109 protein-coding genes, 1 tRNA gene and 2 pseudogenes (1 of these 112 running past the window's edge) are annotated in these 115,343 nt (G+C 39.8%); 60 read left to right on the top strand and 52 right to left on the bottom strand.

All coding sequences use genetic code 11. The annotated features are described in order from the left end of the window. Both purL and E0H89_RS16835 read left to right on the top strand, forming a co-directional pair. Positions 1 to 3,552 carry the 3' portion of a phosphoribosylformylglycinamidine synthase gene (gene purL, locus E0H89_RS04530; protein ID WP_131214870.1) on the top strand. 279 nt of this gene lie to the left of the window's left edge, so the window shows 3,552 of its 3,831 coding nt (coding positions 280-3,831); its start codon lies off the left edge, out of view; its stop codon occupies positions 3,550 to 3,552. A gap of 221 nt (positions 3,553 to 3,773) precedes the next feature. Continuing rightward, positions 3,774 to 3,905, top strand: coding sequence for a KGW motif small protein (locus E0H89_RS16835; RefSeq protein ID WP_284702738.1), 132 nt, complete (start codon positions 3,774 to 3,776; stop codon positions 3,903 to 3,905). A 220-nt stretch (positions 3,906 to 4,125) separates the two neighbouring features. Here the strand turns inward: E0H89_RS16835 and E0H89_RS04525 are convergent, their stop codons facing one another. Continuing rightward, positions 4,126 to 4,800 (bottom strand): hypothetical protein, encoded by a 675-nt coding sequence (locus tag E0H89_RS04525; protein ID WP_131214868.1) that lies wholly within the window; start codon positions 4,798 to 4,800, stop codon positions 4,126 to 4,128. A gap of 188 nt (positions 4,801 to 4,988) precedes the next feature. Beyond that, on the bottom strand, positions 4,989 to 7,448 hold the full coding sequence (locus E0H89_RS04520) for an acyl-CoA dehydrogenase (RefSeq protein ID WP_131214866.1): 2,460 nt from the start codon (positions 7,446 to 7,448) through the stop codon (positions 4,989 to 4,991). A gap of 372 nt (positions 7,449 to 7,820) precedes the next feature. On the opposite strand from E0H89_RS04520, the gene E0H89_RS04515 reads away from it, so the two are divergent. Then, a complete protein-coding gene (locus tag E0H89_RS04515) occupies positions 7,821 to 8,138 on the top strand; it encodes a YqfO family protein (protein ID WP_131214864.1) in 318 nt (105 codons plus the stop codon). A 193-nt stretch (positions 8,139 to 8,331) separates the two neighbouring features. Here the strand turns inward: E0H89_RS04515 and E0H89_RS04510 are convergent, their stop codons facing one another. Both E0H89_RS04510 and E0H89_RS04505 read right to left on the bottom strand, forming a co-directional pair. Further along, on the bottom strand, positions 8,332 to 9,099 hold the full coding sequence (locus E0H89_RS04510; RefSeq protein ID WP_131214862.1) for a nitroreductase family protein: 768 nt from the start codon (positions 9,097 to 9,099) through the stop codon (positions 8,332 to 8,334). Positions 9,100 to 9,204: 105 nt separating this feature from the next. Then, a complete protein-coding gene (locus tag E0H89_RS04505; protein ID WP_131214860.1) occupies positions 9,205 to 10,005 on the bottom strand; it encodes an enoyl-CoA hydratase in 801 nt (266 codons plus the stop codon). A gap of 104 nt (positions 10,006 to 10,109) precedes the next feature. Between E0H89_RS04505 and E0H89_RS04500 the strand changes: the two genes are divergently transcribed. The 3 genes from E0H89_RS04500 (at position 10,110) to E0H89_RS04490 (ending at position 12,284) form a co-directional block, all read left to right on the top strand. Then, the gene (locus tag E0H89_RS04500) at positions 10,110 to 10,685 is read left to right on the top strand and encodes a nicotinate-nicotinamide nucleotide adenylyltransferase (protein WP_131214857.1); all 576 of its coding nucleotides are present in this window, start codon (positions 10,110 to 10,112) and stop codon (positions 10,683 to 10,685) included. Between the two features lie 50 nt (positions 10,686 to 10,735). Continuing rightward, positions 10,736 to 11,305 carry a YceI family protein gene (locus E0H89_RS04495; protein WP_131214856.1) on the top strand — a complete coding sequence of 190 codons (570 nt, stop codon included), beginning with the start codon at positions 10,736 to 10,738 and terminating at the stop codon, positions 11,303 to 11,305. A 415-nt stretch (positions 11,306 to 11,720) separates the two neighbouring features. Continuing rightward, positions 11,721 to 12,284 (top strand): YceI family protein, encoded by a 564-nt coding sequence (locus tag E0H89_RS04490; protein WP_424618905.1) that lies wholly within the window; start codon positions 11,721 to 11,723, stop codon positions 12,282 to 12,284. Between the two features lie 209 nt (positions 12,285 to 12,493). Here E0H89_RS04490 and E0H89_RS04485 read toward each other — a convergent pair whose 3' ends face one another. The 5 genes from E0H89_RS04485 to dapD all read right to left on the bottom strand — a co-directional run bounded on the left by E0H89_RS04485 (position 12,494) and on the right by dapD (position 15,902). Then, a complete protein-coding gene (locus E0H89_RS04485) occupies positions 12,494 to 12,943 on the bottom strand; it encodes a peroxiredoxin (RefSeq protein WP_131214853.1) in 450 nt (149 codons plus the stop codon). Positions 12,944 to 13,096: 153 nt separating this feature from the next. Next, complete coding sequence (locus E0H89_RS04480) at positions 13,097 to 13,510, bottom strand: hypothetical protein (protein WP_131214851.1); 414 nt, start codon at positions 13,508 to 13,510, stop codon at positions 13,097 to 13,099. A 14-nt stretch (positions 13,511 to 13,524) separates the two neighbouring features. Continuing rightward, positions 13,525 to 14,196, bottom strand: coding sequence for a 7-cyano-7-deazaguanine synthase QueC (gene queC, locus E0H89_RS04475; RefSeq protein WP_131214849.1), 672 nt, complete (start codon positions 14,194 to 14,196; stop codon positions 13,525 to 13,527). A gap of 45 nt (positions 14,197 to 14,241) precedes the next feature. Then, entirely contained in the window at positions 14,242 to 14,952 is a 711-nt protein-coding gene (queE, locus tag E0H89_RS04470; RefSeq protein ID WP_131214847.1) for a 7-carboxy-7-deazaguanine synthase QueE, read from the bottom strand. A gap of 128 nt (positions 14,953 to 15,080) precedes the next feature. Then, positions 15,081 to 15,902 (bottom strand): 2,3,4,5-tetrahydropyridine-2,6-dicarboxylate N-succinyltransferase, encoded by an 822-nt coding sequence (dapD, locus tag E0H89_RS04465; protein WP_131214845.1) that lies wholly within the window; start codon positions 15,900 to 15,902, stop codon positions 15,081 to 15,083. 407 nt (positions 15,903 to 16,309) lie between these two features. Here dapD and carO point away from each other — a divergent pair, with 407 nt between their 5' ends. Continuing rightward, entirely contained in the window at positions 16,310 to 17,023 is a 714-nt protein-coding gene (carO, locus tag E0H89_RS04460) for an ornithine uptake porin CarO (protein WP_131214843.1), read from the top strand. A gap of 386 nt (positions 17,024 to 17,409) precedes the next feature. Here carO and E0H89_RS04455 read toward each other — a convergent pair whose 3' ends face one another. From E0H89_RS04455 to E0H89_RS04425, 7 genes are all read right to left on the bottom strand, one after another. After that, positions 17,410 to 18,333, bottom strand: a complete 924-nt coding sequence (locus E0H89_RS04455) for a CysB family HTH-type transcriptional regulator (protein WP_131214841.1) — start codon at positions 18,331 to 18,333, stop codon at positions 17,410 to 17,412. Between the two features lie 54 nt (positions 18,334 to 18,387). Next, positions 18,388 to 19,449 (bottom strand): sulfate/molybdate ABC transporter ATP-binding protein, encoded by a 1,062-nt coding sequence (locus E0H89_RS04450; protein WP_131214839.1) that lies wholly within the window; start codon positions 19,447 to 19,449, stop codon positions 18,388 to 18,390. Between the two features lie 11 nt (positions 19,450 to 19,460). Next, a complete protein-coding gene (cysW, locus tag E0H89_RS04445) occupies positions 19,461 to 20,354 on the bottom strand; it encodes a sulfate ABC transporter permease subunit CysW (RefSeq protein ID WP_131214837.1) in 894 nt (297 codons plus the stop codon). Further along, positions 20,351 to 21,184 carry a sulfate ABC transporter permease subunit CysT gene (gene cysT, locus E0H89_RS04440; RefSeq protein ID WP_131214835.1) on the bottom strand — a complete coding sequence of 278 codons (834 nt, stop codon included), beginning with the start codon at positions 21,182 to 21,184 and terminating at the stop codon, positions 20,351 to 20,353. The genes cysW and cysT overlap by 4 nt, the downstream gene beginning before the upstream one ends. An 84-nt stretch (positions 21,185 to 21,268) precedes the next feature. Then, positions 21,269 to 21,874: an alpha/beta hydrolase gene (locus E0H89_RS04435; RefSeq protein ID WP_131214833.1), complete on the bottom strand. Its 606-nt coding sequence runs from the start codon at positions 21,872 to 21,874 to the stop codon at positions 21,269 to 21,271. A 29-nt stretch (positions 21,875 to 21,903) separates the two neighbouring features. Continuing rightward, positions 21,904 to 22,917, bottom strand: a complete 1,014-nt coding sequence (locus E0H89_RS04430; protein WP_131214831.1) for a sulfate ABC transporter substrate-binding protein — start codon at positions 22,915 to 22,917, stop codon at positions 21,904 to 21,906. Positions 22,918 to 23,094: 177 nt separating this feature from the next. Further along, positions 23,095 to 24,099, bottom strand: a complete 1,005-nt coding sequence (locus E0H89_RS04425) for a sulfate ABC transporter substrate-binding protein (protein WP_131214829.1) — start codon at positions 24,097 to 24,099, stop codon at positions 23,095 to 23,097. 167 nt (positions 24,100 to 24,266) lie between these two features. Here E0H89_RS04425 and pabC point away from each other — a divergent pair, with 167 nt between their 5' ends. The 4 genes from pabC to E0H89_RS04405 all read left to right on the top strand — a co-directional run bounded on the left by pabC (position 24,267) and on the right by E0H89_RS04405 (position 27,243). Next, on the top strand, positions 24,267 to 25,079 hold the full coding sequence (gene pabC, locus E0H89_RS04420; protein WP_131214827.1) for an aminodeoxychorismate lyase: 813 nt from the start codon (positions 24,267 to 24,269) through the stop codon (positions 25,077 to 25,079). A 1-nt stretch (position 25,080) separates the two neighbouring features. Then, positions 25,081 to 26,130: an endolytic transglycosylase MltG gene (mltG, locus tag E0H89_RS04415; RefSeq protein ID WP_131214825.1), complete on the top strand. Its 1,050-nt coding sequence runs from the start codon at positions 25,081 to 25,083 to the stop codon at positions 26,128 to 26,130. Positions 26,131 to 26,133: 3 nt separating this feature from the next. Further along, the gene (tmk, locus tag E0H89_RS04410; RefSeq protein ID WP_131214823.1) at positions 26,134 to 26,733 is read left to right on the top strand and encodes a dTMP kinase; all 600 of its coding nucleotides are present in this window, start codon (positions 26,134 to 26,136) and stop codon (positions 26,731 to 26,733) included. A 93-nt stretch (positions 26,734 to 26,826) separates the two neighbouring features. Next, a complete protein-coding gene (locus tag E0H89_RS04405) occupies positions 26,827 to 27,243 on the top strand; it encodes a PaaI family thioesterase (protein ID WP_131214821.1) in 417 nt (138 codons plus the stop codon). Between the two features lie 73 nt (positions 27,244 to 27,316). Here E0H89_RS04405 and nadB read toward each other — a convergent pair whose 3' ends face one another. Continuing rightward, positions 27,317 to 28,960 carry an L-aspartate oxidase gene (nadB, locus tag E0H89_RS04400; RefSeq protein WP_165494018.1) on the bottom strand — a complete coding sequence of 548 codons (1,644 nt, stop codon included), beginning with the start codon at positions 28,958 to 28,960 and terminating at the stop codon, positions 27,317 to 27,319. Between the two features lie 228 nt (positions 28,961 to 29,188). Between nadB and E0H89_RS04395 the strand changes: the two genes are divergently transcribed. The 11 genes from E0H89_RS04395 (at position 29,189) to E0H89_RS04345 (ending at position 38,551) form a co-directional block, all read left to right on the top strand. Next, positions 29,189 to 30,571, top strand: a complete 1,383-nt coding sequence (locus E0H89_RS04395; RefSeq protein ID WP_131214817.1) for a Do family serine endopeptidase — start codon at positions 29,189 to 29,191, stop codon at positions 30,569 to 30,571. A gap of 137 nt (positions 30,572 to 30,708) precedes the next feature. Continuing rightward, the gene (locus E0H89_RS04390) at positions 30,709 to 31,170 is read left to right on the top strand and encodes an acyl-CoA thioesterase (RefSeq protein ID WP_131214815.1); all 462 of its coding nucleotides are present in this window, start codon (positions 30,709 to 30,711) and stop codon (positions 31,168 to 31,170) included. 252 nt (positions 31,171 to 31,422) lie between these two features. Beyond that, positions 31,423 to 33,240 (top strand): translation elongation factor 4, encoded by a 1,818-nt coding sequence (gene lepA / locus E0H89_RS04385; protein ID WP_131214813.1) that lies wholly within the window; start codon positions 31,423 to 31,425, stop codon positions 33,238 to 33,240. Positions 33,241 to 33,261: 21 nt separating this feature from the next. Continuing rightward, positions 33,262 to 34,089: a signal peptidase I gene (gene lepB, locus E0H89_RS04380; RefSeq protein WP_131214811.1), complete on the top strand. Its 828-nt coding sequence runs from the start codon at positions 33,262 to 33,264 to the stop codon at positions 34,087 to 34,089. Between the two features lie 20 nt (positions 34,090 to 34,109). Beyond that, positions 34,110 to 34,484 carry a DUF4845 domain-containing protein gene (locus tag E0H89_RS04375; protein WP_131214810.1) on the top strand — a complete coding sequence of 125 codons (375 nt, stop codon included), beginning with the start codon at positions 34,110 to 34,112 and terminating at the stop codon, positions 34,482 to 34,484. Next, complete coding sequence (gene rnc, locus E0H89_RS04370; protein WP_131214808.1) at positions 34,456 to 35,148, top strand: ribonuclease III; 693 nt, start codon at positions 34,456 to 34,458, stop codon at positions 35,146 to 35,148. Before E0H89_RS04375 ends, rnc begins: the two co-directional genes overlap by 29 nt. A 5-nt stretch (positions 35,149 to 35,153) precedes the next feature. Continuing rightward, entirely contained in the window at positions 35,154 to 36,182 is a 1,029-nt protein-coding gene (gene era / locus E0H89_RS04365) for a GTPase Era (protein WP_131214806.1), read from the top strand. A 36-nt stretch (positions 36,183 to 36,218) separates the two neighbouring features. Then, positions 36,219 to 36,410 carry an NF038104 family lipoprotein gene (locus E0H89_RS04360; RefSeq protein WP_131214804.1) on the top strand — a complete coding sequence of 64 codons (192 nt, stop codon included), beginning with the start codon at positions 36,219 to 36,221 and terminating at the stop codon, positions 36,408 to 36,410. 12 nt (positions 36,411 to 36,422) lie between these two features. Next, positions 36,423 to 37,133: a DNA repair protein RecO gene (gene recO / locus E0H89_RS04355; RefSeq protein WP_131214802.1), complete on the top strand. Its 711-nt coding sequence runs from the start codon at positions 36,423 to 36,425 to the stop codon at positions 37,131 to 37,133. A gap of 26 nt (positions 37,134 to 37,159) precedes the next feature. Beyond that, positions 37,160 to 37,885, top strand: coding sequence for a pyridoxine 5'-phosphate synthase (gene pdxJ, locus E0H89_RS04350; RefSeq protein WP_131214800.1), 726 nt, complete (start codon positions 37,160 to 37,162; stop codon positions 37,883 to 37,885). Positions 37,886 to 37,897: 12 nt separating this feature from the next. After that, on the top strand, positions 37,898 to 38,551 hold the full coding sequence (locus E0H89_RS04345) for a MiaE family protein (protein WP_131214798.1): 654 nt from the start codon (positions 37,898 to 37,900) through the stop codon (positions 38,549 to 38,551). 151 nt (positions 38,552 to 38,702) lie between these two features. Here the strand turns inward: E0H89_RS04345 and lipA are convergent, their stop codons facing one another. Next, on the bottom strand, positions 38,703 to 39,716 hold the full coding sequence (gene lipA / locus E0H89_RS04340; RefSeq protein WP_131214797.1) for a lipoyl synthase: 1,014 nt from the start codon (positions 39,714 to 39,716) through the stop codon (positions 38,703 to 38,705). 206 nt (positions 39,717 to 39,922) lie between these two features. On the opposite strand from lipA, the gene sthA reads away from it, so the two are divergent. Beyond that, positions 39,923 to 41,338, top strand: a complete 1,416-nt coding sequence (gene sthA, locus E0H89_RS04335) for a Si-specific NAD(P)(+) transhydrogenase (protein ID WP_131214795.1) — start codon at positions 39,923 to 39,925, stop codon at positions 41,336 to 41,338. Between the two features lie 218 nt (positions 41,339 to 41,556). Here the strand turns inward: sthA and E0H89_RS04330 are convergent, their stop codons facing one another. From E0H89_RS04330 to E0H89_RS04315, 5 genes and pseudogenes are all read right to left on the bottom strand, one after another. Then, positions 41,557 to 42,258 carry a DUF1003 domain-containing protein gene (locus tag E0H89_RS04330; protein WP_131214793.1) on the bottom strand — a complete coding sequence of 234 codons (702 nt, stop codon included), beginning with the start codon at positions 42,256 to 42,258 and terminating at the stop codon, positions 41,557 to 41,559. A 538-nt stretch (positions 42,259 to 42,796) separates the two neighbouring features. Next, positions 42,797 to 43,056, bottom strand: a pseudogene (locus E0H89_RS16680) (TauD/TfdA family dioxygenase); the annotation flags it as partial. Between the two features lie 7 nt (positions 43,057 to 43,063). Next, entirely contained in the window at positions 43,064 to 43,198 is a 135-nt protein-coding gene (locus E0H89_RS16830; protein WP_284702737.1) for a hypothetical protein, read from the bottom strand. Next, on the bottom strand, positions 43,191 to 44,405 hold the full coding sequence (locus E0H89_RS04320; RefSeq protein ID WP_131214791.1) for an MFS transporter: 1,215 nt from the start codon (positions 44,403 to 44,405) through the stop codon (positions 43,191 to 43,193). The genes E0H89_RS16830 and E0H89_RS04320 overlap by 8 nt, the downstream gene beginning before the upstream one ends. 157 nt (positions 44,406 to 44,562) lie before the next feature. Further along, positions 44,563 to 45,645 carry an OmpW/AlkL family protein gene (locus E0H89_RS04315; RefSeq protein ID WP_131214789.1) on the bottom strand — a complete coding sequence of 361 codons (1,083 nt, stop codon included), beginning with the start codon at positions 45,643 to 45,645 and terminating at the stop codon, positions 44,563 to 44,565. Positions 45,646 to 46,062: 417 nt separating this feature from the next. Between E0H89_RS04315 and E0H89_RS04310 the strand changes: the two genes are divergently transcribed. After that, a complete protein-coding gene (locus E0H89_RS04310) occupies positions 46,063 to 46,242 on the top strand; it encodes a hypothetical protein (protein ID WP_131214787.1) in 180 nt (59 codons plus the stop codon). A 70-nt stretch (positions 46,243 to 46,312) separates the two neighbouring features. Here E0H89_RS04310 and E0H89_RS04305 read toward each other — a convergent pair whose 3' ends face one another. After that, entirely contained in the window at positions 46,313 to 47,770 is a 1,458-nt protein-coding gene (locus E0H89_RS04305; RefSeq protein ID WP_131214785.1) for a sensor domain-containing diguanylate cyclase, read from the bottom strand. Positions 47,771 to 47,952: 182 nt separating this feature from the next. Next, the gene (locus E0H89_RS04300; RefSeq protein ID WP_131214783.1) at positions 47,953 to 48,741 is read right to left on the bottom strand and encodes an A1S_2505 family phage non-structural protein; all 789 of its coding nucleotides are present in this window, start codon (positions 48,739 to 48,741) and stop codon (positions 47,953 to 47,955) included. Positions 48,742 to 49,067: 326 nt separating this feature from the next. Between E0H89_RS04300 and uvrB the strand changes: the two genes are divergently transcribed. From uvrB to proB, 7 genes are all read left to right on the top strand, one after another. Continuing rightward, positions 49,068 to 51,092 (top strand): excinuclease ABC subunit UvrB, encoded by a 2,025-nt coding sequence (gene uvrB / locus E0H89_RS04295; protein WP_131214781.1) that lies wholly within the window; start codon positions 49,068 to 49,070, stop codon positions 51,090 to 51,092. Between the two features lie 135 nt (positions 51,093 to 51,227). Then, positions 51,228 to 51,815 carry a lipocalin family protein gene (locus E0H89_RS04290; RefSeq protein WP_131214779.1) on the top strand — a complete coding sequence of 196 codons (588 nt, stop codon included), beginning with the start codon at positions 51,228 to 51,230 and terminating at the stop codon, positions 51,813 to 51,815. A gap of 134 nt (positions 51,816 to 51,949) precedes the next feature. Beyond that, positions 51,950 to 52,879 (top strand): EamA family transporter RarD, encoded by a 930-nt coding sequence (gene rarD / locus E0H89_RS04285; RefSeq protein WP_131214777.1) that lies wholly within the window; start codon positions 51,950 to 51,952, stop codon positions 52,877 to 52,879. 259 nt (positions 52,880 to 53,138) lie between these two features. After that, positions 53,139 to 54,596 (top strand): glyceraldehyde-3-phosphate dehydrogenase, encoded by a 1,458-nt coding sequence (locus E0H89_RS04280; RefSeq protein ID WP_131214775.1) that lies wholly within the window; start codon positions 53,139 to 53,141, stop codon positions 54,594 to 54,596. 400 nt (positions 54,597 to 54,996) lie between these two features. Beyond that, entirely contained in the window at positions 54,997 to 55,371 is a 375-nt protein-coding gene (locus tag E0H89_RS04275) for a winged helix-turn-helix transcriptional regulator (RefSeq protein ID WP_131214773.1), read from the top strand. 531 nt (positions 55,372 to 55,902) lie between these two features. Next, positions 55,903 to 57,120, top strand: a complete 1,218-nt coding sequence (cgtA, locus tag E0H89_RS04270; protein WP_131214771.1) for an Obg family GTPase CgtA — start codon at positions 55,903 to 55,905, stop codon at positions 57,118 to 57,120. 28 nt (positions 57,121 to 57,148) lie between these two features. Beyond that, complete coding sequence (gene proB / locus E0H89_RS04265) at positions 57,149 to 58,282, top strand: glutamate 5-kinase (RefSeq protein ID WP_131214769.1); 1,134 nt, start codon at positions 57,149 to 57,151, stop codon at positions 58,280 to 58,282. Positions 58,283 to 58,345: 63 nt separating this feature from the next. Here the strand turns inward: proB and E0H89_RS04260 are convergent, their stop codons facing one another. Next, positions 58,346 to 58,942, bottom strand: a complete 597-nt coding sequence (locus E0H89_RS04260) for a phosphatase PAP2 family protein (RefSeq protein WP_131214767.1) — start codon at positions 58,940 to 58,942, stop codon at positions 58,346 to 58,348. A gap of 159 nt (positions 58,943 to 59,101) precedes the next feature. After that, positions 59,102 to 59,806, bottom strand: a complete 705-nt coding sequence (locus E0H89_RS04255; RefSeq protein ID WP_131214765.1) for an SIMPL domain-containing protein — start codon at positions 59,804 to 59,806, stop codon at positions 59,102 to 59,104. 472 nt (positions 59,807 to 60,278) lie between these two features. Here E0H89_RS04255 and E0H89_RS04250 point away from each other — a divergent pair, with 472 nt between their 5' ends. The 3 genes from E0H89_RS04250 (at position 60,279) to E0H89_RS04240 (ending at position 64,722) form a co-directional block, all read left to right on the top strand. Then, a complete protein-coding gene (locus E0H89_RS04250) occupies positions 60,279 to 61,652 on the top strand; it encodes a diaminobutyrate--2-oxoglutarate transaminase (RefSeq protein ID WP_131214763.1) in 1,374 nt (457 codons plus the stop codon). Between the two features lie 3 nt (positions 61,653 to 61,655). Then, positions 61,656 to 63,188 carry a pyridoxal phosphate-dependent decarboxylase family protein gene (locus E0H89_RS04245; protein ID WP_131214761.1) on the top strand — a complete coding sequence of 511 codons (1,533 nt, stop codon included), beginning with the start codon at positions 61,656 to 61,658 and terminating at the stop codon, positions 63,186 to 63,188. Between the two features lie 163 nt (positions 63,189 to 63,351). Continuing rightward, positions 63,352 to 64,722 carry an MFS transporter gene (locus tag E0H89_RS04240; protein WP_131214759.1) on the top strand — a complete coding sequence of 457 codons (1,371 nt, stop codon included), beginning with the start codon at positions 63,352 to 63,354 and terminating at the stop codon, positions 64,720 to 64,722. Positions 64,723 to 64,800: 78 nt separating this feature from the next. On the opposite strand, the pseudogene E0H89_RS04235 reads toward E0H89_RS04240, so the two are convergent. Next, positions 64,801 to 65,620: pseudogene (locus tag E0H89_RS04235) on the bottom strand (Rieske 2Fe-2S domain-containing protein). 605 nt (positions 65,621 to 66,225) lie between these two features. Here E0H89_RS04235 and E0H89_RS04230 point away from each other — a divergent pair. The 6 genes from E0H89_RS04230 to E0H89_RS16675 all read left to right on the top strand — a co-directional run bounded on the left by E0H89_RS04230 (position 66,226) and on the right by E0H89_RS16675 (position 73,024). Further along, entirely contained in the window at positions 66,226 to 67,251 is a 1,026-nt protein-coding gene (locus E0H89_RS04230; RefSeq protein ID WP_131214757.1) for a substrate-binding domain-containing protein, read from the top strand. Between the two features lie 100 nt (positions 67,252 to 67,351). Beyond that, positions 67,352 to 68,731: a phosphate ABC transporter permease subunit PstC gene (pstC, locus tag E0H89_RS04225; protein ID WP_131214755.1), complete on the top strand. Its 1,380-nt coding sequence runs from the start codon at positions 67,352 to 67,354 to the stop codon at positions 68,729 to 68,731. Then, the gene (gene pstA, locus E0H89_RS04220; protein ID WP_131214753.1) at positions 68,728 to 70,119 is read left to right on the top strand and encodes a phosphate ABC transporter permease PstA; all 1,392 of its coding nucleotides are present in this window, start codon (positions 68,728 to 68,730) and stop codon (positions 70,117 to 70,119) included. The genes pstC and pstA overlap by 4 nt, the downstream gene beginning before the upstream one ends. A gap of 12 nt (positions 70,120 to 70,131) precedes the next feature. Continuing rightward, complete coding sequence (pstB, locus tag E0H89_RS04215; protein WP_131214751.1) at positions 70,132 to 71,058, top strand: phosphate ABC transporter ATP-binding protein PstB; 927 nt, start codon at positions 70,132 to 70,134, stop codon at positions 71,056 to 71,058. A 291-nt stretch (positions 71,059 to 71,349) separates the two neighbouring features. After that, on the top strand, positions 71,350 to 72,312 hold the full coding sequence (gene sohB, locus E0H89_RS04210; protein ID WP_131214749.1) for a protease SohB: 963 nt from the start codon (positions 71,350 to 71,352) through the stop codon (positions 72,310 to 72,312). Between the two features lie 505 nt (positions 72,313 to 72,817). Next, a complete protein-coding gene (locus E0H89_RS16675; RefSeq protein WP_250697837.1) occupies positions 72,818 to 73,024 on the top strand; it encodes a hypothetical protein in 207 nt (68 codons plus the stop codon). On the opposite strand, the gene E0H89_RS04200 is transcribed toward E0H89_RS16675, so the two are convergent. From E0H89_RS04200 to E0H89_RS04180, 5 genes are all read right to left on the bottom strand, one after another. Next, complete coding sequence (locus E0H89_RS04200; RefSeq protein WP_131214747.1) at positions 73,001 to 73,669, bottom strand: DUF2238 domain-containing protein; 669 nt, start codon at positions 73,667 to 73,669, stop codon at positions 73,001 to 73,003. The two genes, E0H89_RS16675 and E0H89_RS04200, sit on opposite strands and share 24 nt — an antisense overlap. Before the next feature lie 81 nt (positions 73,670 to 73,750). Next, the gene (gene purB / locus E0H89_RS04195) at positions 73,751 to 75,139 is read right to left on the bottom strand and encodes an adenylosuccinate lyase (protein WP_131214745.1); all 1,389 of its coding nucleotides are present in this window, start codon (positions 75,137 to 75,139) and stop codon (positions 73,751 to 73,753) included. A gap of 317 nt (positions 75,140 to 75,456) precedes the next feature. Further along, entirely contained in the window at positions 75,457 to 76,188 is a 732-nt protein-coding gene (gene hflD / locus E0H89_RS04190; RefSeq protein ID WP_131214743.1) for a high frequency lysogenization protein HflD, read from the bottom strand. A 15-nt stretch (positions 76,189 to 76,203) separates the two neighbouring features. Then, positions 76,204 to 77,337: a tRNA 2-thiouridine(34) synthase MnmA gene (gene mnmA, locus E0H89_RS04185; protein WP_131214742.1), complete on the bottom strand. Its 1,134-nt coding sequence runs from the start codon at positions 77,335 to 77,337 to the stop codon at positions 76,204 to 76,206. Between the two features lie 4 nt (positions 77,338 to 77,341). Further along, a complete protein-coding gene (locus E0H89_RS04180; RefSeq protein ID WP_131214740.1) occupies positions 77,342 to 77,827 on the bottom strand; it encodes an NUDIX hydrolase in 486 nt (161 codons plus the stop codon). Between the two features lie 377 nt (positions 77,828 to 78,204). On the opposite strand from E0H89_RS04180, the gene E0H89_RS16670 reads away from it, so the two are divergent. Then, the gene (locus E0H89_RS16670; protein ID WP_250697836.1) at positions 78,205 to 78,510 is read left to right on the top strand and encodes an OB-fold protein; all 306 of its coding nucleotides are present in this window, start codon (positions 78,205 to 78,207) and stop codon (positions 78,508 to 78,510) included. A 41-nt stretch (positions 78,511 to 78,551) separates the two neighbouring features. Here E0H89_RS16670 and E0H89_RS16665 read toward each other — a convergent pair whose 3' ends face one another. From E0H89_RS16665 to E0H89_RS04155, 5 genes are all read right to left on the bottom strand, one after another. After that, a complete protein-coding gene (locus E0H89_RS16665; RefSeq protein WP_250697835.1) occupies positions 78,552 to 78,764 on the bottom strand; it encodes a hypothetical protein in 213 nt (70 codons plus the stop codon). A gap of 231 nt (positions 78,765 to 78,995) precedes the next feature. Further along, complete coding sequence (locus E0H89_RS04170) at positions 78,996 to 79,529, bottom strand: gamma carbonic anhydrase family protein (protein ID WP_131214995.1); 534 nt, start codon at positions 79,527 to 79,529, stop codon at positions 78,996 to 78,998. A 95-nt stretch (positions 79,530 to 79,624) separates the two neighbouring features. Continuing rightward, positions 79,625 to 80,773 (bottom strand): D-alanyl-D-alanine carboxypeptidase PBP5/6, encoded by a 1,149-nt coding sequence (dacC, locus tag E0H89_RS04165; protein WP_131214739.1) that lies wholly within the window; start codon positions 80,771 to 80,773, stop codon positions 79,625 to 79,627. A 116-nt stretch (positions 80,774 to 80,889) separates the two neighbouring features. Next, positions 80,890 to 81,279: an MCR_0457 family protein gene (locus E0H89_RS04160; RefSeq protein WP_131214737.1), complete on the bottom strand. Its 390-nt coding sequence runs from the start codon at positions 81,277 to 81,279 to the stop codon at positions 80,890 to 80,892. Between the two features lie 243 nt (positions 81,280 to 81,522). Continuing rightward, positions 81,523 to 81,897, bottom strand: a complete 375-nt coding sequence (locus E0H89_RS04155) for an MCR_0457 family protein (protein ID WP_131214735.1) — start codon at positions 81,895 to 81,897, stop codon at positions 81,523 to 81,525. A gap of 111 nt (positions 81,898 to 82,008) precedes the next feature. Between E0H89_RS04155 and surE the strand changes: the two genes are divergently transcribed. From surE to E0H89_RS04140, 3 genes are all read left to right on the top strand, one after another. Continuing rightward, positions 82,009 to 82,779 (top strand): 5'/3'-nucleotidase SurE, encoded by a 771-nt coding sequence (gene surE, locus E0H89_RS04150; RefSeq protein WP_131214733.1) that lies wholly within the window; start codon positions 82,009 to 82,011, stop codon positions 82,777 to 82,779. A gap of 115 nt (positions 82,780 to 82,894) precedes the next feature. After that, a complete protein-coding gene (locus tag E0H89_RS04145) occupies positions 82,895 to 83,710 on the top strand; it encodes a peptidoglycan DD-metalloendopeptidase family protein (RefSeq protein WP_131214731.1) in 816 nt (271 codons plus the stop codon). A 92-nt stretch (positions 83,711 to 83,802) separates the two neighbouring features. Further along, a complete protein-coding gene (locus tag E0H89_RS04140; RefSeq protein ID WP_131214729.1) occupies positions 83,803 to 84,732 on the top strand; it encodes a LysR family transcriptional regulator in 930 nt (309 codons plus the stop codon). Positions 84,733 to 84,795: 63 nt separating this feature from the next. Here the strand turns inward: E0H89_RS04140 and E0H89_RS04135 are convergent, their stop codons facing one another. Continuing rightward, positions 84,796 to 86,007, bottom strand: a complete 1,212-nt coding sequence (locus tag E0H89_RS04135; RefSeq protein ID WP_131214727.1) for an aspartate aminotransferase family protein — start codon at positions 86,005 to 86,007, stop codon at positions 84,796 to 84,798. 162 nt (positions 86,008 to 86,169) lie between these two features. Between E0H89_RS04135 and grxD the strand changes: the two genes are divergently transcribed. After that, on the top strand, positions 86,170 to 86,511 hold the full coding sequence (gene grxD / locus E0H89_RS04130; RefSeq protein ID WP_067863978.1) for a Grx4 family monothiol glutaredoxin: 342 nt from the start codon (positions 86,170 to 86,172) through the stop codon (positions 86,509 to 86,511). A gap of 95 nt (positions 86,512 to 86,606) precedes the next feature. Here the strand turns inward: grxD and E0H89_RS04125 are convergent, their stop codons facing one another. Next, on the bottom strand, positions 86,607 to 89,219 hold the full coding sequence (locus tag E0H89_RS04125; RefSeq protein WP_424619822.1) for a Lon protease family protein: 2,613 nt from the start codon (positions 89,217 to 89,219) through the stop codon (positions 86,607 to 86,609). A gap of 205 nt (positions 89,220 to 89,424) precedes the next feature. Here E0H89_RS04125 and E0H89_RS04120 point away from each other — a divergent pair, with 205 nt between their 5' ends. The 4 genes from E0H89_RS04120 (at position 89,425) to rpmE (ending at position 93,916) form a co-directional block, all read left to right on the top strand. Continuing rightward, positions 89,425 to 91,572: an AmpG family muropeptide MFS transporter gene (locus tag E0H89_RS04120; protein ID WP_131214723.1), complete on the top strand. Its 2,148-nt coding sequence runs from the start codon at positions 89,425 to 89,427 to the stop codon at positions 91,570 to 91,572. A 283-nt stretch (positions 91,573 to 91,855) separates the two neighbouring features. Next, positions 91,856 to 92,257, top strand: coding sequence for a lactoylglutathione lyase (gloA, locus tag E0H89_RS04115; RefSeq protein ID WP_131214720.1), 402 nt, complete (start codon positions 91,856 to 91,858; stop codon positions 92,255 to 92,257). Between the two features lie 229 nt (positions 92,258 to 92,486). Beyond that, the gene (locus E0H89_RS04110; protein WP_131214718.1) at positions 92,487 to 93,485 is read left to right on the top strand and encodes a bile acid:sodium symporter family protein; all 999 of its coding nucleotides are present in this window, start codon (positions 92,487 to 92,489) and stop codon (positions 93,483 to 93,485) included. Between the two features lie 200 nt (positions 93,486 to 93,685). After that, on the top strand, positions 93,686 to 93,916 hold the full coding sequence (rpmE, locus tag E0H89_RS04105) for a 50S ribosomal protein L31 (RefSeq protein ID WP_131214716.1): 231 nt from the start codon (positions 93,686 to 93,688) through the stop codon (positions 93,914 to 93,916). 88 nt (positions 93,917 to 94,004) lie between these two features. Here rpmE and E0H89_RS04100 read toward each other — a convergent pair whose 3' ends face one another. The 3 genes from E0H89_RS04100 to epmB are packed head-to-tail and all read right to left on the bottom strand — an operon-like array spanning position 94,005 to position 98,880. After that, a complete protein-coding gene (locus E0H89_RS04100) occupies positions 94,005 to 96,122 on the bottom strand; it encodes an EAL domain-containing protein (RefSeq protein ID WP_131214714.1) in 2,118 nt (705 codons plus the stop codon). Continuing rightward, positions 96,104 to 97,849: a cyclic-di-GMP receptor FimW-related protein gene (locus E0H89_RS04095; RefSeq protein WP_131214712.1), complete on the bottom strand. Its 1,746-nt coding sequence runs from the start codon at positions 97,847 to 97,849 to the stop codon at positions 96,104 to 96,106. The genes E0H89_RS04100 and E0H89_RS04095 overlap by 19 nt, the downstream gene beginning before the upstream one ends. Before the next feature lie 14 nt (positions 97,850 to 97,863). Beyond that, complete coding sequence (epmB, locus tag E0H89_RS04090; RefSeq protein WP_131214710.1) at positions 97,864 to 98,880, bottom strand: EF-P beta-lysylation protein EpmB; 1,017 nt, start codon at positions 98,878 to 98,880, stop codon at positions 97,864 to 97,866. Between the two features lie 70 nt (positions 98,881 to 98,950). Between epmB and efp the strand changes: the two genes are divergently transcribed. The 8 genes from efp (at position 98,951) to E0H89_RS04050 (ending at position 107,366) form a co-directional block, all read left to right on the top strand. Beyond that, a complete protein-coding gene (gene efp / locus E0H89_RS04085) occupies positions 98,951 to 99,520 on the top strand; it encodes an elongation factor P (protein ID WP_086194499.1) in 570 nt (189 codons plus the stop codon). A 173-nt stretch (positions 99,521 to 99,693) separates the two neighbouring features. After that, positions 99,694 to 101,799 (top strand): carbon starvation CstA family protein, encoded by a 2,106-nt coding sequence (locus E0H89_RS04080; protein WP_131214709.1) that lies wholly within the window; start codon positions 99,694 to 99,696, stop codon positions 101,797 to 101,799. Next, a complete protein-coding gene (locus E0H89_RS04075) occupies positions 101,796 to 102,098 on the top strand; it encodes a YbdD/YjiX family protein (protein ID WP_131214707.1) in 303 nt (100 codons plus the stop codon). Before E0H89_RS04080 ends, E0H89_RS04075 begins: the two co-directional genes overlap by 4 nt. Before the next feature lie 110 nt (positions 102,099 to 102,208). Continuing rightward, positions 102,209 to 103,159: an AAA family ATPase gene (locus tag E0H89_RS04070; RefSeq protein WP_131214705.1), complete on the top strand. Its 951-nt coding sequence runs from the start codon at positions 102,209 to 102,211 to the stop codon at positions 103,157 to 103,159. A gap of 12 nt (positions 103,160 to 103,171) precedes the next feature. Beyond that, positions 103,172 to 104,077 carry a DUF58 domain-containing protein gene (locus E0H89_RS04065; RefSeq protein ID WP_131214703.1) on the top strand — a complete coding sequence of 302 codons (906 nt, stop codon included), beginning with the start codon at positions 103,172 to 103,174 and terminating at the stop codon, positions 104,075 to 104,077. 3 nt (positions 104,078 to 104,080) lie between these two features. Then, the gene (locus E0H89_RS04060; protein ID WP_131214701.1) at positions 104,081 to 106,093 is read left to right on the top strand and encodes a transglutaminase TgpA family protein; all 2,013 of its coding nucleotides are present in this window, start codon (positions 104,081 to 104,083) and stop codon (positions 106,091 to 106,093) included. Between the two features lie 31 nt (positions 106,094 to 106,124). Further along, positions 106,125 to 106,201: transfer RNA gene (locus E0H89_RS04055), tRNA-Val, on the top strand. A gap of 145 nt (positions 106,202 to 106,346) precedes the next feature. After that, complete coding sequence (locus tag E0H89_RS04050; RefSeq protein ID WP_131214700.1) at positions 106,347 to 107,366, top strand: tyrosine-type recombinase/integrase; 1,020 nt, start codon at positions 106,347 to 106,349, stop codon at positions 107,364 to 107,366. A 28-nt stretch (positions 107,367 to 107,394) separates the two neighbouring features. On the opposite strand, the gene E0H89_RS04045 is transcribed toward E0H89_RS04050, so the two are convergent. From E0H89_RS04045 to E0H89_RS04030, 4 genes are all read right to left on the bottom strand, one after another. Continuing rightward, positions 107,395 to 107,676: a DNA-binding protein gene (locus tag E0H89_RS04045; RefSeq protein ID WP_131214698.1), complete on the bottom strand. Its 282-nt coding sequence runs from the start codon at positions 107,674 to 107,676 to the stop codon at positions 107,395 to 107,397. A gap of 132 nt (positions 107,677 to 107,808) precedes the next feature. Then, the gene (locus E0H89_RS04040) at positions 107,809 to 110,538 is read right to left on the bottom strand and encodes a toprim domain-containing protein (protein WP_131214696.1); all 2,730 of its coding nucleotides are present in this window, start codon (positions 110,536 to 110,538) and stop codon (positions 107,809 to 107,811) included. 235 nt (positions 110,539 to 110,773) lie between these two features. Then, positions 110,774 to 110,941 carry an ogr/Delta-like zinc finger family protein gene (locus E0H89_RS16660; RefSeq protein WP_250697834.1) on the bottom strand — a complete coding sequence of 56 codons (168 nt, stop codon included), beginning with the start codon at positions 110,939 to 110,941 and terminating at the stop codon, positions 110,774 to 110,776. A gap of 137 nt (positions 110,942 to 111,078) precedes the next feature. Then, a complete protein-coding gene (locus E0H89_RS04030) occupies positions 111,079 to 111,255 on the bottom strand; it encodes a toxin-antitoxin system HicB family antitoxin (RefSeq protein WP_131214694.1) in 177 nt (58 codons plus the stop codon). 106 nt (positions 111,256 to 111,361) lie between these two features. Between E0H89_RS04030 and E0H89_RS04025 the strand changes: the two genes are divergently transcribed. Beyond that, positions 111,362 to 111,718, top strand: coding sequence for a helix-turn-helix domain-containing protein (locus E0H89_RS04025; protein ID WP_131214692.1), 357 nt, complete (start codon positions 111,362 to 111,364; stop codon positions 111,716 to 111,718). A 158-nt stretch (positions 111,719 to 111,876) separates the two neighbouring features. Next, positions 111,877 to 112,587, top strand: a complete 711-nt coding sequence (locus E0H89_RS04020; protein ID WP_131214690.1) for a hypothetical protein — start codon at positions 111,877 to 111,879, stop codon at positions 112,585 to 112,587. A gap of 30 nt (positions 112,588 to 112,617) precedes the next feature. Here the strand turns inward: E0H89_RS04020 and E0H89_RS16425 are convergent, their stop codons facing one another. Genes E0H89_RS16425 through E0H89_RS16415 form a run of 5 tightly spaced genes read right to left on the bottom strand, consistent with a single transcriptional unit; the run spans position 112,618 to position 114,105 of the window. Continuing rightward, positions 112,618 to 112,779, bottom strand: a complete 162-nt coding sequence (locus E0H89_RS16425; RefSeq protein ID WP_165494017.1) for a hypothetical protein — start codon at positions 112,777 to 112,779, stop codon at positions 112,618 to 112,620. A gap of 9 nt (positions 112,780 to 112,788) precedes the next feature. Next, positions 112,789 to 113,097, bottom strand: coding sequence for a hypothetical protein (locus tag E0H89_RS04015; RefSeq protein WP_131214688.1), 309 nt, complete (start codon positions 113,095 to 113,097; stop codon positions 112,789 to 112,791). A gap of 3 nt (positions 113,098 to 113,100) precedes the next feature. Beyond that, positions 113,101 to 113,775 carry a hypothetical protein gene (locus tag E0H89_RS04010; RefSeq protein WP_131214686.1) on the bottom strand — a complete coding sequence of 225 codons (675 nt, stop codon included), beginning with the start codon at positions 113,773 to 113,775 and terminating at the stop codon, positions 113,101 to 113,103. After that, positions 113,775 to 113,951: a hypothetical protein gene (locus tag E0H89_RS16420; RefSeq protein ID WP_165494016.1), complete on the bottom strand. Its 177-nt coding sequence runs from the start codon at positions 113,949 to 113,951 to the stop codon at positions 113,775 to 113,777. Before E0H89_RS16420 ends, E0H89_RS04010 begins: the two co-directional genes overlap by 1 nt. Before the next feature lie 10 nt (positions 113,952 to 113,961). Next, positions 113,962 to 114,105: a hypothetical protein gene (locus tag E0H89_RS16415; protein WP_165494015.1), complete on the bottom strand. Its 144-nt coding sequence runs from the start codon at positions 114,103 to 114,105 to the stop codon at positions 113,962 to 113,964. 430 nt (positions 114,106 to 114,535) lie between these two features. Here E0H89_RS16415 and E0H89_RS04005 point away from each other — a divergent pair. Next, positions 114,536 to 115,343 (top strand): hypothetical protein (locus tag E0H89_RS04005; RefSeq protein ID WP_131214684.1); only part of this gene is annotated, 808 nt, incomplete at its 3' end.

Below are 115,343 nucleotides of genomic sequence, written 5' to 3'. Positions count from 1 at the left end.
GCCAATTGTAATACTCCCATACACCGCCTTGAACGCGGTGTTTTGTTTACTTTAAAGGGTATTTCTGAAATATCGAATGAAGTGAAACTGGCATTGCATGACCGCATGACTGAAAGCGTGTTCAATCAAATTGATGATGCGGCTGCCTTATTTAACGAGACTGAACCAAAACCTTTAAATAGCATTGATATCTTAGGTCAAGGTAAAGAAGCACTGGTTAAAGCCAACTCTGAATTTGGTTTTGCATTGTCTGATGAAGAAATTGATTACTTAACCGAAGCATTTATCAAGATGGGTCGTAACCCACATGACATCGAGCTAATGATGTTTGCACAAGCAAACTCTGAGCATTGCCGTCATAAAATCTTCGGTTCTGAATGGACCATTGATGGTGAAAAACAACCATTGTCATTGTTCCAAATGATTAAAAACACCTATAAAGAATCGCCTGCAGATGTATTGTCAGCCTATAAAGACAACGCTTCTGTAATTGTGGGTTATGACACGCAACGTTTCTATCCAAAACCGGATGAAAACGGTCATCACGTTTATAAATACAAGAGCCAAGCTGCTCATATCTTGATGAAAGTAGAAACTCATAACCATCCAACAGCGATTGCACCATTTGCCGGTGCTGCGACAGGTTCGGGTGGTGAAATCCGTGACGAAGGCGCGACAGGTCGTGGCGGTAAACCCAAAGCAGGTTTAACCGGTTTCACCGTGTCTAACCTGAACATTCCGGGTTTTGAACAACCTTGGGAAGACAACTACGGCAAACCATCGCGTATGGCATCTCCACTACAGATCATGATTGATGGTCCTTTAGGTGGTGCTGCGTTTAACAACGAATTTGGTCGTCCGGCCTTAAATGGTTACTTCCGTACTTTCGAACAAAATGTAAATGGCGATGTAAAAGGTTTCCACAAGCCAATTATGATTGCCGGTGGTTACGGTAACATCCGTCCTGACCATGTAGAAAAAGATCCAATTCAACCGGGCGACTTATTGATCGTTCTCGGTGGTCCTGCAATGCTGATCGGCTTAGGCGGTGGTGCAGCATCTTCTGTAGATAGCGGTAAACTCGGTGAAAACCTCGATTTCGCATCTGTACAACGTGAAAACCCGGAAATGGAACGTCGTTGCCAGGAAGTGATTGATACCTGCTGGCGTTTTGAAGATAACAACCCAATCGTATCTGTACATGACGTGGGTGCGGGTGGTGTATCGAATGCCATGCCTGAACTTGTGAACGATCACGAACTGGGTGCAGTCTTGAATCTTCGCAAGATTCCTTCATTAGAGCCAGGCATGTCTCCAATGGAAATCTGGTCGAATGAAGCACAAGAACGTTATGTATTGGCGATTCGTCCATCTTCATTAGAACTTTTTGAATCGATTTGTGCACGTGAACGCTGCCCATTTGCGGTACTTGGTGAAGCAACTGAAGCACGTCACTTGACGGTTGAAGACCCATTGTTTGATAACAAAGCTGTGGATATGCCAATGCAAGTGATGCTTGGCGGTACACCTCGCATGAGCCGTTCATATGAAACGATTGAACGTAAAGGCGATGACTTCACTGCGGCAAATATTGATTTAAAAGATGCGATCTACCGCGTTCTTAAAAATCCAACCGTTGCATCTAAATCGTTCTTGATCACCATTGGTGACCGTTCGATTACCGGTATGGTTGCGCGTGACCAGATGGTAGGTCGTTGGCAAGTTCCTGTAGCGGATGCTGCAGTAACTACAACCAGCCTTGTCGGTTACACAGGTGAAGCAATGGCGATGGGTGAACGTCCTCCTGTTGCATTGTTAAATCCTGCTGCTTCTGCACGTTTGGCTGTCGCTGAATCGATTTCAAACATCATGTGTGCCAACATTGAACAGATCAGCGACATTAAATTGTCTGCGAACTGGATGGCGGCAGCTGGTCAAAAAGGCGAAGACCAAGCATTATTTGAAGGTGTTAAAGCTATTGGTATGGAAATGTGTCCAGCCTTGGGTATCGCAATTCCAGTGGGTAAAGACTCATTGTCTATGCGTACCACCTGGAACGACGAAGGGATTGACAAATCAGTGACTTCACCAATGACAGGTGTGATTACTGCATTTGCACCAGTGGGTGATGTGCGTAAAACATTGACCCCTGAATTGAAAAATGAAGATTCAGTACTGGTACGCATTGACTTGTCTAAAGGTCAGTTCCGTTTAGGTGGTTCGATTCTTGCTCAGGTTTACAAAGCCATTGGTTCCGTGACCCCTGACGTAGACAGCTTCGATGCCTTCAAGGCATTCTTCGCTTTAGTTCAAGACTGGAACAACCGCGGCTTAGTGAAGGCTTACCATGACATCGGTGATGGTGGTTTGTTAGCTACTGTTGCAGAGATGATGTTTGCTTCACGTTTAGGTGTAGAACTTGAAGATCAATCGACTGAAGCTTTATTTGCTGAAGAAATTGGTGCAGTACTACAAATCGCAACAAGCAATTGGGAAGCACTCCAAGCTGAAGTTGCTGAATCAGTATTGAAAGATGCAATTAGCGTTGTTGGTCGTGTAAACAACACGGATCAATTGTCTATCAACGGTTTGGTACTTGAACGTAGCGACTTGCAAGTGGCTTGGACTGAAGTTTCACATCAAATCCAACGCTTACGTGACAACGTTGAAACTGCGGACTCTGAGTTTGCTTTAATCACAGACAAGAATCACAAAGGTATCATTGCACAGCCGACATTTGACTTGAATGAACCTGTTGAAGCGCCGTTTATTAATTCACGTCGTCCAAACATGGTGATCTTGCGTGAACAAGGCGTAAATGGTCATATTGAAATGGCTGCAGCATTCGACAAAGTGGGTTTCAACACTGTCGATGTTCACATGAGTGATTTGATTGCGGGTCGTATTGATCTTGACGACTTTGAAGGTTTAGTGACTTGTGGTGGTTTCTCTTACGGTGACGTCATGGGCGCAGGGGGTGGCTGGGCTAAATCGGTTCTATTCAATCCTAAACTTCGTGACCAGTTCGAGAAATTTTTTAATCGTCAAGAAACCTTCTCTCTAGGGATATGTAATGGTTGTCAAATGTTGTCCCAATTGGCTCCATTGATTCCGGGTGCTGATGCTTGGCCACGTTTCCACCGCAATACTTCTGAGATGTTTGAAGCGCGTGCGGTTAACGTACGTGTTGAAAAGTCTAACTCGATTCTGTTAGAGGGTATGGAAGGTTCGATTTTACCAATCGCAGTTGCGCATGGTGAAGGTCGTGTTGTTGCAAGTGAAGACAAAATTGCTGCATTAAATGCAGGCAATCAAGTTAGCTTACGCTATGTAGACAGCTTCGGTAATCCTACACAGCAATATCCATTGAACCCGAATGGTTCACCGGAAGCGATTACGGGTGTGACCTCGCAAGATGGTCGTGCAACGATTATGATGCCGCACCCTGAACGTAACTTCCGTGCAGTTCAGCATTCTTGGAAACCTGAAGAATGGACTGAAGATGGTGCATGGTTACGCATGTTCCGCAATGCACGTAAGTTCATTGGTTAATCTTCCCTAAGATGCTCTAAAGCCACCTTCGGGTGGCTTTTTTATTTTGTACATATTGTTAATTTATTTTTTATTTCTCCCGCTGGACTTAGTTTAGATTTTGCTTTTATATTGGAATGAAAGATTGTTTGTGTATTTTATGCACAATGATGAGGCAATATAGAAGAAAGATAGTTCACTAAATATAAGTTCAGGATTGAATCTCTAAGTGAGGTGACACAATGCCAAAAACTGTGACATATACGGCGCTTGATAAAGCGACTTTACGTAAGAAAGGCTGGATGTTTTTTATGGCAGTCGTGGGGCTGCAAATGTTGTTCTTGATTGGTAGCTATTTACTTCAAAGCTCTTAATTTTTAGATTTAAAAAGCCACCGTGAGGTAGCTTTTTTATGGTTTTAATTTTGATAAAGTCACAGCTTCGCTGATTGTACAAAGTTTCAATGAATAATATGTAAGCAGTGTTTTACTTTTGAAAGGTTAAAAGTAACAAAACCCTTTGTTTTCCTGATATGCCATCCTTGGCATACAGGAAAACATTGCGACCTCCATGTCGCTAGTCATGTGATTTAATTTAATCTTTGAAAATTTTTTCGTAAAATTTATAGAACTCTTTGGTTCTTCTGTAAATGGAAGCTTTTTGTGTTTCTTCTAATGTTAAGGGAAGATGTATTTCTTCTAAAAAACCAAAGCTAACCAACTCCATATTAGGGTTTGTAAAATCTTTTTTGAATCCGGCGTTAATTATGAATTTCTTACCATCAAATCCAGCTAATTGATCTAGCTGATCTTGGGGGGTATAAAAGCAATCATTAATCAAATTAATTAAATGGTTGTTTAACCGGGTAATTATATAACTGTATTTATCAAATTCTTGTTTGTTAATAACATTATCTTTAAATAATTTAGTTGCTCTAAAAATCATTTGAGCTTGTTTTTCTAAATATGTTTGGTCAAGTATTCCTAAGATTTCATAACCTAATTCTGTATTATCTTTGTCTTTAAAAAACTTTTCGATAAATCCATTATTTATATTTTCTGTTTCTTGAACAAAAGCTAATAATTGGCGTTGATCTTTTGCAGTCTTATAGTTTGATATCGCTTTTGTTAATCCTAGCGCTAATGAAGCAACCGGAACTGATTTAGCTAAATCTTCAATAAATGTTGTTGCCGATTTAAATATTAACTCATCAGCAATATTTTCTGCAGTTGATAAGGCGATTTCATTGATATTTTGTTTATTAGACACAGTTCATCTTTCTTATAGGTAATTATGGCTAAAAAGATCATAACTAAACTTTTAAGAAGTTAAAATGATCAGATTTAGCAATTCACTGGAATAATAATTATGAAAAAACGGCCTCACTCAGCCGTTTTTTATCTTTTAAATTTTTATGGTGATAAAGGTTCTTGCTGTTTTGGATCTGGCATCGGCGCTTATTCTTCCTCATTATTATAAGGATTTTCCAGTTCCAAAGTTTGATCAAGCTCAGAGTCAAAAACGTCGGTCAGCATACTGTCGTAACGTTTGGCATTATAGCTTAGTAGACTGGATGCTTCCTGTGGAGTGATAAAACCTATCTCTACCGCATTACTAATACGTTCATCAAAAGTTAAACCTTTAAACTGTCCTTTCGATTCCGCTTTCTTGAACTTGTCCCAAAGCGGTTCTAACTCAAGCAACATGTTAAAGGTCGATTCCATACGGCCCGTAACATCATCTTCAGCTGTGTTATAGAACACGTGTTTTTTCAGTTCATCGCGGAAAGCATTGTCCTGCATAATGATTTCGCCAACCTGTTGTTTCAAAGCATCACTAGGTTTGTTAACAGGACGACCGAGCGGGAAACAGATGAATTTCACTAAGCCAGCCGCAATGCTGACAGGAAAGTTAGCAAATAAACCATAAAAAGCTTCCTGTGCATTAAACAGAGATTTTTCCAGGGCCAGTTTTGCATGAATTTGCTCAGCCTCAGTTTTTTTGCCATGTTCATAATATTTAAGAATCGCAGTGCTGATAAACAGATTGGCATGAATATCTGCCAAACGCCCCGAAAGCATTTCTTTACGTTTAATATCTCCCGCAAGTAAGCCTAAACACATATCGGCAGTGAGTGAAAAGTTAGTACTTAAACGGTTAATAATTTTGTAATAGGGGCGAGTAAAGTCATCGACACTTTTCGGTGCATCGGATGAACCACCCACATAGCCATAAGCAAATGCACGCGCAGTACGGTTAAAGGTATAGCCTAAATGTTTAAACAGCATATCATTAAAGGTATTCAGGGCAGCATCTTTGTCCGTGGCTTGTAGCAGTTGTAACTCCTCAAACAAATAAGGATGACAACGCATCGAACCCTGACCAAAAATCATTAAAGAACGACTGAGGATGTTGGCACCTTCCACTGTAATCGAGACTGGAATAGTTTGATAATAGAGTGCTAAAAAGTTACGTGGACCCATTTGCACGGCACGACCACCGACCACGTCCATCCCGTGATTGACGACGCGGCGCATGGTTTCAGTGGCATAGTATTTGGCCATTGCTGTCATCACGGCAGGCTTACCACCTTGATTTAATCCACAAGTGACCAAATAACGGAAGGCTTCTAGCATATAGGTATCACTGGCAATATCACTGGTGGCTTCCTGCACACCTTCAAATTTACCGACTGAAATCTTGAATTGTTGACGGATTTTGGCAAAAGCACCTACGGTCAAATACGTTACTTCACTTGCGGCGGTCGATAATGCAGGTAAGGAAATACCACGACCCACTGCCAGACATTCCATTAGCATACGCCAGCCTTTACCAATATTTTCAGCACCGCCGATAATCCAGTCCAGTGGAATAAAGATATCTTTACCATCTACGGTTCCATTCATAAAAGGGGAACCGGGATTGTGCCGTGCTCCAACTTTTACGCCCTCATGACTGGCAGGAATCAGGGCACAGGTAATGCCATATTCCATCTTGTTTTTATCACCTAATAGTCCATCAGGATCATACAGCTTAAATGCCAAACCGATGACAGTTGCAATCGGGGCAAGGGTAATCCAGCGTTTGGAGAAATTCATGCGTAAGCCAAGCACTTGCTGGCCTTCAAAATCTCCATAGCAAACCACACCGGTATCCGGAATGGCCCCTGCATCTGAACCTGCTTCTGGACTGGTTAAGCCAAAACAGGGAATCTCTTTACCATTGGCCAAGCCCGGTAAATAGCGGTCTTTTTGCGCTTCAGTTCCATAATGTAGTAATAATTCACCCGGTCCTAAAGAATTGGGCACCATACAACTGACCGCTGCCGTTAAGGAACGGGAAGCAATCTTGCTCATAATCCGGCTTTGCGCAAATGAACTAAAGGCACGTCCGCCATATTCCTTAGGAATAATCAGCCCTAAAAAACCATTTTCACGAATGTAAGTCCATGCTTCGGGTGGCAAATCTTTATAGTGATGATGGATATCCCAGTCATTCAGCATACTGCATAACTGTTCGACTTCATGATCTAAAAATGATTGTTCTTCTGTCGAAAGCGTAGGATAAGGATAGCTTTCAAATTTGGACCAGTCCGGTGCTCCCATAAACAGGTCTTTTTCCCACCAACTGGTGCCTGCATCCAAAGCTTCGCGCTCAGTGGTGCTCATTGTCGGCATAGCATTGGCAAGGGTCTTATAGGCAGGTCTGGTCATCAGTGCCATTCGTAATGAATCAATCATAATGACCAGACTGAGTAGAATAAGTGGAATACCAAAAATTAGCGACCATGGACTAATAAAGGCGGTGACTACTGCAACGATGATTGTCGTAATTGCCCCAGTATTACGGCTCAATGCAAAAAAGAAAATGGCCCAGATTGTAAAAAATTGAATAAGCACACTGATGATGAATAACATTTATTTTCTCCAGTTGCTTACACCCAATCAAAGTCAGAGAAACAGTAAAGGGTATCTGGAATCGCAAGATAACTTATTGCACTGTTTTATTAGAATGACTTTAGGTGTAATAAAAATATTGTTGTTAAGACCGAGAGGCGAACTAAGGATTCCATCCCGAATTTATATAATTGAATCTTGTTTTTAAGATAGAGCGTTTTTTGAACAGTGTAAAAGATTGAACTGTAAGAGAAATGTCACGAAAAGTAATGGATGCTTGTATCTGGCTCTATTTTGAATTTTATTATTTTTAAATAAGTAATAAACCGTTTGCAGTGATTTATGCACGTTTAATATTACGATAACAGTAAACTAATCTAGAGGATCATCCACATGCTTAAACTGATCTATTACGTTCCTGAATCTTATCTGGAATCGACCAAAATCGCCGTGTTCAAAGCAGGTGCAGGTGGGATAGGTAACTATGAGCATTGTGCCTGGCAGGTTTTGGGTACAGGACAATTTAAACCAGTGAAAAGGGCAGATCCTTTTATTGGTGAAGTCGGACAACTTGAAAAAGTTGAGGAATGGCGGGTAGAAATTATTGTGCCTGAAGATCAAGCTTCTGATGTCGCAAAAGTATTAAAGGCAAGCCATCCATATGAAGAGCCTGCTTTCGAATTTATTCAAATGGTGGATGTGAAATATTAAGTTGCCACAGAAGAATATTCTGATACGCGAAAGGGTGATATGGATGTCACCCGTTAGACAGAGATTCAGGGATGAATCTTCTGTCTAACAAAGGGTTTTGGTTATTTTGAGCCTTTAAAGTAACATCTATACCTATGCAAATTTAAAGCGAGTTATGGCAAGCGTATCAGGCTGTGCCAATTTTAAATTAGAATCAAACCTTCTGAATAAATAATTCACGGTCAAAACGGTATTGCGGGAAGAACACACCGTCAACCGCGCGCTCACCTGCAGCAATGACCATCACAGGATATTGCTGATCATTCAGATTTAAAATTTTATTGACCATCGGTTCATCAAAACCTTCCATCATGCAACTGTCAAAACCATAAGCCCTTAAAGCCAAAACCAGATTTTCACAAGCCAAAGCTGTGGTTTTGCTTGCCCAAAGTTTTGCATCTGCCGGGTTAAAGGCAGTCACTGGCAATTGCTTATCCAGTGTACGTGCAACTTTGAAAGCCACTTTCTTAAAGTTACCCAGAGCATTGAAATAACCTGTTTTATAATTATACGGAATGAACTTATAATATTTCTGCACAGCAGCAGGCGCTTCAGGAAATGGAAATTCAGAAATATTCATTTTCGCCATTTCATCAATACGATCGGTACGTGCCACACAAACAATCAATTCTGAAGCCGTTTTTGCTGCTAATTGGCTTAAGCAGGCTTTTACCAGCTGTTTCTTTTTAGCTAGGTTTTGCACCACATAAAAGGTCCACGGCTGCAGATTGGATGAGTTTGGTGCAAGCAAGGCAAGGTCTAAACAATCATCCAGCACTTCGGCAGGAATAGTTTTTTTAGTAAATTTACGTACAGAACGACGGGTCTGCACAACTTTCTTAAAATTCTCGACATCAATATCTGTCGGGGCAGGCTCAAAATAACGTTTTTTTTCAGTTTTGGTTTCGCTTGAATCAGTCATCTTTATCTACTCAAATTTTAAAGCTTGAAATTTAGATCTATTAAAAAACATAAAGCCACTGAACAATGTCATTATTCAGTGGCTTTTCATTTAACAATAAAACAATTAATTAAATTGTGCAAAATCTGGCTTGCGCTTTTGCATAAATGCAGCCACTGCCTCAGCCATTTCTGGTGAAGAGACACGCTTCATAAAGATTTCAGCTTCATCATCTACACAGTCCAGAATTTCCTGCAAGTTATGTTTCATTAAAGCTTTGGTTTGCTTAATTGAAGCCAATGGCAGTACAGCTAAAATCTGCGCCTGTTTCAATGCAGTCGCATATACATCTTCTTCAATGCTATTCACCAAACCTGCACTGAGTGCTTTTTCACTGTTAAATTTTTGTGCAGTAAAAAGCAACTCAGCCGCTTTGTGGTAACCCGCCTGTTGAATAAGCAGCTTGCTCGAAGCCCCTTCAGGAGAAAGGCCCAAGCTTACAAATGGAATCTGGAATAGGGCAGTGTTGTCGCTATAAACCAAATCACAGTGTAAAAGCATAGTAACCCCAATACCAATCGCTACACCACGAACCGCTGCAATCAAAGGTTTTGAAAATTTCGCAGCAGATTTTAATACTACAAATGGAGGTGCATCACCAGCTTTCCCGGAAAGTGGAGTTTGAATAAACTGCATGAAGTCCTGCATATCATTGCCCGCGCTGAAATCTGCATCTGCACCGCGTAAAATCACCACACGCACATCTTTATCTTGATCCGCTTCATCTAAAGCTTTAGCAATCCAGAGATACAATTCGCCATATAATGCATTTTTTGCTTTTGGTCGATTAATGGCTAAAGTTAGTACGCCATTTTCTAAATTCGCATCCAAATGTTCATGAGGTTGTTGAATACAGCTCAGTGTCATCGTACTATCCTTGCTTTAAAACTTAATTTAATTTTATGGCGTTTATTATGTCGCATATTTATTTGGGCGACACAACTCATGAGTCATAAAAAATTTGATCTGTTATGAACTATACATTTGATTATCTTGTTTTCATTGGTCGGTTTCAGCCTTTTCATTTGGCACATATGCAAACGATTAAAATTGCTTTAGAGCAAAGTCAGTATGTGATTTTGGCACTCGGATCTGCACAGAATGAACGTAATATTAAAAATCCGTTTAGTGCTTCTGAACGTGAACAGATGATTTTGTCCAACTTTTCAGCAGTAGATCAACAGCGAATTAAGTTTGTACATGTGGTTGATGTCTACGATGATAAAAAATGGCAAAAGCTGGTTACTTCGCTGGTAGCAGAAATGGTACAGCCTGAAGATAAAGTCGGTTTAATTGGTCATTTTAAGGATGAATCTTCATACTATCTGCAGCTTTTTCCAGAATGGGAGATGGTAGAACTTGCCAGCTTGGTTGGAGCAATTTCAGCGACCCCGCTGCGTGAAGCGTATTATCGTGGCGAAATCATCGAATCTGCTTTTCCACTGGGCACCAGTGAGTTTTTACACAAATTTCAGAACACGCCTACTTACCAACAATTGCAGCACAAATACCTGACACAAGATAAAACCAATCTTGAAAAATCTTAGTAAGCTTTTAAGTCGGAGCAAGAAATTGCAACGACCTAGGAGTGGACAAGATGAATATCCAGACCATAATCAAAAATCTCTTAATTGCTGGAACAGTAAGTTTAAATATCTTAGCTCAAGCAAATGCACAAGAATGGATACTAACCCCTCAGACTCATGTCAGTTTTGATATCAGATCGATGGGTTTTTCTATCGTGAAAGGGCAATTTGAGCAGGTTCAATCCAGTATGAGCTTTGATCCTAAAGTGCCACAAAATGCCTCGGCACAGTTTGTATTGGATATAAATAGCCTAAGTTTGAGCAGACCATCACTAAGAGAGATGATTTTGGGTGAGGATTTATTTTATGCAGAAAAATATCCAACAGCGACTTTTAATAGTCATGAATTTATAGCCTTAGGCAACAATCATTACAGTATAAAAGGTGATTTAACCTTGCGCGGTATTACCCAGCCTGTAACTCTAGATACCGTTTTAAAACCAAATATAGCCGATCCCCAACTTTTAGATGTTGAATCTAAAGCCGTGGTGAATCGTAGTGATTTTGGTATGAAAAAATCATTTGGTGGGGTAGGGGAGAAAGTGAATATTGCAGTAAATGGACAATGGCAAACAAGATAGTTTATGCATTTAAACAACCGCTTAAAGTACTTCAGAATTTCGAGTTTTTTTACGCTTTTGCATAATGGTTTTATTCTTATAGTGATATATAGACTTCTATACTTTTAAGTTGCTGACAGCTTTTAAACTTCTTGGTGAGCTTAAAATATAGGACAGCCTTTTAAAGTCAAAGTATTTAAAAATAACAATTTTATAAAGTGCTATTAGGTTGCTAATAATATATTAAGCTAATTCTTATAGGGAAATTATGTCGGGTATTTTTTTCCATTAGTCATTAATGATTTTACAAAAACCCCAATAAACTGATATAAAAATAACTAAAATGCAAATTCAAAAATTTAAAACAAATTTAATCTAAGGATGGACCGCATGTCTAAATCCGATCAATAAGCAATCATAAAAGGTGGATTTAAATTTGAAAACAACAATAAAAAATGGACTTGTTATCTTAGCAATGGGTTCAGCTTTGATCAGTCAGTCCTTTGCGCAATCCTGGGTTTTAACACCTCAAAGTAATGTTGGTTTCGAGATCAAGTCGATGGGGCTTACGGTGGTCAAGGCTAAATTTAATCAAGTTCAATCGAGCATGGAGTTTGATGCTAAAGCACCGCAAAAGGCATCGACACATCTGATTATGGATGTCGAGAGTTTAAGCTTTAATAAGCCTTTGCTGAAACAGATGATTTTGGGCGAAGACCTTTTTTATGCAGCGAAATATAAAACTGTAAGGTTTAAAAGTACCCAATTTAAAGACTTGGGAAATGGTAAATATAATGTTCTAGGAAATTTGACCTTGCGTGGTGTGACCAAGCCTGTGATTTTTGTAACCACATTTAAACCTAACCTCTCTAATGTCAACTTACTCGATGTCCAAGCTTCTGCAGTGATTAACCGTAGCGATTTTGGTATGAGAAAAGGTATTGGAGGTGTAGGGGAGAAAGTGAATCTTCAGCTTTCGGGGCAATGTGAAGTGAACTAAAATTACATTTGCGGGTGTTTCAAAAAGATCTTTTTATAGGTTTTTTTAATTTATCTACTGTGCTGTAGGCTGGTTATTAGGTGGATTTAAAAAATCCAAGCAAAAGCTAAATTAAGATTTTGGGTTATAAAAGACCACAAAGAAACAAGTAGGATAAAAGCCCAAAGCTTTGGGCTTTTATAAATTTAGTGGTAATACTATCAAGCTACCTAGAGGGCTTTTAAGTCTTCCAATACCTGTTCTGCATGACCTGCAGCTTTGACTTTACGGTATTCTTTGACTAGTTTGCCATTATGGAAAATAAAGGTTGAGCGTTCAATACCCATCACCTGTTTGCCATACATGTTTTTTTCTTTAATCACGTCAAAGTGCTTGCACAGTATTTCTTCTTTGTCACTAATCAGATTAATGGTCAGATTCTGCTTTTCGGTAAAGTTCTGATGCGCTTTAACAGAGTCGCGTGAAATGCCCAAAATAGTGGTATCTAAAGCATCAAATTGATCCTTTAGACACGAAAAACCTATCGCTTGTATGGTACAGCCCGGGGTTGAATCCTTCGGATAAAAATACACAATTAGCCATTCAGTCGGAATTTCGGTCAGATTAATTTCACCCGTGGTGGTAGGGAAGGTTTGATTGAGGAAACTAATATCAGACATGTCTTGATCCTTACAAAGTTGAATTTGTCATATTGATCTTGAATTTATACGGACATGATAGCGAATTTATGCATACTTATGCTGAAGTTCGCCAGGTAAATTTTCAGTAATAAAAAGCCTGCAATTGCAGGCTTTTATTGAATCCAAATCAAGTTACTTTTTAGGTTGTTGAGCAGATTTCATTGCTTCTTCAGTTAAGCTTTTAAGCTTGCCTGTAAGTTGTGGACCAAAACAAGCTTGAAGATCTTTATTTTGTTTTTGAACAAAAGCTAAAGTAGCCGGGCTTTTCTTCTGGTTAACGGTACTTTGAATTTCCCATTTTTGAGCATTGGTTAATTTACCGTCCGCCTCAACCGCACAAGTACAATATTTGCTTACTTCTGCAGCTGATAATTTTTTGCTTTTGCCTGTTTCATCTTTACAAACATTAATTAAAGCAGATTTTACATTAGTGCTTTTATAAGCTTCTTGGAGCTTGTTTGTTTCTGCAGCATTTGAAGCAGTTGCCATGAATGCTACAGCAGAAACTAATGTAGAAAGAATAATGTTTGATTTCAAATTTTTCATGTATTGTTACCCTGTTATGACGGTATATAACGTGTTGGATCTGCGATACCTGCATCAGCAAAACCTTGTTTGCGTAAACGGCAACTATCGCATTTGCCACAAGCACGTCCTTGGTCGTCTGCTTGGTAGCAAGACACCGTTTGACTGTAGTCTACGCCATGTTCTATACCTAAGCGAATAATATTTGCTTTGGATAAATGTAACAGAGGTGTTTCAAATTTTAGAGGTTTACCTTCCACACCTACCTTGGTTGCAAGGCGGGCCATGCGTTCAAAAGCATCAATAAATTCAGGGCGACAGTCAGGATAACCTGAATAATCAACGGCATTGATACCAATTACAATCGCTTCTGCACCAAACACTTCTGCGGCAGCAAGCGCATAGGACAGAAATATCGTGTTACGTGCTGGAACATAAGTTACAGGAATACCTTCTTGTTCATGATCTGGAACATCAATGCTATGGTCTGTTAATGCAGAGCCACCGAGGTTACCTAAATCAATATTAATGACGCGATGTTCTACTCCAGCACGCTGTGTTAAAGTTCTAGCAGCATCAAGTTCAGTGGTAGAACGTTGACCATACATAAAACTGATGGCAATACATTCATAACGTGCTTGCGCCCAAGCCAAACAAGTTGTTGAGTCTAAGCCTCCAGATAACAAAACTATGGCACGAGAGCGCATATTCAAATCTCCAAACAAATATAGGTATTCAAAAACAGAAATAAATTAACGACCAGTTTCATCATTCCAGAGCAATTTATGCAATTGTAGCTGGAAACGGACAGGGAGATGGTCTTCTAAAATCCATTGTGCTAAATCACGCGCGAGTTGAGGTAATCGAACCACACCTTTTTCAACTGCAAATGCAGGAGAGAACCATACGGTGCTAACCTTGTCGGCAAGTTTGTATTGTTCAACTTGTTGTTTTGACCATTGATAGTCTTCACGATTACAAATTACAAACTTGATTTGGTCATGCTGAGTCAAATGATCAAGATTACTAAGCAAATTTCGTGCGACTTCACCAGAAGTTGGGGTTTTTAAATCGAGCACTTTAGAAATACGCGGATCAACTTTAGATACATCTAAAGCACCACTGGTCTCAACTGAGACTTCACAGCCCAAATCGGCTAAACGTTGCATTAGAGGTAGGGCATTTGGCTGAGCCAGCGGTTCACCACCCGTCACGCAAATATAGGGGGTTTTAAAATCGAGTGTTGTTTTAATGATGTCGTCTAGTGATTGGCGTTCACCACCTTCAAAAGAATAAGTAGTATCACAATAAGTGCAGCGTAAAGGGCAACCCGTTAAACGAATAAACACCGTTGGCAAACCGGCAGCGTTGGCTTCACCTTGTAATGAATAGAAAATCTCCGTGATGCGTAAACCCGCAGACGGATCAGAAACAGGAATAGCAGAAGAGCGAAGAGTATTCATAACAAAAAATTACCACACCAAGAAACATGAAAGTACAAAAACAAAAATCTCTACGACCATGTCTGACCGTAGAGACGAGGAGCGGCTAAAGCTCCGAGGAACACAAATTTTCCTTGTAAATTAAAGACTTAGTCTTCGCGTAATAAATCGTTTAGGCTGGTTTTAGCACGCGTTTTCGCATCAACTTTTTTCACGATGATTGCAGCATATAAGTTGCAAGTACCATCTTTAGAAGGAAGGCTACCAGAAACAACTACAGAACCTGCAGGAACGCGACCGTAGTGGATTTCGCCAGTTGCGCGGTCAAAGATTTTAGTCGATTGGCCAATGAATACCCCCATTGAAATCACAGAACCTTCTTCAACAATTACACCTTCAACGATCTCAGAACGTGCACCGATAAAGCAGTTGTCTTCAATAATGGTTGGATTTGCCTGAAGTGGTTCAAGTACGCCGCCAATACCCACACCGCCCGATAAATGTACATTTTTACCAATTTGTGCACATGAACCTACAGTTGCCCATGTATCAACCATGGTGCCTTCATCAACGTAAGCACCAATGTTGACATAAGAAGGCATCAATACCACATTTTTTGCCTGGAATGAACCTTTACGAGCCACAGCCGGTGGCACAACACGCACGCCAGCAGCTTTAAACTGTTCTTCAGTCCAATCGCCAAACTTGGTATCTACCTTGTCGTAGAAACGAAGATCACCAGACTCAATGGTTTTGTTGTCATTTAGTTTAAAAGATAACAAAACTGCTTTTTTAAGCCATTGGTGAACAATCCATTCACCATCAATTTTTTCAGCTACACGAAGTGAGCCGTTATCTAGGCCAGCAATAGCTTCTTCTACAGCGCTGCGCACTTCAGCAGGGCAATCAGCCGCTGTGAAATTAGCACGATCTTCAAAAGCTTGTTCAATGATTGTTGAAAGCTGAGACATGATCTTCCATTTCCAAAAAAATTTCCCAAGATTTTACACTATATTGAGACAAAAATAGATGAAAAAGTGGCTTTAGATCGGAATTAATTATTAAACCTATCTGGAAGGCTTTACTCACCAAAATGCGAGAGATTTATTTGAGAGGTTTGTAAAGTATTAATGCGTTAACACAACGCAAACAATACAGTGATTAATGCAATATCTTATTAAGCTTGATATAGAGATTTCATCCAATAATATAAAATTATCTATAGAAAAAATTATTACTAATCAATGATAAATAGTATTTGTATCAAAATTTAACAAAAGTAAGCAAATTTTGAATAAAACATAAACTCTTTATCTTTTATAGTTTAAATACGAAAAAAACATTAATGATGAAATAAGCCATTTTGAGGAGAAACACGATGAAAACTTTAAGTACGATTTTAGCAGCAACTGTACTAACAGCTCTTGCCGGTACAGCGATGGCTGACGATGCAGTAGTACAAGATGGTTATGCATTTGATCGCAATCAACTTATTCCAACAGGTGTTCGTGCTGAAGTAGGTACAACAGGTTATGGTGGTGCGTTACTTTGGACTGCAAACCCATACGTAGGTTTAGCGCTTGGTTATAACGGTGGTGACATTTCTTGGTCTGATGATTTATCTGTAGACGGCGTAAAATATGACGTTGATATGGATAACAAACTTGCATATTTAAATGCAGAAATTCGTCCTTGGGGTGCCAGTGAAAACCGTTGGGCACAAGGGGTTTATATGGCTGCAGGTGTAGGTTATTTAGACAGTGAGTATGGCTTAAAATCCCAAACGGGCAGCGGTACAATTGAAATTGATGGCAATCCGACTAGTTTTAGTTCGGTAAATGGTAATGTGTCATATGAAAATGACATTTCTCCATACCTAGGTTTAGGTTTCGCCCCAAAAATCAATAAAAATTGGGGTGTGTTCGGTGAAGTCGGTGCTTACTATACTGGCAATCCAAAAGCGACCTTAACGGGTGTCGGTGGTACAGTTGCAGACCAAGCTTTATTAGCTGAACATGAGCGTAATATTGAAAATGATGATGAATACCAATGGTTACCAGTCGGCAAAGTGGGCGTAAGCTACCACTGGTAAGTTAAAGTTATCATTCTTTAAAAAAACGAGCTTCGGCTCGTTTTTTGTTTTCGAAAATTAAGTTTTTAAGTTTAAGTTATCGGAGATTATCTGTTGAAGAGTAAATCCTTTTAATTAAAAACACTAACCCACTTTAATGCGCTAACCCAATGCATCAATTATTTACCCAAGATGAAGATCTAAATAAACTGCCTAAACCATTTTCGATAGGTATTTTTTGAAATATGGGCATTAATAAGGACAGTTAAAAATAAAGCGTAATAAGGGCTAAAAAATCGAGTAAGGCTTTGATTTGATGTCTCAAATTAGATAAATAGAATAATAGAAATACTTTGATAGAATTAAAAAAGGGATATTGTAATATCCCTAATCTAAAAAATGTGATTTCAATCCTCGGGATAAGCAACTCGTTTTAATGCTTTGATATCCGCTTCAGGTGAGCAGAGTGAAATAAACTCATAACCATAGCCGCGCAGTAAATGACCTTTACGTACTGCAATCCAGGTGGTATTTAAGCCAAAAATATCGGTTGGAATTTGTTTTAAACGGTAGTCACGTTCTGAATCATAAGCGACATTGTTGACAATGCCGACGCCCATATCCAGTTCGACATAGGTTTTGATAACGTCGGCATCAAGTGCTGACATTACAATATCGACATCAATTCCTGCCTCTTCAAAGGCCTTGTCAATTTTTGAACGGCCGGTGAAACCGCCATGGTAGGTAATCAGCGGGTATTGCGCCAAGTCTTCTAAACTAATATCTGTTTTATTGGCCAGAGGATGATTTTGTGGCGTAATAATACTGTGTTGCCAAGTATAAAAAGGCACACTCGCAAGGTTGTCTTCAGTGGTTAAAGACTCGGTTGCAATACCGATATCGGCTTCACCTTGAAGTAGCATTTCAGTAATTTCAACCGGACTTGCCTGTTGCAAAATCAGATGTACTTTTGGAAATTCTTTTTTAAATTGATTTACAATCGGTGGTAACACATAACGTGCTTGCGTATGTGTAGTTGCAATCGTAAGCGTGCCTTCATCGACGCGGTTAAAGTCATCTGCAAGACGTTTGATGTTGTCTGCATCGACCAGCATGCGTTCAACAATGCCCAGTAAAGACTGACCCGGCTCAGTTAAACCCAGCAAACGTTTCCCTTTGCGGATAAACAATTGCACACCCAGTTCATCTTCCAAATCTTTAATGTGTTTACTTACCCCTGATTGTGATGTGTAAAGTGCTGCTGAAGCTTCAGTTAAATTAAAATTTTGTCTAACGGTTTCTCGAATAATTCTTAATTGTTGGAAATTCATGATTCTGCCTACCTTAAAAGGGGATGGGGCTTGTTTTGCCCCATCTATTTGTTCTTAAGCGACATCATTGGCAAATAAATGCAATGCAGATGGGCTTAACCACACAGTTTGATTGGGTTTGAATTGATGTAATTTGGCTTCTTCAGAGCTAAGCGAAATTTCAATCAAATTACCTTGGCGATCCTGAAGTTCGGCAAGCACTTTACCGGCAATCCAGATTTCACGTAAGAACGTGGCTTGAATGGCATTTTCTTGCGGAGCGGCATGAATGCTGAGTTCGTTTGGACGCGCAAAGGCAATGATTTCACCTTGGGGTGCATCTTTCACCTGTGGTAACTGAATACGGTCTTCACCCAGATGAATGATGCCTTGCTGATTTTGACCTTCGAAACGATTGGCCTGACCCAGAAAGTCGAAAACAAACGGCGTTGCCGGTTTTTCATAAACTTCACGTGGTGAACCAATTTGCTCTACATTTCCTTTATTCATCACGATAATTTGATCCGCCACTTCTAAGGCTTCTTCCTGATCGTGGGTGACAAAAATAGAGGTGATATGCAACTCATCATGCAAGGTACGTAACCAGCGACGCAGTTCTTTACGCACTTTGGCATCTAAAGCACCAAACGGCTCATCCAGTAACAGTACGCGAGGCTCAACAGCGAGTGCTCGGGCCAATGCAATACGTTGACGTTGACCGCCTGATAACTGAGCCGGGAAACGATCCGCCAAGAAACCGAGTTGAACCAAATCAAGTAAACGGGTGACACGTTTTTTGATTTCAGCTTCAGAAGGACGCGTCGAGCGCGGACGAACACGTAAACCAAAAGCAATATTGTCAAATACAGTCATATGACGGAACAATGCATAGTGCTGGAAAACGAAGCCCACTTGACGTTCGCGAACGTGTACATCAGTTGCGTCTTCACCTTCAAGAATCACCTGACCGCCATCCGCCGACTCCAAGCCTGCGATAATGCGCAGCAGGGTGGTTTTGCCGCAGCCTGATGGACCGAGTAATGCCACCAGCTGACCATCTGGAAAATCCAGTGATATATTTTTAAGTGCATGGAATGCACCGAAGTGTTTTTCAATATTTTTAACTTGAATACTCATGATGTCATTCCTTAAGAAACTTGTGACTCTTCATTGCGTTTGTTTTGCTTTTCTTGGCGTATTTCAACCCATGTTTTTAAAATCAAGGTCACAATGGCAAGTAAAGCCAACAGCGAGGACACCGCAAACGCAGCACTAAAGGTATATTCGTTGTAAAGAATTTCGACGTGTAGCGGTAAGGTATTGGTTTCACCACGAATGTGACCAGACACCACCGATACTGCACCGAATTCGCCCATCGCACGGGCATTACACAGAATCACCCCGTAAATCAGACCCCATTTAATATTCGGCAAGGTCACTTTACAGAAGGTTTGCCAGCCAGAAGCACCGAGTACAATCGCGGCTTCTTCTTCTTCGGTGCCTTGCGCTTCCATTAAAGGAATCAATTCACGAGCCACAAAAGGAACAGTAATAAAGATGGTTGCAAGTACAATGGCAGGCACGGCATATAACACTTTAATGTCATGATCCATCAGCCAACTGCCCATCCAGCCTTGAGTACCAAAAATTAGCACCAACATCATACCTGCAATAACCGGCGATACAGAGAAGGGTATGTCAATAATAGTGGTTAAAATGGATTTACCGCGGAAGTTGAATTTTGCAACAGACCAGGCAGCAGCAACACCAAACACCACGTTTAATGGCACGGCAATGGCAGCAGTCAATAAAGTCAACTTTACTGCAGATAAAGTGTCTGGATTGATCAGGGCTTGAAAATAAACTGCAACCCCTTGCTTAAAGGCTTCAACAAAGACCAAAATTAACGGAAGAATCAGGCAGCTCAAGAAAAAGATCAGCGCAATGGTAATCAGAAGATTACGCACCCAGGCCGGTTCGCGGGTTGCATCACGAGATTGCAGTTTTTCTGCTAAAGCATTGCTATTGGTAGTTAAACTCATGGTGCAGTTCTCCCTGTACGGCGGCTTGCCCACGCTTGTAGCAAGTTAATCAGGAATAAAATCGCAAAAGAAATTAACAACATCACCACCGCAATCGTGGTTGCACCTGCGTAATCATATTCTTCTAAACGCGAAATAATCATCAAAGGCGCGATTTCAGTTTCATAGGGCTGGTTACCGGCAATAAAGATCACTGAACCATATTCACCGACACCACGTGCAAATGCCAATGCAAAACCAGTCAGTAATGCAGGAAACAGAATCGGCAAAATGATTTTAGTTATAATCTGAAAACGGTTGGCGCCGAGTGCTGATGCAGCTTCTTCCAGTTCGGTTTCCATATCACTTAAAACAGGCTGTACCGTACGAACCACGAAAGGTAAGCCAATAAAAATCAGCGCAAGCGTGATTCCTATCGGAGTATAAGCCACTTTAATACCAATCGGCTCTAGGTACTGACCAATCCAGCCTGTAGGCGCATATAAAGATGTCAGGGCGATACCGGCAACTGCGGTTGGCAAGGCAAAAGGTAAGTCGACTAAAGCATCAATAATCCGTTTACCAGGAAAGCTGTAACGAACCAGACACCATGCCAGTAACAAACCAAATACTACATTGACTAAGGCAGCAATAAGTGCGGCACTAAAACTTAACTGCAAAGATTTTAGGATACGTTCTGAACTTAAAATTTCCCATAAACCGTCCCAACCAATTCCCAGTGACTTAATAAACACTGCAGAGAGTGGAATAAGAACAATTAATGACAAATACGCTAGGGTAAAGCCTAGAGAAAGACCAAATCCTGGCAGCACTCGGGATCGCTGCGACATGATTACTCCTCAAAAGAGAAAATGCTGACCAATTAAGTCAGCAAAAATAAAAGTTTAATTAGGCACAAGCATAATTTGCAGACTTCAAATTGCAAATTTAAAATAATACTTGCTCTCATCAGAAAAATTGATATGTTGCAGTACATTTTCTGAAATCAAATAATCATAAATTTCAGGAAATGGACCAAAACCAGAAGCAACATTAATATGTCCGACTTGACCTAAGTTAATAGGATTGAGCTTCCATGCTTGGGCTAAGCATTTGGCATCTTCAAAATTTAACCAAGGATCGTTTTCACTAATCATTAAAGTGGTCGGTACGGCAATTTTCAGTTGGTGGAAATACGCACTGTAATCTGATTGACTATCACGTGCGAAACCAGCTTCACCAAAACGTGCAGGATTTGCGGGTGCAACCAAAATCAAATTTTTAATTTTTTGATTTAATTCCGGATGCTGAGCCAATGCTGCAACGGTGGTTAGGCAACCAAAGCTATGCGCAACGATTTGGATCTGACCTTGAATTGGAGTTACAGTATTTACAAATTCGCTTATCCAGTTTTCAAGTACCGGGTCATTCCAATCCTGTTGCTGTACACGAGAGCATGACATGAGTTGTCGTTGTAACCAAGATTGCCAGTGGGCATGTTCGCTGCCACCTACGCCTGGAACAATTACGGTATGAATCATGTCGATGCTCCTCTATCTTTGCAGCACGATTATTTCGCGCTATTTGCCTTTACGATTTGGTCAAAGATGCCACCATTTTCAAAGTGAGCTTTTTGAACTTTATCCCAACCACCAAATTCCTGGTCAATGGTGACAAGTTTAAGTGGCTTGAATACATTGCTGTATTTTGCTAACACTTTTGCATTACGTGGACGGTAAAAGTTACGTGCTGAAATCTCTTGACCCAATGGTGAATACAAGAAGTTCAAGTAACCTTGCGCCACGTATTTGTTACCTTTTTTCTCGGCATTTTTTTCTACAATCGCAACCGGTGGCTCAGCCAGAATGGACAGGCTAGGCGTTACAATTTCGAATTTGCCCGGTTGTTCACGAAGCGCTAAGTGAGCTTCATTTTCCCAAGCCAGTAATACGTCACCAATGCCGCGTTCAGCAAATGTGGTTGTTGCACCGCGTGCACCAGAATCGAGAACTTTGGTGTTTTTATAAATTTTACGCACAAATTCTTGAGCCGTTTTATCGTTGCCACCAGCTTGGTGTTTTGCCCAAGCCCAAGCTGCTAAATAGTTCCAGCGTGCGCCGCCAGACGTTTTAGGATTTGGCGTGATGATGCCTACACCCGGTTTAACCAAGTCGCCCCAGTCTTTTAGACCTTTAGGATTGCCTTTACGTACCAAGAAAACGATGGTAGAGGTATAAGGTGTTGAGTTTTGAGGAAGTTTCTTTTGCCAGTCAGCTGGAAGAAGTTTGGTTTTTTGTTCAATCACGTCAATATCCGCAGCAAGAGCCAGCGTCACGACATCAGCATCTAAACCATCAATTACTGCACGTGCCTGTTTGCCAGAACCACCATGAGATTGTTTGAAATTGATTTTTTGACCTGTGCGGCTTTCCCAGTATTTGCCGAACTGTTTATTGATATCTTCATAAAGTTCACGCGTAGGGTCATATGAGACATTTAAAAAGTCTTTTGCCAGGACACTAAAAGATGTTGCAGAGATAACTGCGGCTAAAACCCCTAACCTTAATGTTGCTGAAATGCTCATGCCAACCTCAATATTCTTAACTATTTTGTAATATAAGTGCAGAATAGCGCCATACTTTATGCATAAAAAATAATAAAAAATGAATTTAATATGAAAAAAAGAGATAAAAGAAGCCTGTTTGGTATCCAAAGCACTGGCCTTATGAATAAAGCCAGTACTGTTCTTGATCTTCCCAGATTATTTGGTGCTATTCGCTTTCACGATTTGGTCAAAAACGCCGCCATTATCAAAATGTTGTTTCTGAACTTTGGTCCAGCCACCGAATTCTTTATCAATAGTTACAAGCTTCAAAGGTTTGAATACGGATTTGTATTTTGCCAATACAGCCGCATTACGCGGACGATAAAAGTTGCTGGCAGCAATGGTTTGACCTGCAGGTGAGTACAGATAGTTTAAGTAAGCTTTCGCTATGTTCAGATTGCCATCTTTCTGTGCATTTTTTTCAACAATCGCTACAGGCGGTTCTGCCAAGATAGACAACGATGGTGTGATAATTTCAAACTTGCCCGGCTGTTCACGTATCGCCAAGTGTGCTTCATTTTCCCAAGCTAGTAATACATCGCCAATCCCACGTTCAGCAAATGTTGTAGTTGCACCACGTGCGCCAGAATCAAGAACTTTGGTATTTTTATAGATTTTGCGTACAAATTCTTGGGCTTTGGCATCGTTGCCACCCGGTTGGTGTTTCGCCCACGCCCATGCCGCTAAATAGTTCCAGCGTGCACCACCAGACGTTTTAGGGTTTGGTGTGATAATCCCGACATCGGGTTTAACCAAATCGCCCCAATCTTTAATGCCTTTCGGATTGCCTTTATGTACAAGAAATACGATGGTTGATGTATAAGGGGTGGAGTTATTGGGAAACTTTTTTTGCCAGTCTTTTGGCAGAAGATTCGTATTTTCTGCAATGGCATCAATATCTGCAGCCAGTGCTAAAGTCACAACGTCTGCATCAAGACCATCAATGACTGAACGTGCCTGTTTGCCGGAACCGCCGTGTGATTGCTTGAAGTTAATCTCTTGGCCTGTGGTTTTCTTCCAATATGCACCAAACTCTTTATTATAGTTTTCATACAGTTCACGGGTTGGATCGTAAGAAACGTTTAAAAAGTCTTTTGCAAGCGCACTAAAAGATGTTGCCGAAATAAGTGCTGCTAAAACCCCGATTTTTAATGAGCGCATTTTTACTATCCTTTACATTTGAATTATTCATGTTTTGTAACAAGACAAAGCATAGCTTCATCTTTTTTATTAAAAAAATAATAAGAAACGAATTTGATATGAATAAAAAAGCTATTAATCTAAGGCGGCTGTTTTAAACTAAGTTATCATTTACAGGATGCTTTGTTATGCCATGTTTTAAGAATGCAGAGGAAGTAAACGAAATTTCGTTATTGGATCGGGCCTTCCATTATGGTGATGGTTGTTTTACGACTGCTCGTGTTCGGCATGGCAAAATTGAGCTTGAAAACCTCCATATGGCGCGACTGCATTTAAGTTGTGAGCGCTTATTGTTAAAAGCTGACTTGAGCCTAATTCAAAAAAGCTTGGCTTTACTGCAACAGCAATTTCTAGAAGTGAATGGCACGCTTAAAATCATCATTAGCCGGGGTGAAGGACAGCGCGGATATAGCTTACCTAATCATCCGTCTGATGTATGGGTGTTTTTTTATCCTAAAGTGGTTGATGATTTTCAAGTTGAAAAAATAAAATCGGGGGTACTACAGCAGGCACTGGGACTGACCATGCCCAGCCTGGTCGGTTTAAAAAGCCTGAATCGTTTGGAACAGGTATTATTAAAAAATGAGGCCGATCAAAAGGGCTGGGCGGAAGCACTGGTGACCGATGTGCAAGGCACTGTTGTTGAAGGAGTAAGCAGTAATTGTTTCATTCGTTTAAACAATACATGGATTACCCCAGAACTTCGTTATAATGGCGTGCATGGTGTGATGCGCGCGGAGATATTATTTCGTATGCAACAACAAGGTATTCATTGCGAACAGCGCTTTATTGATATGGAAGAAATTTCAAAATTTGAAAGTCTGTTTTTTTGTAATGCCTTAAGTCCAATGAAAGTTGTGACTGAACTTAATCAGCAAACTATGAATGTTCAAGCCTGTATTGAACTGTTTAATAACCTTCAATTGACTCAGATTCGTTAATATGTCCAGCACACAGAAAAATTCAAAAAAGAAAGCCACAAAAGTGTTTCCATTGAAAGGTTTGATTATTTTATTCCTGGGTTTTGTGGTGATGGCTTCAGTCATCTTATGGTCAAGCTTATTTAAGGCTTACCCAGTTCAAGGTCAAAAGCAGATGCTGGCGATTGGAACTGGAGATACCTATTCAGGCTTTATTGATCGTTTAGCTCAGGAAAATAAAGTCAGTTTCCCAATTGTATTGAAGCTTTATCAAAAAATCGTGATTCATGACAGCATGAAAGCCGGTGTATATGAAGTGCGTCAGGGCATGACGATTCGTCAAGTGATGGATATGATATCAAACGCTGAAAATGCACAAATGAATCGTATTCTGGTGATTGAAGGCACAACGTTCAAACAGCTAATTGAAAGATTGAAAAAAGATGATCTAGTGACTAAAGAAGTGCTGAATCTGCCACAGGAGCAGATGCTGCAAGCATTGAATATTCCATTTAATCATCCTGAAGGCCTTTTTGCGCCGGATACCTATTTCTTTGCCAAAGGTGAAACAGATAGAAAAATTCTGACAGATTTGTATAACCGTCAAATGAAATCTTTAGATACTGCCTGGGCCAATCGTGCAACCGATTTACCTTATAAAGATAAATATGAAGCTTTGATTATGGCTTCAATTATTGAAAAAGAAACCAGTCTGGATCGTGAGCTTGAACAGGTTTCCGGTGTGTTTGTCCGCCGCTTAAAAATGGGCATGCGTCTGCAAACAGATCCTACTGTTATTTATGGGATGGGAGATAATTATAAAGGCAATATCACCCGCACAGACTTGCGTACACCGACTTCTTATAACACTTATACCAATAATGGTTTACCACCAACTCCAATTGCGTTACCCAGTCAAAAAGCCATTGAAGCTGCAATGCATCCCGATGCCTCAAATAATATCTATTTTGTGGCAACAGGTAATGGGGGGCATAAATTTACGGCAAGTTTAGATGAGCATAATCGTGCAGTGCAGGATTACTTGTCAGTTTTAAAATCGAAGAAGGAGTGATGGATGTTTATTAGTTTTGAAGGCACTGAAGGTGTCGGGAAAACCACACTCATTCGTAAAATTTATGACTATTTAGAACAGCAAGGTCAGCAAGTGGTGCTTACTCGTGAGCCGGGTGGCACACCGATGGCAGAACAGATCCGTTCGCTACTGTTGTCAGTTAATCATGAAGAAAGCATGGCCAATGATACTGAATTGCTACTCATGTATGCTGCCCGCGCACAACATTTGCAGCAAGTGATTGTGCCTGCCTTGTCCGCATGTAAAACGGTGCTGTGTGACCGTTTTACTGACGCCAGTTTTGCCTATCAATGTGCGGGGCGTGGCTTAAGCAAAGAAAAATTGCAGTTATTGAATGCAAATTTTGTCTCACATATGCCGAATATCACGTTTTGGCTCGATGCACCGACTGAACTGGGCATGTCGCGTGCGCGTGCGCGTGGAGTACTGGATCGTTTTGAACAAGAAAAAGCCACTTTTTTTGAGAAAGTACGTTCGGGTTATCAGGAACTTTGGGAAAAACAAGGTGAACGGATTAAGCGCTTAGATGCCACTCAAACACCAGATCAGGTGTTTGAACAGGCAATGATCTATCTGAAATAACTTTGTAGATTGAAACAAAGATCAAAAAGATCAGTGCTTAAGATGGTTTATTCTTTTATATTCAGTATCATCAGGGATGAAGATGAAATATGAATGAAAAGTACCAAGGCCGAAATTATTGCTTTTTTACAGGCTGAGTTTCCACAAAGTCTGGAAAAATGTGAAATAGAATCAGTGACTGAAAAAGCTGCATCCATTATTTATCATGTGGGTGCTGCTGATTTAAGACCTGGTGGAACGGTATCGGGGCCGACCATGATGACTGCTGCCGATTATGCGCTATATATTGCAATACTGGGCGAGATCGGCATTGTCGCGTTGGCAGTCACTACCAGTTTATCCATCAATTTTTTAAGAAAACCTACAGCAGAACAGGATATTCGTGCGGTTTGCAAACTAATGAAAGTCGGCAAGGCACTGGTAGTCGGAGATGTATGGTTGTATTCGATTGATTCAGAAGAACCGATTGCCCATGCTGTAAGCACTTATTCCATACCGCCTCAGCGATAAATAGATGTTATGCAGCATTAAAAAAGCCGAACAAACATGTTCGGCTTTTTACTGATTTTACAATTTTTAAAAATTAGGCTTCAGCATTCACCAATGGTGTTTCCACTTGAAAGCTAGGGGGGATTAGAATGGTTTTACGCAACTCATCTGACAATTCAGGATAATCCAAAGTAAAGTGCAGACCGCGTGATTCTTTACGCTCCATGGCACAGCGCACAATCATCTCGGAAACCAAAACCAGATTACGCAGTTCAATCAGGTTTTTACTGACTTGGTAATCGTGATAATACTCGGTGATTTCCCGTTTCAGCATTTCAATACGGTGTAGCGCACGTTCCAAACGTTTCGTGGTACGAACAATGCCGACATAGTTCCACATGGTCTGCCGCAGTTCATCCCAGTTTTGTAGAATGACTACATCTTCATCCGGATGCATCGCCTGAGAATCATCCCAAGCAGGTACATCGGGAGATTTATATTGGGTATCAAACTGACTTTCAATATGTTTTGCAGCACTCATGCCATACACAAAACATTCTAAAAGTGAGTTGCTAGCCATTCGGTTAGCACCATGTAAGCCAGTATACGAAGTTTCCCCAATCGCATATAGTCCTTCAATATCCGTCTGGCTGTGTTCATCGACCACCACACCGCCGCAAGTATAGTGTGCAGCAGGAACGACCGGAATCATTTCTGTGGTGATGTCGATGCCCAGTTCCAATAGACGGGCATATAAGGTAGGGAAATGTTCCTTCACAAACTCGGCCGGTTTATGCGTGATATCGAGCCAGACATGACGAATTCCCAAACGCTTGATTTCATAGTCAATGGCACGTGCCACAATGTCACGCGGTGCCAGTTCAGCGCGTTCGTCAAAACGCAGCATGAAACGTTCACCATCCGGTAAGCGTAAATAAGCCCCTTCACCACGCATGGCTTCAGTAATCAAAAATGAACGTGCTTGAGGATGATAAAGACAAGTGGGGTGGAACTGGTTGAATTCCATATTGGCCACACGACAGCCAGCACGATAAGCCATGGCAATCCCATCACCGGTGGCAATATCCGGATTAGAAGTATATAGATAGGCTTTCATGGCTCCACCACACGCCAAAGCGGTAGAGGGTGCTAAGAAGGTATGCACTTTTTCAGTTTTTTCGTCTAAAGCGTATAAGCCCAGAGCGCGGTTGCCTTGATCTTTCATCCCTAATTTCTGTGAAGTAATCAAATCAATGGCAATGTAATTTTCAAAAATGCTAATGTTCTTTTTTTCTTGAGCTCGTTCAACGAGGGTGGTTGAAATGGCACGACCGGTTGCATCTGCTGCATGGATAATACGGCGCTGTGAATGGCCACCTTCACGAGTTAAATGCAGTTGTTCTTGTTCGTCTAAGGTGAATTGAACACCATGTTTTAAAAGGAAATCAACCGAGGGCTTGCCGCCTTCCACCGTTTGTTTAACCGCCTCAATCTCACATAACTGCGCACCTGCAATCATGGTGTCATCAATGTGCTGTTCAATTGAATCAGTTTTATCTAGAACAGCCGCGACACCACCTTGGGCATAAAAAGTACTTGCATCTGTTAGAGTCGATTTTGCCAAAACTGCAATATTGAAATGATCAGGTAGCGATAAAGCCAGACTTAAACCAGCACCACCACTTCCCACAATGATCACATCAAAATGATGCGTAGTAGTTAAATTAGACATGTCCATCAGCTAATTCGAAAAAAAGTTTGGTAATAACAACGCTTTTTTGATCAAAAAACAAGAGCTAATATGCTAATGTATGATGAGAAAAATTAATAAACCAACAAACTTTTAAGAAATAATTAAGCTGTTGTTTATACAAATATAATTAAACATCTTATTACACCAGGTAGACAAAGTTTATGCTAAAAACTGTCTACCCATATTTACAACGAAATGGAGCGAATGCTTTATATGAAAAATCGCTATGTACAAAAAGGAATTTATGCTGCGGTGTTTACCATGGCGGCAGTGCAAACCCAAGCAGCATCGTCAGTAGACTTTTCTAATTTAGTTGAGCAAGTCAGTCCTGCAGTTGTCAGTGTAAATGTCGTTAAAAAAATGACAGAGCAAGAATTGCTGCAGCAGCAAGTTCCTGAAATATTAAAACGTTTCTTCGGTAATCGGGTGATCATTCCTCAACAACAGGCACCCCAAGATAAAACGGCTTTTGGCAGTGCGTTCTTTATTAGCAAAGATGGTTATTTGTTGACGAATCACCATGTGGTAGAAGATGCTTCTAAAGTGACCATTATGTTGAATGATCGCCGTGAGATTGATGCGACTGTTGTCGGAAGTGACGAGCGTACAGATGTTGCGCTTCTGAAAGTTAATGGCTCGAATTTCCCTGAATTACGTACGGGTAATGTTGATCGACTCAGAGTGGGAGAGCCAGTACTGGCCATTGGTTCACCATTTGGTTTTGACTATTCAGCTTCTGCCGGCATTGTCAGTGCGAAAATGCGCAACATGATGGGAGAAACCTCAGTTCCATTTATTCAAACCGATGTAGCTTTAAACCCGGGAAATTCGGGTGGTCCATTATTTAATCAAAATGGTGAAGTGGTTGGGGTGAACTCACGGATCTTTAGTGGAACAGGCGGATATATGGGCTTGTCCTTCTCTATTCCGATTGATGTGGCAATGGATGTAGCAGAGCAGTTGAAAAAGAATGGTAAGGTGACACGTTCATACTTAGGCGTAATGCTACAAGATATCGATCGTACCCTTGCAGAATCTTATAAACTGTCCAAACCTGAAGGTGCACTGATAACGCAGGTGGCACCAAATTCCCCGGCTGCCAAAGCAGGCTTCAAGTCGGGCGATGTGATCTTGAAATATAATGGGTCACCCATTTCAAGAACTTCGGATTTGCTCAATTACCTAAACCGAACTACACCGAATCAAAATATTCAATTGCAAGTTTTACGCGATGATAAAATCCGTAATATCTCAGCAACATTAACCACTGCTCCAGATGATACCCCTGCAAAAGTGGAACAAACTGCTGAACAGAAAGGTCCAGTTATCGGTGTTAGCATTCGTAATTTAACTGCTGTAGAACAAACGCAGTTGAATATTAAAGGTGGTATTTTAGTAGAGGAAGTGAAACGCGGCGGTATTGCTGCACAATCGCGTATGACTGCCGGAGATATCATTACTCAAATCAACAATAAAAACATTCTCAACAGTACTGATTTTATTAAATCTGTGTCTGAATTGAAAAAAGGTTCAATTGCACGTGTTTCGATTATTCGTCAAGATCAACGTGCTATTTTAGGTATGCGTATTGAGTAACGTAAATGAGGTAAGCTCGAAACCACTCTGAAAAATGAGTGGTTTTTTATATTTTGCAATTTTACTCGATCTTGAAATTACGTAGACTGTATTTCCTTGAACGAAATTTTTGCAACGAGTAAGGATTTAAAGAATAGATGAGCACAGTTTTTGATTTAGAAATGACCGTTCAAGCAGATCATATTGACAGTTTGGGGCATGTGAATAATGTGGTGTATATGCAGTGGATACAGGAAGTGGCGACTGCTCATATTGAAGCCTTAGGTTTGGGACTCAAGCAATATCTCGAGCTGAAGCATGCAATGGTGGCAATTGAACATCATGTTCAATATCGAAAAGCGGCGTTTGAAGGCGAAAAAATTATCTTGCGTACTTGGTTGAATGATATCAATGCCCTCTATTCTTTCCGTCAATACGTTTTCTATCGTCCTCAAGACCAAAGTGTTTTATTCACGGGAAATACCAAATGGGCGTGTATTGAAATCGCAACAGGTCGACCAAAACGCATGTCACCGACTTTTACTCAAGCCTATCAACCGATAGCCGCTGATATTAATCCGCTGGATTTCACTCATATTAATTCAAAGGGTGAATATTGATCCATCTATTTCTATCCACTAAAGCTTAAAAGACCTGAGTTAATTACTGTCATTACATTCATATATCAATACTGGGATAAGTCAGATTTATAGCAAAGTTTTGTAGAAGAAACTGACTATTTTTAAAAGCTCTCTGTATTTTTAACTATCTACTGCTTATACTGTGCAACATCTTCGGAATATCCTTTTTGCACGTCATAAATACTTTGTTCATTCAAGTATGTGATTGTGTGTTTTGATTTAGAGTAGTTTATGGCAGTTGCTAAAAAGTCAGTTAATATCAATAATATACGAAATTTTTCGATTATTGCACATATCGATCATGGTAAGTCGACGCTTGCAGATCGGTTCATTCAAACCTGTGGTGGTCTACAAGCTCGCGAAATGCAAGCGCAAGTCCTTGACTCTATGGAGATTGAGCGCGAACGTGGAATTACAATTAAAGCGACTTCGGTAACGCTTTATTATACCCATCCCAATGGTGAAGAATATCAATTGAATTTCATTGATACCCCAGGACATGTGGATTTTTCATACGAAGTTTCTCGCTCTCTTGCTGCCTGTGAAGGTGCTTTGCTGGTGGTTGATGCTGCACAAGGTGTAGAGGCTCAATCAGTAGCCAACTGTTATACCGCCCTTGAACAAGGGCTTGAAGTGCTTCCGATTTTAAACAAGATTGATTTACCTCAAGCTGAACCTGAGCGTGTAATTCAAGAAATTGAAGATATTATCGGAATTGAGGCAACAGAAGCACCTACATGTTCTGCAAAAACAGGTCTAGGTGTTGAGGGCGTTTTAGAAACCTTAGTGAATGTGATTCCGCCACCAGTCGGCGATCGTAAAGCAGCATTGCAAGCCTTGATTGTCGATTCTTGGTTCGATAATTATTTGGGCGTGGTCTCGCTGGTTCGTATCAGACATGGCCGTATCCGTAAGGGCGATAAAATGCTGGTCAAATCGACCGGACAGACCCATATTGTGACCTCAGTCGGTATTTTTAATCCAAAACACACTGAAACAGGCGAGTTAGAAGCGGGTGAAGTGGGCTTTGTTATTGCCGGGATTAAAGATATTTTTGGTGCGCCAGTGGGCGATACCATTACTTTGTCTACGACCCCAGATGTTGCTATTTTACCTGGTTTCAAAAAAGTTAAACCGCAGGTATATGCGGGCCTATTCCCGATTGATGCCAGCGATTTTGAACCATTCCGTGAAGCGCTACATAAATTACAAATTAATGATTCAGCATTGTTTTTTGAACCAGAAAGTTCAGATGCCTTAGGTTTTGGTTTCCGTTGTGGCTTTTTAGGCATGTTGCACATGGAAATTGTGCAAGAGCGTTTAGAGCGTGAATATGATTTAGACCTGATCAGCTCTGCACCAACGGTAATTTATGAATCGTTAATGAAAAATGGTGAAACCATTTACATCGACAGTCCATCGAAAATGCCTGATGGTTCAACGGTTGAAGATTTACGTGAGCCGATTGCTGAATGTCATATTCTGGTTCCTCAAGAATACTTGGGTAACGTCATGACTTTATGTGTTGAGCGCCGTGGTGTGCAAAAGGAAATGAAATTCTTGGGTAAGCAAGTATCGCTGACTTTTGAAATTCCATTGGCTGAAGTGGTGATGGACTTCTTTGACCGTTTAAAATCATGTTCACGCGGTTTTGCCTCGCTTGATTATAACTTTGTACGTTTTGAAAGTTCATCACTTGTAAAAGTAGATGTACTGATTAACGGTGAAAAAGTTGATGCATTGGCGATGATTGTTCATCGTAATGATGCACGTCATCGTGGTATTGCGCTGGTCGAAAAAATGAAAGAGCTGATTCCACGTCAGATGTTTGATGTTGCAATTCAAGCGGCGATTGGGGCACAAATTATTGCGCGCTCAACCGTAAAAGCAATGCGTAAAAACGTATTAGCAAAATGCTATGGCGGTGACGTTTCACGTAAGAAGAAACTGTTATCGAAGCAAAAAGAAGGTAAGAAACGCATGAAACAAGTGGGCAGTGTTGAAATCCCGCAAGAAGCGTTCCTGGCTGTATTGAAAGTAGAAAGATAATAAAATTGAGGATATAAGCCCATGGATTTTGATTTTAATTTAATCCTTGTACCAGCGACGCTAATTTTCTTTTTGTTGTGGTTGTTGGATAAGTTTGTCTTGAAGCAAAGACAAACACGAGGCAAGGGTAATGAAAATTTCATTATTACATGGGCTTATGATTTCTGGCCGGTTTTGGCTGTTGTCTTGATTTTACGTTCATTTTTATATGAGCCTTTTAATATTCCTTCAGATTCGATGGTGCCGACTTTAGAAACTGGCGATTTTATTCTGGTCAACAAGTTTACTTATGGAATGCGATTGCCTATCGTAAATACCAAAGTGATTGACGTCGGTGAGCCAGAACGTGGTGATGTGATTGTATTCCGTTATCCACCGCAACCAACGATTAGTTATATTAAGCGTGTGGTGGGCTTGCCAGGCGATCACATTGTTTATGATCACGGACAGTTATCCATTAACGGGAAAAAAGTCGCTAAAGTTCCAGTGGAATTTAGCCGTGAAAAAGATATCTTAGATACCCCAACATCTATTTATCATAAAGAAACTTTAGGCAACCATACCTTTAAAATGCGTGAGCTTGAAGGTGTAAATGTTGCACGCCAAGCACCATTTATTAATTATGTTGAAAATGGCAAATACTCGGCTGAAAATGGTTTATATTGGGAAGTCAAAGTTCCACAAGGTCATTACTTCGCGATGGGGGATAATCGTGATCAAAGTGCTGACAGTCGTTTTTGGGGTTTTGTACCGGAAGAAAACTTAACAGGTCGTGCATTCTATATCTGGATGCATAAAGAGCCTGGTTTTAAATTGCCGTCATTTAATCGTAACGGTAAAATTGATTAAGCATGAACGGAAAATAAAAAATGCGTAAAAATCAACAAGGTGCATCTTATATTGCAATTTTGATTGCAATTATTGGTTTTGCATTTTTAGTAAAAATTGTTATTGCAGTTTGGGGGCCGTACGTAGATGATCGAATGATCGATAATCAGATTACGGAATTAATGAAAAGTAGTCCAAAAAACATTGCACCTTCTGAATTTGAAAAACAGATGGGGCAGCGTTTTGATATGAATGGTATACGTGATATCAAGTTTAAAGATGTTGCAAAAGTCGTCAATATCGATGGACTACAAGTGAAAAAAGAGTATGAGATAAGAAAGCCATTCTTACTCAATATAGATTTAGTATTAAAGTTCGAGAAAAGTTTTGATCAAAGGTCAGTCCAAACCAAGTGATATGCACTTGGTCAGCCGTATCGGTTATCAGTTTAAACAGCCAGAATTATTGCGGCTTGCACTGACACACCGGTCGGTGAGTCATAAATCTAACTACGAGCGTCTGGAGTTTTTAGGCGATTCGTTATTAGGGATGATTATTGCCCATTATTTGTATCAAGCCTACCCGCATGAAAATGAAGGACGTTTAACGCGTATGCGTGCCACATTGGTTCGTCAAGAGGCGTTAGGCAAAATTGCAAACGATCTGAAACTTGGTCCGTGTTTAATCTTAAGCACAGGTGAGTTGAAATCGGGTGGACATCATCGAGAATCTATTCTTGCTGATACTGTAGAAGCGATTATTGGTGCAATTTATGTCGACTGCAATGATTTAAAAATCTTGCAAGAGATTGTACTGAAATGGTACGTACCATATTTAGACCATATTGAGCCTACAGACCAACTCAAAGATCCAAAATCACGCTTACAAGAATATTTACAAGCCCGTAAAAAGCCTCTCCCTGTTTACGATGTTGTAGATATTCAAGGCGATGCCCCGAATCAGCATTTCAAAGTGGAATGTATTATCGAGGGTTTGCCTGTATTGTACGGTGAAGGATCCAGTCGTCGCTTTGCTGAGCAAGCAGTAGCGGCAGATATTTTAAAACAATTGGAGCAGTAATCTGCATGACTACACATTCTGATCACATCGATGCTGATCACGAGCCGCAAAGCAACGGCAATGACCTGGTTAATGAATTTTTCAGTTCACAAGGCACAACTATCCCTGCAGATTTTAAAAGCGGATTTGTAGCTATTGTTGGACGTCCAAACGTGGGTAAATCTACGTTAATGAACCATATTTTAGGTCAAAAACTTTCCATTACTTCACGTAAGCCGCAAACGACTCGTCACAAGATTGTCGGTATTGATACGCGTGAAAAATCTCAGGCCGTATTTGTTGATACGCCAGGGATGCATAAAAAAGAAGTCCGTGCCATCAATAAAATGATGAACCGTGCAGCAAGTTCAGCATTGCGTGATGTCAATTTGGTATTGTTTGTTCTGGATGCTGATAAATGGACTCAAAATGATGAGCTCGTTTTGGAAAAACTGAAGAATGCTGAAATGCCAGTGATTCTGGTCATCAATAAAATTGATACACTTGAAAATAAAAACCATGCATTACCCTTGATTCAAGAACGCGCAAAATTAATGAATTTTGCCGAAATTGTTCCGGTTTCTGCACTTCGTGGTGCGAATTTAGATCATTTACGTGACACAATTGAACGTTACTTGCCGTTCCAGCCACCTTTATATGCGCTAGATCAAATTACTGACCGTTCAGAGCGTTTCCTTGCTTCTGAAGTGATTCGTGAAAAGATTATGCGTCAGTTAGGTGAGGAACTGCCGTATGATTTAACCGTGCAGATTGAGTCATTCAAGACTGAAGATGCAACTGTTCATGAGAAAACCGGTCGTCCAAAACCAGCATGTACCTATATTGATGCGACTATTTTTGTTGATCGCCAAGGCCAGAAAGCCATTGTAATTGGTGAAAAAGGTGCGAAGCTGAAAAAAATCGGTATGGATGCGCGTGCCGATATGGAAAAAATGTTTGAACAAAAGATCATGTTGACACTTTGGGTTAAAGTAAAAGGCGGTTGGTCTGATGACGAACGCGCATTGAAAAGTTTAGGTTATAGCGATATCTAAGCACATAGATAAGTAACTCTTTTATAGGGAATAGTGATGATCAAAGTATTGGCAGTTATAGCATGTGTTTTATTCCTGCAAGGCTGTATTCATAAACTTGTCACTGTCCCTGTAAAAGTCGCTTATAAAACTACCAAGGGCGTGGTTAAAGGCACTGCAGCCGTGGTAGGTGCCGTCATTCCTGATGGGGATGATGACGAAACAAACTCTAAAAAGAAAAAAGACTAGATTTGATTATTCATGCGAAATGAAGAATTGCATGGTTATTTAATCCATCACCGTAAATACCGTGAGCGCAGTCATATCGTGCATTTGTTTACGCAGGAGCATGGCCGTGTTGATGGGATATTGAGACAAACGCCACCTCCGCAATATCAACCGATTTGCTTGCAAGCTTCAGGAAAATCGGATCTTAAAAATTTCACTAAACTTGAAATTGTCAATCAGCCGGTTTTTTTCTTTGGCGATGCCTTCTTTTCTGGTTTCTATTTGAATGAACTTATTCTTCGTTTGTGTCCAGTTGAAGTCGAAATGCCGCAGACTTTTGTGCAATATCATCTGACCTTGCAACAACTACAGCAATTGGCACAGCACGAAAACCCTCATCTGTTTCTCAGACAAATTTTGCGTCAGTTTGAGCATGCCCTGTTAGAAGAGCTTGGTTATGCACTCGATTTTAGTATTGATGCCCAGCAGCATGAGATTCAAGAAGCCCAGCACTATATATTTCAGCTCAATGAGGGTTTTATTCCGACAGCCCAACAGTCACGCTCAACTTTATTGGGACAGCATATTCTGTCGATGCTCGATTATGAAAAGGGTAGGGATTTTAACTCGGAGCAGTTACAATTGTTGGCGCAACTGTACCGGCAGATGATTACTTCTCTGTTGGGAGACCGGCCGCTGAAAAGCCGTCAATTGTGGGTTCAAAATACTCAATCTAAATCTTAATTTTTAATCATGGTTAGGAAATTGTTATGGCTGCTTTGCTTGGTGTAAATATTGACCATGTGGCGACATTGCGACAGGCGCGTGGAACTACTTATCCAGATCCAGTCAATGCTGCATTGATTTGTGAACAAGCCGGCGCAGAAGGGATAACTTTGCATTTGCGCGAAGACCGTCGCCATATTCAAGATGATGATGTGCGTCGTATGCGTCCGTTGTTGAAAACACATATGAACCTGGAAATGGCGGTAACCCCAGAAATGGTTGAATTTGCCAAAGAAATCAAGCCGCATCATATTTGTTTTGTTCCAGAAAAACGCCAGGAAGTGACTACTGAGGGTGGTCTGGATGTTTTGGGATATTTTGAAGAGGTCAAAGCTGCAACCCAAGCCTTAACAGCCATTGGTTGTGAAGTATCTCTGTTCATTGATGCCGATATTGCACAAATTGATGCTGCAATTGCCTGTGGTGCGCCTACTATTGAAATTCATACCGGTGCTTACGCAGATGCAAAAACACCAGAAGCACAACAGCACGAACTTGAGCGTATTGCTCAAGGTGCAGAATATGCGGCATCTAAAGGTTTACTGGTGAATGCAGGGCATGGTTTAAACCTTGAAAATGTCACGCCAATTGCAAAAATCCCGCAAATTCATGAACTCAATATTGGTCACTCCATTATTGCCGATGCCGTATTTATTGGTTTAGCTCAAGCCGTTCAACAAATGAAAGCTGTGATTAAAGCAGCAAGATAAGTTTTCAGAATTATGTCGTCAATAAACTATGATGATCTCATGAAGCCCGTTTTGGGCTTTTTGGGATGTGAAACTCCTCAAGCATGGTTGGATGAAGCAATGAATAACCTCGAGTTACTCATGCAGGATCATGCCAATTGTGAAAAAAAAGCAGCAGGTACAGCCATGAACCTAATGTTTCGCTACACCTTTTTTACCGATTTGCAGATTAAATTGGCACAGTTGGTGCGTGAAGAAATGTTGCACTATGAACAAGTACTTGAACTGATGACCAAGCGCGGACAGGAGTGGCAATCAATTAGTGCCGGTCGTTATGCAGGTGGCCTGCGTAAAGAAGTAAGGACGTATGAGCCTGAAGCTTTAATCGACATTATGATTATTGGTGCTTTTGTAGAAGCACGTTCCTGTGAACGTTTCTATGCGCTCGCACCGCTTGTAGATGAAGATTTGGGTAAATATTACCGCTATCTTCTGAAGTCTGAATCACGGCATTTTGAGGATTATTTGGCCTTGGCCTTGGATGTCGCTCAAACCTCAAAGTTAAAAAACCCTAAAGAAGATATTCAGCAGCGTATTGCGCACTTTCGTGAAGTTGAAAAGAATCTGATTTTAAGTCCGGATGATTTATTCCGCTTTCATAGTGGTGTACCGAGTAAAGCTGCTTAATCTATAGCTTTTTATCTATAATATTTTAAAAAATCCTCTATTTGAATAGGGGGTTTTTTATATCTGGGCATTTTACAATCTTAAAAAAATGCCAATCTAAATGGATAAGATTGGCATTAATACATCAGACTAATTTTTTATGTAGAATCAATTAAGCTTCAATGGTTTGTACCGCAATTTTCTTGGCAGGATCGGCTTTACGACGTACTGCTGGAACCGGTTCGCCATAATATTGACGGTCAGCAAAGTAGCTTGAACGAACCATCGGTGCAGCCCAGATATTTCTGAAACCGAGTTTTTGACCATGTGCGGTATAGCGTTCAAATTCTTCCGGTGTTACGAAGCGGTCAATCGGTGCATGCTGTTTAGAAGGCTGTAAATACTGACCGATGGTGATGTAGTCGACATCATGTGCACGCAAATCATCAAGTAGAGCCAATACTTCTTCTTCAGTTTCACCCAGACCGACCATCAAACCACATTTGGTTGGAACGTCAGGGCAGTATTCTTTAAACATTTTCAGCAGGTCTAATGAATGCTGATAGTCGGAACCTGGACGCATGGCTTTATATAAACGTGGCACAGTTTCAATGTTGTGGTTGAATACGTCTGGCGGGCATTCCGTCATAATGCGTAATGCAACATCCATACGACCACGGAAATCTGGAACCAGAATTTCAAGTAAGGTTTTCGGGCTTAACTCACGTGCTTCTTTAATGCAATCGACAAAGTGCTGAGCACCGCCATCGCGAAGGTCATCACGGTCAACAGAGGTAATCACGGCATATTTCAGACCAAGATTGGAAATTGTTTCTGCCATATGACGGGGTTCATCCGGATCAAGTGCATTTGGACGACCATGTGCAACATCACAGAATGGACAACGACGAGTACAGATATCACCCATGATCATAAAGGTTGCTGTACCGCCACCAAAACATTCTGGCAGGTTAGGACAAGCAGCTTCTTCACAAACAGTATGTAGTTTTTGTGCGCGTAACGTGGTCTTAATGCGCTGAACTTCTTCAGGAGCCGCCATTTTTACACGAATCCAATCCGGTTTGCGTGGCGTTTCAACCGTAGGGATAACTTTTACAGGAATACGAGCGACCTTCTCTGCGCCACGAAGTTTGACACCCTGTTCTGGTTTACGGTTTTCAGACATATTCAACTTTTCCACTGTTTTTGACGAGGGAGATACTAGCCATGATAGCGCTTTTATTATAACGGACTTGAATCTAAATGGGGCAAAAAGCATATTCATTTAATAAATGTAGTCATCATTTAATATATGTGAGGTAAATACAGCAAATTGCTACCAATTACGTCATAATATAGCGAAGATAGACTAGGATTAAATAGGAGCGTTGAATGCCACGTAAGAAAGAGGTCGTTAGTGGAACTTTCGTCAAGTACGATGCGGTAGTTCTCGGTTCAGGCCCTGCGGGTGAAGGCGCGGCAATGAAACTTGCCAAATCTGGCAAGCGTGTTGCAATTGTTGATATACGTGAGCAGTTAGGTGGTAACTGTACGCATGTAGGAACCATTCCAAGTAAAGCATTACGTCAAACGGTATCGAGCATTTTACGTTACCAGCGTGACCCGATGTTCCAAAAAGTGGGCGACTGGAAACAGTTCACCATGAAACAGGTATTGCGTAATGCGCATAAAGTGATTCAGCAACAGGTTGAAACCCACTCTCGTTTTTATGACCGCAATAAAATTGATATTTATCATGGTCGTGCATATATTCAAGATAAAAATACCGCACTGATTTTCAGTGATGATGGGATTAAAGAAACCATTATTTTTCAACAGCTGGTGATTGCGACAGGTTCGCGTCCATACCGCCCAGCGGCGCTTGATTTTAATCATCCACGCGTATTTGATTCAGACAAAATTTTGGAGCTGGATTTCTCAATCCAAAAAATCATCATTTATGGTGCCGGTGTTATTGGCTGTGAATATGCATCGATTTTTATTGGTCTGGACCATAAAGTTGATTTGATCAATACACAGCATAAATTACTCAGCTACTTGGATGATGAAATTTCTGATGCGCTGTCTTACCGTTTACGTGAGCAGGGTGTATTGATTCGTCACAATGAACAATTGGATCATCTTGAAACTTTCGATGATCACGTGGTCATGCATTTGCAAAGTGGTAAGAAAATTAAAGCCGATGCCATTTTATGGTGTAACGGCCGTTCGGGTAATACCGATGGCTTAGGTCTTGAAAATGTAGGGATTAAACCAAACAGCCGTGGCCAATTAACGGTGAATGATCAGTACCAGACAGAAGTGGAAAATATCTACGCTGCCGGGGATGTGATTGGTTGGCCATCGCTTGCTTCTGCTGCTTATGACCAAGGTCGTTGCGCTGGTTCAAACATGAGCGGTGAAGAAAATGTTAAACCGGTAAAGGATATTCCGACAGGTATTTATACCATTCCGGAAATTTCATCAATTGGTAAGACAGAACAACAATTGACTGAAGAAAAGATTCCTTATGAAGTGGGTCAGGCATCTTTCCGTCATTTGGCACGTGCGCAAATTACGGGAGACACTGTAGGCGAATTGAAGATTCTATTCCACCGTGACACTCTGGAAGTTTTAGGGGTGCATTGCTTTGGTAATAATGCTTCGGAAATTATTCACATTGGTCAGGCAGTCATGAACAGTGGTAACAACACGATTAAATATTTTGTTGAAACGACATTTAACTATCCGACCATGGCGGAAGCCTACCGTGTAGCAACATTAAATGGTATGAACCGTTTGTTCTAAGCCGGACTTAATCCCAAGATTGAAAACCCGTAAGTGAGCTTGCGGGTTTTTTATAGAAAATATCAAGCAAAATTTTGATAATTATAAAATGAACCTACTGAATCAGAACTTATCCACTCTGTTAATCATTTCTACTCAATTTTATGGTTTGCACTAACCCACTGGAAAATTAATTGAACCCAGTTTGTTGGATGTTAAATGACAATAGGCATAAACTCTTAATGCTTTTTGCTCATCTCAGATAATAAATCGAGCTGTATCTCTTGTATTTGAGCCAGTCTATCCCACTGATGCATTAACAGATGATCTAATTTTTCATGTAAATGTTGAATTTCAAGTTCGGCTTTTAAGTTAATTTGATAATCATTTTGTGAACGCAATCTGTCTTTTGCTTCCTGTCTATTTTGGCTCATCATAATCACTGGTGCCTGAATAGCTGCTATGCAGGACAGGATTAAATTTAACAGGATAAAAGGATAAGGATCGGCAGGACGTGAAACCATAACTACGGTATTCATAATAATCCAAATGGCTAAAAAAATAGCAAAACAAATCAAAAAAGACCAGCTTCCGCCAAAAGACGCAATTTTATCTGCCAGTTTTTCGCCAAAAGACCAGTTTTGATCTAGCTTGGTTTCAACATTTTGTGTGATCAGTTCCTGCTGTCGCATACTGTTAATCACTTCATACTCAAGATCAGTTACTTCACCTCTTTCGGACTTTAATAATGAGTGAACATACTGTATTCGATACTTGGTTAAATCTGCCTGACAAATATAACTATGAGGTGACCATTCTGGAAAATCCTGTGAAATCTCTTCGGTAATGACTTTACGTACTGTACCCATCGGGATGAGACTTTTTAACGGAAAATGTTTTCCACAAACCATACATTTATAACATTCATTTTTTTCATTCATGATTGCTCTCTTTTATAATAATGCCGAAATTATTAGATAGATATTCTTGACTGTATTTTAACCGCGTTTGGATTTTTTCACTGTCTATATTATTAATTTTCTATACAGCAAATATTGGATTCAGTAAGTGTCTCAGCGTGTACTTTTGTCATTTTACGGTAATGGATAAATTCACTTAAAGCTGAACCATATCCAGTACATCTCGGGTGGGGGAAGTCTTTAGGATGATGTTCTTTATATAAAATGCCTTTGCCGGCAGTCATGGATTACATTTTATTTTTATTATGCTTACCTTTGGAATTGCGATGCTCTGACATCCCTATCATGAATAATTTTTACAGTTTTAAAACTACAATATAGATGCATATGGCAACCGGCCAAGGGCAGTAAGCTGGAAGGTGAAGTCTGCTGAAATATTGAATTGAATAATTTATAAGGTTAAACGTACAGAATAAAAATTTTGAACATCTCGAATCTCAGTTATTGTCATTTCAAGATTTTAAAAACTGATTTTTTATTGTTTTTATTTACATTATTTTTAGAAAGGACGATCTCCTGCAAGACTGATGCGTTTGAGTAAGCAAGGTTGATTGGAAGGGAAAAGGCGTCATGAAGGTAGTGTGATCCGATTGCCCTAGAATACAATATCTCCTTATTGCCATTGATGTTCATAGCGAAAGTCAGCTTTCAAGATATGTTTATTTAATAAAGGATTAATTCACTCTCGGCTTGATCATCATAATTCACCAGTTCAACTTTACTGCGCGTATTCAGCCAAAGTACTTTGGGGCTACTTTTTTAAACGTTAATGTGGACAGAATGCCTGATTGAAATATTCAAACATTTGAGGAGTTTTAAACCACAACAAAATGGCCAGACTGAGTAAACCTAGCACTGCTAGGCCAATCAGGATTTTTAAACCACGTAAAGAATCAGTCATGAATTACGGCCTCCTCATTGACAAAGAAATGTACCAGCACACCCACTAGACTCAGCACGATCGAAAACGTCCAGACCATATTGTAGTTGCCGGTCATGTCATGATTGACACCACCGAGCCATCCGCCAAAAAATGAACCGACTTGATGGGTAAAGAATACCAGACCACTGAGCATGGAAAGGTATTTCACTCCGAACATATTCGCCACAATACCGTTGGTTAGCGGCACGGTCGATAACCAGAGTAATCCCATAATCACACCAAAGCCATAGATTGTCCATGTGCTTAAAGGTAGTACTAAGAAGGCAATAATCGCGATCCCACGTAAACCGTATAAACCCATGAGTAATCGAGGCTTGGAGTATCTTCCACCCAGCCAGCCTGCACTATAGGTTCCAACAATATTAAATAAACCGATCAAAGCCAGAAAAATAGTACCGGTGGTGGCATTAAAACCATGATCAATTAGATAACCGGGTAAATGAATGCCGATAAACACCACCTGAAAACCGCAAACAAAAAAGCCTAGGGCCAAGAACAAAAAGGGGATGTGGTTTTTAGCAAGGACTAATATCTGTTTAAAGCTTAGAGCGGGTTTGTTTGCCAGAGCAGATGCGTTAGAAGCGACATACATCGGTGCTTTTAACATCCATGCCAAGGGAATAATCAGGGCAATGAAAATTGCACTGACCACCAAAGCTGCTGACCAACCAATGTTTTGTAAAAGCAGTAAGGTTGATGGCAACATAATAAATTGCCCAAAAGAGCCTACTGCACTGGCAATTCCCATCGCAAGGCTACGCTTTTCAGGATGTGCAGCACGTCCCACAGCAGAAAGTAAGATGGGGAAAGAGGTTGCAGATAGGGCTAAACCTAAGATTAAACCCACGCTTAAATTTAGCATTAAGCTGGTAGAGCTAACTGCCATGAGCAATAAGCCCAAGCTGTATAAAGCTCCGCCCACAGCAACTACAATTTTACTGCCATATTTATCTGCAAAAGCGCCGGTGATGGGTTGTACCGCACCCCAGATTAAATTCTGCATTGCAATGGCAAGACTAAAGACATTATGTCCCCAGCCAAACTCATGACTCATGGGAACCAGATATAAACCAAAGGCATGGCGCACGCCTAGGGATAATGCCAGAATTAGTGCACTTCCAATTAACATGTAAATGAGAGGTTTGGAAAAACGTGTATCTGACATAATTCATTCATGTTGCGATTGCGATACCGCTATGTTATTAGATTCTGCAATGCTAAGCGATTAAATAAAATTTAAACAAAAGATAAATTTAAGTTATAGAAAAATTTATGAAATCAAAAAAAGACGACATAAAGCCGTCATTTTTTTAATGAAAGATTTAGAAGCGGATACCCACACCCGCATAAGCCAATATCGGGTTAATTTCAATATCGGCTTTAGAGCGGATTAGTTCACCGTGGGTCGCATCTGTCACGGTAATTGTGGTCTCATTTTTCATATGTGCATAGGATACCGAGCCGACCGCAAACCACTTGTCATTAAAATCATAGGTAAAACCAAGTGTGGCGATAGGCGCAATCGTATCGGTTGCTTCCAGATCCACTTGAGGATTGGCTTTACTTAGTTTGCCCTCTAGAGAAGCACCTGAATTACCTTCTTTAATATTGGCAATCATATGACCAGCGGCAATTAAGTCCTGTTCGGTGCGTGGGTTAATTTCCAGTTCATTAAAATAAGCGTACATAACCCCTAAACCGACATAAGGGCGGAATTTATTCACGCCCGTTTTCCCAAAGTGATATTGGAGTTCAAAAGCTGGCGTCCAGGCACGTGCTGTCGCGGCAGCGCCATGAGCTTCCAAATCAGTAATAAAAATATCGTTTTGTAGATCAATATTGAGGAATTCTAAAGGTAAATTACCAATTTGTGGTGTGGCTACAGCAGAGAAAGGTGCATAAATTTTGCCTTTACCCTGTAAGTCTACTTTGGGAGGTATACCGGCTTTCATTTCAAAAGAAATGTTATCGGTAAAGAAGTAGTTGGTCATGATACCCAGTGTAGTGACATCATCTGCTTCAAGTCCCGTTCCTTGGGCTTCCCAACTCTCTAAACCATTAATTTTAGAAGAGCCACTGAGTCCACTGTCTAACTCGCCACCTGTAAAAAAACCCAGCACTTTTAATGCTGCTGCAAGACCCTTTTGGTCAACATTGGGGTTGAGATTATTTAATACAGTATCGACTTGGATATCGCCATTTTTGGAAACTTCACCATCTTTGACGGCCGTATTAATTTGGAACGGTTGGGCTTTACCTTGCGGCATGACATGTAGCGCACCGACAGAAACAGAAAAGCGTTTAAAGCCATCTCCGTCTTGTAAACTAAAATAGGGAGAATCGGCATAGCTTATTGCAGGTATAGCAGCAAGGGACGACACAATACAAAGTAACGACTTGTTCATTCAGGGACTCCATGTCCATTTTACGTTTATAAGTTTTTTTCTAGTTTTGATTATATGGTTGATAAATCATCTAATTGTTACTAAAAAATATAAGTCTGGTTGTATTCCTGTAAATAATTAGATTATCCGTTTCAATAAGATAGCTAAGTAATCTGTTAATACGAGAGGTTATTTCGTGGGATTTTTCAGTTTTAACTGTAGTTAAATAATAGATAATTAAGACAATATTCATCTATTTTTAAAATATTTTGAGTATGTTGTTTTTCTTATGACTGTTAAATAATTTACTCATCAATCTCAGTGAATGCTTGTGTGACTTCTCGAAAAGCAGCGCATTGAATGATTTAAAAAAATCCGATCTCGCACTTAAAGGCATTTTTCCGTACAATATGTCTCAGAAATCCTTGAGTGAATCACATGAGCACCCAAAATACTCCCAAGAAAAAACCATTGGTCAATTTACCTTTCCCGATTAAACAAGAGAATGTGCAAAATGCCGATGAAGTGTTAGAAGAGCTTCGTCCACGTCCGCAGCGCTATGCTGATCGTACTTGGATGCCCCCTCGCGGTACACGCCGCTCGATGGGAAAGCGCTAAGCTTTCAAATAAAAAAGCCATGGTTTTTACCTTGGCTTTTTTATTTGAATTTTGTGACTCAATTGAGCCATTAAATATTATTCAGCGTTGGTTTTCTTCTATTGTTCGTAAGATAATAATTTCTTTTGTTCTGATACATAGCCATGTCAGCACGTTTTAGCATATCTTCCATACTTTCTCCATCTTGGTTGGTGGCAGAGCCAATAGACAAGAGAATGGGTTGGCTGGAGTAAAATTGATTATCTACCAATAAAAGTTCTTCTAAGCTTTGCAAGCAATTCTGTAGTGCTGCCTCATCGGCACCGGGTAAAAGTACCACAAATTCATCGCCACCAATCCGACATGCAGAATAAGGGGTTTGTTGAACCAATTGATTTAATACGTTGCCTATACGCTGCAATACACTATCGCCCGCATCATGCCCTAAACTATCATTTATTGCTTTTAAACTATTCATATCCATAAAAATACAGGATACAGGACGTTGTCTATTACGCTGTAAGCGGTTTATTTCAGTTGTATAAAAAGAACGGTTATAGAGTTTGGTTAAGACATCATGTTTACCTAAATATTCAAGATATTTTTCCGCTTTTTTACGTGCAGTGATATCGGTGAGGGCAACCTGAACCATGCCCCAATTATCCAGGTAATCGGGGAATACGGTAAATTGCAGCAGTACATGACGGATGCTGCCGTCGAGGGCATAATTCACCGCTTCACGTTGATGATGAATATTGCCATTCCACAGCTCAATTAATTGCTCTCGAAAGGTTTGAATCATTTCCTGAGCAAAAACTTTATGCAGGTTTTTAAACAAAACTTCTTTAGTTGGGGCACCAAATAATTCTAATGTTGCCTGATTGACATCAATCATTACAATATCTTTGATGCAGTCATTGATGAAATCACCATGAACATCCAAAAAAGTACTGAAGTCTTCAATGCCTAAATCCCGTAATTGATCTAATTTAATTTTGATCCGGCTGAAATCTTCCACCCAAAGTGAAGTGGGTGAATAAGTAAAACGGGCTTCGGCAAGATGGCGGCTTTTTTCTTCAAGACGGCAGGCTTCAATATAAGATGTAATGTTTTCAGTGGTAATTAATAGTAACGATAAATCATGTTCATGCTGCGGAAGGACAATACCTTTAAGCTGAATATCCAGACGCTCTCCAGTCAGGGTGTAGTTCACTGCAGAATTGGAAAAATGGGTTTCGCCATTCCATAAGGCAAGCAGTTCCTTAATATGGGTCTTGCTCATATCTTCTTTAAAAATTAAATCAAGATTTTGATACAAATGTTCAAAGTCTTTGGCTTGATACAGTTCAAGAGTTTTAGAATTTACTTTTAATAATTTTATTTTTCTTGCACATTCCAGAATACGTGATTCATCTTGCTGTAGAAAACCTAACAAATCTTCCACTCCCTGACTGCGCCAGAGATCAAATTGCTTTTTGACTTCACTAAAGTCTTCTAGCCACATGGCAATGGGGGACAGTTCAAAAAAGGGAGAATCCAACATTTCCATTCCAGAAGCTCGACATTTTTATTTAAATTTAATAATGCAGTATAAGGGTAAGAAAATGATTTTAAAATAATGTGATAGGTAAAATAATATTTTTTTACTAATAATGATTAAGTCACAAAATATTCTCTTTCTTTACTAAAAAAGCCAACTTATAAATTGGCTTCTTTTATTGAAATTAAAAATTAGCGATTTTTTTTGCGGGCTTTATTTACCGGTTTTGGTGCAGGAATTTCCCGCTCGCCTTGCCAAACATCTATAAAATCTTTTTCATTGATATTATATAATTCGAGTAAAGCTAAAATAACGCCACCGAACAGCATTGGACCTTCAGAGTTACTTTGCCATTCAAATATTTTCCCGTTTAAGACATGCAAAATATCTGAAACTTCAAAACTACGATCACGACCGTTACTATCGGTTGGGTAAATTTCTGTATTTAAAATAATCCTTGCTGCACTTTTTTCACTCTCTGATAAATCTAGATGAGTAACAACGTCATCATCACGGGTGGAAAAAATCACGTCATCGGTAAAAACCGTTCTTAAGAAATGACGGGTCAGTTTAGGTAAGGCTCTTTCTACAAAAGGACGGAACGAACTTGGAAAAATCACATTATGTGAAATGCCTTTAAACATGGGTGCAATTTCTTCAGTTTTATAGCCGGCAATCCCACAGCCAATAGAGGTAATAAAATACGTGGTCTTGGGATGGTTTTTGGTATAAATTTTGAAATCATCAATATAATGCTGAATTTGCGATAAAGGCATTTGTTGCAGATGCTCATTCATGGTTGGAATAGCATAGCTTTGGCCTGACCAGCCGCGACCAATACCTGTGATTGCACCAAAGTGCTCAAGCGCAGTACGTGCAGCTCCACCTGCATGCTGTCCTGCCATATTACTGCCAAACACAAATACAGTATCTTCAGGTAAGCTTTTTATAATATTTTCATCGTGATAGTGATATGACATAAGCGAATACAATCGTGATGGTCTTTCTTCATGTTGCAATTGAAAGAGCAGATGGTCAAGTGAAAGATCAGTATTTTTAAATTTAGTCTACCGATCATAAATGAAGATCAAATTTTTGACCTGTTTTAATTAGCTTTGCTCAGACACGTTCATTTAGCAACCCCGCTTTATTCTTGTGATTTAAGCCTGCTAAGACATAAAAGAAGAAAAGGGAAGATTAAAGATTTAAAGCTGAGAAATACACAAATATAAATATCCCGATATTGCATGTTGAGCTTTAGCCCTCATATTATTGGAATTGTATTATTGTATAGAAGCTGAAAAATATGTCGGATAGTCAACAACCTTTTGAGTTAGTGACCAGCTATCAACCTGCGGGTGATCAGCCGCAAGCCATTGAGAAATTAGTCAAAGGTATTCAAAAAGGCTATCACGACCAGTTATTATTAGGGGTAACGGGGTCGGGGAAAACCTATACCATGGCCAACGTTATTGCCCAGACCCAACGCCCCACCATTGTCATGGCGCACAACAAAACCTTGGCAGCCCAGTTGTATGGCGAATTCAAGTCATTTTTCCCGAATAATGCAGTTGAATATTTTGTCAGTTATTACGACTACTATCAGCCAGAGGCTTATGTGCCATCTTCCGATACCTTTATCGAAAAAGATTCGGCCATTAATGATCACATTGACCAGATGCGTCTTTCGGCCACGCGTTCATTACTAGAACGTCGCGATGCCATTATTGTGGCTTCCGTTTCTGCCATTTATGGTTTGGGTGATCCCAATGCCTATATGAGCATGCTGCTGCATATTGTACAGGGCGACCGAATCAGTCGTGATGACATTATTCGCCGTCTGGTCGAGATGCAATATACCCGCAATGAACTTGAATTTTTACGCGGTACTTATCGTATTCGCGGGGAAATCATGGATATTTTTCCGGCCGAATCGGATCAGGATGCAATTCGTATTGAACTGTTTGATGATGAAGTCGATTCCATTCGCTGGTTTGATCCATTAACAGGGAAAATGGTACGTAAAGTGCCGCGTGTGACGATTTATCCAAAAAGTCACTATGTCACCCCAAAAGACAACTTGCAGCGTGCCATTGGCACTATTCGTGAAGAACTGAAAGAGCGTTTGGTTTTCTTTCGCGAGCATGACAAATTACTTGAAGCACAACGTATCGAACAGCGTACCCGTTACGATCTTGAGATGATGCAACAACTCGGTTATACCAACGGTATTGAAAACTACTCACGTCATTTGTCTGGTCGTCCGTCGGGTGAAGCACCACCAACCTTGTTCGATTATATTCCGGATGATGCTTTACTGATTATTGATGAATCGCATGTCACGGTTCCGCAAATTGGTGCGATGTATAAAGGTGACCGTTCACGTAAAGAAAATCTGGTCAATTATGGTTTCCGTTTGCCGAGTGCTCTGGATAACCGTCCAATGCAATTTGAAGAATGGCAGCGCATAGTTCCGACCACCATTTATGTCAGTGCCACGCCAGCAAAATATGAGCTGGAAAGATCTGAGCAAATTGCAGAGCAGGTGGTTCGTCCAACCGGTCTGGTCGATCCTGAAATTGAAATTCGTCCTGTGCTGACCCAAGTCGATGATGTACTGTCTGAAATCAATCTGCGTAAAGATTTAGATGAACGTGTTTTGGTGACTACTCTCACCAAACGTATGGCGGAAGATCTAACCTCGTATTTAAAAGAATACGGGGTGAAAGTCGCCTACTTGCATTCAGATATCGATACCGTAGAGCGAGTAAAGATTATTCATGAATTACGTTCCGGTGTGCATGATGTGCTAGTGGGGATTAACCTGCTGCGTGAAGGTCTGGATATGCCGGAAGTGTCTTTGGTGGCGATTCTGGATGCTGACAAAGAGGGTTTCTTGCGTTCAGAACGCTCACTGATTCAGACCATTGGCCGTGCCGCGCGTAATGTGAAGGGTAAAGCAATTTTGTATGCTGACCGTATCACCGATTCCATGCGAAAAGCGATTGATGAAACTGACCGACGTCGCGCTAAGCAAATCGAGTTCAATACGCTACATGGGATTACGCCGCGCAGCACTAAGCGTCAAAACAATAAAGATATTGATACCGGCGAAGTACTGACTGATGATCAGATTGATGAAAATATCTCGGATCAGGCCCGTGCTTTAAGTGCTGATGAACGTCATATTCTGGCCGATCCTAAATTGCTGGCGAAGCACATGTCTAAACTGGAAAAAGAGATGTTAAAAGCCTCGAAAGAATTACAGTTTGAGCAGGCAGCACGACTGCGCGATGAGATTGTCCGCCTAAAAGCACAGCTGCTAAGTTAAGTAGGAATGAAGTAGAAAATTAATTTTTTACTGCAAAATCATTACATAACACTACAGTATCACTCAGCTGGAATGGTTATTTTTAAATTGAGATTCACTTTATAACTCTTAAATTTTGACTTAAAAGGTAGCTTTATGACAACGAATGATCTTCCTAAAGCCGGCTTTAAACTGGCTAAAATTGCGTTAGGCGGAGCCGTACTCATTGGCTTGGGTATGGCAACCATGGCTTATGCACAAAGCAAGCCTTTGCATACTGTCGAGAAAGTCGAATTAGATAAATATTTAGGCGTTTGGTATGAAGTTGCGCGTAAGCCGATGTACTTTCAAAATAAGTGTGATCGGGATGTAACTGCTACTTATACCTTAAATGAAAATGGTAATGTGGGGGTAGATAATCGCTGCTATAGTAAAGATGGAAAATTAAACCATTCTGTCGGTGAGGCATTCATTCAAAATGCGCCATTTAATACCAAGTTGAAAGTCAGTTTCTTACCGGAATCTGTTCGCTGGTTGCCGGTAGGACGTGGTGATTACTGGATTTTAAAAATTGACGATGCTTATCAAACGGTATTGGTCGGTGAGCCACGCCGTAAATATCTGTGGGTACTGTCCCGTTCAGCACATTTAGATCAAGCAGTGGTCAAGGAATATCTGGATTATGCCCAATCTATTGGTTATGACATTAGTGATGTGATTCATACCAAACAAACCCAGAAATAATCTTAAAATATTGACGGATAAAACCATGCTTCGGCATGGTTTTTTTATTGAATGGTTAAATTGAAGAGTGAATTATAAAGTTTTCTTGGAGTGTAATGTTTATAATGCCGGCGAGATAAATCCAGAGATACAAGATGTATAAAGGCGTAGCTTTGTCGGTATTGGCATCGGTCACTTTTGGGGTTTTGTATTTCTATACCCAATTCTTAAAACCGCTTGATAGCGAACAAACTTTTGCTTGGCGTATGTTGGCTACATTACCATTTTTAACTTTGTTTATGTGGTGGACCGGAGATTTACAACATGTCGCAGATATTTTTAAACGGATTTTTAAGCAACCGACTTTTTTAATCTGGCTGATTATCAGTTCAATTTTATGTACCACCCAACTTTGGTTATTCCTATGGGGGCCGATTAATGGCCGGGGACTGGAAGTGTCTTTGGGGTATTTTTTATTGCCACTGGTGATGGTGCTGATCGGTTGTGTGCTCTACAAAGAAAAACTGTCCAGATGGCAGATTGCAGCAGTTCTTTTTGCCTGTCTTGGTGTAGGGCATGAATTGTGGCGTATCGGCGGTATTGCCTGGGAAACGGTATATGTGGCCGTGGCCTATCCGATTTATTTCTTTTTAAGACGGGCTTTTAAAACTGACCATTTGGGTGGTTTTTGGTGGGATTTATTTTTAATCCTGCCAGTCGCTATTTATTTAGCCACCGTGTATAGCGACTCTTTGGCTTTAATTGGGCAATTTCCCTACCTAATCTGGGCGGGTTTAGGGTTAGGCTTTTTAAGTGCCTTGGGATTAGGGAGTTATATTCTGGCGAGCCGTTATTTACCTTTTGTTATATTTGGATTGTTAAGCTATTTAGAACCTGTATTACTTGCCTTTGCATCGATTGCTTTAGGGGAAAGGTTAGAAACGGCAGAATGGTTGACCTATATTCCAATTTGGTTGGCGGTGTTACTGCTGGTATTAGAAGGTTCAATTCATTTGGCTAAGCAACAGCAGAAACGGAAAGCTTTAGCTCAAAATCTGGAAAATTATCAAGATCGCTTAAAATAATCATTTTCATGCTTTGACCGTTGAGGAATAAAGCAAAATTTAAACCAAATTTATGGTTTTGGAATTAAATATGAGGGCATAGGGCTTTCGATATGAATATTATAAAAATAATTATCATTATTTTATCTGTTTATAGTGAATATATAGCAAAATTTGCGGGTTAAAATCAGCTTTTGATTCAAACTTCCTGATAATTCCTTTACAATTGTGGGGTTTTGAAATTCATGCCTAGATATACAATTAATTAGAGGACGTATCTGTGAGCAAAGACACTATCATCGCCCTACATGCAGATCACCAAGGTCGCTGGAAAAACCGTGAAGAAATCGCGGAACATATGATTGCCTTAATTGGTCAGTTGTATCGTGAAAAAAATATCGTGACTTCTGTATTCGGTCGTTCTTTAGTTAACCGTTCAGTTATCCAGATTTTAAAAGCACACCGTCGTACACGTGTGATGGATGTTGAACTTTCTGTGGTTAACACTTTCCCAATTTTAGAAGCTTTGGCTAAAGTTGAGAAAATTGGTTCTGCTGAAATCGATCTAGGTAAACTTGCGGTTGAATTTAAAGAAAAAGGCGGCGACATCGATGCATTTGTTGCAGATGCTGTTAAATCTTTAGAAGGCAATCCTGCAAATGTTGAACCTAAAGATGTGGTTCTTTATGGTTTCGGTCGTATCGGTCGTATTCTTGCACGTTTGATCATTGGTCAATCAGGTTTGGGTCGTGGTTTAAACCTAAAAGCCATTGTTGTTCGTAAATCATCTGACGGTGATTTGGAAAAACGTGCATCTTTGCTTCGTCGTGACTCAATTCACGGTCCATTTGCAGGCACAATTTCTGTAGATGAAGAAAATGAAGCAATTATTGCCAACGGTAACTTCATTAAAGTTATTTACGCTTCAAGCCCTGCTGAAGTGGATTACACTGCTTTTGGTATCAATAATGCTTTAGTGATTGATAACACGGGTAAATGGCGTGATGCTGAAGGTCTTGCTGAACACTTGAAATGCCCAGGCGTTGCTCGTGTTGTATTGACTGCTCCAAGTAAAGGCGAAATGAAAAATGTAGTGTATGGCGTAAACCATACTGACATTTTGGATGAAGACAAAATCATTTCTGCTGCGAGCTGCACAACAAATGCAATTACGCCCGTATTAAAAGTGTTAGATGACAAATACAAAGTGCTTAATGGCCACGTTGAAACTGTTCACTCTTTCACAAATGATCAGAACTTGATCGACAACTACCACAAGGCAGATCGTCGTGGTCGTGCTGCGACTTTGAACATGGTGATTACTGAAACTGGTGCTGCGAAAGCAGTTGCTAAAGCACTTCCTGCACTTAAAGGCAAGTTGACTGGTAACTCTGTACGTGTTCCAACCCCTAACGTATCGCTTGCTATTCTGAATTTAAACCTTGAGAAAGAAGTTGATCGTGAAGAAGTAAACGAATACATCCGTCAAATCTCAATCAACTCAAGCCTTCAAGGTCAAATCGGTTATACAAATTCGACTGAAGTTGTGTCAAGTGACTTTATCGGTTCGCGTACTGCAGGTGTATTTGATGCGCAAGCAACAATCACTTCAGGTACTCGCTTAACAGCATATGTTTGGTACGATAACGAAGTGGGTTATAGCTGCCAGGTATTGCGTATTGCTGAACAAATGTGTGGCGTAAGCTATCCAAAAGTTCCTGCTGAAACAAATGCATAATTTGTAAAGTAGTAAAAAAGAGTCTCATTTGAGGCTCTTTTTTTTTGTTTTTCTAAAGTTAAAAATTGAGCTGTTATCTAAGTTTTCTCATTTAAATTAACTCCATTCGCTTTTGAATAAATATGATTTTTCTTTCAAATAGTCATTAAGAGGCTTTGTGATCTAGACAGAGGCGGTTTTGAGTTTCTTTTATGAAATTTGATTAACTCAACTATTTTAAAATAATCACATTTTTTGTTAACCAGGCATTCTTTTAAATCTTATATCTCATAATCTTTATTATTCTAAAAAACGGTAAATTGATGGTTTTATATACTTGAATAACTTATCTAGTTATAGTAGCTTGCCTAAGGTAAGTATATATATAAAAGTAAGTTAATAATAAAATTGGAGAACATGGATGAGCACCTACGCAACTAGTCATTTACTTGGACAAGTTTTATCCGTTGATTGCCCTTCACGTGAAATATTGGAACATTTAACCACCAAGTGGTCTGTGTTGGTTTTACGCTGTTTAAGTGAGGGAGTGCATCGTTTTAGCGAGTTAAGGCAGCGTATTGAAGGGGTAAGTGAAAAAATGTTGGCGCAAACGCTAAAGGTATTGGAAAAAGATGGTTTTTTGATTCGTACGGTTTATCCGGTTGTACCGCCTAAAGTGGAATATCAGTTGACGATATTGGGGGCGCAGGCAGCTGAAAAAATGACAATGCTTACGGGCTGGATTGAACGAAATTTACCTGAGATTTTAGAAAATAAACAACCTGTTGCTAAATAAAAATACTGAGTCATTTAAATGCCTTATGACCTATCTAAGTGAAGAGATTTAATCTAAAAGAGTCTATTTGTTGGAATAACTTCAAGGGTGAATTTAAAAAATGATAAAAGGAACCTTATTTTTTATTAAACTTTTTAAAAATCTAGACGGCAATTTTATACTTCACGACACATAAGAAGGGAATCTTAAAAGCAGAGGAAAGTTATTTAAAAATAATTATGTAAAATACCGCTTTATATTTTTTATCAATTTTTTCAAATCTGTGCACTTAAAGTTTGGATTGAGACTTCTTTAAATAATTTAAGAAAATAGATAAAATTTAATTTAAAAATCAGATTAATAAAGGTAAGTGTATGGTTATTTTTAATTTTATGAGTGAATAATTGAACTCAGCTAAGCAATATGAGCCCAGTTCAAGTCAAATTCATCTGAACAATGCTAAAAATCATGCAATGCTGAATAATTCTATTCGAGAAATTTTGTAAAATATGGCAGAATATGCGGTTTTAAAGTATTTAGAGGATTGGCAGCATGCGCTTTGTTGATGAAGCAGTCATTACCGTAGAGGCTGGCGACGGTGGCAATGGCGTAGCCAGTTTTCGCCGTGAAAAATTTGTACCATTTGGCGGTCCGGATGGTGGCGATGGTGGTCGTGGCGGTAACATCTATGTTGAAGCTGGTAACGACACTACCACTCTTGTAGATTATCGTTATACACGTAGATTTCGTGCAGAACGTGCTAAAAATGGTCGTGGTGCAAACTGCTCAGGCCGTGGCGGTGAAGACACCGTATTAAAGGTTCCAGTAGGAACAACAATTGTTGATACAGAATCCGGTGATATCATCGGTGATTTGGTCACTGATGGTCAGCGTGTATTGGTGGCAGCAGGCGGTGAAGGTGGTTTGGGTAATACTCATTTCAAATCATCTACAAATCGCTCGCCACGTAAATGCACCACGGGGACCAAAGGTGAATACCGTGAAATTCGTTTAGAACTTAAAGTTCTTGCGGATGTGGGTTTACTTGGTATGCCAAATGCCGGTAAATCAACATTTATCCGTGCTGTTTCAGCCGCAAAACCTAAAGTTGCAGATTATCCATTTACTACCATGGTTCCAAACCTGGGTGTAGTAGATGCGGATAGCCATCGTTCATTCGTCATGGCAGATATTCCGGGATTAATTGAAGGTGCCTCAGAAGGTGCCGGTCTGGGTATTCGTTTCCTTAAACATTTGGCACGTACCCGTATTTTGTTGCACATTGTTGATGTACAACCGATTGATGGCTCAGATCCTGCCCATAATGCAAAAGCGATTTTAAAAGAGTTAGAGAAATTTTCTCCAACGCTTTCTAAATTGCCTGTGGTTTTGGTATTAAACAAAGTTGACCAGCTTGATCCTGACACCAAGGAAGAATGGTGTAACCATCTTCTGGAAGAAATGCAGTGGCAAGGTCCAGTATTCAAAACTTCTGGCTTAATGTCGGAAGGCACGAAAGATGTCGTGTATTACTTGATGGATCAAATTGAACAACAACGTGAACGCGAAGTTGAAGATCCAGAATACGCAGCAGAAATGAAAGCATTCCGTGATCAGCTGGAAGCTGAAACACGTGAGCAGACCATTGCAGCGAAAGAAGCTTATCGTGAAATGCGTCGTCAACAACGTCTTGCTGGTCTATTGGCTGAAGACGATGAAGATGATGATGAAGACGACGATAACGATGTGGAAGTGTTTTACGTACGTTAAGCTCTTGGGATAGAGTACTGAGGACAAGATGATAGAAGTGGTAGATGGGCAACGTCAGCTCAAGGGTTGTAAACGAATCGTTGTTAAAATCGGATCATCTTTACTCACAGCAAATGGGCAAGGTTTAGATTTGGATGCAATTTCGCATTGGGCGAAACAAATTGCAGATCTACACAATGCAGGACACGAGATTATTCTGGTGTCATCCGGTGCTGTGGCTGAAGGCATGGTTCGTATGAAACTTGAGAGCCGACCCACTGATCTACCCAGTCTTCAGGCGTGTGCTGCCATTGGTCAGATGGGCCTGATTCATACCTGGTCGAGCGTACTTGAGAAACATCAGATTCGAACTGCGCAAGTTTTATTGACGCATGATGACTTGGCGGATCGTAGACGTTACTTAAACTCTTGCGATGCATTACAAAACTTGATTGACTGGAAAGTGATTCCAGTCATTAATGAAAATGACACGGTATCGACGGATGAAATTCGTTTTGGCGATAACGATACTTTAGCCGCTATGGTGGCAGGTCAGGTTCATGCAGATTTGTTGATTATATTAACTGATCAGCAAGGCATGTTTGACTCTGACCCGCGTTCTAATCCAAATGCAAAGCTGTTCCATACAGTGCGTGCTCTGGATGAAAGCCTATTTGAGATGGCGGGTGGTGGCGGAAAATTCGGTCGTGGCGGTATGTTGACTAAAGTTCGTGCGGCACGCTTGGCAGCCAAATCAGGTTGTCCAACACTAATCGCAAGTGGTGAAAGTGACAATGTCCTTGCGCGCTTAATGTCCGGTGAATTGCTCGGAACATTGTTTATTACTGACAATGACCGTATTACCGCACATCAGCAGTGGTTGGCTGCGCATCTGCAAACTGCAGGGCGTTTAGTCTTGGATGATGGTGCAGTAAAAGCCATTAAAGAAAATCATCGCAGTTTATTGCCTGTTGGGGTGAGAGCGGTGGAAGGACATTTTGAGCGTGGTGATGTGGTTGAATGTGTTGATTCACAGGGCGGTCGTGTTGCGGTTGGTCGGGTCAACTTTAGTTCGCGTTCTGCTGAAATTGTGAAGGGTTTATCTTCCGATAAAGTGCATCAAGTTTTAGGTGAAGCACGTTCACTCGAGATGATTCATCGCAATCATATGGCGATTTACTAAAAGATTTTCCTAATAAAAAAATCCCGCTTTAGAGTGGGATTTTTTATATATTTTTTATTTGAATTACTTAATCAAACCTTTTTGAATCAGTGAATTAAACAACTTTTGATAAATCCACATCACCCAAGACATCAGTTTTTCCTGATAATGATTCCATAGTTTTAAGCCTGCAAGATTCACCATCCAAGACAAAATAAAGGCACCCACCATATCTATTGGAAAATGTACCCCCACATAGATCCGTGACCATGCGACTAGCCAAGCGACCGCAAGTAATAATTTGCCAATGTCCCGCCGTGCCGAGAAATAGTAAGCAAATGCAATGCTGCTAAAAATGGTCATGTGATTACTGGGAAACGACCCTGTTGCTTCGTGTGCAATTAAAGTCTGACCGACATGCATCACGAAAGGGCGTGGAGTTTGTACCAGATAGGACATCAATTCACTAATTGAAAGAGCAATACAACAAAATATAAAGGCTTTTAGAATCAGGGCTTTTGAGTTTTTACTGGCATAAAACCAAAACAAGGTAAAGTAGCCAAGCAGCAGATAAACTAAATCACGGGCGATAAAAATCGCGTAGTGCATTATCACAGGAGAAGCCTGTTGTGGGACATTCAGCAGGCTAAACAAATCAAGATTTAAACTTTCAACGGACATGTAAGAATGGCGAGATCACAGCGTAAGGATGGCGTGATTTTACAAGAAAAATAAAATGAAACACGCGACCGGTTTGTCGTCATATTGTTGTACATAATATATTTAGCTTATTAAAAAACCGTGTATGGACACGGTTTTTTTATTTAAATCACGATTCAATTATTTAAACTGAATCGCACCATTGGCGTTTACAGTAATTTTAGATTCACCCGCTGCAACATCTTGAGCATCTACAGCTTCAGCACCTGAAAATTTAGCCATACTGGCACGCATCATGATGGGCTGCGGATATTGATTGCTGGTATTCAAATTGAGATTAATCAGGTTATAACCTGATTTATTCCACGCCTGACTGAGCATTTGTGCACGTTGTTGAAAGTTTTTAGACGCTTCAACCATCAGTTCATTTTCTACTTTTTTTCGTTGCGCATCTGAAACGCTAAAATTAATCGATTGTGTCTGGAAGTTTTGTTGAAGCTCACCAATCAATTGGCTGGCTGCTTTAAAGTCAGTACTTTCAATCTGAATTTCTGCACGACCACGCCATTCTTTCAATTTACGATTCTCGTTATCATAAATTGGATAAGTGGTTTGAGAACCTGTTTCTACTTTGACTTGCGGATATTTCTTCGCTAAAGCCATAGCTTGATTCATTAGTTGTGTGATTTGTGATGCAAGTTCTGCAGGTTGTTTGTTGCTTTTTTCAATATATAAAACCGCATGCATTTCATCATTCGACACTTTACGGGCTGCTTCTGCCTGTACATTGATGACGTTGTAATTAAGTTGTTCATTTTGTTGAGCAAAGGCAGTTGCACTGAAAGCAGAGGCTAACACTAAAGTTGAGAGAGTTAAATAACGCATTTTTTTGACCTGTTCTTGTAAGCAAAATTCGAATTTATACTGATGATATTAAAGGGTGTTTATGGTGAATTTTAGTAGAGTTTGTGGTGGGATTGTAAAAGCAAACTTAAAAAGTCTATGCGTTTTTATTTATAAAATTTACGAAAAATTATACACTTATAAATTAATTTGCAAGAAGTTTTACTTTATTACACGACTTTACCCATAAAAGCATAAGAAAATAAGGTTTTCTTTCCCCTGTCACAATGTAAGATGATAATTCAACCTATAGATTAGCTTGATATTTTTTTCGATGAATTAGGGCAGATAAAGTACCGAAAGTTGTTTATTTTTCAAAAAAAGTCGGTATCATCCGCCCTTTAGTTATGACAAACAAATTCATGTCTAGCTAGATTCTATAAAGCACCGAGTCAAAGGACCGCAAGTCACCCGACTTATTTCTATCAACCCATATCAGAGATGGTAATTCGATATGAGCGTTTCTTCTGTAAATCCTGCCCCTAATTCTACTAACGAATACTATTTGACTCGCCAAAGCCAGATGGAATCCAATGTTCGTAGCTATCCTCGTAAATTGCCGTTAGCGATAGCAAAAGCTTTAGGATGTTGGGTTACTGATGTTGAAGGTACAGAGTACCTCGATTGTTTAGCTGGGGCAGGAACATTGGCTTTGGGCCATAACCATCCTGCGGTCATTCAAAGTATCCAAGATACACTTGCAAGTGGCCTCCCATTGCATACTTTGGATTTAACAACACCTTTAAAAGATGCTTTTACTGAAGCTTTACTTGAGCAATTACCGGGTGGTAAGGCTGAGTATTGTTTACAGTTCTGTGGTCCGTCTGGTGCAGATGGCACAGAAGCAGCAATTAAATTAGCAAAAACCTATACAGGTCGTAGTTCAGTGATCAGCTTCTCCGGCGGTTATCACGGAATGACGCATGGCGCTTTGGCCATGACAGGTAACTTATCTGCGAAGAATTCGGTGAATGGCTTAATGCCTGGCGTACAGTTTATGCCATATCCGCATGAATACCGTTGCCCATTGGGTATTGGTGGTGAAGCAGGTGTAGATGCCTTAACTTACTACTTCGAAAACTTTATTGAAGATGTAGAAAGTGGTGTAACCAAACCTGCAGCAGTCATTCTTGAAGCGATTCAAGGTGAAGGCGGTGTGGTAACAGCACCGGTTAAATGGTTAAAGAAAATCCGTGAAGTGACTGAAAAGCACAACATTGTGTTGATTCTTGATGAAGTTCAAGCTGGCTTTGCACGTTCTGGCAAAATGTTTGCTTTTGAACATGCAGGCATTGAACCTGATGTTGTGGTGATGTCTAAAGCTGTTGGTGGTAGCTTACCGCTTGCAGTACTGGGGATTAAACGTAAGTTTGATGCTTGGCAGCCTGCTGGTCACACTGGTACGTTCCGTGGTAACCAATTGGCGATGGGTACTGGTCTTGCAACCATCAACACCATTAAAGAACAAAATCTTGCGCAAAATGCTCAGGAACGTGGTGATTTCTTACAAGCTGAATTTAAAAAATTAGCGGTAGAATTCCCATGTATCGGTAACGTACGTGGCCGTGGTTTGATGATTGGTGTTGAAATCGTGGATGAGCGCCAAAAGGCAGATCATATGGGTTCATTACCAGGTGATTCGCAATTGGCGGCTGCAATTCAAACCGCATGTTTCGATAACAAATTATTGTTAGAGAAGGGCGGTCGTAACGGTACAGTGATTCGTTTACTTTGCCCATTGATTATCACACATGATGAATGTGTTGAAGCTGTTGCTCGCTTTAAGAAAGCAGTGGCTGAAGCTCTTGTTGCAACTCGAGGCGCATAACATATGGTAGATTTTGCAGAACACCGTAAAGCGTTACTCTGCAATGATGCTCAATCTATTGCTGACTATGAGTCAGCAATGGGTGAGGCTACAAAAGCTGTAGCAGCATGGTTGCATAACGATAAAATGTATACCGGTGGTAGCATTAAAGATTTGCGCAATGCAATTTCTTTTAATGCCACTAAACAAGGCTTGGGCGTGCATAAATCGCTTGAGCGCATGGTTGAACTGTTTTTAAACAAAAGCCTTAAAGTACATCATCCCCATTCTTTAGCACATTTGCACTGCCCAACTATGGTGACCAGTCAAATTGCTGAAGTTTTAATTAACGCAACCAACCAATCAATGGACTCATGGGATCAAAGCCCTGCAGGTTCATTGATGGAAGTTCAGTTAATCGACTGGCTTCGTCAAAAGGTTGGTTATGGTGCAGGTCAGGCAGGTGTATTCACCTCGGGCGGTACACAATCGAATTTGATGGGCGTTTTGCTTGCACGTGATGCTTGCATCTCGAAAAACTGGAAAGACGAAAACGGCAAGCCATGGTCTGTTCAGCGCGATGGTATTCCAAGCGATGCAATGCGTAACGTCAAAGTCATCTGTTCTGAAAATGCACATTTCTCTGTGCAAAAGAACATGGCGATGATGGGCATGGGCTTCCAGTCTGTAGTCACTGTTCCTGTAAATGACAATGCACAGATGGATGTGACTGCTCTTGAGGCGACAATGGCTCGCCTGCAAGCAGAAGGCAAAATCGTTGCATGTGTGGTTGCGACCGCGGGTACAACCGATGCCGGTGCAATTGATCCATTAAAAGAAATCCGTGAAATCACCAACAAATACGGCGCGTGGATGCATATCGACGCAGCATGGGGTGGTGCACTGATTTTATCGAATGACTATCGTTCGATGCTGGATGGAATCGAGTTGTCTGATTCGATTACGCTCGATTTCCATAAGCATTATTTCCAAACCATTTCGTGTGGCGCGTTCTTGTTGAAAGATGAAGCGAACTACCGTTTCATGCATTATGAAGCCGAGTATTTAAATTCTGCTTATGATGAAGAACACGGTGTGCCGAACTTGGTATCTAAGTCATTGCAGACCACGCGTCGTTTTGATGCATTGAAATTGTGGATGACAGTTGAAGCATTAGGTGAAGAGCTTTATGGTTCAATGATCGACCATGGTGTGAAGTTGACCCGTGAAGTGGCTGATTACATCAATGCAACCGATGGTTTAGAGATGCTGGTTGATCCGCAATTTGCGTCTGTATTGTTCCGTGTAATTCCTGCAGGTTATCCGGCAGAATTGCTTGATACACTGAACCAGAACGTTGCAGATGAATTGTTTGCACGTGGTGAAGCGAACATTGGGGTCACTAAAGTAGGTCAAAATCAATCCTTGAAGATGACCACTTTAAGTCCAGTCGCGACTTTGGAAAACGTGAAAAACTTGCTTGATCTGGTATTAGCTGAAGCTGATCGTATTAAAGGTCCGATCGCTGATGGTACATATGTGACTGCGCTTGATTAATAAGTGTTTTCATAAAAAGGGAGATCAATAGATCTCCTTTTTTTATACTTAAAAATAGTAGAGAAGATATTCGTTTAATGCATAAATACATACCTTTTTAGTCTTTGATCTTCTTGTCTGCAGTTTCTAAAGTAGGAAAGATAAGAGAAAAAGGACGTGGAACATGGAGAATGTGGAACAAGGAAAGTCGTTAATCAAAGAGGTGATAGATCAGAAAATATCGCCTTATCAATGGATGGTTATTTTACTCTGTTTCATTATTGCTTTGTTTGATGGTTTCGATACGCAGGCGATCGCATTTACAGCACCAGCCTTGTTAGAGCATTTTAATTTACAACCGGGAGCATTAGCGCCCATTCTGACTGCCGGAATTGTTGGAATGACAGTTGGTGCTATGTTGTTAGGGTTGTTGGGCGATAAATTAGGGCGCAGAAAGACCTTACTGTTTTGCACAGCTATTTTTTCTAGTGCTACGCTTCTCACGGCTTTTGTCGGCAATGTTGAACAAATATTTATCTTAAGAGTAATTGCCGGTTTAGGAATGGGAGGGGCAACACCTGTATTGTTGGCACTTGCTGCAGAATACTCACCCCAACGCTTTAAAGGCACAGTTACTACAGGGGTATTATTGGCTTTACCTGCAGGGGCAATGTTTGGCGGGCTACTGGCGGCAAAAATGTTACCTGTAGTGGGGTGGCAGGGAATTTATATGATTGGGGGAGTACTCCCTCTTGTTTTACTGATTGTGTTGTATTTTGTTTTGCCTGAATCTTTAGAATATATGGCACAAAAAAATAGTGTCTCTAATGTTGCCACTATACAAAAAATTCTGAATAAAATTTCTCCTAAAGCTGTCTCATTCACACAGGCAGACCTGATCACAGCGAATCCGGCAGATCAAAGCAAAGCAAAATTAAGTATTCTGTTCCAGAATGGATTAGCTCGTACCACAGCTGGCGTATGGGGAACATATTTCTTTAACTGGATCGCTTGGTTCATGTTGTTATCATGGTTACCTACTATTTTAAAACAGGCAGGCTTGGCACCTGAACAAGCGCCTTATGCTTCCGTCACAATAAATGCGTCCTTTATTATTTTTGCTATTCCTTTGGCTTATTGGTTACCTAAATTAAATACAGCCAAAATATTAACTTTTATGCTGTTCACTGGAGTAGCTGTGGTCATAGGGTTAGGATTACTGATCGAAACTCAGCAATGGGGCTATGTTTTTGCACTGATTGCCTTGGCCGGATTTGGTATTGGAGGCCAGCAACTGGCATTGAATTATTTGGTGGTTGCCGCATATCCAACCCAAGTTCGAGCGACAGCGACGGGCTGGGCTATTGGTATGGGCCGGATGGGGGCAATTATTGGTTCAGCCATTGGTGGGATTGTTTTAACCAGCTATGGTGTGACAGGTTATTTTTATGCGTTGGGTGTTCCTTTAATTATCGCATTATGCTGCGTTTTCTTAATCAAATATCAAATGCCTCTTCAAAAGGCTCAAACTGATTGTGCAGAAATTTCCCACTAGGCATGAGGCGAAATTAAAATATTAAATTCAGGTCAATGAGGTCAGATCTGACCTCATTGACTATATATAGCTTATTTTTTAAGCTGTAAGTAGACTAAATCTCACCTTTCTCAAAAGTTTCAGATATATACTCGAACTGCCTTCCCAAGGGAAATCTACCTCTATTGATCAATCAAACGTAAATTTCAGGTTTCTGATTTTCAGCGATAGGTCGATCTTCCTCGAAAATTTTTAAGTTAAAGTCATATGCATTTTCAACTGGTAAGTCTTTGTCATAATTTCGAAAAGTTGGAGCAAATAGCCCTGTCGAACGCGCTTTCATCGGAGAAAGTAGTGGAACGTACCCAAGCAAAATCAGCTACATCATAAAACCTTCTATTTGCCGACCAGCAAAACGTTGTATATTGGTTTTTGGGCAAACCAGTTGCTGGTATTCAGCATCATCCCAAAACGGCACCCGGGGGATCGTCGGTTCAGCATTCTGTGCTGCAGTCAGTGAGCACCAAATCAAACCGTATTTTTCAACAGAGGCATAAGTGCGTAAATGAAAGCGATCGGAAATTTTGTGTTGTGGATGCGCAGGAATGCGGTTGCATTTACCCTCACTGCCAAAACGTAAACCGTGATAACGACAGACCACGCCTTGACCATCATTTTTGCCCAAGCTTAAAGGAACACCCCGGTGAGGACAGGCATCTTTGGCAACAATTAACTGGTCATCCATTTTATAGATGACAAGGGGCATATCTAGCAACAGGGTGCCTATGGGTTAATCAGTAAGATCACTGGCACGGGCAATCGGATACCAATGTTTGGCTAATAAATGCCAGTCCTGTTCTGCAAATGTCATATGTACGGGTAAATCAGAATTAAAAGTAGCAATGTTTTTACTATTCATAACTGAATCATTTTTTTGATCTTGAGTTTGAATATAAAACAAAGCACTGTTCTTTGAAATTTCAATTAATTGGATCTTGGATTGCGAAAATTAGAACGGTGAATCTGTCAAAAATCTAATAAATGAAATGCACATACGCAATAATGCTTATTTGCGATGTGTGATTTGTAGATATAGACGGTTGAACAGAGTCATTTGAGTGTTATTAAAAGATACCTTATATAGGGCTCTTTTTTTGTATGTAAAAATTGAATCAGGCACTTTGGTGAATAATTGAACGTAAAAGGATCTGATAAATTGATCAAAATGGTCAGACGAACAAATCAATGATGGAATAATAAGCAATGATTTTTGATGACAGTAAATGAATTATTACAATAATAACAGCTCAAAAATAAAAAAATTATAATATTAAATGGGAGGTTATTAACTGATTTTTATATATTTATAATTATAGGAATATGTTCATATCAATTATCATAAAAACGTCACATAGCTGTAACTTCTTTGTCATATTATAAAATCAAAATGCAACTATCGAAAAAGTACAACACTTTACAAAAAGTAGCGTACTTCAATATTGCATCTAATGAAGAGAGAAAAGAATGCGCTTAAATCATATTGCACTTGCTTTAGCAGTTTCTGGGGCAGCTGTAGCAACAACAGCAAATGCAGCTCGTGACACCATCCAAATCGCTGGTTCTTCAACTGTACTGCCTTACGCAAGTATTGTAGCAGAAGAATTTGGTAACACTTTCCCGCAGTTTAAAACACCGGTTGTAGGTTCTGGGGGTACATCTGGCGGTTTGAAGCAATTCTGTCAAGGCGTGGGTGACAACACCATCGACATCGCCAACGCATCTCGTAAAATTAAAGATTCTGAATTAGCTGCATGTAAAAAAGCAGGCGTGAATCAAGTGATTGAAGTTAAAGTAGGTTATGACGGTATTGTATTTGCGTCTAACTCAAAGAAGGCCGCTTATAAACTTCGTCCACAACATGTATTTGCAGCACTTGCAGCAGAATTACCTTCAAATGGTAAATTGGTTGCAAACCCGTATACACGTTGGAATCAAATTGACAAATCACTTCCAAATGAACCAATTACATTGGTAATTCCAGCTTCTAACCACGGTACACGTGAAGTGTTCCAGGAAAAAATGGTTGAAGCAGGTTGTGAATCTTACGAATACTTCAAAAATTTAGATAAAGATGCACAGAAAAAAGCATGTTCTACTTTCCGTAAAGACGGCAAAGTGATTGAAATTGCAGGCGACTATACTGAAACACTGGCACGTTTAAAAACTTCTCCAAGTGCGGTAGGGGTATTTGGTCTAGGTTTCTATGATCAAAACCGTGACAAATTACGCGTAGCGACAGTAAACAATGTTGTGCCATCAGAAAAAACGATTTTGAATGGTTCTTACCCAGTATCACGTCCATTGTACTTCTATGTGAAAGGTGAGCACCTTAAATCAATCAAAGGCCTACAACAATATTCTGAATACTTCTTAAGTAAAAAAGTTTCAGGTAAAGGTTCTAAGCTGGAAAAAGCGGGTTTGATTTCAATGTCTGATAAAGAACGCGCAAAAAATCTTGCAGATTTAAAAGCAGCTAAAGCGGTTAAGTAATTAGGATAAATGAGCTGATGGTAGGAGACTTCCTAGCATCGGCTTTTTTGCAAAGACAAGGTTTTCAAAGCATGAAAATTGAAAAAATGCCGGAGAATACATGAATCTGCTACTTATAGGTGTGTTATTGGCGTTGATCGCTGTAGCCTATCAAATCGGGTTATCTAAAAGTCGTAACCTAGCAGGTAAGGGAAATAACTCTGCGAAATTGCATTCACGCCCCGGATATTACGGTGCATTGGTGGCGTTATGGTGTGGTATCCCTGCTTTTTTAATTTTATTGGTTTGGAATATTGTTGAACCCAATATCTTGCGACACGTGGTTTTAGCGAATATACCTGCAAATATTGCAGCGACGTTAGATCAGGCAAGTATTGAAGTTTTAATTGATCGTGTGCAGGCCATTGCTTCTGGTTTTGGTGTGAGTGATCAAGCAGCAGCATATGAAATTGCAGCAGCACAACAACTAGCAAAAATTGAAAATATCAGTTCCTTTGCTAAATTGGCAGTGGTGATCTGTGCCGCTTTAGCGGGTCTGGTTTTGGCAAAAAAACGTGTAGCCCAACAATTTCGTGCACGTAATCAGGTCGAAAAAACCATTAATGTCGCTTTAGCCCTATGTTCTGGGGTGGCTATTTTAACCACCATCGGTATTGTAATGTCGATGTTTAGTGAAGCTATGCGCTTCTTCAACTTCGTCAGTCCACTTGATTTCTTTTTTGGAACAGAATGGAATCCGGGTTTTAGTACATCAGGAAATGCTGAAGGTAGTTATGGCTTGTTGCCGCTGCTTTGGGGCACGCTGATGGTTAGTGGTATCGCTTTATTAGTCGCAGTACCAGTCGGTTTGATGATTGCAATCTATTTGGCTGAATATGCATCATCTGGCTTTCGCTCTTGGGCAAAACCCGCGATTGAAGTTTTAGCCGGAATTCCGACCATCGTTTATGGTGTGTTTGCGCTGATGATTATTGGCCCATTCTTTAAAATGCTTGGAGCAAGCGTTGGGCTAGAAATTAATGCCACCAGTGCCTTAACCGCAGGTTTCGTGATGGGGATTATGATTATCCCGTTTGTATCTTCACTTTCAGATGACATTATTACCCAGGTGCCTCGCGCACTACGGGATGGTTCTTTAGGACTCGGTGCAACCAAGTCTGAAACCATTCGTCAGGTAGTATTGCCTGCAGCCTTGCCGGGCATTATTGGGGCATTTTTACTTGCAGCATCTCGTGCCATTGGTGAAACCATGATTGTGGTTTTGGCCGCAGGGAATAGTCCATTATTGCATGCCAATCCGTTGGAAGCGATTTCAACCGTGACCATTACTATCGTCAATCAACTTACAGGTGATACTGACTTTGCCAGCCCACAAGCGTTGGTGGCATTTGCATTGGGTTTAACCTTGTTTGTGATTACTTTAGGTTTGAACATCGTTGCACTGTATATCGTGCGTAAATATCGCGAGCAATACGAATGAGTACTTCTAATACATCTCCCATGGATCAGGCACGTGATCCACGCGCTTCTGCTGAATTGCGCGAAAAACGCAAACAAAAGATTGCCAGTTCTTTAGCAAAGCGTCACCGCAAAGAAAAAATGTTTCGCATATTTGGCTTCTCTGCAGTCATTACCGGTCTGTTCTTTGTGGTACTGCTATTCGGAAGTATTTTGGCAAAGGGTTTGCCGGCATTCTGGCAATCCAGTATGACGGTGCCGGTCTATTTTGATCCGACCATAATTAATGCGGGCGCGAAGCCTATCAAAAAAGCAGGCGAATCTCCTGCCCATTTTCAAGAGCGCTTTATTGCATGGCAAACTGAAATGGGGATGGTGGATTGGGATGCTTTAATCGTGAATGGATTAATTGCAAAAGATCCAAGTATTGCCTCGCAGCGTGATGAACTTGGCAGCTTGTATACTAGCTCCGAAGCCTACCGCTTACGTGATTTAGTACTTGCAGATCCTGCATTGATTGGTCAGAAAAAAGACTTAAATATTCTGGCTGATGCCAATGTAGATGTGTGGTTGGCAGGAAATATTGATCGAAGTTTACCGGATGACCAGCAACAATTAAGTTCGGAAGTTCGTCAACTCGCTGATGATTTAAAAGCCAAAGGCGTGATTCAAAATACCTTTAATACCAATATTTTCACCAATCCAGACTCGCGCAGCTCTCCAGCAACCTCTGGTTTAGCTGGTGCAATCATGGGCTCGTTGTTCATGATGCTGATCGTAATTTTTATCTCGATTCCAATCGGCGTAGCATCTGCCATTTATCTGGAAGAGTTTGCACCGAAAAATTTCATTACCGATGTCGTGGAAGTGAATATCAATAACCTCGCAGCTGTACCATCCATTGTATTTGGTTTGCTTGGTGCTGCCATTTTTATTGGCTGGATGCATTTACCGATTTCTGCACCTTTGGTGGGCGGCCTGGTATTAAGCCTGATGACTCTCCCAACCGTGATTATCACCACACGTGCATCGCTTAAAGCTGTACCACCGTCGATTCGTCAGGCGGCATTGGGCTTGGGCGCTTCTCGTGTACAAACAGTATTTCACCATGTATTGCCACTTGCGATTCCCGGAATTTTGACAGGTGCCATTATTGGTGTCGCACAGGCCCTAGGTGAAACAGCGCCATTACTCCTGATTGGTATGAGTGCCTTTGTGGCGAGTGTTCCAGCTACGCCATTAGATCAATCCACTGCTTTACCAGTACAAATTTTCTTATGGCAAGGCAATGAATTACGTAACTTCTTTGAAGGACGTACTGCTGCGGCAATTATTGTCTTACTTGCACTGATGGTCGGCTTAAATAGTCTGGCAATCTGGTTACGCAAGAAATTTGAAGTGCGCTGGTAAAAGGGGCAATATATGAATACTGTAACAGCTATGTCAAAAACAAATTCCTTAGAACAGGGTCAAACCGTGAACCAAGATCAGAAGCAATTTACCTCTCACGAAGTAGATAAAAAACGTCAAGGGACTTCATTTGTTTCTCAATTTGATACCAGTCCTTCGGCTAAAAAAGAAAATAAAACATCCAATGTTAAAATCAGCACTTCGGATGTTCATGTTTACTATGGCGAAGCAGAAGCAATTAAGGGTATCGATTTAAATATCTACGAAAATGAAGTGATTGCTTTTATTGGGCCGTCTGGTTGCGGTAAATCGACTTTTCTACGTACTTTAAACCGTATGAACGACACTATTGATTCATGTCGTGTGGCGGGTAAAGTCATGCTGGATAATCAAGATATCTATGATCCAAATCTAGATGTTGTATTACTTCGTGCGCAAGTGGGTATGGTATTCCAGAAACCCAATCCTTTCCCTAAATCAATTTTTGATAACGTGGCTTACGGTCCAAAACTGCACGGCTTGGCACGCGACAAATATGATCTTGAGGAAATTGTTGAAAATAGTCTGCATAAAGCTGGTCTTTGGGATGAAGTAAAAGACCGTTTAAATCAGCCGGGTACAGGGCTTTCCGGTGGTCAGCAACAGCGTTTATGTATTGCACGTACTATTGCGGTTAGCCCGGAAGTGATTTTGATGGATGAGCCGTGTTCTGCACTAGATCCAATTGCCACTGCAAAAATTGAAGAACTGATTTCAGACTTATCCACTCAATACACCATTGCCATTGTGACGCACTCAATGCAACAGGCTGCACGTGTATCGGATCGTACTGCTTACTTCCATTTGGGTGATTTGATTGAAGTTAATGCGACTGAAAAAGTGTTTACTCAGCCGGATCATCAATTGACTGAAGCCTATATTACCGGCCGTTTTGGTTAATGAAATGACAGTGTTAGAAAAGAGCCGAAAGGCTCTTTTCTATTTAACCATCAATTTTTTTGTCTAAACAAACTATGTGATGTGTTCAGCTAGCGATCATTAAGCTTTATTTTTTATCCAATTATGATCTTTAACGATATGTTCCTATCGTGAGGAAATGACTTAATACTGGAAGCATTTAAAGGATAAGAATCTAGACAATGAGATGATTAATAAAATTCATATTGAATTTTCAATCTTTTGACCTCATGTTAAAGACAACTGCAGATACAATTAGAGAAATCATTTTATATGTTATTCCATACCCCTAAATTACCCGCTGAAATTCGAATCAGCCATTTAAACGCGCGCCTAAATGAACAACGTAAAAAAATTGCGCAAACCACTGCATCTAGATTTGAACTATTGCAACTCACTCAACAGCTTTCAAAAGAAGCCAAGTTACGTAGAAAGAATAATCAAAAAATTTATGTACTCGATTTTAAAGGTGATACCGCTGCATCTGCGGTAGAAAGTTTACGTGAAGAAATTACCCTGATTTTAGCGACAGCAAAAGCAGGACGTGACCGTGTGGTTGTTCGTCTGGAAAGTCCGGGTGGTATGGTGCACGGCTATGGTCTAGCTGCTGCACAACTGGTGCGTCTGCGTGATGCTGGTTTTAACCTGACGATTTGCGTTGATAAGGTTGCGGCAAGTGGCGGTTATATGATGGCGTGTATTGCCAACGAAATTGTTTCTGCACCCTTTGCAGTGGTCGGTTCAATTGGCGTGGTTGCTCAAGTGCCTAACTTTAATCGGTTATTAAAAGAGAAGCATATCGATTTTGAACTTTATACCGCAGGTGAGTTTAAACGCACTGTGACCCTCTTTGGTGAAAATACTGCTGAAGGTAAAGCCAAATTTGAAGAAGAGTTGCAACAAACCCATGAGTTGTTCAAGCACTTTGTTGAAAAATACCGTCCACAACTCAATATTGAAAAAGTTGCAACAGGTGAGCATTGGTACGGGAAGGATGCGCTTGAATTAAACCTGCTGGATAAACTGCAAACTTCAGATGAATATCTGCAAGGTTTATTGGCACAGCATGATGTGTATGTGATTGATACTCGTCGCAAACCAACTTTGGGTGAAAAGCTGGGCTTACAAGCAGCTCAAATGGCAGATGGTCTAGTGCCTGCAGTGATGAATAAAGTGATGGAAACCTTGTCAAAAGCGAGTGCGAATGTCATTCAACTACGTGATCCCAAGCTTTAATTTAAAATGATCTTCTAATTTTAAAATTGCGCCCTAATGAGCGCAATTTTTTTTGCCTGTATTTTAATATTCAACTCAGCCTGAGCTGCTATGTTGCAACTGAAATACAGTCCACAAAGATTTTTTATGACTCAGAACACTACAACATCTTCTATAGAGTTACTGATTCGGTTTTTGCATATGGTGATCATTTTGAGCTTTAGTGGGGCTTATCTTACGGAGGATGCAGAAGAATGGCATTAAATGCATATGGCCTTTGGCTATATACTCGGTATCAGCCTGATCTTAATAATTTTATGGCAGTTTTTTTGCGCCTCGACTTGCCTATACTCAGCCTTTGGGGATAATCCGTCGATTTCATGTGATCAAGCCATTTGTGCAGCGCTATTGGGCGAACCCGTAGCAATAGCTTTCCGCGAAGTTTTTAAAAATAGCCAATTCCAGCCTGTTTCAGTTGAGCATGCCTGCTACCCTTAACAGTGTTGGCAGGTTTTTAACAGACTATATGCATAGTCACAGTTTAAAAGAAGTGCATGAGCTATTTGCCAATCTGTTTTTAGCCAGTGTATTACTGCATTTGGCAGCACTGACACTGAATAGCATTCTGCTTAAAAAATGGCTAGCAAAGCGGATGTTTTGGCTTGCAGAATCACATCCATGGTTCACTATGTTTGCCTCAGTCATTTCACTAGGCGTGTTGGTCACTTTCTGACTGTGGTATTTTAACTAAGCTTTTATGAGAGCAGCACAAATGAAGCAGGCCATAACTCGCAGCCCCTAGTGTTGCAAGCAGCATATCCATATGCGCATCCCAAATATCTCCCTGCTGTCCATTATAATTTTCTGCTTCTTCTGGGGATAAACCAATTGCAATCAGCCATTCAAGCCATTCATAAATTAAACTGGTGGCCATGATAAACTGAACCACCAATAAAAATAGCATGAAAGGTTTAGCTCCAGGTAGCCATACCTGAAACAGTCGCAGTAGTACGGGGTAGAGCAGTAAACCACAGGCAAGATGCACCAGACGATCATACATATTGCGCGACCAGTCCATAGACTGATTTAAATCAAAATTGAACAGCTGAATCAGCCATTCATTATAGGGGACATAGGAATACAGGTAATGGGCACCCACAATGTGAATCAGTAAAAAAGCCAGATAGAGTGTAAAACTGTAAAAATTCAGGCCAATTTTCTTTTGGGTAAACAACAAGGCAGCAAGCATAAAGACTGTGCCGACCTGATGCAGCAGATATGCTTCAAATTCTAAAGGACGAATACTTGCGATCACTATGGCAATGGTTATAAAACCTAAACTAAGCCAGTGTTTTAAGGTGAGTTGGTATTCAATCATCTTATTGTTTTCGACTATAAAGTAGTGGAAGTATAATAAAAAAGCGAAGCCGAAGCTTCGCTTTTTCTGACTAAAATTTAATTAGATTTTAGCGATTAAATCTTTAATTTGTTTCGCTTGCTCAGCTGCATTACCTGTATAGGTTGCAGGTGTCATTTCAGCCAAACGTGCACGATCAGCAGCAGGAACCGCTTCAAGTTCATTACCATTAACGAAATCAACCATCATTTCACGCGTCATGGCTTGACCGCGTGTAAGGGCTTTTAATTTTTCGTATGGTTTTTCTACGTTGTAACGACGCATAACGGTTTGAATTGGTTCAGCCAATACTTCTTGAGCGTGGTCTAAATCTTCAGCAATACGTACAGCGTTAAGCTCTAATTTACCAATCCCTTTTAAGCAAGCATCAAAAGCAATCAAGCTTTGTGCAAAACCAACACCCATGTTACGAAGAACGGTAGAGTCAGTTAAGTCACGCTGCCAGCGAGAGATTGGAAGTTTTTCGCCCAAGTGAGCCAATACAGCATTGGCCAAGCCCAAGTTACCTTCAGAGTTTTCAAAATCAATTGGATTGACTTTATGCGGCATAGTGGAAGAACCGACTTCACCTTCTTTCAAACGTTGTTTGAAGAAGCCGAGTGAGATGTAGCCCCAAACGTCACGGTTAAAGTCGATCAAAATCGTATTGAAGCGACGTAACGCATCAAAAAGTTCCGCCATGTAATCATGTGGTTCAATTTGAGTGGTGTACGGGTTGAACGCTAAACCTAAAGATTCAACAAAAGCCTGTGAATGTGCAGGCCAGTTAATATCTGGATAAGCTGAATAATGCGCATTGTAGTTACCTACAGCACCATTGATTTTACCCAAAAGTTCAACATTGTTAAATTGCTTGATCTGGCGTGCAAGGCGGTAAGCCACGTTTGCCATTTCTTTACCCAGAGTAGTTGGGCTTGCGGTTTGACCATGGGTACGAGACAACATCGCTTGTTCAGCATGTGTTTCAGCCAAAGTTGCAATTGCGTCGATAATACTTTGCATTGAAGCAACCAGAACATCACGACCATTTTTAAGCATTAAAGCGTGAGATAAATTGTTGATGTCTTCAGAAGTACATGCAAAGTGAATGAATTCACCGGCATCTTTCAATTCATCAATGTGTGCAATTTTTTCTTTCAGGAAGTATTCAACGGCTTTAACGTCGTGGTTAGTGGTACGTTCAATGTCTTTAATGCGGTTTGCATCATCTTCCGAGAAATCAGCCACAATTGCATCTAAAGCAGCATTGGTTGCTGCTGAAAAAGCTGGAACTTCAGTGATTTCAGGACGGTTTGCAAGCGCTTGTAACCAGCGCACTTCAACAGTCACACGAGCATGGATTAAACCAAACTCAGAGAGGAAAGGACGGAGAGCATCACATTTGCTCGCGTAGCGTCCATCTAATGGAGAAAGTGCGGTTAAAGCGTTCATAGCGATTCCTTAAACTTTGGAATTGAGGGGCCGAATACGTTGCAAAAATTTGTTGCGTTGAAAATTAAAACTGAGCAAACAAGGCACGAACTGCAAAGAATAGCGAGACTATTTTTAAATTTCGTAACGCAGTTTGAGATTGTTTTAACTTCAACCCTTCGGGACTCGAGTATTTTTTATTTTACTTCGTTATGATTTGCTCACTTAGAATAACTAAGTTTTACAAACCATGCTTCGGATCATTAAAAAACTCATTGTCGCAATTATTTTTGCAGCCTATACGGCCCCTATGTAAAACAAAGCCCGCACAGCATCAGTTAAACCACCTGATATTGTAAACGGGCAAGATCTTGAATATCTTGGAGCAGCTTACGCTTGCTGAAAATCATGCCCCATGAACTGCCCCCCATTTGGCGCCATAAATGCGCCAGTTGCAGGCCAGTAAACAGCGAAGCGCGAATACGGTTGGTATGAGATGTATCTTTAAATGCTTGGGCGTTGCCTTTGACCATAATGCGAGGATTAATTTGTCCTGCAGTTTCGACATAGGTTTGGGCAAGGTTGGCAATAATACTGGGATGTAGATAATTATTATCAAAAAATGAAAGTTGCTTTAATATTTTTTGTTGCGATTTTTCAATGATTTCAACGAATTTTGGATTGCTATAGACTTTTTTCTCTAACTGTAACAAGGCCATGGCATAGCTCATCGGCAACTTGGCGCTAGATAATTTGGGTAAACGAGATTTGGGAGAGGTATTAAACGGTTGGGTAATACTATTTTCTAAAGTTTTTAAACCGAGAGAAATATCGGCAAGTTGATTAAAAAAATCTAGGGTCCGGCAGGATTCATTGGCGGTAGGGCGAATATTCAGGCTGGCTTTAATGAGTTGCTCTAGATAGAAGCTGCCGCTTTCACCCACACTCTGCTGTCCGGACATGGCGGTCATGTGGGTCAGCTGTGTCGATTGAAACACAGCTGCCAACGCCAAAGCACGGTTTTGGCGTATATTCAAAGTTTGAGGCTGTTGAAAGGGTAACTCAGCCATGCCTATCGCTTCCTTTTAAATAAAATCAGGTTTTGGGGCATTGGTATGATGAATCACACCGCCACCTAAACAAACTTCATCTGCGTAGAACACTACACTTTGTCCTGGAGTCACCGCACGTTGCGGTTCGTCGAATTCAACGCGTACACCATTTGGCATATCGGCATCTTTATAAATAACACAGTCTTGATCGGGTTGGCGGTAACGCGTTTTCGCAGTGCAGCGGAAACCGTTTTCTGGAATTACTTGCTCACCCGCAACCCAGTCAATTGCTTCACTCCAAAGTATAGTACTTTGCATCAGTGGATGCTCATGACCCTGACCAATGACGAGGCGGTTGTTTTCAATATCTTTATAAAGAACAAACCATGCACCCTCAGATTCGCCCTTAAGACCACCCAAGCCAATGCCGCCACGTTGACCGAGCGTATAGTACATTAAGCCGTGATGTTCACCAACCTCTTTACCGGTATCTAGATAAATTTTTCCAGCTTGGGCAGGTAAATATTGTTTCAAGAAGTCATTAAAACGGCGTTCGCCAATAAAGCAAATGCCGGTTGAATCTTTTTTCTTCGCTGTTGCAAGACCGAGTTCTTCAGCAATACGACGAACTTCCGGTTTTTCAATTTCACCGACTGGGAACAAAGTCTTGTTAATTTCACGACCATGTACAGCATGCAGGAAATACGTTTGATCTTTGTTTTGGTCAAAGCCGCGTAATAAAGGTGCGTATTCTTCACCACGCGAGTTGGTTATGGTTTCCCCGCGGCGGCAATAATGACCTGTGGCAATAAAGTCTGCACCCAAGTTCACGGCATGATCTAAAAATGCACGGAACTTGATTTCTTTATTACATAAAATATCCGGGTTTGGGGTACGACCTGCAGCATATTCAGCTAAAAAGTGCTCGAATACACGATCCCAATATTCCATGGCAAAGTTGGCTGTATGCAATTTGATGCCGATTTTGTCACAAACGGCTTGTGCATCGGCCAGATCTTCCATAGCCGTGCAATATTCCGTGCCGTCATCTTCTTCCCAGTTTTTCATGAAAAGTCCTTCAACTTGATATCCTTGTTGAAGAAGAAGTGCTGCAGAAACAGAAGAATCTACACCACCAGACATACCGACGATGACACGTTGTTGCATAGGATTAAGCATCCAAAGTTGAAATTAAGGGAGAGTTTTGATGCTCGTAAATGAGCGATAAAGGATATTTTTTGCCTGAAAGAGCATCTTCAATGGCTTTAGTTACCAAGGGGCTACGCGCACGAGCCGACTCGATCAATTCTTCCAAAGTCATCCAGACTGCGCCAATGATTCCTGTATCTAATGTTGCATGTTCATCATGCGCAATCGATTTTGCTAAAAAGCAGAAACGAAAATAGGTACGATCTGGAAACATCGGTGGAGTATAGGTATAAATACCCAGCAGTGATTCAATACTCACTGTATGTCCGGTTTCTTCCATGGTTTCGCGAATGGCAGCATCAATAATGGTTTCGCCACATTCGACATGACCCGCAGGCTGATTAAACACAGTATGTGTTACACCTTCTGTATGTTCTTCAACAAACAGAAATTTTCCGTCTTTTTCGACAACAGTAGCAACCGTAACGTGAGCAGTCCAAGCGGTCATTGAAAAGCACCATGGGATAAAAGGGCTATTCTACAAAATTTAGGACGTGGTGGCTATGTTGAGAGGGGATTTCTTTACTTGTTTAAAAGAAGGTTTTTTACTCCACATTACAGTTCAAGATTGATAACTTTTGGATTTTTATTATTACTAACAGAGTGGCGGCTATATCCTAGTTAATTTATTAAAGCCATAATATTATTTTCCCTAACAAAAAAAGAAAGATTGATTTTAATTAAGCAATTGTTTTATAAGATGATAAATTAAAAAAGAATATCTGGAATTTATTTTAATGAAATTTTTTCTCATCTTAGCTCTGTGAGCAATGCCATCACTTACTTTTGCAAGTAAAGAGGATTCTGTAAAGAACATCATAATTCATGATGGTTTTACTACATGGCTTGATGATGGTAAGGCATTATTTAATTGAAATAGTAAAAACATCACCTCAAAAACCAGTAACTATAAACAAAATTAAAAGTGATTATGCTGGAAATGAAGTAGCAGCGAATAAGAAATATGGAAATCAATGGGCGCGAATAAAAGGCAGTATTAAAAATATCAAAATAGATAAAGATGAGGGAATGTATGCTGATTTAACAGAAAATTATGTAAATTTTAAAGCGTATATTTCTAATGAAGATTTCACGTCAAGCCTTAACCCTAATCAAAAAATAGATATGTAGTGTTTTAACGCAACAGCAAGCTCAGCAATTAAATGTATTGATTATCCAAATTCAATTTGGAATAACGCTTCGCAAGCACATTTAGCAGAGATAAGAAAAAATAAAGGAATTTCATCCGTTTTATTAATAATATCTGATGCCATCTCTGATGATGTTTTTATGAAATTCTGCTCAGAAAATGTACATTCATCAGTTTGCAAAAATATTATTATGAATTCTATAAAAGATTTAGATAAGATAATTGATAAAGCCATGAAAGAATCTTGTGGAAAATCTAGAGAAGCTGAAAGTTGCATAAATTTAAAAGAATCAATAAAAGATTTAGAACAACTTCTTAACAAATAATATCTAAGTAAAAGACACCTCAACAGAAGGTGTCTTTTGATTTAATATAAAAGCTCTTATGAGAAACGCAGTTTTTTAAATTTTATAATTTATTCGAAGTCTATTCTGTAAGTATCAGCTAAGGCTATCGATTAATCAGTTTACTCTAAATAATTTCTCGCCACCTTCACATAATGCCGCGCTGAATAAGGCAAAAACTCTTTTTCTTTATCTGTAAGCGGACGGACTTTTTGTACCGGGCTACCCACATACAAATAACCACTTTCCAGACGTTTACGTGGAGGAACTAAAGAACCTGCGCCAATCATCACATCATCTTCAATCACCACATCATCTAAAATAATTGTGCTGATGCCAATTAGAACTCGATTACCAATCGTACAGCCATGTAATTTCACGTGATGACCAATGGTGACATCTTCACCAATAATCAGTGGTGAGCCTTCAGGCTTGTCGGCTTTTTTATGGCTGACATGCAACATCGCATGATCTTGCACATTACTGTTTTTGCCAATATGAATATGATTTACATCACCACGAATTACGGCAAAAGGCCACACCGATACATTTTCAGCCAAAGTCACGTCACCAATCACCACGGACATTTCATCAATATAGCAAGTGACATCAATTTCAGGATGGTGATCTAAATAAGGGCGAATATTCTTTTTCATCATTAGAAGTCAGTGCAAGGGTGTGGAGTGATTATAAAATAAAAAAGCACCTAGACCGAAGTATAGATGCTTGAACTTAAGTCTAAATTTTTAAATTAGAATAAGTTAGAGAAAAATTGTTTGATATGGTCGATCATTTTTGCAAAGAAACCTGCTTCTTCAACATCTTGAAGTGCAATAAGCGGTTTTTCTGAAATCACTTTGCCATTAATACTGGCTACATATTTACCCACCACCTGACCTTTTTTAAGTGGAGCAGTCAATTTTGGTTGAACAACCAGTTGTGTTTTGATCGCGTTAGCCTGACCTTTTTGCATGGTAACGTTAAAGTTTTCAGCTAAGCCAATTTGAACGTCATTGCTTTTACCATACCAAACTTTGGCTTTAGCCAAGACCTGATTGGCAGGCTGTACTTTAACGGTTTCAAAGTTTGCATAACCCCAAGCCAAGATTTCACGTGTCTGAGATGCACGCTCGTTCATGCTTGGCGCACCAAAAATTACTGAAATTAAACGCAGGGGGCCGCGTTTGGCAGAAGTGGTTAAACAGTAACCTGCTTCGTCAGTATGACCGGTTTTTAAACCATCTACACTTGGGTCGGTATAAAGCAAGGCGTTACGGTTACCTTGTTTAATGCCATTAAAAGTAAATTCTTTTTCAGAGTAGATTGGGTAATACTTTGAACTGTCATGAATAATATGTTGCGCAAGCGTTGCCATATCTTTTGCAGTCGAGTAGTGACCTTCAGCAGGCATGCCTGTCGAATTGATGAAGCTGGTATTGGTCATGCCAATACGTTTTGCTTCTTCATTCATCATGTGGGCAAAAGTGCCTTCATTCCCGGCAATATGTTCTGCCATGGCTTTAGAAGCATCATTACCTGACTGGATGATAATCCCACGAAGCATTTCTAATGCTGTTGCAGTACCGTTCAGCGGGACATACATACATGATTCCGTGCTACTACCACGACACCATGCCGACTCGTTCATACGAACCTTTTCATCTTCCGTAAGATCACCACTCAATAACTTCTGTTCGATGATGTAACTGGTCATCATCTTGGTCATTGAAGCAGGTGCTAATTTTTCGTTTTCATTTTTAGATGCGAGGATTTGCCCCGTCTCATAGTCCATCAAAACATAAGATTTATTATTGAGTTCTGGCGGTGCAGATAAGACAGATGCTGCGAATGTGAAACTAGGCAATAGTAATAATGCAGCAAGGGCGCTTTTGTGGGTCATTCTAGGTGGTTCCAATATCTTGATATAAGCACAAAGAGCCTAGCATTCTAGGATAAAGCTAGACCGACTTCTACGGAGAAATCGGCTTATTTCAAAAGTATTGTAACCAATTGGTGTTAATTACTGTAAGTCATCAACTCTTGGCAAATTTCTTTATTTTTTGCATCACCGGCTTTTTTCGCATCACTACGTGCTTCAGTTAAAATTGATTTAAATTTTTTCTCTTTGCTGAGCTTGTTTAAAGCTGAAACCGCATCTTTTTCTTGCGGTAAATATTCATGTGCAAGTTTGGAATATCCTTTCGAAAACTGAGCATCATTTTTCACCAAGCTTGGGCAGACTTCCGAGAGTACATAAATTGCAGCAAGTTCTTGTTGAGTGACTTTTTGAATGGGGGTAACTTCAATATTTTCGTCTTGTTGTTTCGCTGCATGAGTAGCCGAGAGTGACATTGCAGCAGTGGTCAATAGACCCAAAGAAAGAGATTTGAACAGAGATAATTTCATTTAAGCAGACCTAAATTATTTAAAAACATAACAATATAAATAAGCTTAACGATATTTTTGGTAATTGTAAGTACACAAATGTATTGAAGCTGTTGAAAGTTGAAGAAACAATGAATCGACTTTAAGAGTTTAATCTGGCTTGTATTTATTTTATAAAAACAGGGCATGAAGCTGGATAATCTTCATGCCCACATATAGGATGCTCACTAGGCTGAGTATTCTATATCAATAATCTGTTATGACTTAGGCTTCGTAATTTACGACCTCATTACACACTGTTTTTTGTTCGTCTTTACTGGTTTCTTTGGCAGCTTGACGCGCTTCATCAAGAACAGATTTATATTCTGAATCTGCCTGAATTTTATCGTAAGTCATCGATTTGTCTGAATAGTCTTGCAGATAAGTCTGAATCAGTTGCTGAATATTGTGATTAAATTTTGCATTTTTACCCAGAATCGCAGGGCACACTTCAGCCATAACCTGAGTTGAAGCAATGTCCTCTTTAATCAGGGTATTGGCTTCTGCTTGAGTTAGGCTTTCATCGGCTAAAACAGCTTGTGATAGTAATGCTGCCAAACCTAAACCCAAGAAGCCACGAAGTGAGATCGTTTTAATCATTTTTTAGTCACATATTTTGAATGGAGGTCGATCGTTAAATATATATAATTCTTTATATTATTCAATCAAATGTTCTGACCAGTCATTTTTTAAACTATTTTGAGATTTTAAGTGAATATATTAATTGCCAATGATGATGGTGTTTTTGCTCCCGGTATTCAAGCGCTTGCGCATGCTTTATCGCCTTTGGGGCGTGTAGTGATTGTTGCGCCAGAAAGCGAGCGCAGTGGTTATTCCAGTGCTTTGACTCTAGATCGACCATTACGTCCCATCCAAATTTCTCCCGATGTTTGGGCAGTCAATGGAACACCGGCAGATTGCGTCTATCTGTCTATGAATGGGCTATTTGATTTTGAATTTGATCTGGTGGTTAGCGGTATTAATAGTGGCGCTAATCTGGGCGATGATGTGCTTTATTCGGGAACAGTCGGGGCAGCATTTGAAGGTCGCTTAATGAAACAACCCGCAATTGCCGTATCGATGGCAGGACAAAATGTCCGTTCTTACGAAAACCCAAAAGATTATGCTGTCGCTGCACAATGGGTGCATGATTTTATTGCTTCAGGTTTACCGGTTTTACCTCCACGTCACATTTTTAATGTCAATATTCCTGATGTGCCTGAAATACAAGGTTCGAAAATCACCTATCAGGGTAGACGCAGTCAATCAAAACCCATTACCAGTCATGTAGACCCACGTGGCCGTCAAGTCTATTGGATTGGACTTTCAGGCGAAGCTGTGGCAGATCCGAAAAAAGGTTTAACTGAAATAGAGTCGGACTTTTTTGCAGTCGCGAATGGGTATGTCAGTATCACACCTATTCAAATGGATGCTACCAATTACGAGATTTTGAACACATTGCATGCACAGTTTTCTAAATAGCCTGAAGTAGTGTTATAACTTTGTGAAAATGTAGTGTTGAAATAATTTTTTATATACTTTTTTGCTAATCTTAGCGCAATTCAATAAATACATTTATATGTAGAGAGGAAGAGTAATGCTCTTGGTGTCATCTTATCGCTTATTAGCTACGCCTTCAGCCTTGCTGAAAACCATTGTGTTGTCTACAGCGGTTATTTCCACTGTTATTTTGAGTGGTTGTGCTTCAAAACCACAAATTCATAATTCAACACGTTATGCGACTGCACCAGACTACTATACGGTTCGTTCTGGTGATACTTTAAGTGGGATTGCTGCACGTTATGGTTTAGCCTATACCAGTGTTGCGGATATGAATGACATCACGCCGCCGTATCGCATTTATGTGGGGCAATCTTTACGTTTAAAAGATTCAGGTTCACGCCGTACCACGACGACTCAAGCCGTAACCCAAGCTGCGCCGATTCAACGTCAAACCGTTCAAATTCCAACCAGTCCAGTGAAACCTGCTGCACCTGTTGTAGCGAATGTTCCAACGGCTCCTGTAGCAACCTCGAAAGCATCTGCGTTACGCTGGGTTAAACCAAGCAATGGTGCAGTGCTGCAAAACTTTAATTTAGCCAATAATATTAAAGGAATTCGCTATACTGGAAACGTAGGTGATGCAATTTATGCGGCTGCAGATGGGCAAGTGGTATATGCAGCAGACGGGTTAAAAGAATATGGTAACCTGATTCTGATCAAGCATATTAATGGTTACATTTCAGCGTATGCACATAACAGTAAAATGAACGTGAAAAGTGGAGAAAATGTGACGGCTGGGCAGAAGATTGCAGAGATGGGTTCATCAGGTACAACCCGTACCATGCTTGAGTTTCAGGTGCGTCTAGATGGTAAACCTATTGATCCAACCCAGGTATTACCTATTAATTAAATAAATTAATACATTACTTAAATTTCACCGTATAATACAATGAGTTGCTTTTATCGAAAGATAAAGCATCTCATAAGTTCAGAGGGAAATTTATGTTAGATCAACTTCGAGCAATGGGTGTCTTTGCTTGTGTTGTAGAAAAAAATTCGTTCAGTGGTGCTGCCCGTGATTTAGGTATCACCACCAGTGCTGTAAGTCAGCAAATTCGTTCTTTAGAACATGAGATGGAAGTTACCCTTTTACATCGTTCTACCAGAAAGTTGAGTTTAACTGAAGCGGGACAAGCTTTTTTCCACAGCTGCCAAGAGATGCTTGCTGCTGCAGAGCGCGGAAAGGTACGGATTAATGAGCTGCGTGATGACCTTGTTGGGGACTTACGTATTGCAACTACGCCAGAATTAGCCGCAAATCATGTCATTCCAGCCTTATCACATTGGATGTCTGCTCATAGAGGGTTGGCGGTTCATGTAGAAGCTGACAATCAATATATTGATCTGATTGAAGGTCGTATTGATATTGCGTTGCGTATAAGTTCAAAAATTGAAGACAATAATTTGCATGTAGTGCCGCTTGCTCGAGTTGAGCAGGTTCTGGTGGCTTCACCAAGTTATTTGAATCAGTCGATACCCATTTCACGTCCTGAGGATTTAAAGCATCATGATTTAATTCCGATGAATGTGATCAAAAATTATCAATATTTGTCATTCCAACATGTCGTAACAAGTGAAGACATCAGTTTAGAAATGAGTTCGAGATTGACCTCAAATAATGTTCTGGTTGCCAAAGCATTATGTCAGCAAGGGCATGGAATCGCTCGAATTTTATATCTAGATGCACAAAAAGATTTAATCAATGGTGCTTTGGTTGAGGTTTTACCAGAGTGGAAATTACCGAGTTTCACCTTGTATGCCATTATTTCAAAACATGAACAACAGCCGATGAAAATTCACCGTTGTTTAGAAGCATTAAAACAATATTTCTGCCAGTTACCCGGTGGCAGAAATTATCAAGAAGCTTCATAAAAGCCGAGCAGTATAAAAAAAAGCCGCTATCAGCGGCTTTTCATTTTTTGAAGGGTGAAAGAATTAAGCTAGAAAGGCTTTAATCATTTTTACAAGACGAGAAATCAATTGATCTGCTTGTTCTTGAGTAATATTAAGTATTGGCAATAAACGAACCACGGAACCTGCAGTTACGTTAATAATCAAATGATATTCATCACGTGCGATATTCACCAGTTCACCACAGTCTTTCGGTAACTCGATGCCGATCATTAGACCAAAACCACGTACTATCACGTTTTGATCAGCCAGTTTGCTGCGCAGCTGATCAACAATATAGGCACCTTTTTTGGCAGCATTGGCAACGATATTTTCTTTCTGCATAATATCGAGAACGGTATATACCACACGCGAACCGAGCGCTGTACCACTATAGGTTGAACCATGGTTGCCCGCAGTCAGTACACCGACTCCACGACCTTGAGTCATTACCGCACCAATCGGGAAGCCGTTCCCTAAACCTTTGGCCGTGGTTAAAACATCTGGAATAATACTGGTATGCTGGTAAGCAAAGTATTTGCCGGTACGACCATTCCCTGTTTGAACTTCATCCAACATCATCAACCAGTTATGCTGATTACAGATTTGACGAATTTCTTCAAGGTAGCTAAACCCTTGAGGTGCAGTATTTACACCACCTTCACCTTGAATCGGTTCAACAAAAATAGCCACGATGTCCGGATGGTGAATGGCTGCTTCTTCAATGGCTTCAATGTCACCAAAAGGTACACGAATAAAACCTTCAACCAGCGGGCCAAAACCTTCCTGAACTTTTTTGTTGCCGGTTGCTGCAAGGGTCGCCATGGTACGACCATGGAAAGAACGGTCTGCAACAATAATTTTTGGATTGGCAATGCCTTGCATTGATCCAAACTTACGGGCAATTTTAATGGCACCTTCATTGGATTCTGCACCGCTGTTCGAGAAGAAAATTTCTTCCATGCCTGAAACTTCAGCAAGTTTTTGTGCTGCAGCAGTTTGCCAAGGGACTTCAAATAAGTTGCTGGTGTGAATGAGGGTTGCAGCTTGATCGGCAATGGCTTCAGCAATAACAGGATGAGCATGACCTAGACCACATACTGCAATTCCTGTAAGTGCATCAAAATATTCAGTGCCATCTTCTGTATAAAGATAAGAACCTCGACCGCGAACAAAGCTGATCGGCTGACGGCCAAATACTGGCATCAAGTGTGAAGGTTGATCAGATTGCACTGGGGCAAGGGTAATGTTATTCATGACTAACTCTTATCTGTTAGGTGGGAAAATAAAGGTTTATCTAAGCAAAAACTGCTACAGAATAAAAGCCCAAATGGAAATAAAAATGGAAATATTGCTTTAGCCATACTGTTTTGTTAAGTTTTGGGTATAATGCGAGGCAGATTAGTTGAGGATTTATCAATGACTGAACAAGCACGCGACACTGAAGCGTTAATTCGCGACCAAATTGCTAAACATGCAGTACTTCTTTATATGAAGGGTACGCCGCAATTCCCACAATGTGGTTTCTCTGCACGTGCGGTAGAAGCACTCAGTCAAATTGGTCGTCCATTTGCTTATGTAAACATTTTGGAAAACCAAGACATTCGCGCAACTTTGCCGCAAATTGCAAATTGGCCGACATTTCCACAATTGTGGATTAATGGCGAATTAATTGGTGGTAGCGATATCATGCTAGAGATGTTCCAAAAAGGTGAGTTAAAAACCTTGGTAGAACAATACAGCCCAGCATCTGAAGCTTAATTCAGTTGTGAAGTGATTAAAAAAGCGCCTTAAGGCGCTTTTTTAATGGAAGATGTGAATGAAGGTTTTTTAATAGAGGCCTTTAAAGAAGCAGATTATTCTGCTTCAGAATTGTCCTTGTTGGCCTTTTTAGATTCGACAACATCAGACGGAACAGGCTGTTTTTCTGCTTCCTCTTTTAGCTTTTTCTTGGCTTTTTTCTTTTTCTTTTTTTTCTTGGAGTCATCTTCAAACTCTGCACCATCTTCAATGGCCTGCCAATATTCAAGTTGCTCCATAACGGCAGCATAAATTGAATTTTTGCTATAACGACCTTTTTTGTTTAGGGTACCGACAGGGCGAGCCATGAGAATCTCTAAAGCCTGATCGATGGTCTGAATGGCATGAATATGGAATTGACCTTTTTCAACTGCTTCAATGACATCGTGTCGCAGCATTAAATGTTGCATATTTTGACGTGGAATAATTACACCTTGTTTGCCGGTCAAACCTTGTAATTTACAAGCATCGAAGAAACCTTCAATTTTTGCATTCACGCCGCCAATTGGTTGGACCTGACCGAGCTGATTCATTGAACCGGTGATTGCCCAGGACTGGTCAATTGGCAGTTGACTAATGGCTGATAAGAGCGCAGACAGTTCAGCTACGGTTGCGCTGTCACCATCCACCTGACCATAGCTTTGCTCAAAGGCGAGGGCAGCAGAAAAATGTAGAGTCTGTTCACGACCAAAATGCGCTTTTAAGAAACTCGACATCAGTAACACGCCTTTGGCATGTAAGGAGCCACCGAGTTCAACACTGCGTTCGATATCCAGAATATCACCACCGCCTTGATAAACCGAAGCGGTTAAACGCGAAGGCAAACCGAATTCAACATCTGCATACTGAATTACAGAGAGCGCATTAATCTGCCCTAAACGGTGTCCTTTGGTCTCAATGAGCTGTGTGCCACGTGACAAATCTTCCCAGTACAATTCACGTAAATAACCGAGACGGTACTTACGGTGATCGAGTGCGGTATTGATATGTTTATCGGTAACGATTTTGTCACCCGATTTTTCAGCATGATGATGGGCTTCGCGAATCAAATCACCCAAAGTTAAAGCATGTAATGACAATGAACTTTGGTCTTCTGCCTGCCGACTTGAATCAGTTAGTAATGCTGCTAAGGCAGAGCGATCAAAAGGGAGTAATTTATCTGCTTGCACATAATCGGCAATCAGCTGCATATATGCCTGCTCATTAGTGTCATTACGTTGTAATGTATCGGTAAAGTCAGCACGGATTTTAAATACACTGCCGAGTTCCGGTTCAACTTCCAGGATTTCATAATAAACTTCAGGTTCTGCAAGTAAAACAACTTTCAAACTCAAGGGAATAGATTGCGGTTCAATCGAAATACTGCCTGTTAAAGTCAGCATATGTTCAAGTGAAGATAGTTTTAGCTGCCCTGATTTTAATGCACGTTTCAAACCTTGCCATGCATAAGGCTGTTCAAGTAGTTGCTCTGCTTCGAGCATTAAAAAGCCGCCATTGGCTTTGTGCAGTGTGCCTGGACGAATTAGAGTGAAGTCTGTGGTAATGGTGCCATTTTGCGTAAGCTGTTCGACATGACCTAATAAATTGTAATGCGTTGGGAAATCTTCAAAAATCACTGGAGCGCCAGAATTAGGCTTATACGAAACAATGATATTGGCTTGATAACGTGCAGGCACGCGGCTAAATAGGCCTGGCGTAAAGTCATCTTCTTCTTGTTCAAGCACAATTTCAACATTGTTAATAATGTCTTCAGCATAGTATTTGAGATAGTCTTTTAAGCCTTCCACCTCACCAAACTTATTTAAAATTTGCTCGATACGCGGCATCACCACCTGTTTTGCGATATTGCGATTTAAAGTTTGCACTTTGTCGCGTGCATCATCTTCTAAATCGCCCAAATGTAGGCCTAAGCGTTCTAGTTTTTTGTCCATGTAACGCATGTTTGTTGAAATTTCAGCGCGCTCTTTACTGTTGAGCGCATTAATGTCTTCTGCTGTCATTTCTTCTGGAGAATCATCAATGAAATGTACCGGAACAAAGCAATGTTCTTCATGACGGGTAATCAGTTTCAGATCAAGTGCTTCACCTTCTTTGGTGAGATCAATTAAGGCCTGGCGTTGCTCATCCCCAATTTGCTGGCGAATCAGTTCAATACGGTTGTGATAAATTTCTGCAGTAAAACGGCGTTCCAATTGCTTTAAAATCGTTTGCCAGGTTTGATGCAACAGTGTTTGAAATTTTGCTGCTTGACCAGAAGGAAGTTCTAACGCAATTGGTTGGCGTGGCAGTTTAAAATTATTGACATAGACCCAGTCGTTTGGTGTCGGCATGGTTTTGGCGTGTTGTTGTAATAAACGCTTGATCATGGTGCGTTTACCTAGGCCCGCTGTACCCACGGCAAAAATGTTATAGCCTGAATAAGGTAAAGCAATACCTGCTTCTACAGAGGCACGTGCGCGATCTTGCCCCAGAAAATTATTTAGGGGTTTAAGGCGACGTGTTGATGCAGGAATTTTATCGTAATTAGGAATATGCGTCAGTTGTTCAGATTTTAGTTTGGTTTTTTCTAATGTGCTTTGTATTTCTGGTTGTTGAAATGCAGAAGTTAAAATGTTTTGGCTCGGTTGTTCAATGTTGCTGATAATATTGGCGGATAAAGAAGAGTTCATTTGCTCGAGTCTTTGGGTCACTGTGAAAATCCAAAACGAAATATTGCGGTAGAGAGTTAAAGGTATACAGGTTTGCTTGAAAAATTCAAGCGGACATGCTGCTTTAATCAATAAAATAAAATAATCATTTCGTAAATATTGTTGAAACCTATCGCATTACGCGTTTGAATAGCGACATTGAGTTTTTGCAGAACATAATAAATCAATGACAACACAATCTACTGGATGGAAATCGGCCTTTACCGCATTTCTTGATCGCCGTGCCCTTATTATGCTGTTTTTAGGTTTTTCCGCAGGTATTCCCATATTACTGATTTTTTCAAGCCTGTCTTTATGGCTCGGAGAAGCCGGAATTGATAAAAGCGCGGTGACTTTTTTTAGCTGGGCCGCCCTGGGTTATTCTTTCAAATTTGTGTGGGCCCCGTTAATTGACGAATTACCAGTTCCTGTATTAACGAAAATACTCGGTCGTCGTCGGGCATGGTTGCTAATTGCGCAAGTGCTGATTATTTGCGCCATTTGTATTATGGCATTTTCAAATCCTGCACTCGGGCAAAGTTATTTGTACCAGATGGCAGTGGGGGCAGTATTACTGGGCTTTTCTGCAGCAACCCAAGATATTGTTATTGATGCTTACCGGATTGAACTTGCAGAAACTCAAATGCAGACCGTTCTGGCCTCGACCTATAATGCCGGTTATCGCATCGGGATGATTGTTGCAGGTGCAGGAGCATTGTTTTTAGCAGCTTCATTAGGCACAGCGAAAGGTAACTATATTTATAGTGCATGGAAAATGACTTATTTAGCCATGGCTGCGGTGATGGTGGTGGGGATTATCACCACATTGGTGATTCGTGAACCGCAAGTGAATCGGATCTATAAAGATTATAAACGTACCGATTACTATCGCTTGGTTGCTGTATTTTTCGTGGCCGTGATCAGTTTTGTACTGAGCTATATTTTCTCTGGAAACTTAACCGAAGCGATTAAATCTCAATTTGAAATTTCAGATTCGATCTTATTGTTCTGCTTTGAAGCCCTGCGTTTTATTGGCTCTGCTGCTGTTGCCGTATTGATTGGTACCTTGCTGGTAAAAATGGGTGCCGTAAACAAACAAATGGCATTTGAAACCTGGGTCAATCCGATTGCAGATTTCTTTAAGCGTTATGGTGTAAAACTGGCATTAGTGTTGTTGCTGTTAATTGGTTTTTACCGTATTTCCGACATTATTGCCGGTGTAATCTCCAATGTGTTTTATCAGGACTTAAACTTCACCAAAGAGCAAATTGCTGAAGCAGTTAAAATTTACGGCGTGATTTTTAGTCTGGTTGGCGGTTTCTTGGGTGGTTTACTGGCACAGCGCATGAACATTATGAAGTTGATGTTTATCGGCGCAATCTTGGCCAGTTCAACCAATCTGATATTCATTGGTCTGGTAAAATCAGGACAGCAAATCAATGATGTCAATGTGACAGTCGGACAACAAAGTTATAATGTGCAGTCAGATGAAGTCGGATACTGGAAACTCAAAGTACCGAGTCAGGTATTGGCACAGGCCAATGACATCCAAGTTACCGCACAATATCAGGAGGGTTCACAAAATACTGCAATCACGACAGTGCCATATTTAAAGCAGGATGCAAAACAATCTAGTATCCAGATATTGCCTGTAACCAGTGACAATACCATTGCCTTATATGAGAAAAATAATAGTTTGGTGATTCGTGGACAGTATTTTGGACCGTTACTGTCTGAATCTCGAAAAATTGTTTTAAGTTTAGATGGTCAGAAATTTAATGCAAATCTGGATAAAACAGGCGTGTTTAGTGCGGCAATTCCGGCTGAGATATTGATCAATTCCGCTTCTAAACAGCTGGTTGCTGAAGTGATTGAAAATAATCAAGTCTTGTCAACCACCCAGCATCGCTATACGACCAATATGAATTTGAGCGCCGCCAAAGATTTAGATGTCGATGTCCAGCCTTTACCAATCATAAATACCCAATCCACTGACGAAATTGAAATTACAGGCAAGGTGATTAAACCTTATAGTTCTCTGTGGTTATATTTTGCCATTATTGTCGATAACTTGGCCTCTGGTCTTGCAGGTGCTGCATTTATTGCGTTCTTGTCGAGTTTAACCAGTGTGTCATTTACCGCAGTGCAATACGCAATTTTTAGCTCACTGATGACTTTAACTCCTAAAATTTTAGGCGGTTATTCGGGTACGATCGTAAGCAATATTGGTTATCCGAATTTCTTCCTTATGACTACGCTGATTGGAATTCCCATTTTGATTTTAGTGGTATGGGTGGCGAAGTTATTAAAGGAACATTCCGCTCAACAAAGCTAAATAAACCTGTTCAAGTAGATTTAGCAATTAAAAGCCTATTTTGTCTTTTTGATGAAATAGGCTGTTTCTTTTTTAGAGTGTGATTGGACTATAAATAAAAGCTGGACAAGTAACATCAGTTCGATTAATTCTACTCTCGCTGAGTGGAAGCCCATTCCATCCTACCGCAAATCAATCGTTTAAAAAGCAACATCCCTCGCTGCTTTTTAAGGGGTAAAATTTGAATTATCTTGCTACATTGCCTATATTGGCAGTAAATAAGGAATGAATAGGAAAGTCAAAGATGCGCATGCTACATACTATGTTACGTGTAGGTAATTTGGAGCAGTCGTTAAAGTTCTATACTGAAGTGCTTGGTATGACTTTGCTTCGTAAACGTGATTATGAAGAAGGTCGTTTCACTTTAGCGTTTGTGGGCTATGGCGATGAAAAAAACAATACTGTATTAGAGCTGACCCATAACTGGGATACTACAAGTTATGAGTTGGGTAATGGGTATGGTCACATTGCCATTGCGGTAGATAACGCTTATAAAGCCTGCGAAGAAATTAAAGCACGCGGTGGTAAAGTTGTACGTGAAGCGGGGCCAATGAAAGGCGGCGTAACAGTCATTGCTTTTGTTGAAGATCCAGATAGTTATAAAATCGAGCTTATTCAGCAAGATGTAAATGCCAGAAATAACTAATAGACTCCTTTTATAATTGTTGACACCCTTTTTATTTTTCTTCTATAGCGGAAAAATAAAAAGGGCTTAGAAAGAAATTTAATTATAAAGTGATATAGATTAACTAAATATTGAACATTGCATTGAAAAACTGGCTTTATTTATTCAGCCCAGTAAGATGAAACTTTACCGCTAGGTAAATTCACTTATTGGGCTTTTTTATATTTTTTAATAATTACAGGATGTAGCAATGTTAAAACTGTTGGCATTGGATCGCTTTACTATTTTGCTGATTATTATGGTGATTTTGGCAACAATAGTTCCCGTATCTGGTTTGGCTGCAAATATTTTTGGGCTAATTACCTCAGGCGCAATTGCAATTTTATTCTTTTTGCATGGGGCAAAACTGTCTAGAGAAGCTGTGGTCCAAGGTATGATGCATTGGAAATTTCATGTGCTGGTGTTTGCTTTTACATTTGCACTCTTTCCGCTTTTAGGGTTGTTGGCGAAGCCCATTTTATTGCCCTTGTTGGGGCGTGAGTTATACTGGGGTTTCTTGTTCATGTGCTTTTTGCCATCAACCGTCCAGTCCTCTATTGCCTTTACCTCTGTTGCAAAGGGGAATGTGGCCAGTGCAGTGTGCAGTGCTTCATTTTCCAATATTGTCGGGATGTTTATTACCCCGGTACTGGTCAGCTTTTTTATTTTAGGTCAGTCACAACATGGCTTTGATCCGACCTCATCCATTATTCAAATTACCTTGTTATTGCTGGTGCCTTTCGTATTGGGACAGTTATTGCGTCCGTATGTTTATCCGTTTATGTTGAAATTGCCAAATATCGTCAAGGCGTTCGATCAGGGCACTATTCTCATGGTGGTTTATGGAGCCTTTAGTGGGGCTGTAGTTGCAGGATTATGGGATGTGGTCAGTTGGCAAACCTTATTAATTTTAACAGTGGCATGCTCAGTGTTTTTAACTGTGATTATGCTGTTGGCTTTTTACCTTCCAAAATGGTTGGGTTTTAACCGGGAAGATCAAATTGCGATGTTTTTTTGCGGTTCCAAAAAAACTTTGGCAAGTGGTGTACCGATGGCACAAATCTTATTTATCGGACAGCCTTTAGGGATGATTGTTTTGCCGATTATGATTTTCCACCAAATTCAATTGATGGTGTGTGGTGTTATTGCTAACTATTGGTCAAAGCAGCCTATAGAGGAATTTAAAACTGTAGATGAGTTAAAAGAATAATTAGCTATCTGATCTTATTTGCCGTATAATTAGGCCACTTGTTGTGCTTAGCTCTGGCGGTATTCGTCTCGGTGGGCCAAAAGAATGGTCTGTTATGGTGTTGGTCTGGCTTTTCCTTGGATAGGCTTTTCCTCATGAATCATGAGAGTGATCAATTGCGATGACAGCATAAGCCTTTCTTAACTTAGGAGTAATCGACGATGCGCGCCGATATTCACCCAAAATATGAAACATTAGTTGCTACTTGTTCATGTGGTAACGTAATCGAAACTCGTTCAGCGATTGGTAAAGAAACTCTTTACCTTGACGTATGTTCAGCTTGCCACCCATTCTATACTGGTAAACAGAAGAATGTGGACACTGGCGGTCGTATCGACAAGTTTAAACAACGTTTTTCTGGTATGTCACGTTCTATCAAACGTCCTGACTAATACTGTTAAATGTAGAAAAACGGGCAAAATGCCCGTTTTTTTATGCCTGAAATTTGTGTATGTTGCAGCAAGAAAATATGTACAAGACCTATTGGTCTTGTACATCAATCAGGTGATCCAGTTTTTTCTGGAAATAATCACCTTGAATAAAGCGGGCATCTACATTCCAAGCGTTTGCGAACAGCGTCATATCATTTAATTCGCGTAGCATAATTTCAACAGGTTTAATTTCATGGAAAATTTTAATTTTTTCCTGTAATTCCTGGGTAGATTGTTCGGTATTTAACATTGTCGTCAAGGTGTGATGTAATGTTAAACCATTTATATCCAGTTGACGTAAAGCAGATTCACTATAAATGCTATTGCCAAAGTCCCTTAAAGATACTTCAGCACCAAACTGGCGTAATTGAGTAATATGCTTTTGTGCATCTGAAATATTCTGGGTAAGGTCTTCTTCTGAGAATTGTAAAATAAGCGGATGCGTTAATTTACTGCGTACAATCGTAATCAGCTTAGAAATAAATTCCGGGAAGGTTCGATCGTGAAATAACACTTCTTTATTTAAATTGACAATCAATTTCGCTTCAGGATACTGCGTAATAAAATTATGTAATTGTTTACATGACTCAACTAATATCCAGCGATCCAGTTTAATCGATAATTCTGGATCTTCTGCCAATTCTCTTAAACTGGATAAATCTTTCCAGGAGTTTTCAAAAATAAAGCCACTAGTGACTTCGTAAGTATATAAATTCGCATCTTGCTTATCATAAAGTTGTTGATATTTAAGATGAATCTCTCCGCGATCCAAGCTTTGTTCTAAGGCTTTGATTAACGAAGATTCAGGCAAAGAATTTGACGGCTTCATTTCTGGATGGTGAAGTTCCAGCGTTGGAATATCTAAATGCGTTTTTAACTCAAGCTCTGCGGTGGGTGCATTTTGCGGTAAAGCCGTGTTGTAAGCCGAACTAACAAATTGTTCAAAATGGCTTTCGTCACGAATTTCACCATCTAAGATTACATATCCAATTCTTAAATTAAGCGGATAACTTGATTGATTGACTGTCAATAATTGTGGTTTGGTGAGTGAGCTTAAACCAATAAGCTTAGATTCTAATTTGGCTTGAGATTCTGCCTGGAATAAGCCAGTAACAATACCAGGTGAAACTTTAAATAATGGAACATGGGTTTGTTCTTTTAAAAACTCTTTTATCTGACTGAAATAGTTTTTTGAAGTAACCCAATTAGTTTCGAAAATATTTTCAGGAAAAGCGGCTAAAGAGAACAGAACCAGCGCATTAATATGAGAAGGCTGCTTGGTAATAGTGCGATTAATTTGCTGATAGATATTAGGTTTCTGTATACTTTTTTCTGTTGCCACAGATGTTATATTACCCGGTTCAGAAGTTTCAATATCAATGGTAATTTGTAATGCATCTTCATCTGTAGCGGGTAAAAATTCGATTTTAAGCGGATTCGGAATAGAAACATGGTCATTTAATGTGGTGACTTCTAATCGACCTAAATCAAACTGACCTTGAGTAATTTTTTTGAAACGCAACTTAAAGTCATTCAAATCTTTCGGTTGTAACAGGTCAAGCAAAGGAAGACCTACGATATCTTCCTCGTTTTTAATCCCAAACAGTTGTAAATATTCAGGATTGGCATGAATATGAATGCCTTCTTGAATAAGGGCAATGGCCTTATTGCTATCATGTACTAAAGACTGTGCATGAGTATGGGCAGATTCTAACTCATCCATTAAATGTTGTTGGGCGAGCAATAAACGACTTAATGAAAGTGCACGGAGCAAGCCAATATAAAAACGATCTGGATAATCCAGATTTAAAATGTCGTAAACGCCTTTACGAATATAACCCGCATATTGATCTGCCTGATAATTCTCTGGTTTTAGAAGAAGAATAGGTAAGTTGGGTTGGTTGGATAGTTGGATTAAACTTAATGCTTGTTCATATTTTAAGTCATAAGCACGGCCAAAAATGACCAGATCCCAGTTTTGATGTAATTGTTTTTCAAAATTTTGCAAATCATCCAACAATGTTGCATGTACAACATGTCCACTCGATGTTAAAAGATCAAGAATTTGGTTAAAACGTATTTGATTATCATCGATAATGAGTAAACGCGTCTCGGTACGTTTTAACTTTTTAGACAATAATGGATTTCTCACTTCAATGCTTCCCATAAATCATGATTCTTTATTTCATTCATTTGTTTGTTGATAAAGTTGTTAATCAGGCTTTCTTGCTGATCATTAAGCAACTCAAATTCAAAACGGATAAAACTTTGAGTAATAAGTTGTGCTTTGGTCAGATAAATTTTTAATTCTTCTTTTCCTAATCGCAAATGAATGGTCTGTTTTTCTCTAAACATATGCGAGCCTGATACAATTAAACTGGTTGCAACATTATCAAGTTGAGAAGTTTGAACGATAAGTGCAGGTTGATAGTTGCTGCTGTTACGCTCAGTTTTCACCATAACTGAGCAGGGGAATAAATCTTGCGCCAATACTTCAAGCCCCAGTTCCAGGCTTTTTTCGGTTGACTGTTTAATCCAGCGAACCACACCGCCACGCCAGGGGCTATTGGTATTTTCCTGAATTAAAATAAATTCTCCGGTTTTTAAATTCGAGGGGGTAACACCCGTCCATTTAATTCTGTAACCATTGACACTAATATCCAGAACTTCAGCTGGATAAATTTGTTTTGCTTCCCGATCCAGAACTTTAGCTGTGGTGATTCCAACGGGAATATTTGAATTCATTGAATTGATAAATGTACTTTCATTTTGGAAATAATAATTATTTTCTACTTCTAAAGTTTCGTGAAAGTTTTTACCTTTAGATAAGTAAAAGTGGGCTACAGAAAGACTGAAACAGATCTGCAATTGTGCTGAATATTCGTAGCGCTCATGGCGACGTTCAATATTGGTTGTAAGTAAATTATGAATATGAAAGTGTAATGCTGGAGTCAGGAATAACTTTTCATTACGCGACAGATAACCCGCTTTTTTAGTTTGGGTTTCAGACAAATGATCTAATAAATGTTGCGTTGAAATGTAGATTGTCGGTTTATATAAACTGGATTGATTGACATTGAAAACCGGTGGATGATCTTTATTGGTATCTACGATATAGCGAGAAAGCGTGGTTTCTTTAGGTAAAATGTGAACCAGTTTTGCCCAGTCAAAACTACATAAATATAAGCCTTGCATTTCTGATGGACGAATTTGATGGGTATTGAAAATATCCAATAAAATGAGTTGGGAATAAGCTTGAGTAATGGTCTGTAATTGATGCTGCGTATCTAAAATTTGATTGATATTGGTTTGATAAAAATTATTCTTAATTGCACATTCAAGCAGTTGGTGCGCAACCAGCCATTGACCAAATAACGGTGTGCTATAGAGCAAATGTTGTTGATAAAGTAATAGGGAAAGTTGCTGTAACGCGTAATAAGTCGAAACAATTCTGGCGGTCTGCAAACTTTTCTTTTGATTAAATGCAAAAATAGAAAACTTTTGCAGACTTAACTGGGTATTACAACGTTTTGAAATGTCGATATAAATTTTGGCAAAATGGCTACGTAAAAGCATAGCCAATTCAATAATTTGATCACTACGATCGGTAGTAATCAAACCTTGGTTAAAAAAATGCTTTTCCAGGCTGATCAATACATTATCAATAGTGGGATGTAGGATTTGAATTAAATCGAAACGCAGCATTTCCGGGCATTTCAGTTCTGATATTTCCAATAATGCATTGAAAAGTTCTTTTGAAGAATTGCCGAGTTGCAGAATGGACAAATTAGACACCCACTCTTGTAACCCTTTGGCATTCGATGGACAAAAGCTCAGTTGTTCCAACTTTAATTCGGTTGGCATTTGGAAGATGTCTGAATTGCTCATAATCATCGTTATTATTTAACTCAAAAAGTTGAAACTCCAAAAAGCGGTGTTTTATTTTTTTCGCCCGCTATTTCCCTAACGAGTTTAGGAACCAAATATCCTGGAAGGTTCTCTAAAACATCTTTATATATAAGATTAATCTGCTCAGGACTCAAGTCAAAATGATGCGCACCTTTTACTTTATCTAACACATGTAAATAGTATGGCATCACGCCTGCATCAAACAGACGGTAACTTAAATCCACTAAAATCTGCGCAGAATTATTGACCCCATTTAATAAAACTGCCTGATTGAGCACGGTGATTTGTTGTTGAACCAAAACTGAAAGTTTAGCGCATGTAAAATCATCAAGCTCACCCGCATGATTTGAGTGTACCACTAGAATAATTCGTAGCCTACTGTTTTTTAATAGGGAAACCAGTTCTTCATCGACACGGTTGGGGATTACGATAGGAACCCGTGAATGAATTCTCAAAAATTTAATTTGTGATAGCGATTCTAAGCGTTCTATCCAGAGTTTTAATTTTCGATTGGATAGAGTCAGTGGGTCTCCACCACTAAAAATGACTTCATTAATATCGGGTTGACTTTCGATATAGCTTTTAATGTTGAGCCAGTCTTCATTTTTGGGCAAGTTTTCCTGATAAGGGAAATGACGACGAAAACAATAACGACAATGCACCGCACAAGCACCTGTTAAGGTGAGTAAAAAGCGCGATTTGTATTTATGGAGTACACCTGGTTGTTGATTGGCTTGCTCTTCACCCAAAGGGTCTGTTACAAATCCAATATGTTCTTCAAGTTCCAGATGATGGGGTAAGACTTGTAGTAGGAGAGGATCAAGAGGGTCGCCAATGTTCATTTTTTCGACGAATGCACGAGGAACACGTAATTTAAATTGTTCAGAAGCAAGGATTGCCCCCGATAATAATTGATCAGGTGAGAGCTGAAGTGCCTCAAGTAACTCTAAAGGATCTGTAATTAGGTCACTGAGTTGAGATTGCCAGTTTTGCTCTTGATATAAATAGTTTATCATGCCGCATGGAAAAAATAATGCTAGTCTAGCATTAATAGATTTAAGTTAGTAAGTTTGGAGTGAGCCTTTCATGGCCAATTATTCTACAAATGACTTTAAGCAAGGCTTAAAGGTTATGCTTGATGGTAACCCATGTTCAATCATGGAAAATGAATATGTGAAACCTGGTAAAGGTCAAGCATTCAACCGCGTAAAATTGCGTAATCTTAAAACTGGTAAAGTTTTAGAAAAAACATTCAAATCCAATGAAACACTGGAAGGTGCTGACATTGTTGAAGTTGAAATGGATTACCTTTATAACGATGGCGAACTTTGGAACTTTATGGATCCAGTGAGCTTCGAACAAATCACAGCTGATAAAACTGCGATGGGCGATGCTGCCAAATGGTTGAAAGACGATTCAAACGAAAAATGTACAATTATGCTTTTCAATGGTGTTCCATTGTCAGTAAGTGCACCAAACTTCGTTGTATTGAAAATCGTTGAAACTGATCCAGGCGTACGTGGTGATACTTCGGGCGGTGGCGGTAAGCCTGCGAAACTCGAAACTGGTGCTGTAGTACGTGTACCATTATTCGTACAGCAAGAAGAAAGCGTTCGTGTAGATACCCGTACTGGTGACTATTTAGAACGTGCATAATGGTTTTAAAATAGACTATTATCGGAAGGGATGATTTAAATCATCCCTTTTTTTATGCCAAAGTATTAGATGAAAAAATAATTATGAGGAGTAGAGTCGCAAAGGAACAAACAGCAGTATACCGAACAATAAAAAATAAACGCTGATTTATGCATGATATATGAGGGATTTACATGGAAACAACTCAACCGAAGTTAACCCTAACTTCAAAAATAGTGTGGCTTCTAGTCGCGATTTTAGGCGCGGTATCATTCGGGATACTCGCAATTAGCAGAGGAGAACATGTTAATGCAGTCTGGCTCGTTCTGGCTGCCATCTGTGTATATAGCATTGCTTATCGCTTCTATAGTTTATTTATTGCCAATAAAGTTTTTGAACTCAATGCAAGACGTTTAACACCAGCGCATCGTTTAGCCGATGGTCTGGATTATGTTCCCACTAATAAATATGTCCTGTTTGGTCACCACTTTGCAGCCATTGCAGGTGCCGGACCATTAGTCGGTCCTATTCTTGCAGCGCAGATGGGTTATTTACCTGGCACGATTTGGCTATTGGTAGGTGTGGTTCTTGCGGGTGCTGTTCAGGACTTCTTAGTGCTGTTTATCTCTACCCGTCGTGATGGTCGTTCACTGGGTGAAATGGCTAAGCAAGAACTGGGTTCCTTTGCGGGTGTGATTGTGATGCTGGGTGCATTAGGCGTCATGATCATTATCCTTGCAGTACTTGCATTGGTAGTCGTGAAAGCCTTGACCAACAGTCCATGGGGGGTGTTCAGTATTGCTGCAACCATTCCAATTGCATTGTTTATGGGCGTATATATGCGTTATATCCGTCCAGGGAAAATTGCCGAGGTTTCGATCATTGGTTTTGTGCTGATGATGCTGGCGATTGTGTACGGTGGAAATGTCGCAGCTGATCCTTATTGGGGACCGATCTTTACACTTTCTGGCACACAACTGACTTGGTGCTTAATCATTTACGGTTTCGTTGCTTCAGTTTTACCGGTCTGGTTGCTGCTTGCGCCACGTGACTACCTTTCTACCTTCTTAAAGATTGGTGTAATTGCAGGTCTTGCAATCGGTATTATGGTGGCATTACCTGAAATGAAAATGCCTGCGGTAACGCATTTCATTGACGGGACTGGTCCCGTATTTGCAGGCTCAATGTTCCCATTCTTGTTCATTACCATTGCCTGCGGTGCAATTTCCGGCTTCCATGCCCTGGTTTCTTCGGGAACCACACCGAAACTCATTGAAAATGAAGTCGATATTCGTGTAATCGGTTACGGGGGCATGTTGATGGAGTCTTTCGTTGCTGTTATGGCAATGATTTGCGCCACTATTCTTGAACCAGGAGTCTACTTTGCAATTAATGCACCCGCTGCCGTATTAGGTACCACAGTAGAAAGTGCTGCTGAAGCGGTGCGTAATTTAGGCTTTGTGGTCACTCCTGAAGCATTGACTTTACTGGCTCAGGAAGTCGGTGAAAGCTCGATTCTTTCACGTACGGGTGGTGCGCCAACATTTGCGATTGGTATGGCGCACATTATTACGGAAATTTTTAACAACCGTTCCATGATGGCGTTCTGGTATCACTTCGCGATCCTGTTTGAAGCTCTATTCATTTTAACTGCGGTAGATGCGGGTACACGTGCTTGCCGTTTCATGGTTCAGGATACGGTAGGTATCGTGATCCCTGCGTTGAAACAATCGCACAATTTCTTCGGTAACCTGGTTGGAACCGCCGTGGCTGTTGCAGGCTGGGGGTTCTTTGTTTATCAAGGTGTGATTGACCCACTTGGCGGTATCAATAGCTTATGGCCTTTATTTGGTATTGGTAACCAGATGCTTGCTGCAATGGCACTGATTTTGGGTACTGTCATCTTATTCAAAATGAAGAAAGAGAAATATGTATGGATCACTATTTTTCCAACCATTTTCTTATTTATTACCTGTATGACGGCAGGTTGGCAAAAAATCTTCCATGAAAATCCAAAAATTGGTTTCCTGGCACAAGCCAATCGTTTCTCTGATGCAATTGCACGTAATGAAATTTTAAAACCAGCCAAAGATGTTGCTGAAATGCAAACGATTGTGTTCTCGAATCAAATCAATGCTGTGCTTTGTGGTTTCTTTATGATTGTGGCGGTTGTAATGTTGTTGGCTGCCATTGGTGTGATTCGTCGTGCATTGGCAGATCCTAATCCAAGCGTGCATGAGTCAGAAGCGATTTACCGTGATGAGATTAGTCAAAATAAAGTGGCAGGAGAGGTGAAATGAGTCTAAAAGATCAAATTCGCCAAAAACTGGCGTTGGGTAAGATCATTAAATTTACAGTGCTTGCGCAGCCGAAAAAGTTTTTAATGTTGAATGGGATTAAAACTATTCAGATGATTTGGCAACGTCTCCAGCAAAGCTTCCGATTGATGGTGGGTGTACCTGATTATCAAACCTATTTGGAGCATATGCAAAAGAATCATCCGGACCTGGTCGCAATGGATGCCAAAACATTTTACCGTCACTGCGTGGATGCACGTTATCCAAGTGCAGGTGGGGGAATGAAAAAATGCCCTTGTTAAGCTGAATAAGTCTTTTCAAAAATCTTTTGATTTCTTTGGAAAAACCACAAAACGGTGTATGTTAATTATGCACCGTTTTTTTATTGGGGGAATGAATTGTGATCTGGGGGATGAGTAAGGTTCAAAAACAAGAACTCACACACGAACAGCAACAGCTGAATCAAAAAGTTGAATCTTATGCGGCAAAAATTCAAGCATTCTTAACGCAAATCAATAGCATTATTTTAGATAAGGAACATCAGACTAAACTGGCTTTAACCAGTTTGCTGGCGGGTGGGCATGTATTGTTTGAAGATTTGCCTGGACTCGGTAAAACGACATTGTCCAGTGCCTTGTCCCATATTGCAGGGCTGAAGTTTCAGCGTATTCAGTTTACCAATGACATGCTCGCCAGTGATGTGATTGGCGTAAATATGTTTAATCAAAAACAGCACCAGTTTGAGTTCAAGCAAGGTCCGATTTTTACCCAAATATTACTCGCAGACGAGATTAACCGCTGTAGTCCTAAAACCCAGAGTGCGTTACTAGAAGCGATGGAAGAAGGCTTGGTGACGGTAGATGGGGTGCGTTATGAATTGCCACAGCCTTTTTGGGTCATCGCTACGCAGAATCCGCTGTTTCAAAGTGGGACTTATAGTTTGCCCGAATCTCAGCTGGATCGGTTCCTGATGCGTTTGTCACTCGGCTATCCTTCACGTTCCGCAGAAAAACTGTTGTTACAGCAAGCCTCTCGCTATGCTTTAATTTCAACTCTGGAACATGTTTTTAGCGAGTACGAAATTTTAGATATTCAGCAAAGCGTAACTCAGATTCATATTGCTGAGGTTGTGCTGGACTATCTGCTAGATTTGGCCGGCGAGACACGTAAAAGTCGGCATGGTTTATCCACTCGTGGGCTATTGGCTTTGAAAAAAGCTTCACAAGCGCATGCTTTTATTGAACAGCGTAGTTATGTGACCCCAGATGATGTTCAGGCCGTGTTTGTTGCTGTAGTTGCGCATCGGATTGGGTTAAGTGAAGCAGAAACTTTGCAGTTGATGCAGCAAATCAATATTAGCTAAAGGAAGATCAAATTGAGCAAGCCTTGGCAAAAATGGTTAGCAAAACGCTTTCAATTTGAAAAAGTAAAACAGCTTTCGCAAAAAGACATTTTGATTTTTATCTATCAGCAGGGTTATCTCTATTTAGTATTGATCTTGATTACTTTTATTGCCGGAATCAATTATGCGAATAACTTGATTTTGGGTTTTTGCTTTCTGATCAGTGCGATTTTATGTATTAGTTTTTATGTCACTTTTAAACAATTACATGATCTCAGCATTGAAATTTCAGTGAATGAGATAGGGCAAGCCGGAGATAATCTTGATTTACATATCCATTTTCGACAACGACAAAAGCAATCGCGTTACTTATGGATTAAAACCGATCAGCATTTAGAAAAAGTCTCGATTGCGGAACTCCAGCAAAAAATTACTCTGTCTTTTTTTATGGATAATCGTGGGAAGTTTCATTACCCGACTGTGCAGATTTATGCTGTATATCCATTTGGGCTGGTTCGTGCATGGACCTATTTTTATTTAAAAGAATATTCTTGGGTAGCTCCTAAAGCTGAATTTTATAATGCAGAAAATAAACAGCATCAGCACAGTTTTGAACCCGATATGGATGAGTTTCGTGAACTGCGTAATTTCCAGTTGGGTGATAATTTGCACGCCGTGTCATGGAAGCAGGCAGCGCGGGGGCAAGGTTTATATATTAAGGTCTTCGAACACCATAATGATCAACCGAGTATAGACATCCATTATGCAAATATGCCAAGTACAGAACATGAAGAAAAACTAAGTTTAATGATGGGACTGATTGAGCAATGTGAGCAACTGCAATGTAGCTATGCAATATTTTTACCTCAAGCTGAATTAAGCACAGGTATTGGTACAAACCAGTTGCTTCAGGCAAAAAAACTTTTGGCGCAGGCTTAAATTATGATTCATGCTGACGTTAGAACCTCGATTTTAATTACTTTATTATTATTATTAATTGCACAAGTATTTTTTAGTCCTGTTCTGTTAAGTGCAATTCTTGGCGTGATTATGCTCTGTTTGTTTTTTAGCTTTAAAGAGGAGTCCAAAGTAGTATCCAAAATCTGGACATTTGCCCTGACAATTTTAGCATTGGCGACTATCTATTTTACATATCAGAGTTTTATTGGGATAGAAGCCGGGGTTGCGGTTTTATCCACTTTTTTGTTTGCCAAAGCTTTGGAAACCAAAAGTAAACGTGATGTTATTATCTTGTTTAATTTTGCCTTATTTGTGGGAGCAAGTTCATTTTTATATAGCCAATCCATCTGGATGGCAATTGTCATTCTGCTGTGTTTATTCAGTTGCCTGATCGGGCTTTATCGTTTACAAACCAGTGACTTTAAACACGCATCAAATCCATCAGCAGCCTTAAAAACAGATGCCAAGCATGTAGGTAAATTTCTGCTTTTGGCTTTGCCTTTTTTTATCTTGCTGTTTATCTTTTTTCCGCGTTTACCACCACTGTGGCATATTCCAATTCCAGAACAAAAAAGTGTCACGGGGATGAGCGATAGCATGTCACCCGGTGATATTGCAGAACTTTCTCAATCTAGCAGTTTGGCTTTTCGTATTATTGGCAATATTAATGAACTACCTTCCCGAAATGAGCTGTATTGGCGAGCAATGGTTCTGGACCAATATGATGGTAGAACATGGACCAGCAGTTTTGTGAATCAACAGCCCGTATTGACTAATACGATTTCGAGAAGAACAAAACAGGGTTTTGATTACCAATATTTAGCTGCAGATTCGCGTGTCATGTGGATAATGGGCCTGGAAAAATCCATTCCCAAAGACCCCGAATATCAATTAAAGCAGGATGGGGGGATTAGCCCGGTCCGATCCATAACACGAAATCAACCTATTAATTTGCATTGGTTAGGCGATGCACAGCTGCAAGAACAGGGATTCTCCCAAAACAATTTACTGAAAAAAATCACAATTCAAACTCCTGCACAACTGGATGAACAATCACGTCAATTCGCTTTAGAAATGTTTCAGCAAAGTGGACAGTTACCTGATCAATATGTCCGTAATATTTTACAGTGGTATAAGAAAAATGATTTTGTATATACTTTAACACCGGGTTTTTTGGGTGAAAACCGTATTGATGAATTCTTGTTTCAATCTCGGCAAGGATTCTGTGAGCATTATGCTTCGAGTTTTGCCATGTTGATGCGATATGTGGGAATTCCTGCACGTGTGGTCATTGGTTATCAAGGCGGACAACTTGCACTGGATCGAGCAAGTTGGGAAGTTCGTCAACTTGATGCTCATGCATGGACAGAAGTACATTTAAATGGAAAATGGCAACGTATTGATCCAACTGCAATCATTGCACCGCAACGTATTGATGGGGGAATGCAAAATTATATTGAAAATGATCGAACGATCTTGGGGAATAAAGAGCAAAAGTGGAAGTATCGCCAATTCGCAGTGATGAAGAACATGCGAATATGGAGTGATTATGCAAGTTATCAGTGGCAAAGCAAAGTCATAGGATACGATGCTGAAAAGCAGCAAAGTTGGCTATCAAAATTAGGTCTGAAAACTGCTTATGCCAGTATCCTGATATTGCTCTCAAGCATTTTATTAGTGGTGATTTTTTATTTTGTTTGGATTTATTATCGTAACAGACAGTACGGTTCGGCATATGAACGTGCGATTCAACAGTTCTCTAAGCAACTCGAAGAACAGTTACGTAAGCAGCCTGCTGAAACTTTTTCTGCTTGGATGCACCGATTAGCCGATGGTATTAAAGAAGATCAGCATAGGATATTTATCCAAACGGCAGAATATTATCAGCAGCAACAGTTTTCATCTGAAGTTAATGACCAACAAGCAGTGAAATTTAAAGGGATGCTTAAAACTTGTGCATCTGCTTTAAAAAACCATAGAAAGCCCTTGTCTTAGAAAATAAAAGTGAATATGATTCACAACACTTAGGTGTATAGCTCAGTTGGTTAGAGCGCTACGTTGACATCGTAGAGGTCAGCAGTTCGAGTCTGCTTATACCTACCAGATATAAATCAAAGACTTATAGGCTAATCAAATGCTTATAAGTCTTTTTTTTGCTTATTTGTCGCATTTTAACTAGTGTCAGGCTTGGCTAAATTGGTGAAAAATGGCAGTATTTCTAAGCCATCTGCGACAAGTTTGCGACAAAATGAAAATACCAACTCCCAGGAAAAGAGGCGAGACCTTTACAATTACTGTCTCATATCAAAGTAAAAGATATTACTGTACTCGTGACACTGCAAAAGAATGTGAACAATGGGCAGCACTTAAATTATTAGAGTTGAGATCACAAACTAAAATTGAGAATGGTGAGGTTAAACCTAAATTTACGTTTAGAGATTTGAATAATCAATATTACCAAAACGTTGGCCAATGGAAAGATTCAAAGTCATCACGCGCTTGGATCAAAGGCCAATACAATAATTTTGAAAATAAGTTTGGGGCATTAGCACAAAAATCTATTTATGACATTAGTCCAAAAGATTTGACGAATTGGCGAAATAAAAGATTGCAAGAAGTGGGTGAAAACACGGTACTTAAAGAAATTTCACATTACAGTGCAATATTTACTTATGCACAAAAGGAACTTTTTGTTTTAAATGAAAATCCTTGGATGCAAATGACAAAACCCAAAAAACCTAAAGCCCGTTCACGTCGTATTCATGAATCTGAAATTGAACTTATATTAAAAACATTAAATTATGAAATAGGTAAGGAACCTGTTTTGCCACAACACTATGTTGCTTGGGGATTTCTCTTTGCTATTGAAACTGCTATGAGACGTGGTGAAATTATTGAAATGCAAAAGAAAGATATTTTTGATGGGTATGTTCATTTACCCAAAACCAAAAATGGAGATCCACGGATCGTTCCGCTTTCTGAAGAAGCGAAAGAATTGTTAAAACTGATTAAGCATGCAGGTCGCAAAATCATACCGCAGTCAGAAAATGCTTTTCGTTTGATGTGGGAAAAAAGAAAAAATGCTGTGGGTCTGAATAACCTACATTTTCACGATACAAGACATGAAGCTATTACAAGAATGGTTCGAGTTAGAAAATTACCAGTTGAAGTTCTGGCTAAAATTACTGGCCATAAAAAAATTGATGTTCTGGTGAATACTTATTACAACCCGAATGCAGATGATTTGGTTGCAGCTTTTAATGGATGAAAATAAGCCCGCATATAGCGGGCATTTTTTAATTTTTTCGCCTTGCTCCACGTCGAAATTTAGAGTTTTTGAGAAGGGCATCAGCAGCATCAGGATCATACATATGCTTGCCATTGCTCCCTTGGTTAATCGAGATACATTTGGTTCTGATTGTCTCGTCAGAAAGCCCGTATTTCTTAACAAGTTCGGAAACTGATACCAATTTACGCTTTTCAAGTTTAAGAGTCGTCACAGTACCGCCAAGAAGAATTTGACCAAGAACGACTTGAGGGGCAGAGTCAGCTTCAATTGTTACGATGAATTCAGGCATTAAGTTTAGCTCCTCTAAATTTAGTCGTCGGCCGTTGTAGTTCTACGTTAGAATCATTTCGCATTGTTTCGTCTCCTGACTTAGTGATGTAGCACATATAGAAGCTGTCACTTCTATATGTGCGCTTAAAACTTATTTGGGTTTTTTTGTGGACTGTTGATTGAAATATGGATTGGTGAAAAGCCAACATTTAACGACACGCTCGCGCATGTCTGAAGTGGCATTCTTGACGTCATCTGCTGGGAAGTTTTTAGACTTCACAGGTTTATTCATATCAATAAATTTATAGCGACGACTTGAGCGAAGCAGAGTTCGCATTTCATTGATATCTGGTAAAGATTGATAGTTCCGGGCAGCAACTTTATAGACTTCATTTAGATTGATTGCGATGCTCTGTGCATCCTGGTCATGATGATTCAAACTGAATGAAGCACTACGACTGACATTCATATATTCAAATGCATCCCAGAATTGCTGTACCAGAGGATGATCACTGCCAAGCTGCTCTATACGTTCACGTGCCATCGTTTCTAGAATACGTTTAGCATCACAGATTTCATCGAGATCTATCACACCTTTTAAAACGTGTTCTGAAAGTGCATCAATCATTGCCGACACTTGTGCATGACAAAGGGCAATACGAGTATGAGTAATCCCTTTTTGATGAAATTCTTCTTCAAGACCTTGGATATTTTCTGAATAAGTTTTCAGAATTTTTGCTTCATTTTTCAGGCAATGCGTCATATAGGTACATGCTTCTTCAAGCTCTATACGAGACAGCCGGTCAGCAATTCTTTTTTTATCTAAATTATGGCCTTTGGTCGTCACTGTAATATGTAATGTACGCGATAGAATCGCTTCAGAGGCTTGAATAGGGGTATTCTGGCTAATCATGATCGCACCACGGAATGGTGGCTCATACGTTTCATTGCCTGCAGTTTTCAAGCCTTTAGAACGAATAGCACGACCATTGAATGCATCTTTAAGTTCATCCCAACTGAACTTTGCTTTTTGAGTACCCCCATTTTGATCGTTACGATCGCCTTCAATGAGGACGATAGGCATATTGGATGCTTGAGCGAAGTTTCGATAAATTGCTACGCTGGTTGATTTGTTTGGGTCAAAACCTTCATACGCTTCACGACCACTGAACTTCCACAATAATTCCAGTAAGGTCGATTTACCTGCACCTGCTTGGCCCACAAATTCGAAGAAAGGATAAGAAGAATTTAATGCACGGATTTGTTCAGCAAAATAAGTTCCTGTCCACCACGCTAATATAATTAAGCCATTTGCACCATTTAAGGTGTAGAAGTCTTTCCACCATGTAGGTGAAAATTCCTTTTTAGGATTAAGGGTGATAACAGGAGAATTGGCGAGACTCTTCAATTCCTTTTTTCCTGTTCTAAAGAAATCATGTTCATTTTTGGGGATAACTTGTCCGTTATGCACAGCATATTGATCAAAGATATAAGCTTGATAATCTTTGCTATAACCAATGAAATCGATTGTTTTTACTTCACGTAATTTTTCAGTTTTACGTTTAATAAAGGTTTCAAGTTGTTGATCGCTACCTGTCCACATGGCACCTGATAGTACTGACATGACACGTGGTTTAAATTTACTGCGTGATGCCATGTGTTCTGCTGTAAATGTAGTTTTGGTTTCACCCCAAGGGCTTTGTAAGTGAAAGTAATACCAGGACTCATCTGTAATTTCATTGGGTTGAAAATATAGAGGTTCAAGTTGGGCATTACAGATTTCTTTAGCTGAAGAACAGGTCTTTAATGCCTGAATACGGATTTCTTCTTCGGATAACATCTGATTTTGTTGTGATTCCTCAACATACTGGACGGCTTTGTTGAATTTTTCATAATCCAACTCCCACCAGTAGGTGCGAAATTTATGATTAAAAAAGAATTTACTGAGATTACTTCCATAAAAATTATAGATGAGTAGTCCTGCTTCTTCAGGCGTATCTACAATTTGTAGTTTGCCAAAATGGAGATATTTCTCTCGATCCTTTTCTGTGAGTTGTTCACGTTGGAAAAGGTCATTCCAGTCTAGGGATTTGCCATTTATAGGTGTAGGAGGCAGAGCAGCAGTGGAGATCCATCCCTCATCTGTGGCATGTTTATGATGTTTGGATAAAAACTTCTTACCTGCTTGATCATTGTCTAATGCCCAAACTAATCGAGGCTTATCTTTATTGAGTTCATGGCAGCGTTTTTTAATGGCATCAAGTATTTGGGTTGGATAATTACCACTGTTCATGTTGCTGATGCTGATAATTGCAGACTGTGAAAGTGCAATACTGTTGAATATGCCTTCAGTGATCCAAATACTACCTGCATGGCAGAGTTCATCTAATTCATGCATAGACCAAGCTAAGCCTGTCCATTTGCCGATAAAATTGGCTTTCTGACGACCAAACCGGTCAGGTCTATCGATGATACGTTCCCAATAAATTCCTTCAGCCAATTTAAAGCGAACTGTGGCACTGACGAGGCTTTTATTTTTTGGGGACTGATAAAGTTCTTGGCTATAGCGACCTTTTAAGTTTTTAAGATCAAAACCACGACCTTCTTTTAAATAGGCATCTGCTGCTGCATTTGGGTTTTCGGGTGTTTTAGGATGGTATTCAGACCAATCTTTAAATAAATCTTCACAGATATCTTTGACATGTTCTTCATAACCACACTTGTTGATCCGACCACATTTCACCATGCGTGGTGTTTCTGCATGGGTATAGAGTTCTTTTTCATTACAACTCGGGCAGCGCCCTTGACGATACCATTCCCCGACTTTCTTAAAGTTAAAAAGTTGATTCAGTCTGTCATCAATACGACGTTGAAGATCCATTTAAAAAACCTATAAAAGTTTAATTTGTTGAAGCCGATGGCGGTATGTAGATGCTCTAGTCAAATCAATAGTTGATGAATGGAATAGGGCAGAAATAAAGCCTTCAACATAATTCTTTTGATGTTCATCAATTTCGGTTTGTATTTCCAAACTTGCTAGTTGATGTTCGAGTTCGTTTTCCCACTGACGTTTATGCTGTGGCAGTCCTGTCTGAACTTCTGGATTTGGATTAATACTATTTTACCGGTCTCACCATTTCCAGACTTGCTGCGAAACTTGCCAAGCATTGATCATTACGACAAGACACAATCAGTTCATGTAGCAAAGGAGAGGGTTTTTTACGACTAGATACATGCATACGTGTGCCACAGTGGGGGCAATAAAAACCAATTGATTTACTCATGGAGTACCTCTAGATATTCAATCAAGTAATTGTTGCTCCCGACGACACTTACTTAATCGTTCTTTCTCATTTACAAAAATTTTCAAATATTTAAAAAATCTGTATTGGTTTTCAGGGAATAGCCGAAAGACCGTGCCTTATGATGATTTTGATTTTTGAGAAGAATCTTCAACCAGTTTTGATTCAACAAGATGTTTAATCCATTCGTTTAAACTCATGTCTTGTTTTGCTGCTTCTACACGTGCAAGCCGTTTAGTTTCTGGTGTAGTACGAAAGCTGATTTGGACTTCTTTTTGGGATTCTTGAGTAGCCATAGCTGTTTCCTTTGGAATCCACAGTGATTAAACTGTGGTGAATAAAGAACTTTGTTAAAATGGTAAATAAGCAAAGCAATATTATCCCAAATGGGATAATTAATATATGGATTTATCCCAAATGGTAAATGAGAATAACGATCAAAGAGGCGAACGCCTTCGTCAGGAACGATCACGCTTAGGTCTGTCGCAAAAAGATTTTGCTGCTTTATTTGGTAAAAAAAATATGGCTGTAATGCGTTATGAAAAAGGTGAACGTGTTATGGGGCAGGATGATTTAGAATCTTTGCATGCAGCAGGAGTAGATGTTTATTACCTAATTACTGGTGAGCGTACTCAGCCAGATTTACTTTCTGATGAGGCAAAAAAATTATTGAAATTTTTGGATGTAGTAGAGCCAAGTCAAAAAGACACTTTGATGACTTTGGTAAGGAATTTTGCAGAGAGTTTTTCAAAAAAGTGAATAAATGAGTAAATGAGTAAATAAAAACTCATTTGCTCTAAGCTTTTATAAGAAAAATACTATAAATTTAGCAATTTAAAATTGTTAAGTTGCTTTATTTTAAATTTATGTTAAACACTATAATAGTTGTTCTTTATTAGTCACTTATGAGGTGTTGCATGGATATTGATTTTACGAAAAATATAATAATTATTATCGGTAGCTGTTTAGCAATGCTCTTTACGATGCTACAAATATATAAGTTGTATTCAGATTCAAAGAAGAACTCAAAAGAAGCATTATTTAATGATTATGAAAATACATTGCATATTTTGGAAAACGTAAGTGAAGATGATGAAATTTATATTAGAATCAAAAGATTGTGTGATGAAAAGAAATATAAATATTTAATTGGAGAAAGTTCTGTCTCATTAGATTGCGCAAGACATCTTCTTTTAAGAGAGGAAACAAGTAAAGATATAAACTCTTATAAAATTGCTCATAGATATGTGACTTATTCTAAAGAAAAAAATGATTTTGAATATAAGTTCGGGTTGAAAAATAAAATTGTAAGACGTTCAAGAATGTATTCTGCTCTAGTTTTTTATTTTATTGCTGGTGTCTTAGCATTATATTTTCCAATGCTTTTTGGTTCGATCGCTGAATTTAAGCAACATGTATATTTACCTATTGTGAGTCAGCAGTCAGTATTCGTGTTTTGGTTCGTGACGATTTTCTGGGTTGTTTTTTGGGGCATGATAGCAATTTTATCTGCAAATTTTGCAGCCAATATTAATTTTGCTGAAAAACTTGTTGATAAACGTCCTGATTTCAGCTTTAAAAAATTATTTAAAAAAGTCCCTCTTGAAATCGAACCCCATGAATCATGAGTAGAAAGCCCTCCTAAGAGGGCATTTTTATTACTCTTTATTTACAGCCATTTGAATCTGACGTACCTGTTCTTGGATAATAAATAATGTGGCAGCCACAGATTCACCAGTTAGCGAGTCACAGCTTTCAGTTGATTCAATCAACAAAGTTAAGTGCTGATCTAATAACGATAATCTTGCTTGAGTATCCATGTTATTCCTCTAGGAACGGTTAAAACCGTTATTTATCAGGTCAGTCAGTTCATTGAAAAACTGCCAACTCTTCTCTGTATTCTCTAAAATCAAGATTGCCTGTACTGCACATATTGAAAGATTGTATGTGTCATGCTGCTCATTGAAATGATAGTCAATGTTTTCACGAAGTCGTGACCAGACAATATTTGTTTCTACAAAAGTTTTGTAGGAAACATCTGCTTGCAGCAAGCGGTATAAATGCTTAGAGCTGATAAAGAACTTACGCTTTTTAGAAAGTGGTTCTTGAACTCGAATAATGTGTTTTTCAATTCCCATTTTTTAAGTCCTTAAAAGTTCTTCAGGCAATATTTGTTCTGGTGTGTGCCATTGCCATTTATTGATATTTAAGCGGTTTGATGCTGAAGCTGCATAGGCAATCACGGATCTCGATTTCTTCTCCCAAAAGTGGAGCCGTGGATCATCATAAGAAACGTTCAGTTTGTACTGGCGAAGCTGCCGGTACAAAGCGCGGTGTTCACTTGGTATGGTTGCCAGATTTTCTACCGTTGCTTCTGCTTGAGTTGGGGCATCCGTACCTACAATATTTTCAGGACTTGGTTTTGGTACAGGTGATGGCTTAGTTTGAGATGTAGATATACCAAACAGATCTTTAAGCTTTTGATAGTTAATGGTGTAGTAATTCACACGGATAGATTTAATTTTTGAAAGCTTATTGATTTCAATTAGGCCGAGTTCTTTTAGCTTGGCCACAGCCCGTTTAATGGTTGAAATACTGAACATCCCCAGAGTGGTTTGCCATTCTTCAAAGGTATGAAACCACCATTTACGGTTTAGGTAAGTGGTTAGATTTTTCTTCTGCTTAAATTTTCTATTTTCACTTAATAAAAAATGCAATTTTTGCAGGAAGGTTGCTGCTGCTGTTCCCAACTCTTTAGCAAGTTGGGGCGATGCAATGAGGGGATATTCCTGGTTTGTGAGAAGAATATTTTTCATTATTTATCTCCTCGGTAGGTTTCAGTAAAACAGGCTTTGCAATGTGAAGTCCATTGAGTTCTGCCGCGCCAAGTACCATTTCTGTAGAAAAAATCTGTGTCGAGAGGATAGTAGTCGCCACAACGGGTACAGCGTTTTTCTGTACCAAGTTCAGTATTGATATAAATTTTAGACATGCGATTCCCCTTAACGTGTAAAACGCAGGCGAATAAAATTTAAAATTTGTTTATGAATTTTGGGGCGAGCAAAGTTAGATGCTTGTAAGCGTTGTAGACAGAGGGTATCGAGGCATACAGGTGCTTGATGCACATTTTTATTTTGAATGTTCATAGTCGTTTTCTCTTGGTAAGTTTTTAACCTACCAACATCACTTCTCACGGTAATGGTGGCAGACCAGACAGGGGTGAGAATACCGCTCCAAGAAAACGGCCAGCGCGAAGCTGCCCTGCCTAGCCTACCGTAACGACTGACTAAACACTGGGCAAAAAAAATGCCGCATAAGCGACTTTGATTTGCGCTCTTGGATGATAATTCAGGTTCTCACGCCTGATCACAGATTTTGCTGCGATATGGACAATATAATTTAATTTTTTTTTAAGTCAACTGTTTTTGTTTCTTATCATTCTTTTATAACTCTATTCTTTATTCTATTTATATAGAAGAAAAGGTCTTTTTGATACAATGGTTTGGCTCATTGTGAGCTAATGGATCGGGTCATGATGAGTCGATGCATGGGGGCAAATTAGAGAAGTAAATAGATATGAGTGATCCACAAGAAAACCCTGTTGAAAAGAAGATTTTCGAATTAATATTCGGCATTGAAGATAATATTAGGAATTTTCTAAGTGAAATAACCAATTCTAATGAACCAGATGTACTTAATTTAATCCATAATCCTAAGTACAAAGTATTAAAATCTTATTGTGATTCTAGAATTCCGAAATTCAAAGAAGATTTAGAAAGTAATAGATTTATTTTAGAAGATAAGTATTACTCATATACTATTATAATGCAGCTTGAGGAGATTATTAAGGGGTTAATTAACATACGATTAAGAAAAAATTCAAATAATTTAGAAGAATTGTTGAATGAGATTTTAATTGTCGCTGTTAAAATTAATAATATTTCAAAAGAAATTAGTATGATTAATATTTCAATTAATCAAATGGAAGATAAGATAATTTCATTAGTTGAAAATATTAAATTATGTAGTGAGGATGTAAAGAAAACGCACTTAGAGGTTGAAGAGAGAGATAGACTTTTAATTAGGTATTTTGAAAAGATTGATATTCTCATTTATATTGAAAAGTTTTTTTTGAATTTTAAAATGGAAGATGGTGTTATAATATCGAATGAAATAGCGAGAAGAAAGATTGAATCTACAATATTTAAAGACCTATTAGATGATTTGAATTATATTATAAAGGCACTAAAGAATTCTGAAGTATATAGTAAATTACTTTATTTAAATATTGATTCTATTTATAAAGTTAAGACCCAGATAACTAGTGTTAATAATTTGGATGATATTAATTTGATAATTAATATTTTTTCTGATTTTAAAAATT

This window comes from Acinetobacter sp. ANC 3781 (assembly GCF_004331285.1).
Lineage (GTDB): Bacteria > Pseudomonadota > Gammaproteobacteria > Pseudomonadales > Moraxellaceae > Acinetobacter.
Note: the sequence above shows the minus strand (reverse complement) of the source record. Positions and strands in the feature narration are given on the sequence as shown.

What these genes read in the sequence shown, in the direction of transcription:
- E0H89_RS04310 (WP_131214787.1), top strand. Translation starts at nt 46,063, where the DNA reads ATGAGCACCCAAAATACTCCCAAGAAAAAACCATTGGTCAATTTACCT.
- E0H89_RS04480 (WP_131214851.1), bottom strand. Translation starts at nt 13,510, where the DNA reads ATGAAAAATTTGAAATCAAACATTATTCTTTCTACATTAGTTTCTGCT.
- E0H89_RS04345 (WP_131214798.1), top strand. Translation starts at nt 37,898, where the DNA reads ATGTCGTCAATAAACTATGATGATCTCATGAAGCCCGTTTTGGGCTTT.
- E0H89_RS04290 (WP_131214779.1), top strand. Translation starts at nt 51,228, where the DNA reads ATGACAACGAATGATCTTCCTAAAGCCGGCTTTAAACTGGCTAAAATT.
- epmB (WP_131214710.1), bottom strand. Translation starts at nt 98,880, where the DNA reads ATGATAAACTATTTATATCAAGAGCAAAACTGGCAATCTCAACTCAGT.
- E0H89_RS04015 (WP_131214688.1), bottom strand. Translation starts at nt 113,097, where the DNA reads ATGGGAATTGAAAAACACATTATTCGAGTTCAAGAACCACTTTCTAAA.
- E0H89_RS04300 (WP_131214783.1), bottom strand. Translation starts at nt 48,741, where the DNA reads ATGTCATATCACTATCACGATGAAAATATTATAAAAAGCTTACCTGAA.
- grxD (WP_067863978.1), top strand. Translation starts at nt 86,170, where the DNA reads ATGACTGAACAAGCACGCGACACTGAAGCGTTAATTCGCGACCAAATT.
- E0H89_RS04010 (WP_131214686.1), bottom strand. Translation starts at nt 113,775, where the DNA reads ATGAAAAATATTCTTCTCACAAACCAGGAATATCCCCTCATTGCATCG.
- E0H89_RS04060 (WP_131214701.1), top strand. Translation starts at nt 104,081, where the DNA reads ATGATTCATGCTGACGTTAGAACCTCGATTTTAATTACTTTATTATTA.
- sohB (WP_131214749.1), top strand. Translation starts at nt 71,350, where the DNA reads ATGTTATTCCATACCCCTAAATTACCCGCTGAAATTCGAATCAGCCAT.
- E0H89_RS04025 (WP_131214692.1), top strand. Translation starts at nt 111,362, where the DNA reads ATGGATTTATCCCAAATGGTAAATGAGAATAACGATCAAAGAGGCGAA.
- E0H89_RS04450 (WP_131214839.1), bottom strand. Translation starts at nt 19,449, where the DNA reads ATGAGTATTCAAGTTAAAAATATTGAAAAACACTTCGGTGCATTCCAT.
- E0H89_RS04320 (WP_131214791.1), bottom strand. Translation starts at nt 44,405, where the DNA reads ATGTCAGATACACGTTTTTCCAAACCTCTCATTTACATGTTAATTGGA.
- E0H89_RS16830 (WP_284702737.1), bottom strand. Translation starts at nt 43,198, where the DNA reads ATGACTGATTCTTTACGTGGTTTAAAAATCCTGATTGGCCTAGCAGTG.
- E0H89_RS04170 (WP_131214995.1), bottom strand. Translation starts at nt 79,529, where the DNA reads ATGAAAAAGAATATTCGCCCTTATTTAGATCACCATCCTGAAATTGAT.
- proB (WP_131214769.1), top strand. Translation starts at nt 57,149, where the DNA reads ATGATAGAAGTGGTAGATGGGCAACGTCAGCTCAAGGGTTGTAAACGA.
- E0H89_RS04505 (WP_131214860.1), bottom strand. Translation starts at nt 10,005, where the DNA reads ATGACACTGAGCTGTATTCAACAACCTCATGAACATTTGGATGCGAAT.
- mnmA (WP_131214742.1), bottom strand. Translation starts at nt 77,337, where the DNA reads ATGCAACAACGTGTCATCGTCGGTATGTCTGGTGGTGTAGATTCTTCT.
- E0H89_RS04405 (WP_131214821.1), top strand. Translation starts at nt 26,827, where the DNA reads ATGAAAAGTACCAAGGCCGAAATTATTGCTTTTTTACAGGCTGAGTTT.
- cysT (WP_131214835.1), bottom strand. Translation starts at nt 21,184, where the DNA reads ATGTCGCAGCGATCCCGAGTGCTGCCAGGATTTGGTCTTTCTCTAGGC.
- E0H89_RS04430 (WP_131214831.1), bottom strand. Translation starts at nt 22,917, where the DNA reads ATGAGCATTTCAGCAACATTAAGGTTAGGGGTTTTAGCCGCAGTTATC.
- E0H89_RS04495 (WP_131214856.1), top strand. Translation starts at nt 10,736, where the DNA reads ATGAATATCCAGACCATAATCAAAAATCTCTTAATTGCTGGAACAGTA.
- E0H89_RS04375 (WP_131214810.1), top strand. Translation starts at nt 34,110, where the DNA reads ATGCGTAAAAATCAACAAGGTGCATCTTATATTGCAATTTTGATTGCA.
- E0H89_RS04080 (WP_131214709.1), top strand. Translation starts at nt 99,694, where the DNA reads ATGGAAACAACTCAACCGAAGTTAACCCTAACTTCAAAAATAGTGTGG.
- nadB (WP_165494018.1), bottom strand. Translation starts at nt 28,960, where the DNA reads ATGGACATGTCTAATTTAACTACTACGCATCATTTTGATGTGATCATT.
- queE (WP_131214847.1), bottom strand. Translation starts at nt 14,952, where the DNA reads ATGAATACTCTTCGCTCTTCTGCTATTCCTGTTTCTGATCCGTCTGCG.
- era (WP_131214806.1), top strand. Translation starts at nt 35,154, where the DNA reads ATGACTACACATTCTGATCACATCGATGCTGATCACGAGCCGCAAAGC.
- cysW (WP_131214837.1), bottom strand. Translation starts at nt 20,354, where the DNA reads ATGAGTTTAACTACCAATAGCAATGCTTTAGCAGAAAAACTGCAATCT.
- E0H89_RS04180 (WP_131214740.1), bottom strand. Translation starts at nt 77,827, where the DNA reads ATGACCGCTTGGACTGCTCACGTTACGGTTGCTACTGTTGTCGAAAAA.
- efp (WP_086194499.1), top strand. Translation starts at nt 98,951, where the DNA reads ATGGCCAATTATTCTACAAATGACTTTAAGCAAGGCTTAAAGGTTATG.
- E0H89_RS16425 (WP_165494017.1), bottom strand. Translation starts at nt 112,779, where the DNA reads ATGGATACTCAAGCAAGATTATCGTTATTAGATCAGCACTTAACTTTG.
- gloA (WP_131214720.1), top strand. Translation starts at nt 91,856, where the DNA reads ATGCGCATGCTACATACTATGTTACGTGTAGGTAATTTGGAGCAGTCG.
- E0H89_RS04100 (WP_131214714.1), bottom strand. Translation starts at nt 96,122, where the DNA reads ATGGGAAGCATTGAAGTGAGAAATCCATTATTGTCTAAAAAGTTAAAA.
- lepB (WP_131214811.1), top strand. Translation starts at nt 33,262, where the DNA reads ATGGATTTTGATTTTAATTTAATCCTTGTACCAGCGACGCTAATTTTC.
- E0H89_RS04125 (WP_424619822.1), bottom strand. Translation starts at nt 89,219, where the DNA reads ATGAACTCTTCTTTATCCGCCAATATTATCAGCAACATTGAACAACCG.
- E0H89_RS04360 (WP_131214804.1), top strand. Translation starts at nt 36,219, where the DNA reads ATGATCAAAGTATTGGCAGTTATAGCATGTGTTTTATTCCTGCAAGGC.
- E0H89_RS04500 (WP_131214857.1), top strand. Translation starts at nt 10,110, where the DNA reads ATGAACTATACATTTGATTATCTTGTTTTCATTGGTCGGTTTCAGCCT.
- E0H89_RS04145 (WP_131214731.1), top strand. Translation starts at nt 82,895, where the DNA reads ATGCTCTTGGTGTCATCTTATCGCTTATTAGCTACGCCTTCAGCCTTG.
- sthA (WP_131214795.1), top strand. Translation starts at nt 39,923, where the DNA reads ATGCCACGTAAGAAAGAGGTCGTTAGTGGAACTTTCGTCAAGTACGAT.
- E0H89_RS04070 (WP_131214705.1), top strand. Translation starts at nt 102,209, where the DNA reads ATGAGTAAGGTTCAAAAACAAGAACTCACACACGAACAGCAACAGCTG.
- E0H89_RS04040 (WP_131214696.1), bottom strand. Translation starts at nt 110,538, where the DNA reads ATGGATCTTCAACGTCGTATTGATGACAGACTGAATCAACTTTTTAAC.
- E0H89_RS16670 (WP_250697836.1), top strand. Translation starts at nt 78,205, where the DNA reads ATGATGGTTTTACTACATGGCTTGATGATGGTAAGGCATTATTTAATT.
- E0H89_RS16675 (WP_250697837.1), top strand. Translation starts at nt 72,818, where the DNA reads ATGCATAGTCACAGTTTAAAAGAAGTGCATGAGCTATTTGCCAATCTG.
- rpmE (WP_131214716.1), top strand. Translation starts at nt 93,686, where the DNA reads ATGCGCGCCGATATTCACCCAAAATATGAAACATTAGTTGCTACTTGT.
- hflD (WP_131214743.1), bottom strand. Translation starts at nt 76,188, where the DNA reads ATGGCTGAGTTACCCTTTCAACAGCCTCAAACTTTGAATATACGCCAA.
- E0H89_RS04140 (WP_131214729.1), top strand. Translation starts at nt 83,803, where the DNA reads ATGTTAGATCAACTTCGAGCAATGGGTGTCTTTGCTTGTGTTGTAGAA.
- E0H89_RS16660 (WP_250697834.1), bottom strand. Translation starts at nt 110,941, where the DNA reads ATGAGTAAATCAATTGGTTTTTATTGCCCCCACTGTGGCACACGTATG.
- queC (WP_131214849.1), bottom strand. Translation starts at nt 14,196, where the DNA reads ATGCGCTCTCGTGCCATAGTTTTGTTATCTGGAGGCTTAGACTCAACA.
- cgtA (WP_131214771.1), top strand. Translation starts at nt 55,903, where the DNA reads ATGCGCTTTGTTGATGAAGCAGTCATTACCGTAGAGGCTGGCGACGGT.
- E0H89_RS04520 (WP_131214866.1), bottom strand. Translation starts at nt 7,448, where the DNA reads ATGTTATTCATCATCAGTGTGCTTATTCAATTTTTTACAATCTGGGCC.
- E0H89_RS04020 (WP_131214690.1), top strand. Translation starts at nt 111,877, where the DNA reads ATGGATATTGATTTTACGAAAAATATAATAATTATTATCGGTAGCTGT.
- E0H89_RS04255 (WP_131214765.1), bottom strand. Translation starts at nt 59,806, where the DNA reads ATGCGTTATTTAACTCTCTCAACTTTAGTGTTAGCCTCTGCTTTCAGT.
- lipA (WP_131214797.1), bottom strand. Translation starts at nt 39,716, where the DNA reads ATGTCTGAAAACCGTAAACCAGAACAGGGTGTCAAACTTCGTGGCGCA.
- dapD (WP_131214845.1), bottom strand. Translation starts at nt 15,902, where the DNA reads ATGTCTCAGCTTTCAACAATCATTGAACAAGCTTTTGAAGATCGTGCT.
- E0H89_RS04510 (WP_131214862.1), bottom strand. Translation starts at nt 9,099, where the DNA reads ATGACTGATTCAAGCGAAACCAAAACTGAAAAAAAACGTTATTTTGAG.
- E0H89_RS16835 (WP_284702738.1), top strand. Translation starts at nt 3,774, where the DNA reads ATGCCAAAAACTGTGACATATACGGCGCTTGATAAAGCGACTTTACGT.
- E0H89_RS04260 (WP_131214767.1), bottom strand. Translation starts at nt 58,942, where the DNA reads ATGTCCGTTGAAAGTTTAAATCTTGATTTGTTTAGCCTGCTGAATGTC.
- E0H89_RS04435 (WP_131214833.1), bottom strand. Translation starts at nt 21,874, where the DNA reads ATGATTCATACCGTAATTGTTCCAGGCGTAGGTGGCAGCGAACATGCC.
- dacC (WP_131214739.1), bottom strand. Translation starts at nt 80,773, where the DNA reads ATGACCCACAAAAGCGCCCTTGCTGCATTATTACTATTGCCTAGTTTC.
- E0H89_RS04050 (WP_131214700.1), top strand. Translation starts at nt 106,347, where the DNA reads ATGAAAATACCAACTCCCAGGAAAAGAGGCGAGACCTTTACAATTACT.
- tmk (WP_131214823.1), top strand. Translation starts at nt 26,134, where the DNA reads ATGTTTATTAGTTTTGAAGGCACTGAAGGTGTCGGGAAAACCACACTC.
- E0H89_RS04045 (WP_131214698.1), bottom strand. Translation starts at nt 107,676, where the DNA reads ATGCCTGAATTCATCGTAACAATTGAAGCTGACTCTGCCCCTCAAGTC.
- pstA (WP_131214753.1), top strand. Translation starts at nt 68,728, where the DNA reads ATGAGTACTTCTAATACATCTCCCATGGATCAGGCACGTGATCCACGC.
- E0H89_RS04230 (WP_131214757.1), top strand. Translation starts at nt 66,226, where the DNA reads ATGCGCTTAAATCATATTGCACTTGCTTTAGCAGTTTCTGGGGCAGCT.
- E0H89_RS04110 (WP_131214718.1), top strand. Translation starts at nt 92,487, where the DNA reads ATGTTAAAACTGTTGGCATTGGATCGCTTTACTATTTTGCTGATTATT.
- recO (WP_131214802.1), top strand. Translation starts at nt 36,423, where the DNA reads ATGCGAAATGAAGAATTGCATGGTTATTTAATCCATCACCGTAAATAC.
- E0H89_RS04240 (WP_131214759.1), top strand. Translation starts at nt 63,352, where the DNA reads ATGGAGAATGTGGAACAAGGAAAGTCGTTAATCAAAGAGGTGATAGAT.
- E0H89_RS04305 (WP_131214785.1), bottom strand. Translation starts at nt 47,770, where the DNA reads ATGGAAATGTTGGATTCTCCCTTTTTTGAACTGTCCCCCATTGCCATG.
- E0H89_RS04330 (WP_131214793.1), bottom strand. Translation starts at nt 42,258, where the DNA reads ATGAATGAAAAAAATGAATGTTATAAATGTATGGTTTGTGGAAAACAT.
- E0H89_RS04200 (WP_131214747.1), bottom strand. Translation starts at nt 73,669, where the DNA reads ATGATTGAATACCAACTCACCTTAAAACACTGGCTTAGTTTAGGTTTT.
- pabC (WP_131214827.1), top strand. Translation starts at nt 24,267, where the DNA reads ATGCCATGTTTTAAGAATGCAGAGGAAGTAAACGAAATTTCGTTATTG.
- E0H89_RS04515 (WP_131214864.1), top strand. Translation starts at nt 7,821, where the DNA reads ATGCTTAAACTGATCTATTACGTTCCTGAATCTTATCTGGAATCGACC.
- E0H89_RS04390 (WP_131214815.1), top strand. Translation starts at nt 30,709, where the DNA reads ATGAGCACAGTTTTTGATTTAGAAATGACCGTTCAAGCAGATCATATT.
- E0H89_RS16665 (WP_250697835.1), bottom strand. Translation starts at nt 78,764, where the DNA reads ATGGCTTTATCAATTATCTTATCTAAATCTTTTATAGAATTCATAATA.
- E0H89_RS04275 (WP_131214773.1), top strand. Translation starts at nt 54,997, where the DNA reads ATGAGCACCTACGCAACTAGTCATTTACTTGGACAAGTTTTATCCGTT.
- E0H89_RS04120 (WP_131214723.1), top strand. Translation starts at nt 89,425, where the DNA reads ATGACAACACAATCTACTGGATGGAAATCGGCCTTTACCGCATTTCTT.
- E0H89_RS04160 (WP_131214737.1), bottom strand. Translation starts at nt 81,279, where the DNA reads ATGAAATTATCTCTGTTCAAATCTCTTTCTTTGGGTCTATTGACCACT.
- rarD (WP_131214777.1), top strand. Translation starts at nt 51,950, where the DNA reads ATGTATAAAGGCGTAGCTTTGTCGGTATTGGCATCGGTCACTTTTGGG.
- pstB (WP_131214751.1), top strand. Translation starts at nt 70,132, where the DNA reads ATGAATACTGTAACAGCTATGTCAAAAACAAATTCCTTAGAACAGGGT.
- pstC (WP_131214755.1), top strand. Translation starts at nt 67,352, where the DNA reads ATGAATCTGCTACTTATAGGTGTGTTATTGGCGTTGATCGCTGTAGCC.
- E0H89_RS04030 (WP_131214694.1), bottom strand. Translation starts at nt 111,255, where the DNA reads ATGGCTACTCAAGAATCCCAAAAAGAAGTCCAAATCAGCTTTCGTACT.
- pdxJ (WP_131214800.1), top strand. Translation starts at nt 37,160, where the DNA reads ATGGCTGCTTTGCTTGGTGTAAATATTGACCATGTGGCGACATTGCGA.
- E0H89_RS04455 (WP_131214841.1), bottom strand. Translation starts at nt 18,333, where the DNA reads ATGAATTTCCAACAATTAAGAATTATTCGAGAAACCGTTAGACAAAAT.
- E0H89_RS04395 (WP_131214817.1), top strand. Translation starts at nt 29,189, where the DNA reads ATGAAAAATCGCTATGTACAAAAAGGAATTTATGCTGCGGTGTTTACC.
- mltG (WP_131214825.1), top strand. Translation starts at nt 25,081, where the DNA reads ATGTCCAGCACACAGAAAAATTCAAAAAAGAAAGCCACAAAAGTGTTT.
- uvrB (WP_131214781.1), top strand. Translation starts at nt 49,068, where the DNA reads ATGTCGGATAGTCAACAACCTTTTGAGTTAGTGACCAGCTATCAACCT.
- E0H89_RS04095 (WP_131214712.1), bottom strand. Translation starts at nt 97,849, where the DNA reads ATGATTATGAGCAATTCAGACATCTTCCAAATGCCAACCGAATTAAAG.
- E0H89_RS04250 (WP_131214763.1), top strand. Translation starts at nt 60,279, where the DNA reads ATGAGCGTTTCTTCTGTAAATCCTGCCCCTAATTCTACTAACGAATAC.
- E0H89_RS04155 (WP_131214735.1), bottom strand. Translation starts at nt 81,897, where the DNA reads ATGATTAAAACGATCTCACTTCGTGGCTTCTTGGGTTTAGGTTTGGCA.
- E0H89_RS04425 (WP_131214829.1), bottom strand. Translation starts at nt 24,099, where the DNA reads ATGCGCTCATTAAAAATCGGGGTTTTAGCAGCACTTATTTCGGCAACA.
- E0H89_RS04245 (WP_131214761.1), top strand. Translation starts at nt 61,656, where the DNA reads ATGGTAGATTTTGCAGAACACCGTAAAGCGTTACTCTGCAATGATGCT.
- E0H89_RS04315 (WP_131214789.1), bottom strand. Translation starts at nt 45,645, where the DNA reads ATGAACAAGTCGTTACTTTGTATTGTGTCGTCCCTTGCTGCTATACCT.
- E0H89_RS04075 (WP_131214707.1), top strand. Translation starts at nt 101,796, where the DNA reads ATGAGTCTAAAAGATCAAATTCGCCAAAAACTGGCGTTGGGTAAGATC.
- carO (WP_131214843.1), top strand. Translation starts at nt 16,310, where the DNA reads ATGAAAACTTTAAGTACGATTTTAGCAGCAACTGTACTAACAGCTCTT.
- E0H89_RS16420 (WP_165494016.1), bottom strand. Translation starts at nt 113,951, where the DNA reads ATGTCTAAAATTTATATCAATACTGAACTTGGTACAGAAAAACGCTGT.
- E0H89_RS04485 (WP_131214853.1), bottom strand. Translation starts at nt 12,943, where the DNA reads ATGTCTGATATTAGTTTCCTCAATCAAACCTTCCCTACCACCACGGGT.
- purB (WP_131214745.1), bottom strand. Translation starts at nt 75,139, where the DNA reads ATGAACGCTTTAACCGCACTTTCTCCATTAGATGGACGCTACGCGAGC.
- E0H89_RS04135 (WP_131214727.1), bottom strand. Translation starts at nt 86,007, where the DNA reads ATGAATAACATTACCCTTGCCCCAGTGCAATCTGATCAACCTTCACAC.
- lepA (WP_131214813.1), top strand. Translation starts at nt 31,423, where the DNA reads ATGGCAGTTGCTAAAAAGTCAGTTAATATCAATAATATACGAAATTTT.
- E0H89_RS16415 (WP_165494015.1), bottom strand. Translation starts at nt 114,105, where the DNA reads ATGAACATTCAAAATAAAAATGTGCATCAAGCACCTGTATGCCTCGAT.